Here is a 113,843-nt window from a genome sequence, read left to right as displayed (position 1 = left end):
GGAGCAAGCCTTTACCGACCTGCAAAAGCATCGTTATGAAGCGGCGTACCTGACCCTGACCGGCGAGGTCGCCAGCCAGGCGTTGCTGGTGGCCTCTGCCAATGCGCAGATGCAGGCCGTGGACACCTTGCTGGCCAACGACGCCCGGAACCTCGAACTGGTGCGCACCGCCCATGCCAGCGGTACCACCACGCAGATCGATGTTTCGCTGGCCGAAACCCGGCTTGCCCAGGACCGCACGCTGCTGCCACCCCTGGCTCAGCAACGGGATGCGGCACGCCATGCGCTGTCGATCCTGACGGGTAAAGGCCCGGCTGACTGGATTGCGCCGGACTTTCACCTCGACGAATTTGCCTTGCCGTCGAACGTGCCGGTCGCCCTGCCCTCGGAAATGGCCCACGACCGTCCGGACGTGCGCCAGGCCGAGGCCGAGCTGCACATCGCCAGCGCCGCCGTCGGCGTGGCGACCGCCAATCTCTATCCACGGGTGACCTTGTCCGCCTCCCTGGCCCAGGCCGCATCAGGCAATGGCGGCGCGGCCCTCTGGGGCTTCGCGGCGGGCATCGCCGGGCCGATCTTCAACGGCGGAACCCTCAAGGCCGAACGCCAGGCCGCCGTGGAGGGTTACAACGCGACGCTCGCCGGCTACCAGCAGACCGTCATCAGCTCGTTCGGCCAGGTCGCGGACACGCTGCAAGCGATCAACCATGACGCCCAGGAATTTCGCGCCCAGGAGGATGCACTGCAAGCCGCCGACACCAGCTTGCGCCTGAACCGGCAAGCCTACGCCCAGGGGGAGAACAGCATCCTCCAGGTGCTCGAAGCCGAGCGAGCCTACCAACAGGCGCTGCTGGGCCAGATCCGGGTCAAGACCGCGCAATACCTCGACACCGTGCAGCTGTTTGTCGCCCTCGGCGGCAACTCTGTCGGCGTGTTCGAGCAACGGGTTGCCAGTGCCCAGGCGCCACAACGTTCGTATCAGTAGAGGCTGCGGCCTCGGTAATTGGAGAAAGACATGTCCTACGAAGCCTTCCACGATGAACTACGCGATACCCGGTTTGCCCTCAATCACGGTTCGGGGCAGCTGCCCGCCGTGGGTTTCGGCACCCTGTTCAAGGACCTCGGCGTAACCACCCAGGCGATCACCCACGCGTTGGAAACCGGCTTCCGCCATTTCGATTGTGCGGAGCGTTATCGCAATGAGGAAAGTGTCGGCGTTGCCCTGCGCGCTTTTATGGACGCCGGCAAAGCACGGCGCGTAGACCTGTTCATCACCACCAAGCTGTGGAACACCAACCACCGGCCCGAGCGGGTGTTGCCGGCCTTTGAAGCCAGTTGCCGACGGCTGCAGGTGGACTACATCGATTGCTACCTGATCCACACGCCCTTCGCTTTTCAAGCCGGGGATGACCAGGACCCCAGGGATGCCTTTGGCCATGTCCTCTACGATTCCGGCGTGACCCTGATCGACACCTGGCGGGCCCTTGAGCAACTGGTGGATGAAGGTCGCTGCCGGTCCATCGGCCTGTCGGACATCACCCTGGAGGCGCTGAAAGAGATCGTCGCCGTGGCGCGGATCAAGCCCGCGGTGGTGCAAGTCGAATCCCACCCTTACCTGCCGGAATGGGAGTTGCTGGAATTCTGCAAAGAGCACGGGATCATCCTCCTGGCCTTCGCGCCGCTGGGCCACGGCATGGAACCGAACGTGCTGGAAGACGAGGTGATCCAGGGCATCGCCCGGCACTTGCAAAGAACCCCGGCGCAAGTGGCACTGGCCTGGGCGGTACAGCGCGGCGCCGCGTTCTTGACCACCTCGGCGACCCTGGGCCATATCCAGGAAAACTTCGATATCACCACCCTGCCCCACCGGGCCATGCTGGAAATTCGCCAGGAGATCACAACGCGGATACGCTTCAACTCGGTAGTGGAAACCGGCGTACCGGGATTCATCCCGCGCAAGAAATGACAGGCCTCGAAGGGACGGCCCTGTGCCGTCCTTTTTTTTGATCAACCCAAGAGGCGACCACGATGGATGTTTTCCAGGGCATGCGGTTTTTCATGGCGGTCGCCCAGAGCGGCAGCTTTACCGCAGCGGCACATTTGCTGGACACCACCACGACCAACGTTTCCAAGGCGGTCACGAGTCTGGAGGCCCGGTTGCAGACCCGCCTGATCAACCGCACGACCCGGCGCCTGGCCTTGACCGAGGCCGGCACACGTTACTTGCAGCGCTGCGAGAAGATCCTGGATGAACTGCGAGAAGCGGAAGAGGAAGCAGGCACCGCACAGGTCACCCCCGTGGGCCGCCTGAAGATTCATGCAATGTCGGCCATCGGCAACCACTACGTGATCGACGCCATTGCCAGTTACCGCGAGACACACCCCTCGGTCCTGTTCGATCTGGTTTTGACCAATCGGCTGCCCGATCTGCTGGAGGAAGGTTACGACATGTCGATCGTATTGGCGCGCGACCTGCCCGACTCAGGTTTTGTCGCCCAGCGGCTGGGCATCACCTACAGCATTCTCTGCGCCTCGCCAACTTATCTGAAGCAACGCGGAGTACCCGACACGCCGGGTTCGCTGGGTTCACATGATTGCCTGAGACTCGTCAACACGGTCATGCCAGTGGAGCACTGGGTGTTCGAAGGCCCCGCAGGCGTGGAGACCGTCAACACGCCGGTGTCGCCGTTTCACGTCAACACCGCCGATGCCATGACCGTCGCCATCACCCAGGGCATGGGGATCGGCATCCAGCCGATTGCGTCCGCCGTGGCCGGCCTCAAGGCCGGCACCCTGGTGCGGGTGCTGCCGCAGTACCATTTTGAAGAGTTGAACCTGTTTGCCATCTACCCTTCACGAAAATTCGTCGATGCAAAAATAAAAACCTGGGTGGAGTTTCTCAAGGACTACCTGCCCGGGTTGCTGGCTACCGATGACAAAATTGCACGCTCGTCAAAATACGCCGAAAGAGCCTGAGTGCTCCCGCGCCGAACGGATGGAGTGTCGACCCTCCACCGTCATCACGGTACTCAACCGTTCGAGCACCCAGTGCCCATGACCTGATACTGCATGACATGGCGCTGGCCTTGGGAATCTTCGTAGGTCATCTGCGCCGAAACCGGACCACACTCTGGCGCGACATCGGTCACTGAAATGACCTTCTTGATGTCCAGCTTCGAACCGTAGGTGTAGGTCTCGATCGGTGGCTTGTTGGCCGAGATTTTGGCATGGCTTTCTTCGGCAAAGGCCTGGATGCCAATGCAACTGAGCGCAAGGAAAATTGCGATTCTTTTCATGGGGTTCACCGTCTCGTTCAGGGGGCTGATGTGTACCGCTGGAACCCGTGGCCCGGGTTCATTTGGTAGAGACGATGCTAGGGGTTTGCCCCGCTGCCAAACAGCGCCCTGACGGATAAACACTGTTAACAGAATGCGCAGGAATGCAGGGATCGGAAATTGAAGGAGAGGATCAAAACGCAACCGTCGGCTGTGTCGGCAGCAGACGGTTGCGGTGTGTTCACGGATGCCTCAGCGAGGCTCAGTAGACGGGTGTTGCCGCCAGCGCATCACGCCCCTCTTGTGCCGAACGCTCCTGCTGCGGCAGGCGATCCAGCGCAGGCGTCCAGGCCGGCACGGCGGGCATCTCCTTGCGCAAGCTGTGGATCAGCGTATAGGACATCACCAACAGCAACATGGCGATCGGCAAACCGGCGGCGATACTCGCCATCTGAATGGCCTTGAGTCCCCCGGCCAGCAACAGCCCTGCGGCAATGGCACCTTCGAGAATGCACCAGAGCAGCCTGATCCAGTTCGGCGGATTGGTGCTGCCCAACGCACACAGGGTGCACAGGACCTGGGTGCCGGCATCCGCGGTGGTGACAAAGTGCACACCCAGCAACACGCAGACCAGGATCGACAGCGCGGCGCCAATGGCCTTGCCATCGAGCGACTGCAGCAAGGTGAACATGGCCGCCGTGGTTTCTTTCTTGGTGGCGAGCAACACGGTGCCGCCTTCGAACTTCGGCTGCTCCTGGGTCACCACCTGGCTGGCGACGGATGCCTGGTAGGCCTGCCTGTCCTGCTGCTCGTTTTTCAGCGCCGCGCCACCGAACACCGACATCCACAGGATGGTCACCATGGTCGGCACCACCAGCGCCCCGATCACCAGTTCACGGATGGTCCGGCCTTTGGAAATACGCGCGATGAACAGACCGACAAATGGACCCCAGGTCATCCACCATGGCCAGTAGAACGCCGTCCACCAGTTTTGCCATTCGCTGTCTTTTTGCGTGTCCATCCAGAAACTCAGGCCAACGATGTTTTGCACATAGTCGCCGGTGGATTCAAACATCAAGTTGAGAATGTAACGGGTCGGACCGATCGCCAATACAGCCAGCATCAAGATAAAGGACAGGTACATATTGAGCGTGGAGATTCGCTTCATACCTTTGGACAGTCCGGCCAACAGTGAAATGCAGGCAACGATACTGACAAACAGAATGATCGATAACTGCAACCCGACACTCACCGGAATACCGAAGACCTGATGCAATCCGGTATTGATCTGCACCACACCGAGGCCAAGCGACTGGGAAACACCAAAGGCGGTGATGACCACCCCCATGATATCGACCACATGGCCGATCCAGCCGTAGATACGATCGCCAATCAGCGGGTAAAGCAGCGACCGCAGGGCCAGCGGCAAACCTTTACGGTAGGCGAAATACGCCAGGCTCAGGCCGATCATGGAGAAGATCGCCCACGGGTGCAGGCCCCAGTGGAACAGTGTGATGCGCATCGCCAGGGTGGCGGACTCGTCCGTCAAGCCCTTGGAGAACGGGTTGTCGGCGTAGTGCAGCATGGGTTCGGCGACGGACCAGAAAATCAGTCCGATGCCCATTCCCGCGCTGAACAGCATGGCAATCCATGAAGCGAAAATGAACTCGGGAACATCCTGTTCGGTGCCAAGTTTCAAGTTACCGAAACGGCTGATCGATATATACAGCAGTACGCCCAACACACCACTGATCAGGGCGATGTAATACCATTTGAAGTTGTGCAGGATAAACACCGAAGCCATTTCAAACGCCTTGGCTGCCTGTTCATCTTTAAATGCACAGAACACGACAAACAGGATCACCGCTAATATCGAAGCAACAGTCACATTCGGATTAAGGCCTTTCAACAGGCCGGATTGAGCACGCATTGTTTTCCCCTTTTGTTTTTGTATAAGGGTTTGGATATGTTCCGCAGTACGCTTATCGCCGGGTATCGACTGACACCAGGACGGTTTCATCTGCAGCTGGATTCCGGTCTATTGCGCCTTTGGCAGCATCGCCAAGATGGTTGAAAGTTGACCAGCCTTCAAACCATTTTTCGTCACCGACTCATGAGAAAAACGCATCAATACGGCGCACTCCAGCGCCTGTCTACAGGGTGCTTTCGCAGGCCCCTTGTTCGCTCAAGCGCGTAACTTGCGCCTGCCCTACCAACAGGGCCAGCAACGCTGCGCTGCCCGCCAGGAAGAAATAAAAACTCGAGGTGCCGAAGCCCTCCATCAGCGCTCCGGCAATGAGTGGCCCGATACAGGCGCCGACCCCAAAGGTGATCAACAGCATGCCCGAGAGCGAAACACGCAATGACGGCTCCATGTTGTCATTGGCCAGCGCCACGCCCAGCGGGTACAGGCAGAACTGCAGAAAACCGATGCCCGCACCGAACCACAGCAAGGTCAGGAACGAAGGCGTTTGGGTGAACCCCAGCGGCAGGCTGATGAGTACCAGCAATACCGCCACCGCGCGGATCAGGCTCGCACGGGGTAGCCGGTCCGACAGCCAGCCCAACGGTAACTGGGCCAATAGCCCGGCACCGATTGTCAGTGCCAGGAGCTGGCCGATCTGCGCGGTGCCCAATCCCTGCTTGCTCGCATAGATCGACGCCAGGCCGTAGAAGCTGCCGTTGAGCATGCCGGACACCAGGATCGTCCCCAATGCCTGCGGAATGCGCCGCAGGAACAAGCGCAGGTCGATCGAGGTCGCGGGCACCGCCATGGGGTGCGCGCTGCGGGTCAGCGCCACCGGCACCGAACACAGGGCGAACACCATGGCCACCGCCAGCAGTGCACGGATGCCCAGCCCCTCGTCGAGACTCAAGGCCAATTGGCCGAGCATCATGCCGACGTAGCTGGCGACCATGTACAGCGCCAGGACACCGCCGCGCTGCTCGGTTCGGGCCTGGTCATTGAGCCAGCTTTCCAGCACCATCAATTGGCACATCATGGCCAGCCCCACCAGCGCCCGCAGTATCAGCCAGAAAGCCAGGGACGTGCTGAACTCATGAGCCAGGACCGCCGCCGCAATCGTTGCGGCGCAGGCCGCGTAGGTGCGAATGTGACCGACCTGCGCGATCAGGCTGCGCCCCACCCAGCCACCCAGCACCATCCCCAGGGCATTGGCGGCCATCAACGCGCCACCCGCCGTTTCGCTCGCGCCCAAGGCATTGAGGCGCAGCGCCAGGTAGGTCATCAGCAAGGTCGATCCCAATTGCATCAACAAGCTGGCCAGGTAGAGGGCGCCGAAGGTTCTTGTCAGTGTTATCACCGTGCCGACTCCCTGAATAATGATGGTTCAAGCCAAACCGTGCAGTTGCTTCCAGTTGCCCGGGTGAACCACATACCCGAACAACGCGTGCCCGCCATAAACCAGTTCCGTGCCTTCGGGAATCCACAGCAACTGGCCGGGTGTGACGGCAAACAACTCGTCGCCGACCTGCAACTCGAAGCACCCTTCGATGACGAAAATCACCTCGTCATACAGCACCGTCCAAGCCACTTGCGCACCTTCCCAGCGGGCAAAACCGACACCGATGTTCGGCGAGACTTCGTTGCTGAGGGCGCGCGCCACATAGGCAGCGCCTGGCGGGCCACCGCGAAAGGTAAAATCCAGGTCCTGATGGTCGATGCGCAGCACTTGGCGCTTGCCTTTATCCGTGAGGCTCATAGCTCGCTCCGGCTGTTCCAGGCCGCCAGGCGAATGCGCGAGCGAACACCCAGGCCGAGAAAGGGTTCCGGCGGGTTGAGCGACGGCATGCCGGTCACCGCGCGGATGTCGTTGAGCTGCACCGATTCGGCACCCACCGCGAGATCGGCGAGCATCGTCCCGGAGATGGTGCCCCAGGCCGCACCGACGCCGTTGTCGCACGCCGACGCGTAGACACCGTTTTCCAGTTCGCCAAAGAAGTTGGTGAAGTTACGCGAGATGGCGTAGACGCCGCCCCAGGTATGGCTGAACGGCACCTCGGCCAGCTGCGGGAAACGCGCCAGGAAGGCCTTGCGATGGGAATCCTGTACTTTCGAACGCATGGCATCGCTGGTGCTGCGACCGTATTTGGGCACGTGCTTGTAGGTGTTGCGGATAATCAGGCGGCGGTCCTGGGTCATGCGCACCGTGGTGCCGGCGTGATCCGCCGGGGTCAGTCCCCAGTCCAACTGGCCGCCATAGGTCGCCAGCTCCGCATCGGTCAGGGGGCGGGTCCAGCTGGCAAAGGTCATGACCGGCAACAGGCGATTGCGCAGGTAGCCGAACTCCTGGGTGAAGATGCTCGTGCCCAGCAGCAGCTGCGGGGTACGGATCTGCCCGGCGGTGCCGTGTAAGATCCAGCCGCCACGGCCGTCGCGCTCCAGGCGCTGGATCGGTGATTCTTCCAGCAGCTCGACGTTGGCCGGCAAGGTCCGGGCCAGGCCCGTGACCAGCGCCGCCGGTTGCATCAGGTAGCAGCCGGGGGTGTAGATGGCGCCGCGATAATGGCCGGTACCCAACACCTTGGCCAGCTCGGCGCTATCGGCCCGGCGGAACGGTTCGCCGAGATCGCTCATCAGGCGTTCGAAATGATCCAGGTAAGCCAGGCCACGTTCGCCGACGGCGCCTTGATATTTGCCGGCATGGGACCACTGGCAATCGATCCCACGGGTTTCGACCAGGCCCTGCAGCTGCGCAATCGCGGCGCGGTTGAGCGACAGCAAGCGCTGCTTGTGCGCAGGGTCCGGATGCTCCAGCGCGAACTTGTGCGGCAGGTCAATCACAAACCCCGAATTGCGCCCCGAGGCACCATGGGCGACCCGTTGCGCATCCACCAACAGGATACGGGCTTGCGGATGATGTTCAGCCAGGCGACGGGCCGCGGCCAGGCCGGCAAAACCCGCGCCGATCACGGCGTAGTCGGCGCGCTGTTCGCCGGACAGGCGCTTGCACGCCGGTTGTTCGGGCAACGCTGCATACCAGCCGCAACTCGCATCGTCGTAAGGCAGGTTGATCGTGTTTTTCATGTGTCTGGCCTCAGGCAACTGCCTGCTGAGAGTGCTGACAGGACTGCAGCAATGCGCTGCGTTGCGTTTGCGCTTGGCGACCGAGCAGTACAAAGCCATTAAGCTGGCCCCGGGCATCATAGAAACCGGCACTCAAGCCATCCTCGGTCGGCGTGCAACGCCATTCGCCTTCGCAGGCGATGGCCGGCGCCAACAGACACAGCGGCGCGGCCGGGGTTTTTACCGTGACGGGCATCAACGGGTAGTCGACGGCGGTCGGTTGGCCGAGCAGGGTTTTGCTCAGGGCCTGGATGCCCTGGTTGATCGGCGCCAGATAAGGCAGCAGTTGCCCGCCAATCTCGATGCAGTCGCCCAAGGCGTAGATGCCCGGCACAGAGGTTTGCAACTGGGCGTTGACTTGAATGCCTCGCCCAACCGCCACGCCAGCGCTCTCGGCCAGGCTCAGGTCGGGGCGCAGGCCCACCGCGGACAACACCAGATCAGCCTCCAGAGTGTGGCCATCGGCGAGCGTCAGGCGATAGCCCTGCCCGCTGGAGTCGATGGCTTGCAGCGTGTTCTGCAGATGCCACGTCACCCCCAGTTCCCCCAGCGCATGCTGCAGCACCTGCCCGGCTTCGGCGGGCAACAGGCGCTCCATCGGCCAGCGGCCCAGGCCGATGACATCGACGCTAAACCCGTTGTGCGCCAGATCGTTGGCAAACTCGCAACCGATCAGACCGTCGCCGAGAATGGCGACGCGCCGCACGCCGCCCAGGCGTTCACGGAAGCCCTGATAGTCCTGCAGGTTGTTGACGCTGATCAGCGCCGACGTATCGCCCTGGATCGGCAAGCGAATCGGTTGCGCACCGCTGGCGAGGACCAACTGGCCGTACTCCATGTCACCGAAGCTGGTACTCAAGCGACGCGCTGAACTGTCGATGCCCAGCACCTTGCAGTGCGGATAAACCCGCAGGTTCAGACGCTGCTCGATGGCCAGCGGCGTTTCGCCGGACAAGGCCTCGGCGCTTTTGCCCTGGGACAGCCCGATCGAAAGCGCGGGCTTGGAGTACAGGTGACCGGACTCCTGGGTCAGCACGCGGATCTCGACCTTGTGGTCGGCCTTGCGCAACGCCTGGGCCAGGCCGTAACCGGCATAACCGCTGCCGATGATGACGATCGGCTGGCGTGGCGACGGCGCGGCGACAGGCAGCGGTGGCGCGCTGACCGGCACGCTGGCGACCGTGGCCGCCTGGGTGTACTCACTGATATCGAGCATCTCGAAATCAGCCTTGCCCACGTGGCATTCGGGGCACATCCAGTCTTCGGGGACATCTTCCCAGCGGGTGCCGGCGACGATGCCGTCCTGTGGCCATCCCAGTGCCTCGTCGTAAATCAGGCCACACACGATGCAAAGCCAAGTCTTGAACATGGTATTCACTCCCCGGCGACCCGGATCGCCACGTTTTTGGTGCGCACGTAGCTGTACAAGGCTTCCTGGCCCTTTTCCCGGCCAAAGCCCGACAGGCCGACGCCGCCAAAGGGTGTTTCAATGCCACCGGCATACCATTCGTTGACGAACACCTGGCCGGATTTCAGGCGGCGCGTGCAGCGCATGGCGCGGCTGATGTCCTGGGTGAACACCCCCGCCACCAGGCCGAACTCGGTGCCGTTGGCGATGGCAATCGCCTCTTCTTCGGTGTCGAACGGCATGATCGCCAGTACCGGCCCGAACACTTCTTCCTGGGCAATGCACATCTGCGCGGTGACGTCCTTGAACACCGTCGGGCGCATGAAATGCCCGGCCCGGTCAGCGAATGCTTCACCCCCGGTGACCGCCACCGCGCCGTCTTCCACTGCGCGGCGGCACAAGGCTTCGATGCCCGCCAGTTGCCCGGTGCTGACCACTGGTGTGAGGTCTGCGTTGTCCTGGCCCAGGCCGACGCTGAGCCCCTCGGCCATGGCCACGACGGCCTCGACCACCTCGTCATAGATCTCGCGCTGCACCAGCAGCCGCGACATCGCCGAACAGACCTGGCCGGCATTGAAGAAAATGCCCGACTGGACACTGGCCAGCAGTTGTTCACGGTCCACATCGGCGAAAGCGATCGCCGCGGACTTGCCCCCCAGTTCCATCACGCTGGGAATCGCATGTTGCGCGGCATCGCGCAAAATCGACTGGCCCGTCGGCACGGAACCGGTGAACACGATCTGGTCGACAGCGCGATGGCTGACCAGGTACGCGCCGACTTCGCGGCCGCGGCCGCAAATCAGGTTGATCGCGCCGTCGGGCAAGCCGGCCTTGGCAATGGCGCGGATCAGCACGCACATGCCCAGCGGTGAAAGCTCGGGGGACTTGATGACCACCGCATTGCCAGCCGCCAGGGCCGGGGCCAGGGAACGGGCGCAGATCGACACCGGGAAATTCCACGGGACGATCTGTGCCGACACGCCCATCGGGTCGTACAGGGTAAAGTCCATGTAGCCGTTGCCCAACGGGATCGAGGTGCCTTCGATCTTGTCGGCCATGCCGGCGTAATACTCGAAGTAGCGCGCCGCCTCGATGAACTCATCGCGGGCATCGCTCAGGCGCTTGCCGTTTTCCTGGCACAGCACCCAGGCACCCTCGTCGGCCACAGCGCGAATTTCCTCGGCAATGCGCAGCAGCCAGGTGACGCGCTGCGCCGGACGCACACGGGTCAATTCACCGCTGTCGGCACAGCGGCGGGCAGCCAGCAACGCGCGCTCGGCATCGTCGACGGTGGCCTGGGCGATGGTTGCGAGCGGCTCAGCCGTGCCGGGGTTGTTCACCGTCAGGCGCTGGGCGCTGTCGCACCATTGCCCGTCGATGTAATTGAGCCAGTGGGAGGCTATCGGATACATGGGACAACCTCCTCAGGCAGACGGCGTGGTGGCGAGCAGTTGACGTGCGGCCCACTGGTGGAAGAAGTGCGTCGGGATGTCCATTTCCGGAGAGAACGCGCCGCCCTTGTAGCCTGGGGAATGCCGGCCTTTCTGCATGCCTTCGACCGAACTGATGTCTTCGGCGAACACCACTTTCCAGGACTCCAGGATCGCTTCGCGGCAAGCGCTGAATTCCTCACTGGTGGCTGCGTCATCGCCCACATAGAACAGGCGCAGGTGTTCAATCGTGCGTCCCGGCGAGACCGGCTCCAGCTGCATGGCGAAGGCATGGTCAGCCTGGATGCCGAGCAGGACGTTCGGGAAGAACGCGACATACTCGGCGTTGCGCAGGCGATCCAGCGGCCAGGCGGGGAATTTCGGCAAATGCGTCCCGGCGACGTCCGACAGGTTGTAGGCGTAGCTGCCCTGGCCGGCGAAGTGCTGGTCGAAAATGATGTTGTAGTGGTCTTCCAGGCGCGAGTACGAGTTCAGGCTCGGGTGCACCCACGGCAGGTGGTAGGCCTCGCAGTAATTCTCGACCGCCAGTTTCCAGTTGCAGTTGATGTCCAGCGTGGTGGCGTCATGACCCGGACGACGGCGCAGCAAACTCATGCCGTCCTTGCCCAGGAACTGCGTCCAGCGTGTGGTCAGAGGGGCCAGCATGTCTTCGAGCGATTGCGCGTCGCCGGACAGGTTGATGAACACCATGTCCATCCAGATGGCGCTGCGGATGGCCTTCAAACCGTGTTTTTCACAGGCGAAGCGTTCGTCCTTGTGCTGGTCGATACCGCCGACATGGGGCGTGCCACGCAGCCCGCCGTTGAGGTCGTAGGTCCAGGAATGGTAAGGGCAGCGAATGACGCCCTGCACCTCACCGGCCTCCTCCACCAGCTTCATGCCGCGGTGACTGCAAACGTTATGGAACACCTGCACCAGGCCTTCACGGTTGCGCATCAGCAGCAAAGGCAGCCCCATGAAATCGACGGGCTTGACCGAACCGGCCTTGCCCAGGTCACTGGCGAAACCTACACATGCCCAGGTTTTACCCAGGACCTGATCGCGCTCAAGTTCGAAGTAGCGTTGTTCGGTGTAGAACTCGTTGCTCAGGCCGGTCGCTTCATGAATCGGATTAAGGACGGTTTCAAGTTGATGCACAGGAATTTGCTGGATGCTGCTCATTATTGTTTTCCCCTGCTGGGCACGGTGTTGAAGGGTCGGCAAGCTCATCGGCCAAGGTCCGCTGGCAGCAAGTTTGGGAAAACAGGGGGGGTGTCGACAAACGATATTTCCGGCTCGACTCATGACTTTTTGTCATAAATAAAGGCAGGCGTATTTTTTAGTAGAACGCTTGTCGTGCGCACTTCAGCGCAGGCAACGGGGCCGCTCGGCATTAAAAATACCGAGGGTTCGAGATATATGACGCAAGAGTGTTTAAGTTCGTGGTGGTGACAGCCATGACAACGGGGTTACTTGTTGTCCTCGGGCGGTGGAAGTTGATTCATCAGCCAACTGCGAAAGCGTTTTACACTTTGCCGCATACCGCCACGCGCTAAGGGTTCGAGCAAACAAAACTGCGCTTCTGTGCGTAACACGGTGTCGAGCGGTCGCACCAAGGCACCGGTCTGCAGGTAATCATCGACCAGGTTGGACCAGGCCAGCGCAATACCCTGTCCGCCGATAGCGGACTGGATCAACATCGAATAGCTGTTGATATTGATCCGGCGCTTGGGCTCGACGTTTTTCAGGCCCAGGCTGCGGAACCATTCAGGCCAGCCGATCCAGTCACGCTGCGGGTCGTCGAGGAACAGCCAGGTGCAGGCAGCCAGGTCCTCTGGCTTGTTCAAGGCCGGGTGCTTGGCCAGGTAAGCGGGGCTGCAGACCGGGAACACTTCTTCGGAAAACAGCGGCGTGACCTGCATGTCCCTGGGCGGTGTGCGGCAGTAATACAGGGCCAGGTCACAGTCCAGGCGCGAGAAATCCTTGACCTGGTCATGGGCGATGATCCGCAGATCGATCTCTTCGTTCTCCCGTTGAAACTCACTCACTTTAGGCAACAGCCACAGTGAAGCCATCGCGGTACTGGTGGCAACCGTCACTTGCTCGGCACCCTGCCAATGACGAATTTCACCGGTGGCCTGGGCAATATGCAGCAACGAGGCACGGACCGTTTCATAGTACTGGCTGGCTGCGGGGCTCAGGTGAATCGTGCGGGTGGTGCGTTCGAACAGGACCTTGCCCAGATAATCTTCAAGCAGGCGAACTTGTCGACTGATTGCCCCTTGGGTGACATTCAATTCTTGCGCGGCCAGGGTAAAACTCAAATGGCGCGCTGCCGCTTCAAACGCGACCAGGCTGTTGAGTGGCGGTAAAGGGTGGATTTTCATACGAGGCAGGTCACGTCGTTATTCTGGTTTTATCGCGGGAGTTTAGCCCCTGGCACAGGTGGTGGACAGCGGCATTGACGGGCCCTGGCAGACGATAGGAAAACCTGTAGGAGCCCGGCTTGCCGGCGAAGGCGTCCTGGCAGCCGATGATTGTCTTTCAGGTGTACATATCCATTCCTGCGGTAACGGCCACCAATGGTTTCGCCCTTACGGCGAGTCACTTGGAAAAGCCCCAAGTAACCAAGGGCTCTTGCCCCTGGCGTTCGGTGCCTCGCTAAGGCTCGGCATACCCTCGCTCCGGTCCTGCTCCGTGGGTCGCCGCGATGGGCCATCCTTGGCCCAGCGCGGCTAAACCGGCATCCCTGCCGGTTTACCCACTGCGCAGAACCTCCACTCGGCCTCTCGAGGGGGCAAGAAAATCAAAAGCCAGATCAAGATCAAACGCAAAAGCGAGGCGGCCTTAAAGCCGACCTGGTTACAAGCTTGTCCCCGCCCCCCCCTGTGGGAGCCAGCCTGCTGGCAATGGTCGTCAACGATAACGCGCCCTGTCTGAATGATCGCGTTGTCTGGACGTCCATTGCCAGCAGGCTGGCTCCCACAGGGGATCAGGTACACCCGTAAGAGTCAGGTCGGCTATAAGGCCGCCTCGCTTTTGTTTTTGATCTGGGTGCCCCGTTAACCACGCTGGCCGAACGCAGGCATTGCGCAGTGGGGAAACCGGCAGGACGCCGGTTAAGCCGCGCTGGGCCAGGGATGGCCCATCGCGGCGACCCACGGAGCAATGCCGGAGTGAGGGCATGCCGAGCCTAGGCGAGGCACCGAGTGGTGGGGCAAAGCCTTTTGCTTCCTTTTTGGCGTTTGAAAAAGGGAGTCGCCGTAAGGGCGAAACCATAAGTGGCCGTTACCGCAGCAATGGATATGTACTCAGACAACAATCCCCCAAAGGCTACGACACGGTATGGACCAACGTTGGGAGAGGCCCAGATGGAGGTCGTCACAGGTTGACGGACAGGCTCAGGGCGTGAGGCGGCAAGAAGATCAAACCTCAGTTCGCCGACACCACTTTAAGCCCAATGACCCCCGCCAGAATCACCCCGATGCAAACCAGGCGCAGAGGTGCCGTGGAGTCCCCCAGCAGCGCCATGCCGACAATCGCAGTGCCCGCCGCGCCGATGCCGGTCCATACCGCATAAGCCGTGCCCACCGGCAAGGTGCGCAGCGAAAGTGAAAGCAGGAAAACGCTCGACAACCCGGTGACGACCGTCAAGACACCGGGAACCCATCGTGTGAAACCTTCGGAGCCCTTCATGTAGAAGGCGAAGGCGATTTCCAGAATGCCGGCGATACCCAATAGTGCCCAGGCCATGTGTCACAACTCCTTCAGAGGGTCTCGCCGGACCTCGAAGCCAGGCGAGAGAGGCTGTCGATCAGGCTTTTTGAGCCGCCGCCGGTGTCGAGCGGAATGCCACGCCGAGCCGGTTGAATGCGTTCATCAAGGCGATGGCGTAAGTGAGATCCGCCAGTTCCTTTTCGTTGAAGATGGCGGTCGCGGCCTGATAAATGGCATCAGGAACAGCGGTTTCGGCGACCCGCGTGACGCTTTCGGCCCAGGCCAGCGCCACGCGTTCACGCTGGGTGAAGAGATTCCCGGCGTCGTGCCACACCGGCACCAGCACCAGCTTGTCTGCCGCGACACCCAGGTTGAGTAAATCGCGCGAATGCATGTCGATGCAAAACGCGCAGCCATTGATTTGCGACACCCGCAGGTAGACCAGGTCGATGAGTTCGGTGGGCAGATCGCTCTTTTGCAGATAGCCGTAGACGTTGCCGAAGGCCTTGTAACCTTCAGGGGAAGCACTGGCGTAGTTGATTCGCGAAGTCATGATGGATCCTTGAGTTGGCTGTGTGAAGGACTGCATCCTGGGACTGTTTGGTCTATGGTTGAAGATCCATGTTTCGGCTTCTGTACTGGGCCATGTTTGCTTAGGCGCGGCACCTTCATGGCCTGGTCCTCAAGATGATTCATGGATCTTGGAAGCAGGTCATGATGGCTTGTAGGATCATTGTTCATGCCGGCAACCCAGGTGTTTGCCCCAGAGTGCGTCCATGACCAGCCCCATCAACAACCTGTCACCCCTCGATCCCGCCTCGAAGGAGCCGATCTACCGGCAAATCTACTGGCGGTTTCGCGCGGCGATCAGCGACGGCGTACTCGCGCCCGGCGCGCGCATTCCCGCGGCCCGGGCGCTGGCAAAAGAGCTGGGGCTGGCCCGGGGCACCATCGATACCGCGTATTCGTTGCTGGCGGCCGAAGGTTATATCCAGTCCCGTGGTCAGGCCGGCACGGTGGTGGCGGCAGGGCTCACGCTCAGAACAGACTCGCGCCGTGACGAACACGCCTTCAACCCGCTCGCCGGCACCTCGGTCCGGCACAAGGCGCCAGTGCTGCCCTTTCAAATGGCCTTGCCGGCACTGGATGTGTTTCCACGCAAGATCTGGGCGCAGATCGGCGCTCGCTGCGTGCGCGCCACCGGAGTCGCGGACATGGCCAATCCATCGGCGTACGGATTGGAATCCTTGCGCAGTGCGATCGCCAGCTACTTGCAAATGGCGCGCGGCATCGATTGCCAACCTTCCCAGGTGTTCGTCACCTCGGGTTACCGCAACACCCTGACGCTGATCGTCCACGCCTTGCTGAAACCAGGCGACCGTGTGCTCGTCGAAAACCCCGGTTACCCCCCTACCCGCCAATTGCTCGAGTATCTGCAGATCGCGGTGCAACCCGTTGCGGTGGACCAGGACGGCATGCAGGTCGAGCAAGGTGTGAGCGCTTCACTTGACGCCCGCGCGGCGGTGGTCACGCCGGCCCATCAAAGCCCCTTGTGCATGTCGCTGTCATTGCCGCGCCGCCTGCAACTGCTGGAGTGGGCACGTCGGGAGCGATCCTGGATCATCGAGGACGACTATGACGGCGAGTACCGTTACGTCAGTCGTCCGCTACCCGCGCTCAAGAGCCTGGATCGCGACGGACGCGTGTTGTACGCCGGCACCTTCAGCAAAGTACTGTTTCCCGGCATCCGCCTGGCTTATCTGGTGGTGCCGCCAGCGCAGGTCGAACGCTTCGAACACGTCAGCCAGACCTTCCTCGGCGGTTGCCCGGAGCTCACCCAGGCCATCGTCACCACCTTTGTCACCGAGGGCCATTTCGCCCGGCATATCCAGCGCATGCGCAAACTCTACGGCGAACGCCGGGAGGCGGCGGTCAGAGGACTGACGAATGCCTTGGGCGATCAAATTCACATCGACGCCCAACCGGGCGGCATGCACCTGATTCTGCGCTTGTCCCGGCCTCAATCCGACCGTGCACTGGTTGAGCGCCTGCTGCATGCAGGCATTTACGCCGAAGCCTTGAGCGAGTGTTGCATCGGCCCTCAAACCCATTGCGGCTTGCTGCTCGGCTTCGCCAACATCGCCTCGAAAGCCAGTGCCGAACAGCTTGGACAACACATCCTGGCGCTGCTCTGAATCCAGATTCATGGCCCACACACGCAAGCCATTCTTGGCTCTTTGTCGCGGGGCCAAGCGACTCCATCATGCAGACCTGGTCTTCAACGAACATCAAAGGGTCCCATGAAAATACTGCGCGTGATCTGCAGCCCGCGAGGGACAGCCTCCGAGAGTTATCGGCTCTCGCAAACCCTCATCAACCATTTGATCGATAGCCATCAAGGCTGCGATTTCATCATCACCGAGCGCGGGGTCACAGGGCTTGCGCATGTCGATGCCGACTATGCCGAGGCCGTGAGCAAACGCCGCGATCCATCCAATGCTCACGCCGCCAAAGGCGCCCTGTTGCAGTCCGAACAATTGATCCGCGAGCTGGAAAGCGCCGACTGCCTGGTGATCGCCACCCCCATGCATAACCTGATGGTGCCTTCGGCGCTGAAGGCCTGGCTCGACCATGTGATCCAGGCCGACCGAACCTTTCGTATCACTCCCGAAGGCAAGGTCGGCACCTTGCGCGACCGGCCAGTGTTCATCGCCATCGCCTCAGGCAGCACCTTCACCGGCGCCAACGCCCGGCAACCGGACTTTCTGCGGCCGTGGCTGAAGGCCGTACTGGCGAGTATCGGCTTGCTCGACGTGAAGTTTTTCTCAGTAGAAGGCACCGGGCAAGAACCCCATGCGTTGAGCGCTACCCGAGAAAAAACCGCGAAGGAAAGCGCGCTGTATTTTTCCAGCCGTGCGCCAATGCCCGCCTGAATCACACCCAGGAAAGCACCATGACGATCGCTTCTCCCCTGCGCAGCATTGCCGTGTTCTGCGGCTCCAACTACGGCCTCAACCCCGACTATGTCGAAGGCGCCCAGGCCCTCGGCCGGGAAATCGCCCGGCGCGGCTTGCGCCTGGTGTATGGCGGCACCGACAAGGGCTTGATGGGAGTGATGGCCGATACCGTACTCGCCGAGGGCGGCGAGGTGGTTGGCATCATCACCCGCCTGTTGTTCGATCTCGGGCATCTGCATCAAGGCCTGACCCGGCATGAAGTGACGCAGGACATGCGCAGCCGCAAGACGCGAATGAGCGAATACGCCGATGCCTTCATTGCACTGCCCGGCGGTCTGGGGACTTTTGAGGAGTTGTTTGAAGTGGCGACGCTGACGCAACTGGGCGAACACCACAAAGGCGTCGCCTGCCTGAACATCGGCGGCTTTTTCAATCCGCTGCGCAGTCTTCTCGACCACGCCGTGGCTGAAGCCTTCATGAAGACCGAGCACAGCGAGATGCTGTTGATCGATACTGATCCGGTAGCACTGATTGATGCGCTTGAGCAGTGGCAGGCGCCGACCGTGACGAAGTGGATCGGACCTGCCCCGTTACCCGTTACAGCGCAGTGACAGGAACGCTTTCAGGTCCTGGCGATGTTGCTCCCGAAAATCTGTCGCCAGGACCTTTTTACTTCAGCGCTCGCGCATCACCGAGTCAGTGTGCGCCAGCCATCGTCCATTGCGGCGCGATGGTCGTGTTGTGGCGCTTGGCTCGCTCAGTCAATACCAGCATCGTCAGGAAGCCGAGCACGATCAGAACCGGGTACGCCATCAACAGTTCGGAAAGGGAGTATTTCCAGGCCAAAGGACGGCCGACGCCGAGCATGGCGGCATACATCCACGATACCGCCGACAGCGAACCACAAAACAGGGCCAGCATGCGTGCGCTGAATCCGAGCTCAAGCAAGGAGCCTGCCTTTTGCAGGGCCGGCAATACCAGTCGGTGCAGCAGGATGCCGTTATAGGTCAGCAGCACGACAATGATCACCTTGGCGTGAAGCTTCGGATTCATGAAGTACTCCGTGCCTTTGCCGAGGTAGTCGATGCCGATGATGGCGGCGCCCGTCACCCATAGACCGATCAATGCCATCACGACAGATTTCTGCAGACTTTCCATGTGGGCATTGTCATGTTCAGTCAGCACTTTGCGTTTCAGCATATCCCTGACCATTGCAATATCACTGGTCAGCACTAGACCAATCGCCACGCAACAGGCGAGCAAATGAACGTACACAACGCCCAGCCGCAATAACTCCATGAATTCTTTATGTTCGATCAGGCTCATAATTGTGTTTATCGCCACGGGTATCTCTCCACCTTGTTAGATAGTTCAGATCGGCCAATCAGCAGAATGTTTTTCTGCACGACCTTGCTCATACAAGAAAACTGACCAATAGGTTTATTATCGAAATCCTATTTAGCCAGTTAGGGAATTGATGACAGCTTAGTGACTACCTCTCAATTTTCGGGTAAAAAAATCCCCATCTGCATTCACTGCATTTGAGGTTCTATTTCCACTTCTTGTTTTCGATTGCGAGTGCAGGCCATGGATGACGTGCTGAAGAATCTGAGGCCCGCAGGCCGTAAATGTTCATTTTTTAACCACTGCACCGACAAGCGGTAGCGCCCTCGGGGACCCTCGGCACGGGTAATCAGCCAGCAACTAGCGCGTAGAGGCCCGTTCCAACTGAGCTGGTTGATTTACATGAACATCGACGTAGACAATTGGATCCACTAGTTGCCATGTGAGCAATAGACCAGATCGATAGCAGGCTCTCATTTATTTCCTGCTCGATTGAACAGTCAGACTATTCAGTGGATCCGATTATTGATTACTGAATATTTTGCAAGTCCTGGCGACATTGCCAAAAACTGTCGCCAAGACTGTTTGTTATTTCAACTCAAACCAACTTCAGCGTGACGTTTATGTTGTTGCGGGTGGCCTTGGAGTACGGGCAATACTTGTGGCCGGTGTCGACCAGTTTCTGTGCAGTTTCGCGATCCAGGCCCGGCAGGCTCACATTCAGCCGCGCCTGCAGCAGGTAGCCGCCTTCATTGGTACCCAGGTCCACCTCGGTGTCGACGGCCACATCCTTGGGCAGTGCAACCTTGAGTTCCTTGGCAGCCACGCCCATCGCGCCGATGAAACAGGCAGACCAACCGGCGGCGAACAACTGCTCGGGATTGGTACCACCGCCACCTGCGCCCGGAGACGACAGCTTGATATCCAGGATGCCGTCGGAGCTGCGCGAAGCGCCGTCCCGCCCGCCGGTGGTATGGGTTTTTGCGGTGTACAGGACTTTGTCGAGCTGGTTCATGATGATCTCCTGATTGAATTGAGGTTCAGTGCAATGTCAGGTGAATCAGAAAAACGGCCTTCAGGCTTGATGCCAGGCATTCAATGATAGACGGCGCTGCCCAACCGGGTGCCCGATCCGACAAAGGCCATCCTGCATTGCGCAAACTGGCTTGCCAGCGAAGACTGCCTCATATCCAACCCATCTATCGGGCTGTACTCGATCTACTGTGGGAGCTGGCTTGCCAGCGATGACGGCCTGACAGCCGACCTATTGCTTGTTGACAGAGTACATATCCATTTCTGCGGTAGCGGCCACCTATGGTTTCGCTCTTATGTATGGACTCGCCCCCACTGGCCACCTGTTTTTCAAACACTGCTACCCGGTTGCATCTATGTATAAGGCCTGTTCGAGGAAGCCCTGTCTGCGGCTTCTGGCCGACATTGGTTGAGCTCGCGGTATGCCGATTACATGCAGGCCTCGAAGGCCGGTAAGAGCGCAGGCATCGATCCGCGACGGTCTGACCTGGGGTCAATGTTTTCTAGCAGGGGCTGAAGCGCCGTGGCGCCCCGGTGGCAGAACGCTTATGTTCAGTGACTTGGCGCAGCTGGCCGGCCATGGGCCGGTTGGCTGCGGTAAGTCTGCTCATTTTGTAGCAGCACCCAAACGATTCGCAGGTTGCGGTTCGCCAAGCGTATCGCCGCTTCCTTGCGCCCCAGCCGGGCCTGCCACCGTTGCAAGCGACGATCGTCGGGCAGCTCCGAATCCGCGCGCAAATGCCTCAATACCGCGTGAGCGCCTTGAACCATCAGGCTGCGCACATAGCTGTCGCCGCGTTTGCTTATCCGGCCCAGGCGAATTTTCTGCCCACTGCTTTTCTGCTCAGGCACCATGCCGAAGTAGGCGGCGAACTGGCGTGCATTGGCGAAGCGCTCAGGGTCGGTCTGCTTGGCCAAAAGCGCAGTGGCGATGATCGGGCCGATCCCGCGCACGGTCATCAGCCGTCGGGCCGTTTTGTCCTCGTTCGCGGCCTTCTCCAGGCGACCGGTCAGGACGTTGACCCGTTCGCCCAGTTGGCGCCACTCACCCAGCAGCTCGTCGATCAGTTCACGCAACATCTCCGGCAACGGTTGAGTGGCATCTTCCAGCACCCGAGGCAGGGTCTGGTTGATCGCCGCATCACCCTGTGCCAGGACAACGCCATGCTCCATCAGCAAACCGCGCATCTGGTTACTCATGGCTGTGCGCCGACGGACATAACCCTGGCGGGCCCGGTGCAAGGCCTGCATGGCCAGTGCGGTGGCGCTTTTGATGGGGACCGCGGCAATTTTGCTGTCGCGCCCGGCACGCAATATGGCCAGTGCATCATTTCGATCATTTTTGGCGCCGCTGCGGTGCTGGGCCACAAGCTGTGCCGGAAGAATCCGCGCCAGATTGCCCTGAGCCTGTAGTTGGCGCGCCCATGCTTGAGCGCCTGGACCTGTTTCCACGAGCACTACTATCCTTGGCGGCAGTTGGCGCAGAAAGGCATGAAAGGCTTCACGCGACTTGATGCGTTCTTCGTAAAGCACTTGGCCAAGAGCGTCTTCGCCTGCCACCTGAAAGACCTGCTTGGCCAAATCGACCGCCACTGTCGTGCAGGCCGACAGATCGCTGGAAGACAAAGACTGTTTAACCGTCGTATGCTTTTTCATGGATTCGCCCTCGCTGTCGGTGGCTTCTTAGACTGCCCCCGTGGCGCATTGACGCCTCGGCGCGGGCGAGTCCATCCAATTACAGCGAGTCACTTGGAAAAGCCCCAAGTAACCAAGGGCTCTTGCCCCTGGCGTTCGGTGCCTCGCTAATGCTCGGCATTCCCTCGCTCCGGTCCTGCTCCGTGGGTCGCCGCGCTGGGCCATCCATGGCCCAGCGCGGCTAAACCGGCGTCCATGCCGGTTTACCCACTGCGCAGAACCTCCACTCGGCCTCTCGATGTGGCAAGAAAATCAAAAGCCAGATCAAGATCAAACGCGCAAGCGAGGCGGCCTGACAGCCGACCTGATTGCAGGTCTGTCCGCGTTCCCCCTGTAGGAGCCAGGCTTGCCGGCGAAGAACGATAACGCGGTACAACAGATACACCGCGGCGTCTGGTTCGCCGGCAAGCCTGGCTCCTACAGGGGATCAGGTACACCCGTAAAAGTCAGGTCGGCTGTCAGGCCGCCTCGCTTTGGTTTTTGATCTGGGGTGCCCCGTTAACCACGATGGCCGAACGCAGGCATTGCGCAGTGGGGAAACCGGCAGGACGCCGGTTTAGCCGCGCTGGGCCATGGATGGCCCATCGCGGCGACCCACGGAGCAATGCCGGAGTGAGGGCATGCCGAGCCTAAGCGAGGCACCGAGTGGTGGGGCAAAGCCTTTTGGTTCCTTTTTGGCGTTTGAAAAAGGGACTCGCCGTAAGGGCGAAACCATTAGTGGCCGTTACCGCAGGAACGGATATGTACCCGCAAAATATCCAGTTCGTACGTTCTGATCGCCTACCCCTGTTACTTACGCGCCAACTTGTACTTCACACAATCGTCATAAAAAGTCTGCCGAACCGCCGCCGGCTTGAGCCGTGTCGGGCTGTCGTAAGTTTGTTCGGTAATGCCCATCGCCATCATCCGCATCCACGGCTTGGCAAACTTGTACGCCTGGATTTTTTGTCGCGCCGCATACAGCGAAACCCCAGACAACTTGAGTTCCTGGGCTCTTGCCGCCGTGCCCGCGCCCCAACTGCACATATAAGTATCACCGGGCTTCAGTTCCCTGGCCTGGGCAGAAACTGTAAGACCCGCGACGCTGAAAAAGGTCAGCACGACCCAGACATTGCGCATTTGCATTCCACCTAACCGCCTGAAAATAAAGCGATTCTGGCGCCAGTCGGGAAATCTGGGGGCCAGCATAATGCCTTCTATGCAATACATTGATTTGCATCAGTAAACGAAAGCCGTTTTCTTGCGACATTTCAAAACTTTGCTATAGCTAAGCTCTCACCGCCAACTTATGAGGCAACGGAATGTCAGTCGCAAAAAAAATGAGTGTGGGGCAGCTGACGATGTTGACTGCGGTCAACATGTTGGGCTCAGGCATTGTGCTACTACCATCGAAACTAGCGGAAGTTGGGGGAATTTCGATTCTTTCCTGGCTGATCACAGCCACCGGTTCCCTCGCATTGGCCTATGCCTTTGCGCGATGCGGGATGCTCAGCCGCAAGACCGGCGGCATGGGGGGATATGCGGAGTACACCTTCGGCAAGGCCGGTAACTACATCACCAACTACACCTACGGCCTCTCGCTACTGATTGCCAACGTGGCCATCAGTATCACCGCGGTCGGCTATATCCAGGAACTGTTCCACATTGAACTGAACTCACTGCAAGTGGGCCTGGCGACCATTGCGCTGTTGTGGATCACCACGTTCGCCAACTTTGGCGGTGCGCGGATTACCGGTCGCATTGGCGCCGTCACCGTGTGGGGCGTGATCGCACCCGTGGTGCTGGTGTCCACCGTTGGCTGGTTCTGGTTCGACAGCAGCGTGTATGCCGCCGGCTGGAACCCGCACAACATGGCCTGGTACGACGCCGCGGGGGCCTCGGTGGCGATCACCTTGTGGGCCTTCCTGGGCCTTGAGTCAGCGTGCGCCAACACCGATGCGGTGGAAAACCCCGAGAAGAACGTACCGATTGCGGTACTCGGCGGCACCCTCGGTGCGGCGGTGATCTACATCGTGTCCACCAACGTGATCGCCGGCATCGTCGACAACCCGGAACTGGCCGCCTCTACCGCACCGTTCGGCCTGGTGTTCGCCAAGATGTTCACCCCGCTGGTGGGCGACATTGTGATGGCGGCGATGGTACTGGCCTGCATCGGCTCGCTGCTGGGTTGGCAGTTCACCATCGCCCAGGTCTACAAGAGCTCGGCGGACACCGGTTACTTCCTGTCGATCTTCGCCAAGGCCAACAAGGCCGGGACGCCAATCGTCGGCATGCTGGTGCTGCTGGCCGCGCAGACGGCCTTGGGCTTCCTCACCATCAGCCCGGACCTGAGCAAGCAGTTCGACACCCTGGTCAACCTCGCGGTGGTCACCAACCTGGTGCCATACATCCTCTCCATGGCCGCGCTGATGACCATGCAGAAAGTGTCCAACGTACCGCCAGGCAAGGCGCTGGCCACCAACATCATTGCCTGGGTGGCGGCGGCCTACAGCTACCTGGCGCTCTACAGTTCCGGCGAACAGGCGCTGATGCTCGGCGGCGTGGCGACCATCTTCGGCTACACGCTGTTCGGCTTCGTCAACAACCGCCTGATCCGCCTCGAAGCACTCAACAACAGCGTGCCGACACAGACCGTCAGCGCGCAGCACATCACGGGCCAACCGGTGCCGGTGAACAGCTTGAACAAAGCCACTCTGGAGATTAACGCATGACGGAATATAGACACTCACTCGGGATGCTCGCGCTGGTTGTCAGCAGCCCGGCGGACAAGCGTACGGTGTTTGGTCGCGCCCTGACCCAATTGGTCAGTGACGTAGAGGGACGTGGCGTCAGCGTGCTGGCCTCGGAAAACCTCAGCGATGCCGCGTCGATCCTGCGTTCGGACCCGGCCGTTCAATGCGTGCTGATCAGCTGGGAAATGGACACCAGCGAAGGTCACGAAGACTGCATCAAGTTGCTGGTCAAGCTGCGCGAACGCAACACGCGGGTGCCGGTGTTCCTGATCAGCGACCGGACCACCGCGTCGAGCATTCCATTACTGGTCATGCAACACGCCGATGACTTCATCTGGCTCCCGGAAGACACCAGCCGCTTCCTCAGCGGACGTATCCTGGCGGCCATCGAACGCTATCGCCAGGCCGCCCTGCCCCCGATGTTCGGGGCGCTGGTGAAGTTTGCCAGGTCGTATGAGTATTCCTGGCACACCCCCGGTCATGCCGGTGGCACGGCGTTTCTGAAAAGCACCGCGGGCCGGGCGTTCTACGAGTTCTTCGGGGAAAACCTGCTGCGTTCCGACCTGTCGATCTCGGTCGGCGAACTGGGCTCGCTGCTCGATCACAGCGGCCCCATCGGCCAGGGCGAGCGCTACGCGGCCAAGGTGTTCGGTGCCCACCGCACGTATTACGTGACCAACGGTTCGTCGATGTCCAACCGCGTGATCCTCATGGCCAGCGTCACGCGTAACCAGATCGCCCTGTGCGACCGCAATTGCCACAAGTCCGCCGAGCATGCGATGACCCTGTCGGGGGCGCTGCCGACCTACCTGGTACCGACGCGCAACCGCTACGGCATCATCGGCCCGATCCTCCCGCAGACCCTGAGCGCCGAAGGCGTGAAAGCGGCCATCGCCAACAACCCGATGGTCAAGGACGGCATCGACCCGACGCCGGTCCACGCGATCATCACCAACTCCACCTACGACGGCCTGACCTACAACGTCACCCGCGTCGAAGAACTGCTGGGCCAGAGTGTCGACCGCCTGCATTTCGACGAAGCCTGGTACGGTTATGCGCGCTTCAACCCGCTGTACCGCGACCGCCACGCGATGCACGGCAGCCCGGACGACCACGATGCGTCGAAGCCGACCGTGTTCGCCACCCAGTCGACCCACAAGTTGCTGGCGGCCCTGTCCCAGGCCTCGATGATTCACGTGCGCAACGGCCGCAACCCGATCGAACATGCACGCTTCAACGAGTCGTACATGATGCACGCCTCGACCTCGCCCAACTACGCGATCATGGCCTCCTGCGACGTCAGCTCGGCGATGATGGAGGCGCCCAGCGGGCAGATCCTCACCAGCGAATCCATCGAAGAAGCGGTGTCGTTCCGCCAGGTCATCTCGCGCATGCACCACGAGATGCTGAGCAACGATGACTGGTTCTTCACCTGCTGGCAGCCGCCGACCGTGCAAGTGGGCAATGCCACGGTGCCGTTCCACGAAGTCGATCCGCTGCTGCTCAAGACCGAGCCCAAATGCTGGGTCCTGCACCCCAACGAGGTGTGGCACGGTTTTGGCGACATCGAGGAAGGCTACTGCATGCTGGACCCGATCAAGGTCTCGGTGCTCAGCCCCGGCATGGGCGACGACGGCAACCTGCTCCCCACGGGCATCCCGGCCTGTGTGCTGACGGCGTACCTCGGACGCCAAGGCATCGTCGTGGAAAAAACCACCGACTTCACCATCCTGTTCCTGTTCTCCATCGGCATCACCAAGGGCAAATGGGGCACGCTGGTCAACGCGCTGCTGGACTTCAAGCGCGACTATGACGACAACGTCGAGCTGGAGCTGTGCCTGCCCGACCTGCTGGCCGGCAACCAGACCCGTTACGCCGGCATGGGCCTGAAAGACCTGGCGGACGAAATCTTCGCCGCCATGAAGCAGCACAAGACCACCTCGGCCATGGCCCAGGCGTTCGGCACGCTGCCGCAAGCGGTCTTCAGCCCGGTGGAGGCCTACGAGAAACTGGTGCGCAACGACATCGAACTGGTCACCCTGGAACAAGCCGCCGGGCGCATTGCCGCCACCGGCATCGTGCCGTATCCGCCGGGCATTCCCCTGCTGATGCCGGGCGAGAACGCCGGGGCTGCCGACGGTCCGCTGCTGGCCTATCTCAAGGCACTGGAAGCCTTCGACAGATCCTTCCCGGGTTTCACCCATGACACCCACGGGATCGAAGTCGAGGCTGGGGTTTATCGGATGCTGGTACTCAAGTAACAGGTCCACGCAATACCCCTGTAGGAGCGAGCCTGCTCGCGAAAAACGTCCAGACAACGCGGGCATCCAGACAGCCCGCGTCATCGTTGACGTCCATCGCGAGCAGGCTCGCTCCTACAGGGATCGATCACGTTCAATCCATTACCTATGGGCAAATTCAATCACAGCGCTCTATGATTGAACCCCATGACCACCTCCGCTCCGATCCGCCAACCCTGCCCGCCCGGCGCCTGCGACTGCGGGCGTGACCCGCTGCTGGAAACGCCCGGTGCGGACCTGCGCATCCTGTTCCTGACCCGCGCGGAAGAAAAGCGCCTGGTCGAACGCCTGGAAAACCTGCAAAGCCTGCAGGACCTCGAGCACCTGCAACGGCGGATGTTCGAGCAGTTGGGCATTCGCGTGGACATCGCCCCCGGTTTCAATGAAGTGCGCACCATGCGCGGTATCGGCATTCAAATCGGCGAATTGCCTGGACTGTGCCGCAAGACCCGGGCAGCGATCCCGGCGGCGATTCGCCGGGCCATGGAGAGGCGTCCACAAATCGCCTATGAGCTGCTCAACGCCAACGACCTGTTGCGCGACGCCTGATCCACCCCGCCGCTGTTTCGCCGCTGAAACAGGCGCCCCACCCCCCCTGTAAAAGAGGATCGGCGGTCGTACGTGAAGTGCGCGGCGCTGCTATGCCTTCTGCAGGGAGCAGTCGTTTCAGGCCAGACAGGATGACGCTGGCAAGGCAAACGTGACCGAGGTCCCGGCGCCAACCCGGTGCGCGAAGACAGACAGGTGCCGATCCCTGGAAGGAGGTGGCAGATGTTGTTCATCGTCAGCTGGAAAATCAGTTCGGCCAATCGCAACAGCGCGATCGAACGCTTTCTCAAGACCGGTGGCGCACCACCGGAAGGCGTCAAGATGCTCGGACGCTGGCACGCCGTCGGTGGCGCGGCCGGTTTTGGCGTGGCCGAGGCCAATGATCCGGTACCGATCCAGAAGTGGGTACTGCAATGGAGCGACCTGATGACCATGGAGGTCCAGGCGGCACTGACTGACGAACAGATAGCGCCGCTGCTGGCAGCCGCTGTTGGCAAGTAATGGCATCGAGGCGGCGAGAGATGCTCGCCGCCTCGGTTCGAGGAGATATGGCAACCTGTTCAACCGCAAGTATGACTTGCGTGGCAGCAACACCCGTCCATGGCGCCGGCGCGTTCGCTGACACTGGGCCTGAACTATCGGTTTTAACTAGCTAATTACTGGATATTTCACGAGACCTACCTACGCTCTTTCGCGAAGGGAGACAAATTTTATGGCAGTCAGGAGACTGCCCCGAGGAAATTCACGCTGGGGGCCAGCGATGGCCACCGGTGTTTGTAATGGGCTGGCATAAAGGTAACCCGATGCAGATGAAAAATTGCACCCTACCCGCCGTCTCACTGCTCGCCCTGTGCTGCCAGCAGGTACACGCCGGCGGCATCATGCTTTACGAAGTCGGCACCGATAACGTCGGCCTGGCCAACGCCGGTGCCGCCGCCCGGGCCCAGGGCCCCTCCACCATCGCCAGCAACCCGGCGGGCATGAGCTACCTGCCGGGCACGCAAATCACCGCCGGCTTGCAGGTGCTTTACGGCGATATCACATTCGATCGCGACGATGGCACCAACGTGTCGGGCAGCGGCAGCGGCAACGCTCTTGAGCCCATGCCCGGCGCCAGTTTTTTCGTCAGCCATGAACTCGACGACCACTGGAGCGTCGGCTTCGGTCAGTACGGCGATTTCGGGCTGGCGGTCAATTACGACAACGACTGGTCGGGGCGCTACTTTGCGCAGAATTCCAGCCTGCTAGGTCTGTCGATGGTCCCCAGCGTGGCCTACCGCTTCAACGAGCAGTGGTCGGTGGGCGTCGGTGTCAAGGCCATGTACGGCATGCTGCAGGCCCAGACCGCCATCGACCGCTCGCCGTTCGGCTTCACCGACCGCGGCGACGGCCAGTTCAAATACAAGGACAAGGATTGGGGATTCGGCGCCAACGTCGGAGTGATCTACGCCCCGCAACCCGGGACCCGCCTGGGCCTGACATACACCAGCAAGGTCGACCTGGAGTTCGAGGACGGCCTGGACGTCAAGGGTAACGGACCGTTGTTGCAACGCCTCGACGGCACCACCACCAAGCTCGACATCACCGTGCCGCAAACCATTACCCTGAGCCTGTTCCAACAACTGGACCGGCAATGGGCCCTGCTGGCCTCGGTCAACTGGCAGGACTGGTCGGAATTCGGCGATATCGGCATACAGGTCGACACCTCGGCAAACGATGCTCGCTCAACGAACATCGACGCCGGCTTCAAGGACACGTGGCACCTGTCACTCGGCGCGCAATACCAGGCCACCGAGCAACTGCTGTGGAACGTCGGCATGGCGTACGACAGCAGTGCCGTGTCCGATGGCAAGCGCTCGGTGATCGTGCCCATGGCCGAATCCTGGCGCATTGCGACGGGCGCCACCTATGCTCTGAACAAGGACACCGACGTCAACCTCAGCTGGGCGATGATCTGGATGGGCGACATGCCGGTAGACCAGAGCAAGGACCTGTCGGGCAATCGAATTTCCGGTCAGTTCGACAGCGCCTGGATTCAAACGGTGACGGGAAACATGACTTGGCGTTTCTGATTCTCTGCCAATGAAAAAACGACTTTATCCAAGGAGCACACAGCACTATGAACCTGACCCGTAGATTACTCGTCGGCACTGCCCTAGCCGGGCTCCTGCTCGGTGGTTGTACATCGAAAGTCACCGAGAAGGAGCAGTATTCGGGCTACCTGTCCAACTACAACAACCTGCAGGAAGTCGAAACGCCCAGCGGTGGCACGGCGATGCGTTGGGTGAGCCCGTCGTGGAACCCGAATGCCTATGACACCGTGGCCTTTACCCGTCTGGAAATGTACCCGGCGCCCAAGCCTGATGAGCGGGTCAACAAGCAGACACTCAGCGACATCCAGAACTACATGACCAACAAGGCCAAGGCCACGCTCGGCCAGAAATATCGCGTGGTCTCCAGCCCGAGCGCAGCGCCGGCCGGTTCGAAAGTCCTGGTCATGCGTGCCGCCATCACTGGCGTGAGTGCCTCCAACGAAGGCATGAAATGGTATGAAGTGGTACCCATCGCTGCCGTCGTCGGGGCCACGCAGGCAGCCACCGGGCACAGGGATCAGGATACTGAACTGTTTATCGAAGCCGAGTTCATTGACGCGAAAAGCAACCAGACCGTGGCCAAGGTTGTACGCAAGGTATTTGGCAAGCAGCTGTCAAACGAAAGCCAGAAAGTCACCGCGCAGGACTTCAAGGCGGCGATCGACAAGCTGGGTACTGACTTCCAGGCGTTCCTCAAATAAAACGATGGCTGGCGCTTCTGTAGGAGCCAGGCTTGCCGGCGAACCAGACGCCGCGGTGTAACAGGTACACCGCGTTATCGTTCTTCGCGGGCAAGCCTCGCTCCTACGGGCGAACCAGACATCGCGGTGTATCTGTTACACCGCGTTCTTCATCAGGCCTTTTTCATCCCCACCCGCCGCTGCATCTCCGCCGTAATCGTCTGCCGGGTTTTCTTCATGTCCGCCCAAGGTCCGTGGCCCACTTCCACCAGGCGTTCGTGAACAGTGTGGATGTTCCACTGGTTGCCGCCCTTGAGCTCGGCAATCTCCTCACGGTAGATCGGCACCGACACCGGCAGACCTTCCCGGGTACGCACGGCGTAGGCGCAGATGGTGGTCGCGCCCAAGCCGTTGCGCAGGTAATCGATGAAGATCCGCCCCACCCGGTTCTTCGGCCCCGACACCGCGGAAAAGCGCTCCGGCAGCATCTTGGCCATGTGGCTGACAATGGCGTGGCTGAAATCCTTGACCTCATCCCATCCCAACTTGCGGGTCAGTGGCACCACCAGGTGAATGCCCTTGCCGCCGCTGGTCTTGAGGAACGCCTTGAGCCCCAGCTCATCGAGCACGGTCAGGGTCAATTGGGTGGCCTCGACCATGCGTTTCCACGGCAGCGCCGGGTCCGGGTCGAGGTCGAGGACGAAGCGGTCGGGTTTGTCGAGGTTGTCCGAGGTGGCGTTCCAGGTGTGTAGCTCGACAGTGCTCATCTGCACCGCACCGATCAAGGCTTCGGCATTGTTGATGAGCATCATCGGCTGGCCCGTGAGTTGCTGGTCGAGGGTGGTGATGCCAGGGATCGCCAGGCGCTCGGCGTTTTTCTGGAAAAACAGTTCGCCAGCGATGCCATCCGGCGCACGCACCAGCGCCACGGGCCGGTCCTTGAGTTGCGGCAAAATCCACTCGGCGACGCTGGCGTAGTACTGCGCCAGTTGCACTTTGGTGGTGCCACTGCTGGCGTCGATCACCCGGTCCGGGTGGGTGATGCGTACCTTGCCCTGATCCAGGCCGATTTGCGAAGGCGCAGGTTCGGCTTTCTTCTTCGCGGCGGCAGGTTTGGCCGCGGCGGTTTTTTTCGCGGAGGCAGTTTTCACGGCAGTCGTACGCTCCTCGGTAATGTCTTTGGCAGGCTTGTCGTCACGCAGGCCATGGAACACCGCATGGCGCACCGAACCGTCCTTGGTCATTTCGGCAAAGGCCACTTCCGCCAGCAAGCGCGGTCTTAGCCAGTGCACAGCCTTGAACTCGGCACCGCTGGGCGGGCTGGCCACCGCGGGTTTCTTCGTCTGCAGGGGCTTGAGTTGTTGATGAATGCTGTTGAGGGTCGCCTCGGTAAACCCGGTGCCGACCTTGCCCGCGTAGCGCAACTCACCGCTGTCGCGGTCATGCAGCCCCAGGAGCAACGCACCGAAGGCATTGCGTGAACCTTTGGGGTCGGTGAAGCCGACAATGACGAATTCCTGTCGATGCTTGCACTTGAGTTTGACCCAGTCACCGCTACGCCGGGAGACATAGGGCGAACCCAGGCGTTTGCCGATCAGGCCTTCCATCTGCATTTGGCAGGCGCTGTTGAGCAAGGCCTCCGGGTCTTCGCCAAAGGAGTCAGAGAAGCGCAGCAGCGGGTCTTTGCCGGTTTTTAGCACCGTCGAGAGCGCAGCCCGGCGTTCCTCGACGGGCACCTCACGCAGGTCCACGCCATTGAGATAGGGCAAATCGAACAGGTAGTAGAGAATATTGCCGCTGCGGCCGGCCTCGAAGGCGTTTTGCAAGGCCTGGAAGTCCGGGACGCCCTGTTCGTCGGCCACCACCATCTCACCGTCCAACCAGGCCGATTCCAGGCCCAGGCCCGCCAGCGCCTTGGCCTGGCCAGGCAACTTGTGGGTCCAGTCGTGGCCGTTGCGGGTGAAGAGTTTGACCTCATCGTGGTCGATGCGCGCCATGATCCGGTAGCCGTCGAACTTGACCTCATAGCTCCACTGCCCGCCCGGGGCCTTTTCCACCAGCGTTGCCAGTTCCGGTTTGATCTGGCCTGGCAGTTCGGCCTTGCGCGCGCCGGTGAGAGGCGCGGACTGTTCTTTGCGTGGCTCTTTACTGGTTGGGGCCGCGGGCTGCTTGATGGCCTTGGCCTTGGCGTTGGCGGCCTTGGGGGCCTTGGCGACGATAGTCCGTTCGCTGAGCACGCTGTCGGGCTCGGCGGCAACCACGTCGTAATCACTTTCCGGCCGGGCGGCACCGTCCTGGTGCTTGATCAGGAACCATTGCTCCTGCTTGCCCGGCATGTGCGTGCGCACCAGGTTCCACAGGCCCCCGAGCTTCTCGCCTTGCAGTTCGAACTTGAGCCGGCCCTTGGCATAGGCCTTGGCCGGATCCTCCTGGGGAATCCACACGCCACGGTCCCAGACGATGACATCGCCGGCACCGTAGTGACCTTCAGGGATGTTGCCTTCAAAGGTGGCGTAATCGAGCGGGTGATCCTCGACATGCACCGCCAAGCGCTTGACCTTGGGGTCCAGCGACGGTCCCTTGGGTACCGCCCAACTCTTGAGCGCGCCGTCGAGCTCCAGGCGGAAGTCGTAATGCAGGCGCGAGGCATCGTGCTTCTGGATGCAGAACTGCAGGGCATGGTCCTTGGCTTTTTTTCTGCCCGTGGGCTTGATGGCGACTGGCTCCGACGTCGCCGAAAAGTCGCGCATGCGGTTGTAGTCATCGAGGTTCTTGTTCATGGCTCACCTGCGAGGTGCTGCAGGGCGCTGGATCAGCACTTCCCTCTCTCAGCAGAGCGAGCCATGGCGCGGAAAATTCCATCGCCGTCGAAACTGCCCGGACGGACGGCCCCGTGCCGCAGCTGTCGGCGGGCGCTCAAGCGCCTACAATCGGTGGGTGCCGCCTCATCTCCGGAGAGCAATCATGCGCACGGTCCACGTCCTCCAGACCCCACCGGCGTCGGTCAATGTCGTTGGCGAAACGATTACTGTCCTGGCCGGCGGCGATCTGGAAAAACCCTTTGAAATGCACATCCAGGAAGGCGTGCAAGGCGGCGGCCCGCCCCCGCACTTTCACCCGTGGGACGAAGCGTTCTACGTGGTGGATGGCCAGGTCGAAGTGACCGTCGAAGGCACCTGCAGCACCGTCTCGGCCGGAGGCTATGTGCATATTCCCGCCGGGGCGATTCATGCCTACAAGAACGTCAGCCCCACTGCCAGGATGATCGGCGTGGTGTCCGATCCGCGGGGCGGGCAATTTTTTACGGCGATGGATCAGTTCAAGGTACCCGAGGATCTGCCGCGGATATTCGAGGTGGCCGAGCGTTTTGGCGTGACGTTCCTGGTGCCCGAACCACCGGTTTCCTGATCGCCCGCGTCAAGGTGTGCCTTTGGCCTGCTGTTCCAGATGTACCTGCAAATCCGGTTCGATTTGCAGCGCCGCCGCCAGTTCATCCAGATAACTGCGCTCGGCATCCTGTTGATCATCCACCAGCATCACACTGGCCAGGTACATCTCGGCGGCGATGCCAGGGTCGGTTGCCGACTGGGCCACCTCGGCAGGGTCAAGCGGCTTGGCGGCTTCCTCATCCAGCCACTGCTGCAACTGCGGATCATCGGTGTGCCGGGCAATTTCGGCATTGATCATCCGCGTCTCGGCGTCGTCGAACCGGCCGTCGGCCTTGGCCGCCGCGATCATCGCCCGCAGGATCGCATGGCTGTGTTCCTCGACTTCCGGGCCCGCCAGCATGTCCACCGTGCGCATCGCCTGCTGCGGCGCCTGTTGCTGTTGCGTGGCCTGGCTGCGTTGCCAGGACTGATAGGCCTGAAAGGCCATCATTCCCAACGAAGCCAGCGCTGCATAATTGGTACCACCACCGGAACGCGATTGCGTTGCGCCGCCCATCGGCGAACCTCCGCCCAGCAAACCACCGAGCAAGCCGCCGAGGCCGCCCATACCGCCTGCGCCGGCACTGCTGGCGCCGCCACCGCCCAACAGGCCGCCAAGCAATCCGCCCAGGTCACCCAGGCCACCTTGAGCCGACGCCCCACCGCCGCGCTGTTGCGCCATCGAGCCCTGGCCGGCCCGCAGTAATTGTTCGAGCAGATCGCTGGTGTTCATGACGACGTCCTCATCGATGGGAGTGATCCAGTCAGACAACGATAGTCCTCGCGTGTAAATGTGCTACCACCGTCCGGCTGACGCCCTGCCGATTTATCCAGAGTATTTTTTGCCGACGCAGCTAAGATTCATAGGGGGTGAACCTTATTCCCGGATACCCGGTCGATACCTGCAACCCCACCCCGGTTTGCCGCCGCCCGCCCGATCAGGGCGATACTGGCTTGCTTCACTTTCTGGAGAGCGCCCCCGTGATATCGACCCTACACATCGCCAGGCTCAAAGCCTGGGGTGCCCATGGTTTTACCGCCACCGGCGTGGTCACCGCCTTCCTCGCGACCCTTGCCCTGCTCGATAACCAGCCGACCAATTGCCTGCTGTGGCTGGGCGTAGCCCTGATCGTCGATGGCCTGGACGGCGCGCTGGCGCGCAAGGTCAACGTGCAGTCGGTCCTGCCGAGTTTCGACGGCTCGATTCTCGACCTGGTGATCGACTACCTGACCTATGTGTTCATCCCGGCACTCTTCATCTATCGCTACGTCCCGTTGCCGGACTACACGCTCCTGCTGACCGTGTCGCTGATCCTGGTGTCGTCGCTGTTCTGCTTCTGCAACGTCAACATGAAAAGCAAGGACAATTACTTCCAGGGCTTCCCCGCCGCCTGGAACGTGGTTGCCCTGTGCCTGTACATCATCGCGCCGTCACCCTGGATCACCTTCCTCACCGTGATCGGCCTGGCCCTGTTGACCCTCACACGGATGAAATTTTTGCATCCGTTCCGCGTGCGCCGCTTCATGCCGATCAACATTGCCGTGACGGCGATCTGGCTGCTGTGCAGCCTGTCGCTGGTGATCAACCACCCGGTGATCAATCCGATGGTCATGGGGCTTTGGCTGCTGATGTCGGCGTACTTCCTGGGGATCTGCTTCTGGCGCACGGCGCTGGAGTGGTTCGACGGATCGCGGCTCAAGTAGCGCCATGCCTGTCCATATCGTGCGCCTGGGCACCCCGCGAAAACCCGACGAAGGCCTGCGCCTGGGCACAGTACGCCGTCCACCCCGTGGCGTACCGAAGGCCGAGTTTGCCAGCCGGGATTTCTATGACGTGTGGCAGCCGCTGCTTTCGCCCAGCCCGGAGCTGGTACAGCAGGCCCAGGCCGCTGAAGACGACAAGGCCTGGAATGCGTTCAGGCGCAAGTTCAAGGCCGAAATGAACCACCCTGCCCCTAGTCAGATGCTCGATCTGCTCGCCGCCCTTTCGCATCACACCTCACTGGCGGTGGGCTGTTATTGCGAGGACGAAGCGCATTGTCATCGCTCGGTGTTGCGCGAGTTGCTGGAGGCGCGGGGGGCGGAGGTTGTGTAGGAGCCAGCGGTGCGGCGATCCGACTTGCCGGCGAAGGCGTCCTGACAGCCGACTTATATTTCTTGCCGGAGTACATATCCATTCCTGCGGTAACGGCCACCAATGGTTTCGCCCTTACGGCGAGTCACTTGGAAAAGCCCCAAGTAACCAAGGGCTCTTGCCCCTGGCGTTCGGTGCCTCGCTAAGGCTCGGCACCGAGTGGTGGGGCAAGAGCGCTTTGGTTACTTTCGCGCTTTTCGAAAGTGACTCGCCGTAAGGGCGAAACCATAAGACGCCGTTACCGCAGCAACGGATATGCACTCAGACAACAATCCCCCACAGGCGTTGACGCACAGCCCCAGGCCGTGAGGAGGCAAGCAGTTCAAGAGGTCTGCTCACTTGATTCCCTACACCCCCTCCCAGCATGGTCAATACTCAAGGATTGAAGCCAAGCCAAACAACCGCTACCCCTCGGGAGGTTTGTCATGTCTGGTCAATCTCGCTTCATGCTGGTGACTTCGCCGCTGATGGAACACAGCCCTGCTTTCGACCGGGCGGCCGCGCTGGCCAAGGCGGAGGGCGCGGCGTTGCATATCGTGGCCTTCGACTACCTGGAAGGCCTGGCCACAGCTGGCATGGTCAATGAAAAGGCGCTGGAACAGATGCGCCTGGGTTACGTCGATCGCCACCGTCAGTGGCTGGAAGACCAGGCCCGGCCCCTGCGCAAAATCGGCGTAACCGTCACAACGGAAGTGGCATGGGTGCAAAACCCGCTGGAGGAAATCCTGATTCACCTCAAGGAACAGCCGATGGATGTGCTGATCAAGGCGCTGGAACACCAGTCGTTGCTGTCGCGGCTGATCTTCACCCCGCTGGACGTGCATCTGCTGCGTGAGTGTCCGGTACCGTTACACTTCGTCAGCCACGCGGTCAACGCGCTGCCACGCAAAGTGGTCGCCGCCGTCGACCCTTTCCATCGTGATGATCACTACAAGAGTTTCAACGACCGCATCCTGCACGAGGCCACGAAGCTGGCGACTGCCTGCAATGCCGAACTCGATGTGGTCTACGCCTACGACCTTTCGTCCATCAGTTCGGACGAGTTCGGCTTTGACAACGGCTCGGCGTTTTTTTCCTCGAGCCGCAACAAGACGCTGTATGACGCACAGCTCGAAGCCTTCAACGAACTGGCCGAACGCAATGGCATCGCCGAAGCGCAACGGCACATGATCATGGGCAACCCGGCCAAGGTCCTGACCCGCTATGCCGATGCCTTTGACGTCGACGTGATCGTCATGGGCCGTCTCGGCCATCGTGGCATGGGGCGCTTGATCGGTAGCACGGTGGAGCACCTGTTGTACAAGATGCCGTGCAGCGTGTGGGTGGTGTACACCGAGCGGCTGGATGAATAGCCGCTCGATGCACGGGTTTTCAACGCCTGGTGATCACCACTTCCAGGTACTCACTGGGCACCACCATCGACTTTTCCCCCGCCCGGTTCAGGCGGTTGAGCAGTTCGGTCAGGTCGTCTTCCAGGGCCTTGGCGCCGTCGGGGGGCAGCGCCGCGAAGGCCTTGTGGATCGGGCCGTACCAGCTGCGGAAGGTGTCGATGAAATGCTCGGCCGAGCGATAGCGGAAGTTGAAGGTCCGGCGAGTCACCTGCACCAGGAAATCGCGCTCGTCGAAGTGCTTGTGCAACCAGGCTTCGGTGCCCCACTGCGACGGCGGTTGCGCGCCGGGCGGTGGCGGCATGTGCCGGCCCAGGGTCTTGAACATCTGGCCGACGAATCCTTCCGGGGTCCAGTTGGCCATGCCGATCCGGCCACCGGGGCGACACACTCGCGCCAGCTCCGCGGCGGCCTTGGCCTGGTCGGGTGCAAACATCACACCGAAGGTTGAAAGCACCGCGTCGAAACTGGCATCGGCGAAAGGCAGCGCTTCGGCGTCCGCCACCTGGAAGGTCACGTTCAGGCGTTCCGCACGGGCGCGGTCTTCGCCACGTTCGAGCAATGCGGCCACGTAGTCGGTGGACACCACCCTGCAACCGCGACGCGCGGCGGCCAAGGTGGCGTTACCGTTGCCGGCGGCAACGTCCAGCACCTGTTCATCGCACAACAGGTCGCAGGCCTCGGCCAATTGCTCGCCGACGATCTGCAAGGTGGTGCCGATCACGGCGTAGTCGCCACTGGCCCACGCGGCCATTTGACGGGTTTTCAGGGCAGTAAGATCAATGGGTGTACTCATGAAGACAATCTCTGGTTTGGAACAGCATCGGGCACAGGCTCACTCAGCCGTGGTGGGATCGATGATGTTCATGACCTGGGAAATCCGATTGGCCGGGAAACCGCCCTGCCGGGCATGCTCCCTGATGAGCTCCTCGTTTGGCGCGATGTACACGCAATACAGTTTGTCGCCGGTGACATAACTCTGCAGCCATTGCACCTCTGGCAACTCGCGCAACACCCTGCAGGACTTTTGCGAGACGGCTTTCAAATCCCTTTCTGACAGTGCTCCGGCGCCTGGAATCTCGCGTTCAATGACGAACTTGGGCATGGCAACCTCACTTTATTCTTATTGATGACAGGACCCGGTGGCCCTGTGTGCAAACTATCTCTCTGACGCCGGTCGGCGTCCTGCCCGATCGTCGGCCAACATTGCCCGATCGTCCGGAGAATGCACCTTGGGCCGCAGCGCGTTCACAATCAGTAACCCCCGCACGGGAAAACGCCCATGGACGCCCTGTCACAGACCCTGCGCGTCGTCCGCCTGGTCGGCGCGATTTTCATCAACGCCAGGTTCACCGCGCCCTGGTGCTATCAGTCGCCGAGCGCCGACACCGCGGCGCCGTTCCTGGAACCCGGCGCCGAACGCGTGGTGATCTTTCACTTGATCACCGAAGGCGAGTGCTATGTAGAGCTGGGGGATGATCCGCCGCTGCTGCTCAACCCTGGCGACGTGGTGATTTTCCCCCAGGGCCACGCCCATCGCATGAGCTCCCAGCCGGGATTGACACCCGCCAGCGGTGCGCGACTCGACGAAGTATTGGCACGGCGTCCGCGGCAGTTGAGCTACGGCGGTGGCGGCGCGGTGACGCGCCTGGTGTGCGGCTACCTGGCCTGCGACACGCGCCTGGCCGGCATGTTGCTGGCCGGACTGCCGCCCGTGGTCCGGGTCAACGTGCGCGGCTCCAACGCCGGCATCTGGCTGGAGTCTTCGGTGCGTTATGCCTTGGCCGAAGCGCGATCGCCAAGGCCTGGGGGCGAAGGCGTACTGGCGAAACTGGCCGAGGTGCTGTTCATCGAAGTGCTGCGCCTGTACATGCACGAACACGGCAAGGGCCGCACCGGTTGGCTGGCCGGCGTGAGCGACCGCATCGTCGGTGCCGCCCTCAACGCCTTGCACAAGAAACCCTGCCACGCCTGGACCCTGGATGAACTGGCGCGCACTGCCGGTACCTCGAGATCGGTCCTGGCGGAACGCTTTGCGCAACTGGTGGGGGTGACGCCGATGCAATACCTGACGCAATGGCGCATGTTGCTGGCGGCCAATCTGTTACGCAGCAGTAACAGTTCGTTGATGCGCATCGCCGAAGAGGTGGGTTACCAGACCGACACGGCGTTCAGCCGGGCCTTTCGCCGTGAGTATGGAGCGCCGCCAGCGGCATGGCGGCGCAGTCAGGGTAATCGATCAATGGCTCACAACCCCGGGCCTGCGAGCCATTGATCCTCAGGTTCAGGCCGCTGGCGCCTGGGCCTTCGCCTCTTCCAACAACTGCTGGATCATCTTTTCCTGTTCGTCGTAACGACCTTCGCCAAAGTGGGTGTAACGCACCTGCCCCTTGGCATCGATCAGGTAGTGGGCGGGCCAGTACTGGTTGTCGAAGTTGCGCCAGATCGCATAGTTGTTGTCGATCGCTACCGGGTAGGTGATGCCGTATTCCTGCACCTTGTCCCGGACGTTGTCGATGATGCGTTCGAACCCGTACTCAGGGGTGTGCACGCCGATCACCACCAGGCCATCCTTCTCGTACTTCTTCGCCCAATCCTTGACGTACGGCAGGGTGTGCTTGCAGTTGATGCAGTCGAAGGTCCAGAAGTCCACCAGCACCACTTTGCCTTTGAGCGATTCGTTGGTCAGCGCTGGCGAGTTGATCCACTCCACCGCACCGGTCAGCGAAGGCATAGCGCCCTGGGCGTTGTCCATGGGATCGGCCTTGACCTTGCTGACGAAGTAATCGACAACTTTCGGCACGGTTTCCAGCACGCCTTTCTCGACGCTGCCGACCCCTTGCGACGAGGTATTGGCCAGCAGCACATCGTCTGCTCCCGTGGCAATCACCGCCGCACCGGCCAACACCGCCACACCGGCACCACGACGCAACCAGCCAGTGACCGGGATCGACGGTTTCAAGCGATTGACCAGGCCACGACCGGCGAAGACCAAGGTACCCAGGGACAATGCGCTACCCAGGCCGTAGGCCACCAGCAACAGACTGGTGCCGGCGTTCGCGCCCTGCAGCATGGCGCCGGTGAGAATCACCCCGAGGATCGGCCCGGCGCAGGGTGCCCAGAGCAGGCCGGTAGCGACACCGATCAGGATCGAACTCAGCGGGCCGGACAATGTGCGGCTGTTGGGGTCGATGCGATTGCCCAGCGCCACGAACGGACGTGCCAGCCAGTCTCCGACCCGCGCGGAAATCAGCGACAGGGCGAACAGCATCATCACGACCAGTGCCACATGGCGCCCGGTGTTGCTGGCTTCGATCACCCATTCACTGCTGACCACGGCCAGGCTGGAGATCAGGGCAAACGTCAGGGCCATGCCGCCGAGGGTCAGCATGATCGAGGAACGCGTACGGTCGGCACCGGCGAACAGGAAAGGTACGACCGGCAGGATGCACGGGCTGAGGACGGTCAATATGCCGCCCAGGAAAGCGATGAGTAACATGGGGATCACCTTGAAATAGAGGGTGGCAACTCACCTCCGTCCCCTGTGGGAGCGACGGTGTATTTGGGCTTCAGGCCGTCTGGCTATCGAGCAGCTTGCCCTGAGGCGTGCGGCTGGAACCGTTTTCTGCCACCACTTGCCCCTGCGGCGTGCGGTTGTAGCCGTCCTCGGCGAGGAAGGCATCACCGCCCTTCCCGTCAACCGGCGTCAGCTGAAAGCAGGTGCTGCTGCCACAAGCGTTCTGTTCTACAGCGGCGTTGGCATGGGCCGCGGCACCGGCAACGGAGAAAGCAATGGCGGTCAAGAAGCGGGTGACGTTGTTCATGATGTTGCTCCTGGCTAAATTGGAATGCGCTAAGGGTGATGACTGGACTCAGTTGTCCGAACTGCAGTTGTCGGCCAATTTGCGGTAGTCCAGGACCTGGGTCTTGCTCTGGGAGTCCAGGTAGGTCAACTGGGCATTCACCACGCCGCAGGAAGGCGAGGCATCCTGTTTCAGCGACAGCACTTTCTTGATGTCCAGGTGCGTGCCGTAGCTGTAGCTCATCGGGGTAACATCAGCTTCAGCGCGGGCCGACAAGGTGCAGATGTTCAGGGCGGCAAACAGGCAAGCGGCGTAGATGGCTTTGGTGTTCATGGCGGTTTCCTCAAGGTTCATCGTTTGTTGGCAGAGGCGTCTGGGTTTGCCTCGATGGAACCTATTAGAAGCCTGCGAGGTATCCCGTATGTGTCGGGAACCGGCGCGGGTAAATCGGCAAGTATCTGGGCCGGGTCGGGATACACAGGGATACAAAACCCGGCAAAATGACTGTTTTTGCGTCGGTGTGTATCCGCCGTCAGGCCAGATACACTGCAATACAAAGGGCGGCGGGCGAGCGGGCCAAGGCTCGATAGACTGTGCGACATCCCCCACTGACAGAGGCAAGTCCCCATGGAGCACGTCGATCACATTCTCATCGTTGACGATGACCGCGAGATACGCGAGCTGGTGGGCAACTACCTGAAGAAAAACGGCCTGCGCACCACGGTCGTGGCCGATGGCCGGCAGATGCGCAGCTTCCTCGAATCCACGCCGGTGGACCTGATCGTGCTGGACATCATGATGCCGGGCGACGACGGCCTGATGCTCTGCCGCGAACTGCGCGCCGGCAAGCACAAGGCCACCCCGGTGTTGATGCTCACCGCGCGCAACGACGAAACCGACCGCATCATCGGCCTGGAAATGGGCGCCGACGACTACCTGGTCAAGCCCTTCGCCGCCCGTGAACTGCTGGCACGGATCAACGCCGTACTGCGCCGCACGCGCATGCTGCCACCGAACCTGGTGGTGACCGAATCCAGCCGCTTGCTGGCCTTTGGTCGTTGGCGCCTGGACACCTCCGCCCGGCACCTGCTCGATGGCGACGGCACCATGGTCGCCCTCAGCGGCGCCGAGTACCGGTTGCTGCGGGTGTTCCTCGATCATCCGCAGCGGGTGCTCAACCGCGACCAATTGCTCAACCTGACCCAGGGCCGCGACGCCGACCTGTTCGATCGCTCCATCGACCTGTTGGTCAGCCGCCTGCGCCAGCGCCTGCTGGACGACGCCCGCGAGCCGGCCTACATCAAGACCGTGCGCAGCGAGGGCTACGTGTTTTCCCTGCCGGTGGAAATCGTCGGTGCGCCAGCATGAACCTGTCACTGCGCTGGCCCCGCACCCTGGCGTCAAGACTGTCGCTGATATTCCTGGTCGGCCTGATCCTCGCCCAGGCGCTGTCCTTCGGTGCGCAGTACTACGAGCGCTATGAAAGCTCGAAAAACACCATGCTCGGCAACCTGGAAACCGACGTCTCGACCTCCATCGCCATCCTCGACCGCCTGCCGGCGCAAGAGCGTGCGAGCTGGCTGCAACAACTGGATCGACGCAATTACCGCTATCTGCTCAACGAAGGTTCACCCGGCACCGCCATGGACACGGACATGCCCGAGGCACCGATTGCCATGACCTCGATCAAGAACTCCATCGGCAAGGACTACCCGATGACCTTCAGCGATATTCCAGGGCCCGCGAAACATTTCCAGGTGCACCTCAAACTGTCGGATGGCAGCCCGTTGACCATCGACGTGCGGCCTTCGATGGTACCGCTGTCGCCCTGGCTGCCCATCGTCCTGCTCGGGCAATTGGCGCTGATGATTGCCTGCACCTGGCTGGCCGTGCGGATCGCCATCCGCCCTCTCACCCGCCTCGCCGAAGCCGTGGACACCCTCGACCCCAACACCCACCCGGTGCTGCTGGACGAAAAAGGCCCGACCGAAGTGGCCCACGCCGCCAAGGCCTTCAATGCCATGCAGGCACGCATCGCCGCCTACCTCAAGGAACGCATGCAACTGCTGGCGGCGATCTCCCACGACCTGCAAACGCCGATCACCCGGATGAAACTGCGCGCCGAATTCATGGACGACTCGGTGGAGAAAGACAAACTGTGGAACGACCTGGGCGAGATGGAACACCTGGTGCGCGAAGGCGTGGCGTATGCCCGCAGCGTCCACGGCGCAACCGAAGAAAGTCGGCGCACTGACCTGGACTCGTTCCTCGACAGCCTGGTGTTCGATTACCAGGACATGGGCAAGCAAGTGCAGCTGAGCGGCAAAAGCGCCACCGTTATCGACACCCGCCCCCACGCCCTGCGGCGAGTGCTGGTGAACCTGACGGACAACGCGCTCAAATTCGCCGGCGCTGCGGAACTGCTGGTGGAAAAGAAAACCGACGGCAGCGTGTCGGTCAAGGTCATGGACCGCGGCCCGGGGATTGCCGAAGCGGAACTGGCCCAGGTCATGCAACCGTTCTACCGCGTGGAAAACTCGCGTAACCGCAGCACCGGCGGCACCGGCTTGGGCCTGGCCATCGCGCAACAGCTGGCGCTGGCGATCGGGGGATCGTTGACGTTGAGCAATCGCGAGGGTGGTGGCTTGTGTGCCGAGCTCAAGTTGCGCGGTAAATGACGGTCGCTGCACCACCCGGCCACTGCCTACCATTGGTCGCTACTGTCATATCTGACAGTAGCTGACGCCCACAGGTTGCTGTGCAATCGCTCTCCGCCAAGGATTCGGAGAAACTGCCATGGACCTGCCCCAATCGATTACCCGACTGTGTGCGCGGCTGGCTCCCGGTGGCTGGCATTCGTTGCTGTTGTCCCATGGCCTGGACATCCTGGCGGTACCACTCGACGCCGAGCTGATCAAGCCGCTCACCATCGACCGCAGCCTGCGTGGTTTCGAGGACTTCGCCAGCGCCGGCATCCGCGCCATCGAAGCCGCACAACCGGCGCGCAGCCTGCTCTATCACGCGCTGGCCTCACCCGGGGTGACCCACGACGACGCCGGCCAGCCTTTGCAATTGTTCCCCACGCCCGGCGAAATTGAAGCCGTCCTGGATTATGTCTATGGCGTCAGCCCGCCCACGCTTGAAAGCCTGCAACAACAGGCCCAGGGTCGCCCCCTGGCAGTGGCGGTGTTTGCCAGCCAATACCGCAACGCCGCCGATACCGTGCACGGCCAACACGCCGACCTGTGTTTCTCGCGCACCGGTATCGCCCGGGTGGGCACCGCGCCTTGCCAATACGACGCGCAACTACGCAGCTTCCTGCCGTTCGTAGAACACGACCCCTACGGCATCCGGATAATGCCCGTGCGGTACAGCGCCTACATCGCCATGCAACACAAAGGCGATGCCGCACGCTTTGGACCGATGGACTTCCAGGCTGGGGATGCCGATCTGGACTTCTGGGTGCCGTTGCACAAGCTGTTCAACGGAAGGCAATGCATGGCCGGGATGGATCTGACGCTGGACCTTGAAAACCATCAGATCAACGAGAAGCTGCGACACATTCATCTGCGCCATAGCGCAACCGGCTGGCAGGAGCCGCAGATCAGCCAGCCGCCTTTTGTCATCCGCGATGGCCTGGCCCATTGGGCAACCCTGGACGACCTCGGCCCTGGCCTGCTGCTACCGCAGGTCAAAGCGAAGCTGGTGGAAGAAGCTGCTTATCAGGGCCAGCGTCTGGCCTTCCTGATGCCGGCCAACACTGGTGGCATGGTGCATGGCCGCCACACGCTGGATGCGGAAGGTCGGTTCGAGGATCTCAATGACCTGGAGGGAGTGGCGGAACGGGTCAAGCAAGGTGGCTACCGCGCCCTGCACTATCACGACGGTACCGCCGACGGCTGGGTCCGGGCCCATTGCCAGCCCCTGGACAATCTCCTGCCATCGGTGGCGGCGTATTCGGTGATTGGCGCCCCGGACTTCTTTGCCCTGTGCATCCAGCGTCAGTTGATACGCTGGGCACGTGAGGAACCCGCCCTGCCCAACCCGAACATCTGGCATGCGCGGCTGGAGGCGTTGTCGAATGTACGCTACTGCGCCAACCTGAACCTGCAGGATCAACCCTTTTCGGCTGAAGATCGCGGGGTAACTGCCATCGTGGCGTTGCCGTACGACACTCAATCCACATCGTTGCCGGCTAAAAGCGTCGCCCCCATTGCCCGCCCCTCCCCGCTGCCGGACGCCGCGGCGGGGATCTTCGGTCCCGGCTGGGAAGTCGGCTGGGTGCGGCAGCGCGGTGAGGACGGGAGCTGGTTGAACATGCTCTCGGGTTACCAGATGGCCAGCCCCTTTACCGAGGACGTACGCATTTGTGCGGCCCTGGGTTCCTACTGGCCCGGCGTGGCGCCGGACTCCGCCCGCACCTTCGAACCGCGATCGAGCCTGCACAGCATCATCCCGCTGACCGATGCGGAAATCGGCCAGGGCGACGCCCCTGCCTGGGACCATCAGCAAGGGCCGCAGTTGGTAGAGCATGATGGGCGGATGCTGGTGCGTTACCACGCCTACGAATACAGCGACTACACCCAGGTGGCCCTCGATGGGCGTTTCTCCCTGCATTTGACCGGCCGCGTCACACCACAGGAGTACCAGGAACGCGTGCTCTCGATGCACCGCGTGTACAACGTTCTCGGGGCCGGCAGTGACCATGGCCAGCGCAACACCTGGCCATTGCTGGCTTTCCGGCGGGTGCAACGACCGGATCCGGAACTCGACACGGCCCAGCAGGAAGCGGGTCTGATTCTCGATGGCTGGGTCCATCGCTACCAGGTATATAAACGCGGTGCCAGCTGGACCCCGGACAGTGATTTCAAGCTGCGCTACGTGGCCATCGAACGCCAGGTCAGCCTGCTGGTCGGTGCCGGGGCGATCCTGATCAAGGAAGAATCGGCAGCTTGGCAGGTCGCACTTGAAGCCCTTTGATGCCGTGGTGATCGGCGGCGGTCCGGCAGGTTGCGCGGCAGCGATCAGCTGTGCACAACGCGGCTTGCGGGTGGCGCTGCTCGAGCGCGAAAGGTTTCCACGGTTTCGTCCTGGGGAAAGCCTGCACCCGGGCATCGAACCCTTGCTGCAGCAACTCGGGGTCCCGACCTTTTCTGCTCAAGGCGTGGTGCGCTTTTCCGGACACTGGGTACAGTGGAACGGTCCGCTTCGCTTCAACGACTTTGGCGGTGACAGTGGCGGCACCTGGCAGGGTTTTCACGTCGCCAGAGCAACGCTTGACACGGCGTTGCTACAGCGGGCTGCGACGCTTGGGGTCAGTGTATTGCAACCATGCCAGGCCCGGCGCCTGCTCACCCATGACCGGCGGGTGATAGGCGTGGAAACCGACAAGGGCCCTCTGTTGAGTACCTACCTGATCGATGCCAGCGGTGCCGCGGGCTGGCTGAGTCGCCAACACCGCCTGAGCGTTCGGCGCTGTTCACCGCTGCTGGTAGCCCGGTACGGTTATCTGCAAGGCTGTCTCGAACCTTATGAATATGCCCCGCACCTGTTGGCCGACCCCGACGGCTGGACATGGGTGGCAAACGTCCAGGATCAATTGCTGCACTGGACGCGCCTGTGTTTTGCCGAGGGCAAGTCTACTCCCCATGCCGTGCCCGAAGCGTTGCGCGGCTTACCCTCATCAGGTCCGGTTCTGGGTGCCGATGTCACTTGGCGCGTGAGCACGGCGCCGGCCGGTGCGGGTTACTTCATGGTGGGCGATGCGGCCAGTCTGCTCGACCCTGCGGCTTCCCATGGGGTACTCAAGGCCTTGATGAGCGGCATGCAAGCGGCACAAGCGCTGTTCGACAGCCTTGAGCAGCCCACTATCCAGTATTCGGCGCAGGGGCAATACAGCCAATGGGTCAGCGATTGGTTTGCCCGTGATCTGGCGCAGATGCGCCACTTTTATGCGACTCATCCGTGCCCGCCGGATTGGCTGGCGTCCTGGGGTTGAACGCTCAATGCACCCGATCGGCGATCCCGACTACCGCCTCGGCATGCAACTGCCGCAACAATCCCAGACCGTTGCGCACAAAAGACTCGGTGTCGGCCGCGCCCGCTTCCTGCGCCAGGCCTTGCAGTTGCCCAAGTCCATCGAGTTTCGGGAACTGGTCAATTCTCTGCAACAACCGCCACGCCAACGGGCTCAGTTCGGAAAACTTCACGCTGAAATCCAGGTCCCGACGCACCAACAACAATGTCGGCTGATTCGGCGGTGTATCAGGCTGATAGTGCGGCCCGACCAATTGCACCGGCCAGGCATACGCCAAGGGCCAGGCCAATGGCGAAACCCGCAACGGACGATCGAGCAACAAATCAGCATCGCCGAGGGGCAACGGCTCGTCTTCGGATTGTTGCAGGGCCATTTCCGCCCATTCGTAGTGCGCCAGCTCGATCATGAACGCCGGCCACTTGCCTGCGGCCAGCGCCGGGGGTTCAGAGGCCAGAAAATCAACGAACTCCTCAGCGATTTCGCCGAATTTCGGCGTGTGCGCGCGGTAGTCACGCAGGAAGATGCGCACCAGTTTGCGCCATTGCTCATCGCCGAGAATCTTCACCAATACCGGAAAGGTGCCGCTGATCAAAGAAGACAGGTTGGCGAACATCAGGTCGCGATAAACCTGTGCCCGCGCCGGGTCCATTTCCGGCGGCGGCGCGTAGCGCTCCGGATCACGCAAGTAAAGACCCATGCTGTTTTGCTGTTCGTGCAGCGAGCGCTTAGCCACGGTTCACCTCCTCGGTTTGCAACCGGCGAATGGTCTGCAACTCGGCGACCAGCTCGGAAAACACCGGAAAGTTGAAATCACGCTCGAGCAAGGTCGGTTGCGCGCCGAATCGGGCATAGGCCTGGGCCAGCAACGACCACACCGCCGGCTTGACCGAAGCGCCGTGAGTGTCGATTTTCAAGGTGTCGGACTCATCGAAGTGTCCGGCAATGTGCATGGCCACCACACGGTTCGCATCGATTCCGTCCAGGAAAGCATGCGGGTCAAAACCGTGGTTGATCGAGTTGACGAACACATTGTTGACGTCCAGCAACAGGTCGCAATCGGCTTCGCGCAGCACGGCGTTGGTGAACGTTACTTCGTCCATGTCCTGCTGCGGTGCCGCGTAGTAGGAGACGTTTTCCACCGCCAGGCGGCGGCCGAGAATGTCCTGGGCCTGACGGATGCGCGCGGCGACGTGATGCACCGCTTCTTCGGTAAAGGGCAGCGGCAACAGGTCATACAGGTGACCGTCATCGCTGCAATAGCTCAGGTGCTCGCTGTACAGCGGCACGTTGTGGTGGTCGAGGAAAACCCGCACCTCTTGCAGGAATTCGACATCCAGCGGCGACGGTCCCCCCAGGGACAGGGACAAGCCGTGACAGGACAACGGATGGCGCTCGGCCAGGGTTCGCAGCGCTGCGCCATGGGCACCGCCGATGCCGATCCAGTTCTCCGGCGCGACTTCGAGAAAATCGAAATGGCCTGCCGGCGCGGCCAGCAGGTCCTTGATTAAACCGCGACGCAGGCCGAGCCCGGCGCTGGCCTTGGCTGAAGTGACTTGGGTTTGCATGATGTCGATTCCAAGGGTTGTCAGAACGTCATCACAGTTAATCGAAGGGATGTATCGGGCCTGTGTGGCGTGCCGACGGAAAACAGCAGGGCTTGTATCGGCAGCGGGTCTGTACACATTCTGGTACAAACCCGCCTCCGGGCATTACGCCAGGTCGTACTTCTCGCGAACCAGATGACCGATGCCCATGCGATCGAGCACGTCCATCGGGCACAGGAAGGTCACGCGCACAGTGCCTGGCAGGCGACTGATGTCGATGGAACCGGTGATGGTGGCGCGATTGAGCACTTCGTCATACGGCAGGCCGGTGACATTGGCGGCGCGCTGCAGGCCGTTTTCCACCGCCAGGTTGAGGTTTTCGCCGCTGCCGATGAAGGTGATCGGGCCGCTCTGTTCAACCTCGTGCTGGCCCCAACGCTCGCCCAGTGCGCGGACGCTGGCCCGCTGTTGGGCATTCATGGGCCGCGCCATCGGCGGCAGGTCGTCGAGGTTCTGCAGGAGGATCGGCCCTTCCAGCGTCAGGTTTTTCACCACCTCCACCACCACTACGGTTTCCCCGGAGCAATCGGTGGCATGCCCGGCAATTTCGCCGTTGCCCTGCTGGGCGTGCATGTCGCCCATGTACACACCCGCGCCGGGCACTTTCACCGGGCAGATCAGCACACAGCCTTCGCGGACCGAGTTGGTGTCCATGTGGCCGTCGGTTTTGGCCGCGTGCAGTTCTTCGCGGGTCATGCCGAAACGGTGCGGGGCATTGATCAGGTATTGGCCGAAATCAGCGCAGTTGTGCGAGTCGGGCAAGTCGCGCGAAGGCAGGGTGCCGATGTTGCCGAGGAACGGTCGCATGTGCGCGGCGACGCCGGGGATATCGGCGCGGGCCAGGGACAGGATCGAATGTTGCGCGGCGAATTCCGGCAGCGCCGACATCTCGGACGCTTTGCCGGCCAGTCGGTTGGCGATGTCCTGGTTGACCGTCAGGCTGACCTGGTTCTGCGCGTCGAACACGATCACATAACCATGGCTGAAGCGGAACGCGCTGACTTCGGCGCCACAGTGGTTGCAGCGAATCGCGTCCTCGCCAATGCCTTCGACATGGCTGGCCGGGTGCTCGGTGCCGCACTTGGCGCAGAACTTGGAGACGAACGGATCGCCGTTGTAGCGCCCCTCGACGAAGCTCATAACCCCGGACGAAGTGGCCAGCGACGTGACACGCATGCTTTTGATCTTGATCGCCACCGCATCGCCGATTTGTGCCCCGGCAATGGCCACCGGTTGCGTCACTTCATGGCCGCCCTCGAAAGCGGGCGTGATCATCGGCCCCCAGCAACCTGGCGGCGTCCCGGTGATCAGAGTGCCGCCGTCGGCCAGCGGGCCGAGCATTGGCAGGCTCGGGCCGATGATGCCGTTGGTGTAGCGATCGACCCGCAGGCGATCGACCGGCGTGGCGTTGAGATTGGATTCAGGCATTGTGATCCCCTCGGAGACAGGAGCAAACGGCCGCCTGCTCAGGCGACCTGGGAAAGGGTCTTGGTCGCCACGGTTCAATGGCGCCAAAACGGCCTGATCAGTTCAGCGCAAGTTTGTGTCTGGGCTGTGTTCGTGAGGGGCCTTGAATTGAGGGGGACTGTATCGAGAGGCTGTCTCGATACATTGGGATACATGCACATGCGCTGCCGAACACTGACCCCCTGTAGGAGCGAGCCTGCTCGCGATGGCGTCGTGTCAGGCAACCTCCCATCGAATGATAAAACGCCATCGCGAGCAGGCTCGCTCCTACAGGGGGTCAGTGTCCGGTCTGGGGGATTTTCGTCGCTCCAGGCCACTGCGTACGGCTTGCGAACTAGACTTAATGCACACAGGACCTGCTCGATCTCCTGTTCATTCCCACGACCACCGCCCGGGCGTACAACGCTTCCGGACTGTGATCCTGCAAAAGGAGCACACGTGATGGACGAGGCCAAACTCAATGATTTCATGGGCAAACTGGTAGGTGACATGGGTGGCGCAGCAATGCTCGCCAACGTCATCCTCGGGGAAGAGCTGGGCTTGTACCGGGCCATGGCCGACAGCCAGCCGATCAAGCCCGAAGCCCTCGCCGAGAAGACCGGCTGCAACCCGCGCCTGGTGCGCGAATGGCTCAGCGCCCACGCCGCTTCCGGCTATATGGAACACAGCGACGGTCAATTCCGCCTGCCCGAAGAACAGGCCCTGGCACTGGCCGTCGAAGACTCGCCGGTCTATATCGCCGGCGGCATCGGCGTGGTCGCATCGTTCTTCCATGACAAGGACAAACTGGTCAAGGCCATGCGTGGCGACGGCGGCCTGGCCTGGGGCGATCACCATCCGTGCATGTTCAGCGGCACCGAACGCTTCTTCCGGCCTGGCTACAAGGCGCACCTGATCGCCGAATGGTTGCCGGCCCTGGACGGCGTGGTGGCCAAACTGGAAGAAGGCGCCAAAGTCGCCGACATCGGCTGCGGTCATGGCGCGTCGACGGTGATCATGGCCCAGGCGTACCCGAACTCGCGGTTCGTCGGTTTCGACTACCACGCGCCGTCCGTCACCGTCGCCACCCAGCGCGCCGAGGAAGGTGGCGTGTCCGGCCGCGCTCGGTTCTTCCAGGGTACGGCCAAGAGTTATCCCGGCGACGACTATGACCTGGTCTGCTACTTCGACTGCCTGCACGACATGGGCGACCCGGTGGGCGCGGCCAAGCACGCCTACGATTCGTTGAAACCGGACGGCACGGTATTGCTGGTGGAGCCGTTCGCCAACGATTCGCTGGACGACAACATCACCCCGGTCGGCCGGCTGTTCTACGCCGCCTCGACCTTCATCTGCACGCCCAACTCGCTGTCCCAGGAAGTCGGCCTCGGGCTCGGCGCCCAGGCGGGCGAGGCGCGGTTGCGCAAGGTGTTCAGCGAGGCCGGGTTCTCGAGTTTCCGCCGGGCCACGGAGACGCCGTTCAACCTGATCCTTGAAGCGCGTAAATGAACACCGCGCAAATACTGTAGGAGCACGGCTTGCCGGCGATGGCGCCCTCAAGATCGCTATCGCCGGCAAGCCGTGCTCCTACAAGGGATACATTGCGATCGTAGCCAATGATCGGCAAATGCTAATCTGCTGGCACTCAACCTTGGAGTGCAAAGCGTGCTCGACTCCCTCGTTCATGAACAACTCGATCGCCTCCAGCAGTTCATGGCCGACGAGCCCTTCGCCGTCCTCACTGGCGCCGGTATCAGTACCCCGTCGGGCATTCCGGACTATCGCGACAATCAGGGCGTGCGCCGAGGCCGTCAGCCCATGATGTATCAGGAATTTCTCTCGGCACCCGAATCCCGGCGGCGCTACTGGGCGCGGGCGATGCTCGGCTGGGCGCGAGTGCGCCAGGCGCAACCGAACGTGGCCCACGACACCCTGGCCCGCTTGCAAAGCAATCGACAAATCAGCGGACTCATTACCCAGAACGTCGATACCTTGCACGACCAGGCCGGCAGCCATGACGTGATCGAACTGCATGGCAGCCTGCACCGGGTGTTGTGCCTGGACTGCGGAAAACGCAGCGAGCGCGATTCGATCCAGCATCTGATGGAAGTACAAAACCCCTATCTGGCTGGCGTGGACGCGGTGCAGGCACCGGATGGCGATACGCTGCTGGATCCTGCCTTCGAAGCAAGCTTCCAGGTCCCGCATTGCCCCCACTGCTCTGGCGCGCGGCTGAAGCCGGATGTGGTGTTTTTTGGCGAGAACGTCGCCCAGGAGACGGCCGCCAAAGCGATGACTGCGGTGGAAAAGGCGGCAGGGTTACTGGTGGTGGGCTCGTCGCTGATGGCGTACTCCGCGTTTCGCCTGTGCCGCGCGGTGGTGGATCAGGGCAAGCCATTGCTGGCGATCAACCTGGGCAAGACCCGGGCGGATGACATGCTGGATTTGAAGATCGAGGGGTCGTGCGAGCAGTTGCTGCCGTTGCTGGCACAGCGCCTGGCTCGCTGACCGATCAGGCTAGACCGCAAAATCCTGCGCCTTGAGCACATCAAACAGCGCCTGCGCCGCCGCCGACAGCTCCCCTCCCGGCAAAGTCAGCACCCCGATGGCCCGCTCCACCACTGGGTCGTGCAAGGTGATGCAATGCGCCCCCAGTTCACGCATCTGCCCCGCGCACAGGGCCGGCACCGCGCTCACGCCCAACCCGCTGGCGACCATCCGCCCGACCGTCGCCAGTTGATGGCTTTCAAACTCCACCGGCAGCTTCATGCCCCGGGCCTGCAAATGCTCTTCAAGCATCACCCGCAATGTCGACGGACGCTGCAAGGTGATGAACGGCTCCTTGAGCAACGTCCGCCAGTCGATTTCATCGAGCTCGACCAGCGGTGAATCCTGGGGCACCACCGCCACGAAGCGATCCATGTACAACGGCGTGAATTGCAGCGACGAACTCATGGTCGGCTCGAATGCCACGCCCAGTTCCACCTGGCGATCACGGACCATTTCCAGCACCTGCTCGTTGATCACGTCGTTGACCGTGACGTTGACTTTCGGATAGCGCTCGCGGAATGTCTTGAGGATCGGCGGCAGCAGGTTGCCGGCAAACGACGGCATGGCCGCCAGGGTCACGCGACCGCGCTGCAGGGTGAAGCGCTGACGCATCTCGTCCTCGGCGTTGTCCCAATCGGCGATCAGGCGGCGCGCCAGCGGCACCAGGGATTCGCCTTCGGCGGTCAGCGCCACGTTGCGCGTGTTGCGGGTGAACAAACGCCCGCCCAGGCCCTCTTCCAACGCCTTGATGGTCAGGCTCAGGGCCGATTGCGACAGGTGCAGGCGCTCGCAGGCCACGGCGAAACTCAGGCTCTGGGCCACGGCCAGGAAGGCGCGGATCTGCTTGACTGTCATGGTGGTTGTCTCCAAAGCATTACATTGTTGAGTTTTATCTATCAATCAACATTAAAAATCAACTTAACAAATGAATCCTGTAGCGCGACACTCAATCCCATTCGGCTAGCCAGCCGCCCACAAAGAATAAAAGAGGTGCATATGGCAGGTTTCGACAAGCGCGTGAGTTCCTACGAGGAAGCCCTGGCCGGTCTTGAAGACGGCATGACCGTGATCGCCGGCGGCTTCGGCCTGTGCGGGATTCCGGAGAACCTGATCAACGAGATCAAGCGCAAAGGCACACGCGACCTCACCGTCGTTTCCAACAACTGCGGCGTCGACGGTTTCGGCCTCGGCGTGCTGCTGACCGACCGCCAGATCAGCAAAGTGGTGGCTTCCTACGTCGGCGAAAACAAGCTGTTTGAAGAGCAACTGCTCAAAGGCGAAATCGAAGTCATCCTGACCCCGCAAGGCACCCTCGCTGAAAAAATGCGCGCAGGCGGCGCCGGCATCCCGGCCTTCTTCACCGCCACCGGCGTCGGCACCCCGGTTGCCGACGGCAAGGAAGTGCGCGAATTCCATGGCCGCAAGTACCTGATGGAAGAATCCATCACCGGTGACTTCGCCATCGTCAAAGGCTGGAAAGCCGACCATTTCGGTAACGTGATCTATCGCCACACCGCCCAGAACTTCAACCCGCTGGCCGCCACCGCCGGCAAGATCACCGTGGTCGAAGTCGAAGAAATCGTCGAACCCGGCGAGCTGGACCCGGCGCAGATCCACACCCCTGGCATCTACGTCGACCGGATCATCTGCGGCACGTTCGAGAAGCGCATCGAACAGCGCACCGTACGCAAGTGATCCCCTGCCCCCGGACCGAATGAAGGAATAACAACAATGGCACTTTCCCGCGAACAAATGGCTCAACGCGTCGCCCGCGAAATGCAGGACGGCTTCTACGTGAACCTGGGCATCGGCATTCCGACCCTGGTCGCCAACTACATCCCCGAAGGCATGGAAGTCATGCTGCAATCGGAAAACGGCCTGCTGGGCATGGGTCCGTTCCCGACTGAAGACACCATCGATGCCGACATGATCAACGCCGGCAAGCAAACCGTGACCGCGCGCATCGGCGCGTCGATCTTTTCCTCGGCCGAGTCCTTCGCGATGATCCGCGGTGGCCACGTCGACCTGACCGTGCTGGGCGCCTTCGAAGTCGACGTGCAAGGCAACATCGCCTCGTGGATGATCCCGGGCAAACTGGTCAAGGGCATGGGCGGAGCGATGGACCTGGTGGCCGGCGCAGACAACATCATCGTCATCATGACCCACGCGTCCAAGGATGGTGAGTCCAAGCTGCTGTCCCAATGCAGCCTGCCGCTGACCGGCGCCGGCTGCATCAAGCGCGTGCTGACGGACCTGGCCTACCTGGAAATCGACAACGGCGCGTTCATTCTCAAAGAACGTGCACCGGGCGTCAGCGTCGAAGAAATCGTTGCCAAGACTGCCGGTAAACTGATCGTGCCGGACCACGTACCGGAAATGCAGTTCGGTGACCTGTGAGGAATCAGTCCATGCAAGAAGTCGTCATTGTTGCCGCCACGCGCACCGCGATTGGCAGCTTCCAGGGTTCCCTGGCCAGCGTATCCGCCGTTGACTTGGGCGCTGCGGTGATCCGTCAGCTGCTGGCGCAAACCGGCCTGGACCCTGCGCAAGTCGATGAAGTGATCATGGGCCAGGTACTGACCGCCGGCGCCGGGCAAAACCCTGCGCGCCAGGCAGCCATCAAGGCCGGCCTGCCCTTCGCCGTGCCGGCCATGACCCTGAACAAGGTCTGCGGTTCGGGCCTCAAGGCCCTGCACCTGGGCGCCCAGGCGATCCGTTGCGGCGACGCCGAGGTGATCATCGCCGGTGGCCAGGAAAACATGAGCCTGGCCAACTACGTCATGCCTGGTGCCCGCACCGGCCTGCGCATGGGCAACGCGCCAATCGTCGACACCATGATCAGCGATGGCCTGTGGGATGCGTTCAACGATTACCACATGGGTATCACCGCCGAGAACCTGGCCGAGAAATACAGCCTCAGCCGCGAGCAGCAGGACGCGTTCGCCGCCGCCTCGCAACAGAAAGCCGTGGCCGCCATCGAAGCCGGGCGCTTCGTTGACGAAATCACACCGATCCTGATCCCCCAGCGCAAGGGCGATCCACTGTCCTTCGCCACCGACGAGCAGCCACGGGCCGGCACTACCGCCGAATCCCTGGGCAAGCTCAAGCCGGCCTTCAAGAAGGACGGTTCGGTGACCGCCGGCAACGCTTCGTCGCTCAACGACGGCGCCGCCGCCGTGATCCTGATGAGCGCCGAAAAAGCCAAGGCCCTGGGCCTGCCGGTGCTGGCGAAAATCGCTGCCTACGCCAACGCGGGCGTCGATCCGGCAATCATGGGCATCGGCCCGGTGTCGGCCACTCGCCGTTGCCTGGACAAGGCCCGTTGGTCCATCGACCAGCTTGAGCTGATTGAAGCCAACGAAGCCTTCGCCGCGCAATCCCTGGCCGTGGCCAAGGACCTGGAATGGGACTTGAACAAGGTCAACGTCAACGGCGGCGCCATCGCCCTCGGCCACCCGATCGGTGCCTCAGGTTGCCGCGTACTGGTGACCCTGCTGCATGAAATGATCAAGCGTGACGCCAAAAAAGGCCTTGCCACCCTGTGCATCGGTGGTGGTCAGGGCGTGGCCTTGGCGCTCGAACGGGCTTAAAGCGTTCAACAGACTGCGCGGGGACCCACGAAGAGCCGCGCAGCCTGGAAAAACACCCGGTGTAACTTCGGTTACACCGGGTTTTCTCGTTTCCGTGTAGGAGCGAGCCTGCTCGCGATGGACGTCAACGATGACGCGCGCCGTCTGAATGATCGCGTTGGCTGGACGTTCATCGCGAGCAGGCTCGCTCCTACACAGTGCCGCGTCAGGCGAACTTCACCAGATTCAATGCTGGCAGCGGTCCGCCCGGAAACTGCACCAGCCGCGCACCGACGCTCAACGCCCCAAGATCGATCCCGAAGAACCCCAGCCGTTCGATCAACACCGCCACTTGCGCCCTCGCCTCGGCATCGTCGCCCGAGAAAAACAGCACCCTCCGCCCACCTTCCGCAGTCGGGTCGCTTTCCAGCAAGTGCGCCTGAAGGTGATTGAACGCCTTGACCACCCGCGCACCCGGCACCCATTCGGTAAACACCTCACTGGACATGCGTCCGTGCAGGTCCACTGCCTTGAACGCCGGCGCTTCGATCGAGTTGTTGGCATCGATCACGATCCGCCCGGCAAAATCCGGCAGGCCGGCCAGTGCCGTCGGCAACTTCGACCAGTTCACCGCCACCAGCACGATGGGCTGCGCCGCCGCTTCTTCGCGGGTACCGGCGCGGGCGGTTGGCCCGAGCTCTGCCACCAACGCGGCCAGGCTTCCGGGGCCGCGACTGTTGGCGATGACCACTTCAATGCCTTGACGCGACAGTGCCCGGGCAAAGGCTGCACCGATGGCGCCGGCGCCGATGATTCCAATTGTGCTCATGAGACGTTCCTCGCAATGAGTTGATCAGGCGGTGAAACCACCGTCGGCGATGATGTCGGCAGCGGTAACGAACGCCGCCTCTGGGCTGGAAAGGAAGGCCACGACACTGGCAATGTCCTCGGGCTTTCCATAACGGCCAATGGCGATGCCGGGGCCGACGATTTCGCTGACCGGACCGCCATCGGGGTTCATGTCGGTGTCGGTCGGGCCTGGGTGTACGGTGTTGACCGTGATGCCCCTGGGTCCGAGATCGCGGGCCAGGCTGCGGTTGAACCCGGCGATGGCACCTTTGGTCAGGGTGTAGAGCGATGCGGTCGGGAACGCGGCGTAATGGGTCATCGACGAGCCGATATGGATGATCCGCCCGCCTGCTTTCATGGTGCGCGCCGCCTCCTGGGTGGCGACAAACACGCCGGTGACATTGACCGCGATCATGCGTTGGTAGTCGTCGAAACTGATGTCCTCGATCGGTCCCCCAAGGGCGATACCGGCGTTGTTGACCAGTATGTCGAGGCTGCCGAACGCCTCGACGGTACGCGTCACCGCGCCCCGCACCGCCTGCGGATCACCGGCATCGGCTGCGATCGCCAGGGCACGGCCGCCAGCGCCTTCGATGGCCTGCACCACCTCAAACGCTTTGGCCGGCGATGCGCTGAAGGTGAGTACTACGTTGGCGCCATCGGCTGCCAGACGCTTGGCGATCGCCGCACCGATGGAACGGGAGCCGCCGGTGACCAGCGCGGTTTTTCCTTCAAGTGGAAGTCGGGTTGTCATTGCTGTTTCACTCCGGGGGGTTGGGAATGGAGTGAATACTGCGCTTGCCATTAGGGCGTGATTAGCCGGTAATGCCTTGAATGATTTTCAAGCATTGCTATCAGGTGTTGCTTTATGGAAACCCTCGCCAATCTCGAATCCTTTGTGCGCAGTGCCGAAACCGGAAGCTTCTCGGCAGCCGCCCGCTTGCTCGCGCTCACCCCCGCCGCCGTGAGCCGCAACGTGGCCATACTGGAGCGCAACATCGGCGTTCGCCTGTTCCAGCGCTCGACCCGCAAACTGTCCCTGACCGAAGCCGGGGAACGGTTCCTGGCCAGCATCGGCGGCAACCTGGAGGCGCTGCAAGCGGCGATCAACGCGGTCACTACCGATCGGGGCGAGCCGGCAGGCGTGCTCAAGGTCAGCCTGGCGCCGACGTTCGGCATCGGCCATATCCTGCCACTGCTGCCGGCGTTTCTGGCGCGCTACCCGCTGATACGCCCGGAATGGCATTTCGAAAACCGTGCCGTGGACTTGATCGCCGAAGGTTACGACGCCGCCATCGGCGGTGGCTTCGAGTTGACTCCGGGCGTCGTCTCCCGAACCCTGGCACCCGCCCCCGTGGTGGCCGTCGCCTCACCGGCGTATCTGGCGCAACGCAGCCTGCCCGCCACCCCGGCGGACCTGGCCCGGCACACCGGGATCGTGATGCGCGGCAGCCGCACCGGGCGGATCCGGCAATGGCTCATGCGCGATGGCGCCGGCCATGAAATGCCCGCCAGCCTCAACGAAAGCATCGTACTCAACGACCCCGCCGCCATGCGCGAAGCGGCCATGCTGGGATTGGGCGTGACGCTGCTGGTGCTGTCCGATGTGCAACCGAACATCCAGCGCGGTGAACTGGTGCACTTGTTGCCCGATTGGCAGGGCGATGCCGGGGCGATTTCGCTGTACTACCCGAGCCGCACGCTGATGCCGGCCAAGACCCGGGCGTTCATTGATTTTGTGGTGCAGGCGTTTACCCACTGATGGCCCAGTATTGATACCCTCGGCATTTTGTATACAAACCACGATCAGTTTTAGAGCAAATCACCTCGCAAAATGCTAACGTTGCGGCCACACACAGGTCGGAGAAGTGCGCGTGTTGATGCTCAAACTGCTGGTCATTCCAGGCTTTCTGCTGCTGATCTCCCTGGCTGGTAAACGTTGGGGACCAAGCGTGGCGGGTTGGTTGTCGGGGTTGCCGGTGGTGGTCGGGCCTATTCTGTTGTTCCTCGCCATCGAACAAGGCCAGGCGTTCGCCGCCCAGTCGGCCATGGCAGCGCTGTCGGCGATGTTCGCGATGATTGCCTTCTGCGTGACCTATGCGCAGGTCGCGCAACGGGCAAAATGGCCGCTGGCACTGACAATCTCGCTACTGGTATGGGCTCTGGTTGCCGTGGTCCTGTCGTTGCTCCCGCCGTCGCTGCCGCTCTCGGTGATTGCCGCCGCCACTGCGCTGCTGGCCGCGCCGCACTTGTTCCCGGCAGTGCAGCCGATCGTTTCAGGGCCGGCGCCCAAGTCCGACAAATTGCTGCTGCGAATGGTTGCCGGCGCCTTGCTGACCCTGGCCGTCACCTGGCTCGCCAGCACCGTCGGCGACCGCTGGAGCGGCCTGCTCGCCGTGTTCCCGGTGCTTGGCAGTGTGATGGCGGTGTTCTCCCAGCAAACCCGGGGCCCAGCGTTCACCGCCGCGTTACTGCGGGCGACGGCCACCGGGATGTATTCATTTTCCGCCTTCTGCCTGGTCGTGACGCTGACCTTGCCCAGCATGGGCATGCTGGGTTTCGGTGTTGGCGTCGCAGTCTCGGTGGCCATGCTCGGTGTCACCCGGCGGTTGCTGGCAAAACCCGCTGCTGTGGCAACACGTTCAACAATTTCGAACGAGTAGCGCAACATCCTCGTACGTCAATCGAACAGGTTTGCCCCACCATCAGCCTCAGTTCCAAACCAATCCCGACTGAGGCCTACACCATGAAATTCTTTTTCCATCCTTCGCCGAACCCGATGAAAGTCGCCCTGCTGCTCGAAGAACTGCAAACGCCCTATGAGTTGATCGGCGTCGACACGTTCAAGGGCGAGCAACACCTGCCAGCCTTCCTCGCGATCAACCCGAACGCCAAGGTACCAGCCCTGGTCGATGGCGACGCGACGGTTTTCGACTCCCAGGCCATCCTGCTGCACCTGGCACAAAAGCATCAGCGTTTCCTGCCCGACAGCGCTGCCGGCAACGCCGAACTGCTGTCGTGGCTGATGTTCATCGCCACCGGCCTGTCACCGTTCTCAGGGCAAGCCGTGCATTTCCTGCATCACGCGCCGGAAGACCTGCCCTACGCGAAAAATCGCTATCTCAAGGAAGTCGAACGCCACTATCGCGTGCTCGACCAGCGCCTGGCCGACCATCAATACCTGGCTGGCGACAGCTACAGCATCGCCGACATGGCCCTCTGGGGCTGGGCCAACTACGCACCCTACATCCTCGGCGAAAACGGCTTGGCGGCCTCCCCGAACGTCAAGCGCCTGTTCGATGAAATCAGCGCTCGTCCAGCAGCCCAGCGTGCTCTTGGCCTGAAAGAGAAGCTTGTGCTCAAGGCCGAATTCGACGAAGAAACCCGCCGCAGCCTGTTCCCGCAGAACCAGGCCCAGTAAGCCGTTCCCGACATTCGGAGGTAAGGAACTGGAGGTATGAGCGCGCCCCTCCTGTGGTGACCCGCCGTCACCACAGGGTATCGGCTACTGGTTTTTTGAGATCCCACACGAGGCGACGAAAATCAAAAAATCCAGCATATGTCCTACATGTTTTTCCGGTTGGCCGTCGGACGCCAGGTGATTACGATTTGTCGATGGAGTGAACACCCGTTCTTTGAGGGGATGTACTTCATCCAGACAAAGACGACAACGAGCCATATACCCATTAAACTGCAGGCATCGATCGCGGAGATCACCATGAACGTCCGATTTTCCTCCATAGTTTCAGAATTTGAAACCGCAGAGCAGGCTACCCGCTACGACCGCTGGTTCCGTGCCAAGGTACAGGCATCCCTGGATGATCCGCGCCCAAGCATCCCGCATGATCAAGTGATGGCTGAAATGCGAGCCCTCCTGGAGTCAAAGCGCAACAAGCGCGATGCGGGTTGAGTGGCGTCCCGAGGCACGATCCGATCTGTTGCAAATCCTCAATTACATTGGTGACCGTAATCTCGTAGCGGCTCTGGCGCTCAACCAGGCCATTGAAACGGCTACATCAGCTCTCCCCGAACATCCCTATCTCTATCGATGTGGCCGACTTACCGGTACGCGAGAAATTGTTGTGCATCCCAATTACCTGGTGGTCTATCGGGTGACGGATCAAATCCAGATCCTGAGCGTGTTACATGCCAGGCAGGAATACCCCTGATACCGAAGCTTCAACGACCGTCCGTTAGCCCATGCTGGAACATCTCACAGCCCCCATGGGATGATCGCCCCCCACCGCGCGACCATCCCTGGAGTTTTTCGAATGTCACTGTTGAGTAAAAAAGCCGTTGTCCTGTTGCTGGCAGCGGCTGCCAGCCTGGGGGCTTTGAATGTGCAGGCGGCCAAGGCCCCTGTCAAAGAGACGGTGCAGGGTCAAAAAGTCTCGATGCTCGATGGCAAGTTCACCTTCACCCTGCCCAAGGGTTTCATTGCCAACCCGTTGCCCGCCAGCCCCACCGGCGCAAGCGGCACCATGTACACCAACGAAACCACCAAGACCGTGGTGATCGCCGCGCAAAACAGCCTGCCCGAGGGCGTCAAGGTCAAGGACAACGACGGTGAATTTCTCGACGGCACCGCCGCCGACTTCGACGCGGCGCAACACAAGGCCCTGGCGGACTACAACAAGCTTAGCGAAAAAAGCCTGACCCTGAAGGCGACAGGCCTGGGTGTGCGCCAGGTCGACAGCACCGCCACCCAGGGCGGCGGCATGACCCTCAACACCACGTTGATGGCGGCATCGGGCAACCATATGACCGTGATTCAGGTCATTTCCCGCCCCGGCGACATGGCGGCCCACGAAACCCTGATCAAGCAGATCGTCAGCGGCAAATAAGCTTCAGGGGTTGCGGCGCTGCAGCCAGGCGCTCAAGTCCTGCAGTTCTTCGGCACTGATGCTGTGGCCGACACCCTGGTAGGCGTGGAACTCGGGTTCCAGCGACACGCTTTGCAGCAGGCTGTTGGCCTCGGTGCCATCGCTCAAGGGAAGGCGCTGGTCTGCCGTGCCATGGCCGATGAAAATCGCCAGTGACTGGCGTTTTTCATCCGGCTTGAGCTCGGACCGGAGCACCGGCAGAATCCGCCCGCTCAACGCGGCAATCCCGCCCACCGCCTCGGGATGACGCAGGGCGACTTCGTAGGACATGATCGCGCCCTGGCTGAATCCGACCAGGAATACCTTCTCCGGTTGCGTGTGATATTTCTTCGCCGCCTGTGCGACAAAATCCAGCAACAACTGGCCGCTGGCCTTCAGATCATCGGTCTCGCCGTTGTAGGCACCCTCGCCTTTCTTGCGAAACCACTGGTAACTCCCCTCTTGCATCACCATCGGCGCCCGCACCGACAGGTAGTTGTACTCCCTGGGTAACTCATCCTTGATGCCGAACAGATCCTGCTCGTTACTGCCGTAGCCGTGGAGAAAAATCACCAGCGGCTGCTCGCGGGAGTCGGGGTTGGCCTGCTCCAGGTACTTGAGTGGGAGGTCGGTTTGCAGGGGGGATTGAGCGTGGACAGCGGCGGATGCCAGCAGCGTGAACAGAGCGAGAAACTTCAGCATAAACCTTCCTTCACCGTGCGCAGGGTTCGGGACAGAGCCTAGCACCTTCGTTGGAGCGATTGCGGAATCGGCCTACACCAGACAAGGAAACGTCTGATTTACCCCTGACTGCTTCGTATAGAACTCTGTGCGCGGCACTTTGCCACTCCTGCGTTCCATCGGGAGCAGGGGCAATTTGATCGTCATCAGACAGGGAGTTCAAGCAATGGCAGACGGATATTTCATTCGCAAGGGTGACAAGACCACTTGCGGTGGCCAGGTGCTGGAGACCGATACCCGCATCCTGATGTTTGGCTTCGCCCATGCTCGCGTAGGGGATCCGGTTTCCTGCGGCAAAAACGACGAAACCTACGAAATCCTCGGCGGCATCTCGTTCATGGACAGTCACGGTAAACTGATGGCGGGCTCGCTGGACAGCCGCAGTAGCTGCCCCTGCAAGGCCGGGCTCCTCCCCTCTTTTACCACCGCTACCTATGTGTCCAGACAGGATGCCTCGCCGCCGCCGGCGAGGAGTGCCCCTCCACAGGCGGCCGCGCCGGTCGCGCCGCGACAAGCCAGTTTCACTCCAGCGTGGGCACCTGTTTCAGCAACACCCCCTTTGCCAACCTGGCCGATATAAATCAGCGCATGGCCTTCGTACTGAGGGCAGCGAAGCAGTTTGATGATCTGCTGCACAGCGACCAGAGCGAGCAGATTGAGCGGTCGATTCGGGATATTGCCCTGGGTGGTGGCGTGCGATGAGCCTGTTGCAACGCGTGGGTTCGCGACGTGGTGCGTTGGCACTGGCGGTCGCCGCCCTCCTGACGCTGGCGGCGATTCAAAAACTTTCGGATGAGCCGGAAATCGCTCTCGTGATTGGCGAGCCGTACGAGGCCATGCGCCAGCGCTCCAGCGCAAGAATCGACCCAGTCATACCAGGGCACTCTTGGTTCAATGTTCCCAAGTCTGATGCCCGTCTGCGCTTCGCAGATCCTGAGTTTGGCTTTGTGACCCCGCTGGCCCGTTTCTTCACGGTAGGTTTTGGACGCGATGAACGGATTGACGGTGTCCGCATGTCCCCACAAGTCGAGCCGCTACTACTCGACGACACCCTCAAGGTCGTGCTGGATCTGCAGGAGCAATGGCGCAACGCTGGCTGGGTACCCACCCGGGTCAAGGACTTCCCCTCGTTCGCCGACACCCCGCAATGGCGTGCCCAATTACAAAGTGTAAAAAACGTCGAAAAAGCTTACTGGCGAGCAGGTGACAAGTACCAACTGATGCTGGTGGTTGGCCGCTTCATGGACTACAAACACCCCACAGAAGAACGCTACCTCATCACCTTAGCCATCCATCGATCACGGGGAGTGCAATGAACCTCCCCTCCTCAATCGTTAATCAACTTCCCAACCCGAATCGGCTCGCGCCCGGCCACTTTCGCCTGCCAGGTGCCCGGTTGCGTATAGCGACCACGATCGATCGCAAACAACACGCCACTGGTGCCCGCGCGCACGGTGGTGACCTTGTCGTTCAACGGGTCGACCACTTCAAACAACGCATCGCCCTGCTCCACCCACTCACCGGCATCGCGCAGGAAGCTGACCACGCCGTGATGCGGTGCGAACAGGTATTGGGTGCCTTCGAAGGGCATGCCCTCACAGCACTCGCCCGGTGCCGCCGGCCAGGTGCCCTTGATGAAACCCTGTTCGGCGAGAAAGCCCAGGATCGCCTCGCAATTGGCCTGCGCCTGATCGACCCGGGTGTCGCCCATGCTGCCAAGTTCCAGGGTGGTTGCCAGGTTGGCCGGTGGGATGGCCGCTTCAGGGAAAGCTCTGGCCAGGCGCAACCAGGGTGAAGAGCAAGACTCGTCGAAGGAACTGCCGCCGGAATCTTCGCACAGCAGAGCCACCCCGGCTTTCAGGCGCGCCGCCAGCGATTGCCACTGCGGCCAATGTTGCGGCAAGGCGTAGAGGTGAATCGCCGCGTCGAAGTCGCAATGCAGGTCGAGGGTGATGTCGGCGTCGCAGGCGTGGCGTAGCAACAGGCGGTGCATCGCTTCCAGTTGCGACGCCGGGGCCGGCAGGTCGTCGAGCACCTGGCCCATGGCCTGGCGAATCAAGGCGATGTTGGCCTCGGCATCGCTGCCCAGACGATCACCCACCCGCTGCGCCACCGGTGCGCTCAGTTCGACGAACGAGCGGTTGAAGTTCTTGCCGCTGCCCAGTTCGAAGCGGCCCATGTGGCTGCCTTGCAGGTGCTGGTCGAGACCGATGGGGTTGGCCACCGGCACCAGTTCGATCAGGCCTTGCAGTTGTCCCTGGCTTTCCAGTTCGGCCAGGCGCTGCTTGAGCTCCCAGGCCGTGCGCATGCCTGGCAGTTCATCGGCGTGCAGGCTGGCCTGGATATAGACCTTGCGCGGCCCTGCGCCATAACGGAATACGCTGAGGGTGCGCTCTGTACCCAGGTGGCTCCAGGGCAGTGGATGGTCGATGCGTTGCATGGCAGAACTCCGATTCGCCCACGGTTGGGAAATGTATTGGGCAGGATAAAACATGAGCATAAAAAAATGGCAGCCGCGTCAACGGCTGCCATTTTTTGAACCGCTCGCTTACTCGCCGTAAACGTCAAACTTGAAGTACTTGTCCTGCACTTGCTTGTACTTGCCGTTGGCGCGGATCTCGGTAATGGCCTTGTTGAACTGCTCGGCGAGGGCGGTATCGCCCTTGCGCACGGCAATCCCGGCGCCACCGCCGAAGTATTTCGGATCGTTGTACTCGGGCCCGACGAAAGCGAAACCTTTACCGGCGTCGGTCTTCAGGAAACCGTCGTCCAGGTTGACCGAGTCGGCCAGCAGCGCGTCAACGCGGCCGGAGACCATGTCCAGGTTGGCTTCCTGTTGCGAGCCATAACGCACCAGCTCGATGCCCGCAGGCACCAGCACTTCCGTGGCGAAGCGGTCGTGGGTACTGGCGCGCAGCACACCGACTTTCTTGCCTTTGAGCTCGGTCAGCGGGTCCTTGATGGCGGTACCTTCCTTCATCACGAAACGTGCCGGGGTGTGGTAGTACTTGATGGTGAAATCGACGTTTTTCTTGCGATCGTCGGTGATGGTCATGGACGACAGGATGGCGTCGATTTTCTTGACCTTCAGTGCCGGAATCAGGCCGTCGAACTCTTGCTCGACCCAGGTGCACTTGACCTTCATCTGCTCGCACAGGGCGTCGCCGATGTCCACGTCGAAACCGGTGAGTTTGCCGTCAGGGGTCTTCATCGAGAACGGCGGGTAACCGGCTTCGATGCCGATGCGGATGGGCTTGGTATCCGCGGCCACGGCGGTCAGGGACAACATCGACAGTGCCAGGGCACCGAACATCACTAGCTTGTTCATTTATAACTCCTGTGTGCGGAGACTTTTATTGGCAGCTTTCGGTCGATAGCTTGTGGCTGGGGACCGAAGTGGCCGGCAGTCTAGAGCGGCTTTCACAGGGCAAATTATTTCAATGCGACAAATATTTATGGATAATGGTCATCACACTCTTTGCTTGTAGGAGCCAGGCTTGCCGGCGAACCGGGCGCCGCGGTCTGTCTGTTGCACCGCGTTATCGTTCTTCGCGGGCAAGCCTCGCTCCTACAGAAAAACACGATCACCCGACATCAGGTCAGCCGCCCCTATATCGAGGACCGAGCGCAGCTCCGCAGGGAACCTCAGCACGCACAACCGATAGCAGCACCCGTTGCACTCAACTCAAACCCTTCATCCAGCCATCCGTTCACCCCGCCAATCATTTCCTTGACCGGATACCCCAGCGCCGCCAGCTTCACCGCCGCCTTGTTCGCGCCGTTGCAGTGGGGGCCGGCGCAATAGACCACGAACAGGCTGGTTTTCGGGTAGGCGCGCAAGCCATCGGCGTTGAGCAGTCGCCCGGGGATGTTGATCGCGCCGGGTACATGCCCCCGGTCGAACGCCAACGGCCCCCGCACATCCACCAGGACAAAATCGACTTCGCCGGCCTGTTGGCTGGCGTAGACGTCGGAACAGTCGGTTTCGAATGTCAGGCGGTTGCTGAAATGCATCAAGGCAATGGCTGAAGGGGCGGCGGGAATGTCGCGCACTAGGCTGGTCATGGGCAGGGCTCCTGGATATGAGTGGGTGTGAACAGACTTTATCTGGCCGCCCACAGCGGCTAAAGTGGCGCACAAGACACTCACCGGGAACTTTCCGCCAAATGCATTCCTCTCCAGGACTGGTCGCAATCCTGGCCTACGACGGCCTGTGTACCTTCGAATTCGGCATCGCCGTGGAGATCTTTGGCCTGGCGCGGCCAGAGTTCGATTTCCCTTGGTATAGCCATCAGATTGCGGCCGTCGATCAAGGCCCGATGCGCGCCATGGGCGGCATCCGGGTACTGGCCGATGGCGGCCTGGAATTGCTGCAGCAGGCCCGGACCGTGATCATTCCCGGCTGGCGCGATCGTCAGGCAGACGTGCCCGAGGCATTGCTGACGGCCCTGCGCCAGGCCCATGCGCGGGGCGCGCGGTTGCTGTCGATCTGCTCGGGGGTGTTCGTGCTGGCCGCCACCGGTTTGCTCGACAGTCGCGGCGCCACCACTCACTGGCGCTACACCGCGGAACTGGCCGAACGCTTCCCGAACATCCTGGTGGACCCGGACGTGCTCTACGTCGATTCGGGGCAATTGATCACCTCTGCCGGCAGCGCCGCCGGCATCGACGCCTGCCTGCATCTGGTGGCGCGGGACTTCGGTACCCAGGTCGCCAACTCGGTGGCGCGGCGCCTGGTGATGTCACCGCAACGCACCGGGGGCCAGGCGCAGTTCATTCCGACGCCGGTCAGTCCTACGCCGCGCAGCGATCTTTCACGCGTGATGCAGTGGGCACGGGAGCGTTTGCACCAACCGCTGGAGGTTCGCGACCTGGCCAGCGAAGCCGCCATGAGCGAACGCACCTTCCTGCGCCGTTTCACCGAAGCCAGCGGCCAGTCGCCCAAGACCTGGTTGCAACATGAGCGGCTGGGCCGTGCCCGGGAATTGCTGGAAAGCACCGACCAGCACACAGAGCAGATCGCCCAGCACTGTGGTTATCGTTCGGTGGAAAGCTTTCGCGTGGCGTTTCGCAACGTGGTCGGCGTGCCGCCGTCGGTGTACCGCGAACGGTTTGGCCGAACCGACCAGCGCATGTCCTGAGGCATGCTTCAGGGCTTGCGCAACAGATAGGTGTCCATGATCCAGCCATTGGCCTGCCGGGCCGCCTTGCGCACCTGCTCGATCTGCTGCGCCACCTCCCCGAGCTTGCCGCTGATGAGGATTTCATCCGGCGTCCCGAGGTAGGCGCCCCAGTAAATCTCTGTCTGCTGATCCGCCACATGCTGGTAGGCATCCTGGGCGTCGAGCATCACCACCAGACTGTCGGCATCGCTCACCTGCCCTGCCGCCAAGCGCCGGCCGGTGGTAATTTCAACCGGGCGGCCAATTTGATTGAGCGTCACCTTGTGCGCCGCGGCCAGCGCCTGGACGCTGGTGATGCCGGGGATCACCTCGAACTCGAAGGCACAGGTGCCTGAAACCAGGATCGCCTGCAGGATTCGAATAGTGCTGTCGTACAACGCCGGGTCGCCCCACACCAGAAAACCGCCGCACTGGTCATCGGCCAGTTCCTCATTGATCAGCCGCTCGAAGGTTTGCTGTTTGGCCAGGTTCAACGCATCGACGCTGGTTTTGTAGTCGATGTCGCCACGTTCGCGCTCCGGGCTTGGAGCCTCGACAAAGCGGTAATGCGGATCGGTGATATGACGCTCGCAGAGCTCGCGGCGCAGGTCGATCAGCGAGTCCTTGCTCTGGCCCTTGTCCATGATGAAAAAAACATCGACCCGGTTCAGCGCCTTCACGGCCTGCAGGGTGATGTGGTCGGGGTTGCCGGCGCCGATGCCGATGACCAGGAGTTTTTTCATCTGGGCATTCCCTCGTTATCGTTGCACGACAGCCGCAACCGCCAGCAACCATGGAACTGCAGGTCTAGCGTTGACAGCGGCTCGACATCGATCAGGTTGAAGGCCGAACCCTGCAGCACGTGCATCAACGCGGCACGCATGACGAATGGGTGGGTCACGGCAAGTACATGGCCGGGCAGCGCCTCCAGGGTTTTCATCCAGGCGGCGACGCGCTCGCCGACTTGCGCCACCGACTCACCACCGTGGGGTGCCGAGCGCGGATCGGCAAGCCAGGCCTGAAGTGATTCACCGTGGCTTTTTTGCAGGTCGTTGATTCGCACGCCGCGCCAATCACCGAAGTCGCAATCGCGCAGGGCCTCGACGATTTCCACGGGCTTGCCGAACAGTTCGGCGGTCTGTCGTGTGCGTAACTCCGGAGCGCACAACAGGCGCGATGTTTCCTTGAGTCGAGCGCCTCGCGAGCCCCGCGCCGATTGCCAATCCATCTCCAGGGGTTCGTCCACGGGGAAGCGCGCCAGCTTCTGTGCCAGGGTTCGAGCGTGGCAGATCAAAGTCAAACGGGTCGCCTGCACGAAAAAAATCACTCTGTGGAATAGAAAGGAAAATCGGCGCCTAGCCGTCAGTCATTGCCCAATTGTGCCGTAAGAAAGATCGTCAGGGGGCCTCATTTCAACGATTCGGACGCTCGTTAATGGCGAAGCCCTACACGGCCCATCAACCTCCCCTTCGTCTGCTGCTGACAGTCATTTCCCGTCCGTTCAACCGAGAAAAAGCCCCCGTGAAAATTAACTAGACATGTAGTGCGCCATCTACGAATACTGTTTTCAACGGATTAACGAACACCTCATCCAGCAGGAGCCGGGATGCCCTCATGCGAAGGCCGGTCACCGAGCCCTTTGATACAGGAGTGCACCCATGCTGGTCTTGCGCACCGTGCAACCAACCGACCTGCCGCAGTTGCAGCGACTGGCCCGCGAAAGCCTGGTGGGCGTCACGTCCTTGCCCGATGACAGCGCACGCTTGCGCGACAGGATTCTCGACTCTTGCTCGTCGCTGCAACAAAACGTCGAGAGTCCCGGCCCGCAGAATTACTTTTTCGTCCTCGAAGACCAGACGAACCGGCGCCTGGCAGGTTGCTCGGAAATCGTCGCCACGACCGGCTCCAGCGAACCCTTCTACAGCCTGCGCAACCGCCCTTTCACCAGTGCCTCGCGCGAGCTGAACATCAAGCACGGCGTACCTGCCCTGTCGCTGTGCCAGGACCTCAACGGCCACACCTTGCTGCGCGGCTTCCATATCGATACGGCGCTGGTGCGTACGCCGCACTCCGAATTGTTGTCGCGGGCGCGCCTGTTGTTCATTGCCGCGCATGCACAACGCTTTGCCGATGCAGTGATCAGCGAAATCGTCGGTTTCAGCAGCGATGACGGCCACTCCCCCTTCTGGGATGCCGTGGGCAAGCATTTTTTCGACCTGCCCTACGTCGAGGCCGAGCGTCTTTGCGGCCTGCAAAACCGGTCGTTTCTCGCCCACCTGATGCCGCAATACCCGATCTACGTGCCGATGCTGCCCCAGGCCGCGCAAGACTGCATCGGGCGCATCCACCCCGATGGCCAGGAAGCCTTCGATATCCTTGCCCGCGAAGGGTTCGAAACCAACACTTATGTCGACCTGTTCGATGGTGGCCCGACGCTGTATGCACGCACGGTCGACATTCGCTCGATCGCGCAAAGCCAGACCGCACAGGTCAATTCCGGCGAATCCATCGACGCCCGTGGCCGCTATCTGCTCAGCAACGATTCGCTCGAGGACTATCGCGCCATCGTCGCCGATCTTGACTACCGCACAGGGCAACCCGTGTCGCTGGACGCCGGGATCTGCCAAGCCCTGCAGGTGACTGAAGGCAGCACGATCCGGCTGATCGCCCTGTGAGCATTAAACGCCACGAGCCCCATCGACAACGCCCGAACGGGCATGCAGAAGGCAGCGCAACATGATTGTCCGCCCGGTCCAGGTGACCGACCTGCCCACCTTGCTCGCACTGGGCCGCCTGGCGGGCCGCGGCTTGACGACCCTGCCGGTCAACGAAGAGCGCCTGTGCCATCGCGTGCGCTGGGCCCAAAGGACCTTCGCCGAACAGGTCGAACGCGCCGACGCCGACTACCTGTTTGTGCTCGAAGACGACGACCGGCAAGTGGTCGGCGTCAGCGCCATGACCGGGGCGGTTGGCCTGCGCGAGCCCTGGTACAACTATCGTGTCGGGCTGACCGTCAATTCTTCACCCGACCTGGGTATTTCACGACATATCCCGACCTTGTTCCTCAACAATGAGATGACCGGTCAATCGGAACTCTGTTCGTTGTTCCTGCGCCCCGATCAACGCTGGGGCAGTAACGGCCGGCTGCTGTCGCTGGGACGCCTGTTGCTGGTGGCGGAGTTCCCGCACCTGTTCGGCGAGAAACTGATTGCCGAGCTGCGCGGCAGTGCCGACGAAAAAGGTTGTTCACCCTTCTGGGACAGTGTGGGCCGTCATTTTTTCAAGATGGAATTCAGTCACGCCGATCACTTGTCGGGGCTGGGCAACAAATCGTTCATCGCCGAGCTGATGCCACGTCAACCGCTCTACACCTGCCTGCTCACCGAACGGGCCCAGGCGGTAATCGGCAAGCCGCATGTCAATTCGGAGCCGGCCCTGAAGATCCTCACTGCCGAGGGATTCTCCCACAAAGGCTACATCGACATTTTCGATGCGGGCCCGGTGATCGAAGCCCCGGTTCCAGGCATTCGAACCGTGCGCGACAGTCAGCACCTGCAATTGGCCATCGGCACCCCGGACGACCAGGCACCGATCTGGCTGATCCATAATCGCCGCCTGGAAAACTGCCGAATCACCGCCGCCCCAGCGCGACTGACGGGGGGCAACAGCCTGCTGGTCGACCGCCTCACCGCCAAGCGCTTGCAACTGCAACCCGGCGATTCGGTGCGCGCGGTGCCGCTGCCCAGCCGCCAGCAGCAGGCCGCGGGTGAGCCCTGGCTCGCCACAAGATTGATGTCCTTGGCCGGAAAACCTGCAAATTCGTCATCATTTCAGACCTGCCCACGTGATAGCCTTCCACATCTTCGGCGTTGACACTTTTGCTCAAGCCTTTCCATTTCCATTGGTGGAACTCATATGTCCAGGCTTTCTCATCAAGATTTGCGCCGCAATTTTCGCCAACTGTTCGCCTCCAACACCTGCTATCACACCGCCTCGGTCTTCGACCCAATGTCGGCGCGCATCGCTGCTGACCTGGGGTTCGAGGTGGGGATCCTCGGTGGATCGGTCGCGTCGTTGCAGGTATTGGGCGCCCCTGACTTTGCCTTGATCACCCTCAGCGAATTCGCCGAACAGGCCACCCGCATCGGCCGCGTCGCCCAATTGCCGGTGATTGCCGACGCCGACCATGGCTACGGCAACGCGCTCAATGTCATGCGCACCATCGTCGAGCTGGAACGTGCCGGCGTGGCGGCCCTGACCATCGAAGACACCCTGCTGCCGGCGCAATTCGGCCGCAAATCCACCGACCTGATCACGGTCGCCGAAGGTGTCGGCAAGATTCGCGCGGCACTGGAAGCCCGGTGCGATTCGCAAATGGCAATCATCGCCCGCACCCATGCAGGCATCCTGCCGGTCCAGGAAATCATCAGCCGCACCAAGCAATACCAGGCCGCGGGCGCGGACGGAATCTGCATGGTGGGGGTAAAGGATTTCGACCACCTGGAACAGATCGCCGAGCACCTGAGCGTGCCGCTGATGCTGGTGACCTACGGTAATCCGTTGTTGCGTGATGACCAACGCCTTGCCGAACTGGGCGTACGCATCGTCATCGACGGCCACGGGGCCTACTTCGCCGCGATCAAGGCGACTTACGACAGCCTGCGCGAACAGCGTCAGATATTTACCCAGGCGGCGGATCTGAACGCTACCGAACTGACGCATACCTACACGCAGCCGGAGGAATACATTCGGTGGGCGGAGGAGTTTATGCACGTTAAAGAGTAATGACTTCTGCTCTGGCTTTTGCTTTTGCTTTTGCTTTTGCTTTTGCTTTTGCTTTTGCTTTTGCTTTTGATCCACCCGCCCCTTCGGGAGGCTGAGTGGAGGTGTTCATCCGGGGAGTGGCGCGCAGCGCCGTTCGACGCAGTCGAACACGCTGCATGTAGGTGCAGCGAAGCCAACCGGAGGGCAGTGTCCCCGGATGGATACCGGAGCGAAGGAATCCCGAGCCTTAGCGAGGGGCCGGACGCTGGGGCAAGACTTTTTGGTTCCTTTTGTGGCGTTTGACAAAAGGGACTCGCCGTAAGGGCGAAACCATAAGTGGCCGTTACCGCAGCAACGGATATGTACTCGGACAACAAAGACAGGTCGGCTGTCAGGCCGCCATCGCTGGCAAGCCAGCTCCCACAGGGGTTCAGCGGTGAGGTTCAGACAGAGTCAAGCAGCTCGCGCTGAGGCCTGTCATTGCTGCAACAGATAACCCGATTACGCCCCGAGGTCTTGGCCTCATACAACGCCTGGTCAGCATCGTTGAGCCACAAGGTCGCATCGGCGTGGCGTGCGTTAAAGGCCGCAAGACCAATGCTCAAGCTGACTTTCAGGGCCGGAGTTTGCTCGTACCCCAGGGTCGCGAAACGGTCACGCAAGGCGTCCATGGCCACGGCCGCGCTGCTCAACGGCAGGTCGGGAAGGATCACGCAGAACTCGTCGCCGCCATAACGCCCGGCCACGTCGGTGGCCCGCAGGTTCTGCCTGAGCATCTTGCTCAATTGGCGCAGCACGATGTCACCGGCAACGTGGCCGTAGGTGTCATTGATGCTCTTGAAGTGGTCGATGTCGATCAGGGCGATGGCCCCGCCCTGATGCTGGCGTTGGCAGCGCTGGAACTCGATCTCCAGCTGATCCTTCCAGGCGCCGTGATTGAGCAGGCCGGTCAGGCTGTCGGTGCGGCTCAGGGCCAGCAGCTCACGCTTTTGCCGGCCGAGGGTATAGGCCTGGCGATAGCAGATCCAGCCCAGTGCCATGGGATAAAAACACATCAGGGGCAAGCAGGCGTACAGCTGCAGCTGGCTGGTTTCAGGGATGAAGGCCGGGGTGAAGATCAGCCAGCCGACGCACACCCCGAGAATCTGCGCCGCACTGCCCACCAGCAGAAAACGCAAACCGCCGATGGCTACGTTGTTCATCGCCATCATGGAAATAGTCGTTGCACTGGGCAGCGGATTGAACTGCATCGCGGCGACCCAGAAGCCGCCCATGAACGCGTCGACCAACAGGTTGCGGTGTTCGGCGTGATAGGGCGTCTTGCCCCGACGCGCCCATTGATAGGCCAGGTGCGGCCAGAGCAAGCCGTTGAACAGCATCAGGCTCCAGACCCACATCGCCGGGTCCAGTGGGTACATCGCCACACTCACGCAGATCAAACCCAGCACCAGGCCGAGGATTCGCGACGTGTAGAGCCTCCTGGCCAGTGAAAGTCCTTTTCCTCCCATCTTTCCCATAGGGACCTCTGCACCACAGAACGAACCTGTTCACACCGGGAATGCAGGTGTGCCCGAAGTCTATCAGGGCAACGGCAAATAGCCATCACCGGCCGGCGGGACGAGCTCCCGTCGCCAGCAAATCGATGTACCCGCAGAAACGGCTATACATGAAGGTAGGGATTGCTGCACAACGTTGAAAAGGAGGCCCATGCAGACCTTTCAAGTGCTGATCATCGGCAGCGGTTTTGGCGGCCAGTGCGCGGCGGTCAATTTGCTCAAGGCCGGCATCGACGATTTTCGCCTGCTGGAACGCCGGGATTTCTTCGGCGGCACCTGGTGCCAGAACACTTACCCGGGCGCCGCGGTCGACGTGCCCTCGCCGCTCTATTCGCTGTCGTTCGCCCCCTACCGCTGGACGCAGATGTTCGCCGAACAGGCTGAACTGCACCGCTACACCCGTTACGTGGTGGAGCACTTCGGCTTGCGAAGCAAGGTGGAACTGCAGGCCAATGTCGAGCGTGTCGAATGGGACGAAGAACATACACTCTGGGCGGTACACACCGCCAAGGGCGTGTTTCATGCCCAGTTCCTGATCAATGCCACCGGCCCCCTGAGCCAACCGGTGGTCCCACACTTCGAAGGTCAGGAACGCTTTGGCGGCAAAGCCTTTCATACCAACAATTGGGATCATTCCTACGATTACCGGCAAAAGCGTGTGGCCATCATCGGCAGCGGCGCCAGTGCGGCCCAAGTGATTCCGGCGATCGCCCCGGATGTCGAGCACCTGCATGTATTCCAGCGCACGCCGCATTGGGTGCTGCCACGGGCTGACCGCACCTTCGGCCGTTTCCAGCGCTGGTTGCTCGGGCTCAAGCCGGCCTACAAGCTGCTGCGCTGGCTGATCTACTGGCAGTTTGAAACCCGGGTGATTGCCTTCAAATATTCAAGGCCGGCAGTGCGCATGGTCCAGCTGCAAGCCCTGCGTTTGCTCAAGCGCCAGGTGCCGGATGCCGAGTTGCGGCGCAAATTGACCCCCGACTACACGCTCGGCTGCAAGCGGGTGATCCTGTCGAGCACCCTTTACCCTGCGCTGTGCCGCGCCAACGTGACATTGCACAGCCGCGAACAGGGCATCAAAGCCATCGATGAAACCGGTATCCTCATGCAGGACGGCCAACACATCGACCTGGACCTGATCATCTGGTCCACCGGTTACGACGCCACCGACGGGGTGATTTCCTACCCTGTTACGGGAAAAAACGGCACCCGCCTCAAGGACGTCTGGGCGCAATACCCGCGCGCCTACCTCGGCACCAGCCTGCCGGCCTTCCCCAACCTGTTTATCGTCACCGGGCCGAACACCGGGATCGGCCATACATCGGCACTGTTCATCATCGAATCGCAGATGAACTACATCCTCGATTGCATTCGCACGATAAAAGCACGCGGTTTGCGCAGCATCGAAGTACGCCCCGAGGCAGAACGTACCTACACTGAAATGATCCATAGAGAAATGGAACGCACGGTGTGGAAGTCAGGAGGCTGCCACAGTTGGTATCAAAGCAAGAGCGGTCATGTGGTTGCCATGTTTCCCGGGTTCAGTTTCAGCTTTCACCGCTTGACCCGAACCCTGAAACCGGCGGATCACATCGTGTCCTGATCAGATAGAAGGAAGACGCTGATGCTTTTACTGGTTGTCGCTATCGCGGTGTTCGCCGCCTGGAGCTGGTTGAGCTACCCGGCCATCGGGTACTGGCTGTATGACTTGAGCGTGGCCGTCGAGGCCAAGTTGTACAAACTGCACAAGATCGTCGTGCCCATCGCCGAAATGACTGTCTCGACCTGGCAAGGCGGACCGTATGAGGCGTCCAGCAATGTGTTGATGCTGCACGGCTTCAGTGCCGACAAGAACCTGTGGCTGCGTTTTGCCCGGCACTTTGTCGGCAACTACCGGGTGATCATCCCCGACATCGCCGGGCATGGTGAAACCGGCTTCAAGGCGGGTGGCGGCTATGACATTCCCTTGCAAGCCAAGCGCATGATCCAGTTGCTCGATGTCTGCGGGGTCGACAAGGTCCATGTCATCGGCAACTCGATGGGCGGCTACATCGCGGCCTGGCTGGCGGCCCATTATCCGGAGCGCATCGCCTCGCTCGCCCTGTTCGACCCTGCCGGGGTCACTGCGCCAGAACCCAGTGACCTGGAGCGGCATCTGGCCAAGGGCCACAACCCGTTCCTGATCCACTCGCGGGAAGAATTCAAGTATTTCTATGGCATGACCATGGCCGAACCACCGTGGGTGCCGCGCGTGGTGCTGGATGCCGTCGCCCATCGCTATCAACAGTCGCGCGACGAACTGGAGGAAATCTTCCGCGAATTTCGCGCCAGCCCGCCAATGGAACCCCGGCTGCCGGCAATCAAGGCCCCGGCGCTGTTGCTATGGGGGCGCAAGGACCGCTTGATCGATGTCAGCAGCGTGGCCATCTGGAGCAAGGGCCTGGCGGATCTGCGGGTGGAAATATGGGAAGGCATCGGGCACATGCCGATGGTCGAAGCACCTGCAGGTTCGGCGCGCCTGTATCGGGAGTTTTTGGCATCGCTGCGCTCGGAAAGCCCCCAGGATCAACGTCTGCACTGAGCTGGCAGTCCTTTGCAGAATGAAGTCCGTCAGAAACTTCGTTTGCCGGCGTCGATGAAGGCTGCGATCTTTTCGCCATCCTTCACGTCAACGCGCCAGGAAATTTGTTCATGAGCCATCCGAGCTTCGTCAGCCCCGACCTGATCCGCCAACGCTTCTCCAAGGCGATGTCCGACATGTACCGCGAAGAAGTGCCGCTGTACGGCGCGCTGATGGAACTGGTGGAACAGACCAACCGCCACGTGCTGGACCACGACCCGCAAGTGGCCCAACGCTTGAACAGCACCGGGGAAATCGAGCGCCTCGACCTTGAGCGCCATGGTGCAATCCGGGTCGGCACCGCCGCTGAACTGGCCACCCTCGCCCGCCTGTTCGCGGTGATGGGCATGCAGCCGGTGGGTTATTACGACCTGACCCCGGCCGGGGTGCCGGTGCATTCGACCGCGTTCCGTGCGGTGCATGAAGCGGCGCTGCAAGTCAGCCCGTTTCGTGTGTTCACCTCGTTGCTGCGCCTGGAACTGATTGAAGACCTGGAGTTGCGGGCGTTTGCCCAGTCGGTGCTGGACCAGCGTTCGATCTTCACCCCCGTTGCGCTCACGCTGATCGATCGTGCCGAATCCCAAGGCGGCCTCAGCGAAAAAGAGGCCGAAGAGTTCGTCGAGCAGGCCCTGGAAACCTTCCGCTGGCACCACAGTGCCACGGTGACCGCCGAGCAATATCAGAAACTCAGCGCCCAGCATCGACTGATTGCCGACGTGGTGGCGTTCAAGGGCCCGCACATCAATCACCTGACGCCGCGCACCCTCGACATCGACATCGTGCAGGCGCAAATGCCGGCGCACGGCATCACCCCCAAGGCGGTGATCGAAGGTCCGCCCCGCCGTCAGTGCCCTATCCTGCTGCGCCAGACCAGTTTCAAGGCGCTTGACGAGCCGGTCGCGTTCAGCGATCAATCCGACACCCGCGGCAGCCACAGCGCCCGCTTCGGTGAAATCGAACAACGCGGCGCCGCACTGACGCCCAAAGGCCGGGCGCTGTACGACCGCTTGCTCAATGCTGCGCGGGACGAACTCAAGGATTTCCCCAACGAAGCCAACGCTGACCGCTACAACGCCTTGATGGCGCAACACTTCAGCGAATTCCCTGACACCCATGAGGGCATGCGCCAACAGGAACTGGCGTTCTTTCGCTATTTTGTGACGGAAAAAGGCCTGGCGGCGGCTGAACTGAAAACCTTGGCGCTCGAAGACCTGGTCAGCGGCGGGTATCTGCAAGTTGAACCACTGGTGTACGAGGATTTCCTGCCGGTCAGCGCCGCGGGGATCTTTCAGTCAAACCTGGGGGATGACGCGCAAACCCACTATGGCGTGCACTCTAACCAACAGGCGTTCGAATCAGCCCTGGGGCGTTCAACGATCGATGAACTGCAGTTGTATGCACAAACTCAACAGCGCTCGATCGAGCAGTGTCTAGCCGCCCTGGGTAACTAACCCCTCCCCTGTAGGAGCCAGGCTTGCCGGCGAATTAGACGCTGCGGTGTTTCTGTAATACCGCGTCATCGTTCTTCGCCGGCAAGCCTGGCTCCTACAAAAATCCGGTGTTCATTTCAGTTTTGACAGCAGGGCTTCAGCCGTCGCCTGTGAAGACGCCGGATTCTGCCCCGTCAGCAACAACCCATCGGTCAACACATAGCTCGCCCAATCCGGCCCCTTCGAAAAAATCCCGCCCTTGGCCTGGAGTTCGTCCTCCACCAAAAATGGCACGACCTTGGTCAGTTGTACCGCTTCTTCTTCACTGTTGGTGAACCCCGTCACCCGCTTGCCCTTGACCAGTGGCTGGCCGTCGGCGCCCTTGGCATGGCGCAGTACACCGGGCGCATGGCAGACGGCGGCGACCGGTTTGCCGGCGTTGTAGAACGCTTCGATGAGCGCGATCGAGTCACGGTCTTCGGCCAGGTCCCAGAGTGGCCCATGGCCGCCTGGATAGAAGATTGCGTCGTAGTCCAAGGCTTTCACCGTGCCCAGCACGACGGTCGAGGCCAATGCGGACTGAGCCGCGGGGTCCTTGCGAAAGCGTTCGGTGGCCTCGGTTTGCGCATCCGGCTCGTCGCTTTTGGGGTCCAACGGGGGCTGGCCGCCCTTGGGCGAGGCCAGGGTCAGTTGCGCACCTGCGTCCTTGAAGGCGTAATAGGGTGCCGCGAATTCTTCCAGCCAGAAGCCGGTTTTCTTGCCGGTGTCACCCAATTGATCGTGGGACGTTAGAACCATCAGGATTTTCATGTCGTCATCACTCCATCTCGGGACGGCGGGCGAAACACATAACAGTCAGTTACAAGTTCAAACCCGGGGTTAGTGCAGAGCAGACAACGACTGCGCCCTTCGTATTGAAAGTGCAGTCGTACTTGGAAAAAGTGTTCGCCCAGTGCTATGGCCTCGGCATTCCATGCACTGGTAAAGAACCCTGGCACTGGGCGAACGGGGTGTATTTTAATAGATGTTTATGGATATGTCCGCGAATTAAACATGAAATTTGCCGATACATATCCTATAAGATGTCAATTCAAATACAATTGAAACCAACAACTTAAACCCACTAGTTCGGCCAAAACTGATTATTCCTATACAAAATTTGTACAGGAATAATCAATGAATAAATCACTCAACTTCCGGATGCGGTGGTTACCTGCAATACGTCGGTGTATATCACGTTAACGCTTTGTCCGACTTTCAGGTCCTTCAACTTGGCTTGAACTTCCGGTTTTTCGACAGTGATGGTTTTGGTCTGCCCCGCCGGGTTTTTAAAGGACACCTGGTTTTTCTTCAGGTCGATGTCGGTGATTTGCAGCTGGACTTCGACCTGACGATAAGCTTCGCCGCCAGGGACGCTGCCGGGTGCGTTGCGAGCTTCGCCGGCACGCTCCAAGCTGCCGGGCAGCCCCTTGTCGACATCGGTGTCGAGGTAGGCGGCGACGGAGCGGGTGACCTTGATGTCGACCTGGTCTCCGGCTTTCAGCTGGCCGAGGTTTTTCGCCTTATCGGTCAGTTGCACATGCACCTGACGACCTTCCGGCCCTTCAAGCACCACTTGATGCTTGGCGGCATCGACCGAAACGACTTTGGTGCTGACTTCATCAGCCTCCACGACGGCAGACAACGGGATATCCGCGGCAACGGCGCTGAGGCTGGCAGCAGACAACAAGGTGGCAAGGGTGACAGCTTTGGTCAGTGCGTGAAGTTTCATAGGCAGAACATTCCCTGTGGTCAATGACGACAAACAGCGCCGAAACAAGCTCCAACGCCGTGTGTGGGAATGAGCATAGACGCTGATCAGGGAGTGTTCGCGGTTTCTTGTGCGGTCGATTCGCCGCTGGGCGGAGCTGCGACTCAATAACCGGTCATTTCCAGATACCCCTGCCCGCCGTGGCTTCCGCTCAAGCGCACCGGCCCCTCCCAATAGGGAATGCGCAAATCCATCCAGGCTTGGGGATTCAGCGCACTGATGACGATATCGAGTCGTTTGCCGGGAATCTTGATCGACCAGCGCACCGGCATCGAACGCCCGGCCACCTTGGCGGTGTCCTGAGGGGTGAGGTGGATGTCGGCGGCGCTGAGCATTTGCGTCTGACCCAGGGCGTCGATCCAGGTGCCGGTCAGGTAAGGATCGCCGTTTTTTTGCCGCATGCGATAGAGCATCACCTGCTCGCCGCTGTCCAGGTGCAGGGAAAACCAGTCCCAACCGCTTTGATTGGCGGTCAGGGGCTGGCTGCTCCATTCTCGGTCGAGCCACGCGGGGCCACTGACCTGAAACGCCTTGCCGTCGATCGAAAGCAGGCCACTGGCCTGGAAAAACGGCTGGCTGTAGTAATACGACGCCTGGCCCTGTTCGGATTTCTGACTGAAACCCTTGTCCCCTTGCAGCACCAGCGGTCGATTCGAAGTCAGCCGCAGTTCATAGCTGAAGGCCTTGTCCCGGGCGCGCAGTTGCATTTCGGCCAGAGGGTCGGCACCCGCTACCTGACTACTCAAGCGCCAGTCGTCGATCCACGCCTCGAATGGCGCAAGGCGCACGCCGGCCTGTCCCACGCCGCCTCGGGCATAACGCTCGGCGGCGTGATGCACCGAGGCCGAGGTCACCGCCGCGTGGCCCAGCCATATCGTCTGGTTGGCCCAGCCAGATGCCTCGGGCGTGGCTTTCAAGGCACTGCGAAACAGCGTCCACTGCGCGCCGAACTCGCGGCCCTGCGCATCCTTGAGGTTGGCGGTGATGTACCACCATTCGATGCGAAAGCCCTCATGCGGGCCGTGATCGGCCGGAAAGCTGAACTCGCGCCCTGGCACCACCGGGATAAAAGCGGACGCCTGATTGCCGAGGCCGGCGAAGCCCTTTTCTTCAGGCGCCGGCTGACCGCAACCGGCGAGCAACGCTACGACCAACCATACCCCGAACTCAATCCTCATGGGCAAAGGTCCTCAGCAGGTCCGCCGGTTGCGTGCGATACAGCGAATACAGCGGCCACGCCGACGCCAGCAACGTCGCCAACAACGCCAGCCCCATCAACTGCAGCAATTGCAGGGGAAACACCCGCAGCGGCAGACGCCAGCCAAAAGCCTGGACGTTGATCACGGTGTCCAGGCACCAGGCCAACGCAATGCCCAGCGGCAACGCCAACACCAGCGTCAGCACCGCCAACAGCCAGGTTTGCCCAAGGTTGAGCAGCATCAGTTGCCGACGCGTCACCCCCAGCGCCCACAGCGGCGCCAGTTGGCCCAGACGACTCTGGCTTTGCGTCAGCAGGCTGATGAACAACGCCACGCCCGCCACGCAAAGGGTCAGGCTATTGAGCGCAGCAGTGGCGGCGAAGGTGCGCTCGAACACTTGCGTCGACCAACCCTTGAGCCGGGCCTGATCGACGATGCGACTGTCCTCCAGCGCAAAATGCGCTTGCAGCGCGGTTACGAACGGCGTGATCAATGCTGGTTCGATGCGCAGGTTGAAGCGGTTCGGCGTCAGTTGTGGCCAGCCGCGCAGCAAGTGATTGACGTTGACCAGCAGGTGGCCCTTGGGATTGCCGTAGTCGGCATAGATCCCGACGATACGTGGCGACCAGGGACCGTTGGGCGTGGCAATCGTCAAGTGATCGCCCAGCTTGACCTTCAAGCGTCGCGCCAGTTGCTCGCTGAGCATCATGGTGTCGTCCGCCGCCAGGCTGTCCCAGGGCTTGTCGCAGAGGGCCTCCAGCAACGGCCAGTGCTGACGATAGGTCGGGTGATCGATCACCCCAAACACATCCGCCGGCCAACCCTGCAATTGAATCGAGACCTGCCAGTTGGGCAACACCGCCGTGAGCTGCGGTTGTTGCTCGAGCCAATCGTAAAGCTGCCGAGCCTGGGCCGGGTTTTGTGGGTTGAGGTAGAGCTCGGCGGTCAGCCGTTGTTCCAGCCAGTTGCTGAAGGTCTGGCGAAAACCGGCGGTCATGCTGCCGGCTCCGATGTTGGCCGCCAGGGCCAGCAACAACGCCATCAGCGCCAGGCTCAAGGCCGGCAGTTGCTGGCGGCAATCGGCGACAAACCACTGGCCGAGCACCGAAGCAGTGCGCCTCGTCAGCCCATTGAGCACGCCATTGAGTACCACCGGCAGCGCCAACGCGGCGCCCAGCAACAGCGCGGCCATCAACACAAATCCGCTGGCCAGGCTGTCACCGCGCAGCAACGCCAGCAACGCAATGCCCAACGCAATCGCCGCCACCCAACCCTGGCGGCGCAGCCAGCGCGCATGGGCCTGGTGCCAGGCCTGCGGATCGGCCAGGGCCAGCAGCGGCAAACGCGCGGCCCGCCACAAGCTGTTGGCACCCGCGAGCGCGGCGCCGAGCAGGCTCAGGCCGACGCCGCTGAGCCACCACAGCGGGCTCAGGCTCAGCTGCCCCGCCACTTCGGCACCGTACAACCCGCGCAGGCTGGCGGCGACATCCGGCAGCAACACGCTGGCCAGCAGGTAACCGCTGATAACGCCGGCCACGCCGCCGATCAAGGCCAGGGCGCCCAGTTCGACGGCCAGTGAGACGATCAGCATCCGCGCGCTGACCCCGCAGGCGCGCAGGGTCCGCAGCAGACCACGCCGCTGTTCCAGCGCCAGGCCTATCGCGGCATGCACGATAAACAGGCCGACCACGAACGACAGGAACCCCAGGGCGTCCAGGTTCAGGTGAAAGCTTTCGGTGAGGCGCGCCAGATTGTTTTCTTCGCCGCTGCTCTTGAACTGAAGTTGGCCCTTGAACGAATCGGGCAGTGTCGCGGTGAAATTCCCGGGCAGCAGCAGACGCGATAACTGCTCGGGCAACCCGAGAATCTGCTGGGCAAAACCGATGTCCATCAGCAACACACCCGGCGCCATGTCCACCTGGGCGTGCAGGGGTGGCAAGGCCTGACCGTTCAAGGCCTGTGGCCGATCGCCCTGGGCCAATCCCAGGGCCTGCAGCGTCTGCGGCGCAATCCAGGTGCTGCCCGGCGGGGTGAAGAACTCGACAACCTGCTCGATGGCCAACGCCCGCCCCGCCACCTCGGACCCGGCCGGCAGGGACACGGGTTCGATGCCCATCAGTTGCAGGCGCTGATCCTCATGGCCCTTGAGCGTCAGCCGCCCCTGCAACACCGGCGACACCGGCCAACCGGCGCGGCGCAGGTCGACAAACAACTGCTGGGAGAACGTCCCGCCGCCGGGCGCACTCAGGCTGGCCTGGGGTTCGCCGCCGATCAACTGGCTGGCCTTGGCATAGCTGTCCCGCGCCTGGCTGTTCAGGGCTTGCACGCCGGTGAGCAGGCTGGTGGCCAGCCACAGCCCGGTCAACACGCTAAAGAATTGCACCGGGTGCTGTCGCCAATGACTGAGCAGCGCGCGCAGGGTCTGGCGAAAAATGCGCATCTCAGCCTTTGCCCACGGCCGCCAGTCGACCGCCGTGCAACACCACCTTTTCCGCCATTCGCGCCGCAACGCTGGGGCTGTGAGTGACCATCAGCAGGGTCGTCGGACTGTCGTCGAGCAGCTCGAGCAGCAACTTCAGCACCTCGGCGCTGGTGGCTTCATCGAGGCTGCCGGTGGGCTCGTCGGCCAACAGCAACTTCGGTTGCGACGCCAGTGCGCGGCCCAATGCGACCCGTTGTTGCTGGCCGCCGGAGAGCTGTTCGGGATAGCGCCGCAGCAAATCGCCCAAGCCCAGGCGCTGCACCAGATGCGCCTGCCAACGCGGATCATGGCGCCCGGCCAGGCGCGCCTGAAACGCCAGGTTGTCCTCCACCCGCAAGCTGCCGATCAGGTTGAACTGCTGGAACACCAGGCCGATCTCGGTGCGTCGCCAACTCGCCAGTTGCCCTTCGTTCATCTGCTCCAGGCGCTGCTGCCCGCTGCGGATGCTGCCGCGATCGACCTTGTCCAGCCCGGCGATCAGGTGCAGCAAGGTGCTCTTGCCGCTGCCCGACTCGCCCATCAGCGCCAGGCTGCTGCCCGGCTTGAGGCTCAGGTCGACACCTTGCAGCACCGGCAATGGGCCTTGCGGGGTGGCGTAGCTTTTGAAGACACCCTGGACTTCCAGCATGGGAGGACCCGTTCGATGAGCCTGGGCTCAAGGATAGCGGTCTGCAATGGTTTTGGTGCAGCAGGTATTCCGCGGTGGCTGGTTCACCTGTAGGAGCGAGGCTTGCCCGCGAAGAACGATAACGCGGTGCAACAGATACACCGCGGTGCCTGGTTCGCCTGTAGGAGCGAGGCTTGCCCGCGAAGAACGATGACGCGGTGCAACAGATACACCGCGGCGTCTGGTTCGCCTGTAGGAGCGAGGCTTGCCCGCGAAGAACGATGACGCGGTGCAACAGATACACCGCGGCGTCTGGTTCGCCTGTAGGAGCGAGGCTTGCCCGCGAAGAACGATGACGCGGTGCAACAGATACACCGCGGCGTCTGGTTCGCCTGTAGGAGCGAGGCTTGCCCGCGAAGAACGATGACGCGGTGCAACAGATACACCGCGGCGTCTGGTTCGCCTGTAGGAGCGAGGCTTGCCCGCGAAGAACGATGACGCGGTGCAACAGATACACCGCGGCGTCTGGTTCGCCTGTAGGAGCGAGGCTTGCCCGCGAAGAACGATGACGCGGTGCAACAGATACACCGCGGCGTCTGGTTCGCCGGCAAGCCTGGCTCCTACAAGCGAAGAACGATGACGCGGTGCAGCAGATACACCGCGGTGCCTGGTTCGCCTGTAGGAGCGAGGCTTGCCCGCGAAGAACGATAACGCGGTGCAACAGATACACCGCGGCGTCTGGTTCGCCGGCAAGCCTGGCTCCTACAAGCGAAGAACGATGACGCGGTGCAGCAGATACACCGCAGCGCCTGGTTCGCCGGCAAGCCTGGCTCCTACAAGCGAAGAACGATGACGCGGTGCAACAGATACACCGCGGCGCCTGGTTCGCCGGCAAGCCTGCCTCCTACAAAGCTAAGAACGATGACGCGGTGCAACAAATGCCATCGCGTCGATCACCGCTTCACCGCCACCCAGGTAAAACACATCGGCAACTGCGCCTCCTGCCCCTGGTAGCGGTCATAGAGCTCCTCGCGGTTGGAATGCGGGTACTCCCTGAAATGGCTGATCTGCAGCCCCGCATCGATGGCGCCGCTGAAGATCGCCCCCAGGGTATGGACAAACCAGTAGGACGGGGCGGCCGGTTGCTCGACCTTGCCTTCATAGACGATCGGCTGGTTCTGCACAAAAGGATCACGGCGAAAGTACGAGCTGGCCAGGCTGTAGGGATCGGCGGCCTCGGGGTCGAACATTTCCAGGAACGGGTGGGTTTCGTAGATCACCAGCGCGCCACCGGGCTTGAGGGTTAGCGCCGCATGGCGAAAGAACGCGCCGATGTCCGGCATCCAGTTCAACACGCCGATGGTCACCAGGGCCATGTCGAAGCGTCCCTGCAGTGTCGGTGGCAGGTGGTGAATGTCGGCCTCGATGAACTCAGGCCCGTGGGATGAGCGAGACGCCAGCTCCCGCGCCTGCTCAAGAAACGCCGCAGACTGATCGACCCCCACGACATGGCGGGCCCCCAGGGCGAACAGCGACAGGCTTTCGCGGCCGTTGTTGCAGCCCAGTTGCACCACGTCCTTGCCGTCGATGCCGACCTGCTCCAGGACCCCGGTCAGGGTTTCATCCAGGCAGGAAAAATCCGCGTGTTCCACGGCTCGCCAGAGCGCCTGCCATTCAGAGCTGTCCTTGTGGTGACGGGCGGAATCATTCCAGGCATCGCGGTTGCTGGCGATGGCCTGCTGTTTTGTCGGCATTTCCATTGCACGCTCCAGAATCGGGTATGGGTTTGACCGGCCCGAGTCTAGTCCATGGCTGGAAACCGACCCATCGGAGCATTGTTGCGATTGTGTAATCCGCGCCCCGCCGACGCTCGCCCGCGGGAACGCTATAGTTAATCACCTTGGGGAAATGCGCGAAAACCGATGCCGCAGGTGCTGCCATGAATACAACCGTACCCACGCTATTGCTTGCCCTGTGCCTGGCTGCCAGCTGCGCACAGGCGGACGACAGTGCGATGCAAACCGAAGAATCAAGCAGTGAATTCAACTACTACGGCGCGGACCAGCCCTTTGCCCATCCGGTTCCGCCGACCCTGAGCACGGTGCCACCGGGAGCGTACATCCCGACATCGCCCCAGACTTTCACTCCGGTTTCGAGCCAGCACGTGTTTTCCGATTCCCGATTGCCAACGGTGGCCGATACCACCGTTCGCGTGTTCATTCGCACCTACGACGCCGAACACGGCGTCTACGTGAACCAGGAGGTCCTCGATCCGACGTGCATGCTCGCTTGCCTCAGCGGTCAGAACCCGGCCTTGTAACAAGGCCGTGCCTGCCCTGCTGCGCCTTTACCACTGGCGCTTGTCCGGGCGCGCCAGGCCGAGTTTCTCGATCCGGTAACGCAGCATGTCGCGGCTCAGGCCCAACAGCCGTGCGGACTTGGTGACGTTCCAGTCGGTCTTGTCGAGCATCTTGCGCACCATGTCGCGCTCCACTTCCGGCAGGTTCATCGACTCGTTGCCGTTATAGGACGCACGGGGTTCCATCGGCGGCAGCTCGTGGGTAAACATCGCCGGCTCGTCCACCAGGCTCAGGCAGACGTTCAACTGGTGGGCGGCAATGGTGTCGTTTTGTGCCAGCAACACCGTCTGTTCAAGCATGTTGCGCAGTTCGCGCACGTTGCCCGGCCAAGTGTAGTTGAGCAGCATCTCTTCGGCCTGTTCGCTGAAACGCAGGTGCGGCTTGCCGTAGCGTTTGCCATGGGTTGCCAGGAAGTGCCGGGCCAGCAGCAGGATATCCTCGCCCCGGGCATACAGGCGCGGCACCTTGATCGAGATGATGCGCAGGCGGAAGAACAGGTCGCGGCGGAACTTGCCCTGCTGGACCATTTGCTCAAGGTTGCAATTAGTGGCGCTGATCACCCGCAGGTCGACCTTGCGCTCCTTCACCGAACCGACCCGGCGGATAGTCCGGTCCTCCAGCAGCTTCAGCAATTTGGCCTGCAGTATCAGGTCCATTTCGCCGATTTCATCGAGAAACAGCGTGCCGCCATCGGCCGCTTCCACCAGCCCCAGGCGACGGTCCTTGGCATCGGTGAAGGCGCCCTTCTCGTGCCCGAACAGCTCCGACTCCACCAGGTTGGAAGGAATCGAGGCGCAGTTGAACTCGATGAACGGTCCCTTGCTGCGCGGCCCGTCGAAATGCAGCGCCCGGGCCACCAGTTCCTTGCCGGTGCCGGTCTCGCCTTCCACCAGCACCGGCGGCAGGTCGGTATTGGCCATGCGCCGCTCAGCGTCGAGCAACTGCGCGATGGTGCCCTTGAGGTAGACCATCGGCGCCGATTCGCCGATCAAGGCCTGCACCCCGGACTTCTGCGCTTCACGCTCCTGATAGAACGACAGCGTGCGCTCCATCCGGTCGGTGGCCAGGGCCTTGTCCAGCAGCAGCTTGAGCTCCGGCAAGGCCACAGGTTTGGTCACGTAGTGGAACGCCCCCTCTTTCATCGCCACCACGGCGTCTTCGACATTGCCGTAGCCGGTCATCATGATCACTTTCAGATCCGGCGCGCTGATGCGCAGCTTCTGGATCAGGTCGTGGCCACTCATGCCCGGCAACGAATTGTCGGTCAGCACCACATCCGGAACGAAGGTGCTCAACTGCGACAGTGCGTCTTCGGCCGAGTGGCAGACGGTCACTTCGAAGTTCTTGCGTTCCAGGTAGGTCTGGATATTCTCGGCGAGCAGCTCATCATCCTCGACCAGCAGTATGCTGTGCTCCATATTCCCCTCCCGTTGCCACTTTGAAATTGAGACACACGCAGGTTCCTTCCTGTTCTTGGCTGGTCAGTTCGACCGAGCCTTCGAAGCGCTCCATTATTCTTTTGACCAGGGCCAGGCCCACGCCCAACCCCCCCTGTTTGGTGGTGAAGAACGGCTTGAAGACCATTTGCTGTTGCTGCTGGGTCATGCCCTTGCCAGTGTCGTTGAGGATCATGCGCACCTGGCCGGCTACCGGTGTTTCAATATCGATACTCAGTACGCCGCCCTTGGGCATGGCCTCCAGGGCATTGGCGAACAGACTATTGAGAATCTGCGTGAGCAACACCTGTTGGCTGACGACCGGTGCAACCTTGCTGGGGGTGAAGCGCACCTCGACGTTCGAACGCTGGATCTGCGGGGCAAAGGCGCCCAGGGTGTCGTCGATGGCGAGCACCAGGTCGACGGTTTCAAAGTCGTCGTTGACCGGGCGCAAGGACACCAGCAACTCACGGACCCAGCGCGACATGCGATCGACCTGGCTGATGATGTCGCCGATGTTCTTCTGCGCGGTCTGGTTGGCGATTTCCTGGGCCAGTTCGGCGCTGGAACGAATGTTCGCCAGCGGATTGCGCAGGCTGTGGGCGACCGCCGAGGACATTTCCCCCAGGGCGACGAAGGTTTCGTTGGCCACCAGTTGTTTCTGCTGGCTTTGCAACAACAGGGCCGCCCGGCGCACGATCCAGAACAATCCCAGGTAGATGACCGCACCGCCGAGCAGGGTGGTCAACCAGATCGCCCTGAACCCGCGCTGGATACGCTCTACCAGGTCCGTCGGCTCCTTGTAGATCTCGACCATGGCCACCACTTTGCTTTTGTCGGCGTTGAACATTGGAATGTAGTTCTCGACGAACAGGTATTGCGGTTCATGCAGCAGCCGTTGCTCGGGACGCTCCTCATCGATCTCGTGGTAGCTGGTGGACACCGCTTCCTTCATTTCGAAGGACTCGTCGAGTTCCTCGTCATTGTCGATGCGCACACCGATCAGCTCGGGGTTGGTCGACCAGACCACAGTGCGGTCCAGGGCGTACACCGTGGCCAGCAGGATGTCCGGCAGGTGTTCGACATGATCGAGAAACTCGATACGGGACGTGGCACGGGCGCCCGGGTCGACGTCGGGATAGGCCCCGTCGGCGCGTGGGTCAAGCATTTCGCCCATGGTCCGGTTCGGCGAAATCGCGGCGTGGCGGATTTCGGCCGCGCCAATGGCTTGCACGAATTGCGCGGTCAGCATGGAGTCGCGCTCAATGCTCTCCTCGACCACGAAACGCGTGGAAATGTAGCCCAGCCCCAATGCCACCCCGGCAATGATGAAAAAGCTCGCCAGGGAAAACCAGCGCACCAGGTTGAACGGCGGCCGCCAATCCTTGCCCTCTGCTGCCGGCGTATCCAGCGCAGGTACTTTGGGAGATTCCAGTCTCTGCATGGGAGGTCCTGATTGCTTGAAACAAGCCTTTCTCAGCCGCATTCCCGATCAGTGTAGGTGGCATTGACCGTCGCGGGCTGCCCGATAAAACTATTTTGCCACTATTGCACCTGCGCCTTGTCCGGTGCCGCGATCGCGTGGCCGTGTTGCGGTTCTTCAGCGCCGACGGCCAGGGGTGCGGGCAGCGGCTGCTGGCGGTCGGTTTCTGCCTGCAGGAACTCGATGATCGACTGCGCCGAGCGCTCGTCCAGGCGCAGGTTGGGCATCGGGATCTTGTCGAAGCGTTCGTACAACGCGACGGCGATCGGGTCTTTCTCGGCCAGCATGCGGTCGGGTTCGCGGATCCAGCGGTTCAGCCAGGCCGGATCGCGCTGGCGGGTCACGCCGACCAGGTCCGGACCGATGCTGCGCATGCCGATGCCCTGCCCGTCCATCGGACCAAGGCTGTGGCACGACGCGCAACGGGTGCGGAACAATTCTTCGCCGTTGCTCGGCGGGCGGATTTCCGGGGCATCGGCGTAGCTCTCGCCGATGCTTGGTTGTTTCCAGTTATGCAAGGTATTGGCCAGTTGATCGGCCAGGATCCAGGGGTTCTCGAAAGGTGAGGCTTTCATCCAGCGACCGGTTTGCTGGTTGCCGACGATCAGGCTCAGGTTGTGATCCTTGCTGCGGCCGTTGTCGACGCCTTCGATGAACAGACCGAGTTTTTGTCGCAACTCGGTGACGTCGGCGAACTCCCCGGTGAGGAACTGCCAGCCTGGCCCGACCTGAAAACGTTGCGCGTAGGCCTTGAGCACTTCGGGGGTATCGCTCAAGGGGTCGATGCTGATGGAGTAGAAGAAGATGTCCTTGCCGACCCGGTCGCCGAGCAGCTTCTGCACCTGGCGCAGGCGCGCGGTTTCCAGCGGGCAGGAGTCGCTGCACGAGGTGAAGATGAAGTTGATCACCACCACCTTGCCCTTGATCAGGTCATCGAAAAAATGCACCTGCCGACCGTCCTGGTCGGTCAGCAGGGTGTTGGGGAAATAGTCGCCACCCCAGGGCGTGGCGGCTTCGTCCGTGGCTGTCGGTGCTGGAGTCGAGGGTGCCGGATTGGCCACCAGCAGCTGGCTGGCCAGCAAACCAGTGACCAATATCAGCACCAGGTGCATGCCCAGGGCTTGCGCACGTGCGGTAGGCAACTTCATGTCGACACCCTCGCGGTTCATTGTTTGACCGTCACTTTCGGACCGAAGCCGTCGCCAGTACGGAAGGTTGGCAACGCGGCGGAGTTCACGTAGCGCACGCCATCCCAGCTTGGCAACGGGGTCGGCATCAACTGGAATTGCCCGGGCTTCTCGATGTCCCAACGCAGCAGCATGGAGTTGTCCTCGTGCTGGGTGTTGTGACAGTGCTCCATGTAGGTCCCGGCGAATTCACGGAAGTTGATCGCCATCTCGACGCTGTCCAGGCCGTCCTTTTCCGAGCCGATGCGGTACACGTCCTTGCGAGCCCATTTTTCCCATTCCGGTGGGGCCTTGCCGCCGCGACTGAGGATGATCCCCTCCTCGAAGTGCACGTGAACCGGGTGGCTCCAGCCCGTACCGCCGGCCTTGATGTTCCACACTTCCAGGGTGCCGTAGCCCGCGCCCCCGGCATCGGTCGGCCCGCTGGCCAACTGGGTCGAGGAGTTCAGGCGCCGAGGGTCCATGTGGAAACCGAAGCCGCCATCGGTCTTGACGGTCCAGGGTGCTTCATCGGTGCCATCGGAGCGGCCGAAGGTGAAGGTGCGATGGCGGGCCTTGGCCAGCAGCGCCTTGTCGGCCGCGTTGTCGCGATGGATTTTCAGCGGGATCATCACCAGGCCTTCAGCCTTGCCCGGCTTGGCCGGCTCGTAGGCGGCAGGGTCCATGGCCAGGTCCTGACCGGTGTAGGGTTTGACGTTGAGTTGCAACACCTTGCCCACTGCCGGGTCACCCTTGTCCCACATCGGTCCTTTGCTGGTTTGCTTGATCACTGCCTTGTAATTTTCCGAAAGCGCGTCCGCCAGCGACACCGGCTCCTTCGGCCCCTTGCCATCGTCATGCACCAGCAGGTTGACGAAGAACAGTTTGTCCCCGGGCTTGATGCCGTTTTTCGCGAAGTTGACGATGATGTCGAAACGCTCGGCAATGCCCTGGGTCGGCAGGATTGCGTTGTGGTTCTGTTTATCGCCGTCGGCGTCGAGGTCCATGGTGCCGTCGAACGGCACGCTGTGTTCCATGATGTTGCCGTCGTTGGCAATCATGTGGAAAGGCACGCGGGCATAGGACACACCCGAGCCCTTGGGCCCCTGGAACTCGCCACTGGTGCCCTTGATTTCACGCACCAGCGCCAGTTTGAAGTAGCGCGAAACCGAGCCGTTGAGCATCCGGAAGCGATAGCTGCGGGCGCGCACATCCAGGGTCGGTTTCCACTGCCAGTTGACCAGCACCTGGTCACCGAGGAAGCCGTCGGTGTTGAAGGGGTTGAACCACAGCTGGCCATTGCCGTCCCAGGCCTTGTCGGCGAACACCAGGTTGACGTCATAGTCGCGGTTGCCCCATGGCAAGGCGCTGCCGCTGGGGAAACGCAGGTTGACGCCGTCGTTCACCGACTCGTTGCCACGGTCCAGGGCGCTGTAGTAGTTCATCATCGCCGCGTTGCCCTTGTAGACATTCTGCGCGGTGAAATCCAGCATGTGGTCGTGGAACCAGTGGGTGCTCATGGTTTCGCGCCAGTCGCCGCGGATCTTGATCGTGCCGTTCTCGCAGGTCTTGCGACCCGGGCTCATGTCATTGGTCCACAGGGTTTCGCCCGGCGAGCAAGGGAACGCCGCGCGCGGATCATGGGCGTCGGTATTGATGCTGTCGTAGCCGGCCAGCTGGATCGGCCAGCGATAGTCGTAGTACTGCCCGGGGAAGAAAAACGCGTTGGCATAACCGTCGCTTTCCGCGGGCGCGTGGCCGTTGTGTTCGTGGGTACTGATGGTGTGCAGGCCAAAGCCCATGTTGGCCGACGGATCGATCGGCAAGCCGTTGTAGTGGCGCATCAGCAGCGGTTGGCCGTAGCGCACCATCAACAGTTTGGGCGGCAGCGTGCCGTCGAACGTCCAGACCGAGTTGTGGTTCTGTACCGGCATCGCCGGGTGAAAGCGCGGGTCGACGCCCTTGGCCGTACCGTCCGTGGCCGGTACACCGGCAACGTTGTGATACAGGCCACCGGGGCCGAACTCGCCCAAGGCATAGCCGTGCATCTGCCGGGCGTCACGCAAGCCACCGTTGATCCGCGCCCCGGTCTGCACGGTTTTGTAGGCGTTTTGCGGATAGAACTCGTTCCAGCGCTGATGGGACCAGCCCTTTCCTGGCGGACGGCCTTCGGCCGACGAGCCGATATGACGGTTGAGAAAGTACTCGATCTGCGCCTGCCACGGGTTGCGATCCACTTCGTTGGCGTACTGGCTGGGGAACGGGGTCAGCCCCGGTTGGCGCAGGAAGGTATCGAGCGCAGGTCCCGGTGGTGCGCTGCGGGCCGCACTGTTGGGGTCTTGTGCCGGTAACGGGCCAATGGCCGCCGCGGGAAACGGCAAGGGTGCCGCCGGGGTGGTCGGGTCGAGCTTTTCCGGGCCGAACTCTTCGAACAGCAGCAATTGCTGGGTGAACGGCTGGGCGCCAAACAACGGGCTCGGCTTGCCATTGGTGGGGTAGTTGAAACTGGTTTGCGCGGCAGGCGGCAGGACGTTTTCCAACCGTTCGGTATCGCGTGAACCCTTGACCCCGTCGGGCAAGTCGAAGGAGTCCTCGTTGGCCTCGGGCATGGTCAGGATGGCGTTCAGTGCCCCCACCCGGTCTTCAGGCTCATCGTAATAGGCAGAAGGATCAGTCGGTTCCGGCTGTCGCTCATCGTCTATGGGGCTGGCGCGCAAGGTCCCTGTGCTGAGTGAAATCGTCAAGGCGACGCTCAATGGCGTCAACAGACCAAACCATTTGAAGGGATACCGCGCTTTTGTGTCCATCACCAGCCGCCTCGATTATGTGAAGGGGGTGATGGGGGATTTGCAAGGACTCGGCCAAATTTGTAACTGCTTTATACAAAGGTATTAACACCCAGCAAAACAATGGCTTATCAGCATCAATGTGCCATGACCCGGGAATGGCGACTGGGGAATGGCACCCGCTAGCGGGGAAAGTTTACACCCATTTTCAGGGAACTCGCCTGAATGTCAGGCTGACGCGGGTGCCCTCGCCCTCCCGGCTTTCCAGGGCCACCGCCCCGCCAAAGCGTTCCATGATGCGCTTGACCAGCACCAGGCCGACACCGAGCCCGCCCTGCTTGGTGGTGAAAAACGGCCGGAATGCCATGAGTCGCTGTTCCTCGTTCATGCCTTTGCCGGTATCGCTGACCACCACGCGAACACGCTGGGTATCGATGGGCGTCATCGTCATGGCCAAGGTACCGCCTTCGTCCATGGCCTCCAGCGCATTGGCCAGCAAACTGTTGAGGATCTGCGTCAGCTGCACCTGCTGGCTCAACACCATCGGCGTGCCTATGGGTTCGAACAGCACATTGACCCGGCCCTTGACGATCTGCTGCTCGAAAGCCATGAGGCTGTCGTGCAGCGCCGCCACCAGGTTTACCGGCTCGCCGTCGTCATTGAGCGGGCGCAAGGATTGCAGAAGCTCGCGCACCCACTTCGACATGCGATCGACCTGGCCGATGATGTCGTTGATGTTCTTGTGCGCCGGGCCACTGTCGAACTCCAGTGCCAGTTCGGCGCTTGAGCGAATGGTGGCCAGAGGGTTGCGCAGGCTGTGGGCAACGGCCGACGACATCTCGCCCAGGGCCACGAAGGTTTCGTTGGTGATCAGTTGCTTCTGTTGCGCCGCCAGCAGGATCGCCGCCCGCCGCACGATCCAGTACAGCCCCAGGTAAATCAGCCCGCCGCCCAGGGCCGTGGCCAACCATATCAGCACCAGGCCACGTTCCATCCGGCTGATCAGGTCCTTGGGTTCCTTGTAGATCTCGACCATCGCCGTGACGTTCTTGCCTTCGGCATCGAACAGCGGAATGTAGTTTTCGATGAAAATGTATTCCGGCGGCGTGACGAATTTCTGTTCCATGCGCGCCTTGTCGACATCGTGATAACTGGCCGACACGGGCCTCTTCGAGGCGAAGGCCTGGTCCAGGTCTTCGTCGGCGTGAATCGTGGTCCCCATCAGGGCCGGGTTGGTCGACCAGATGATCATGCGGTCGGGGGCATAGATGTTGGCCAGGATCACATCCGGCAAGTGTTCGATATGGTCGAGGAATTCACCCCGGGCGTTGGCGCGGGCCAGTGGGTCGACGTCGGGAAAGTCCAGGTCCTTGCGCGGGTCGAGCAACTCGCCCATGGTCCGCACATTGGGAATCGATACGTGGCGCACTTCGGCCGAGGCGATCGCCTGGATGAATTGCGACGTCAACAGGGCATCGCGTTCCACGCTTTCGGTAATCACGAACTTGGTCGACACCGAGCCCAACGCCACCGCCACGGTGCCGATCACCGCCATGCTGATGAGCGAAAACCAGCGCAGCAGATTGAACGGCTGTTTGCGCGAGCTCAAGCGAATTTCGCCCTGGTCGGACGCCAGTGTCTTTGCAAGCGTGGTCATGGATAGTGTTCCCGCGAAACCCCTATAGGTTTATAGCGCACTGCCAGCGGTTTGCCCGACCTTGGGGGCATTCCTTCCCCACACCTCCATCACCCCCTCTGCCCCCCATCTACCCCCAATGCTGGGGAAAGACGCCCGCACCGTGATTTCCCACTCGACCTTCGAGCGTGCGGCAAACGCCCGTGTACCGGGGCCGGCACCGACATTTCCGGCAGTTGGCATGGGAGTTGCCGAAGACCTCTCAACTGACCCATATCCCAAGGGGCAGGTACTCTGATAGAGGGAATACTCATGCACCCTTTACTGTCCAAAACCACGATCGCCCTGATCGTGAGTGCTCTGGCTCAAGGCGCCGCCCAAGCTGCGCTGTTTGCTGTAGATCCCGGCCCCTACCTGCCGGCCACGGGTGGCTTCGCTTCCTGGTATCAGGACAGCCATGGTCGAACCCTCGACCTGTGCTTGTCAAAAGCTGTCAGTTCCAGGGTTGCCGGCGCACCTGGCGCACCCGCCTACATGTGCGTTTTGAATCCGGCTCCCGGGGTATTCGACGACACGCAGCCGATCCTTTTTCCGACCAATTTCCCCGATGAAACGTTCTGGTTCACCGGCGACGGCTCAATCGTCGACGCGGCACGGGGCATCGACCTGACCTATGTCAGCGCTGTCGAAGCCGCCTTCGCCGCGGAAGATGTGCACGACGGCGACCAGGTCAGTTTTGGCCGTATCCGTATTCGGGTCGACGTGCCCACCGCCGGCGTCTACACCATCACCCACCCCTACGGCGTCGATATATTCGACGTTCCCGCCGGTGGGCGCCGCGCGATCAACATGACCCGGGACATCGGCATCGGCTCGCCGAAAACCTATGACGGCGCCCTCAAGAGTGACATCGGTCCCTTCCTGCGCAGTGTCAACGGCCCCTACACCGAGACCAACCCGGCCACAGGTCAAGCCGAGCAATTCGTCGGCGATCCGAACCTGTCGGAAGCCTTCACCGGCAGCCCGTTCAACACCAACTACATCCGCATCGAAGGACCTAACGGGTTGGACTTGCGGACGACGGTGATGGCCATTTCCGGCAAGTTGTCGACGGTGGTCCGACCCACCCCGATCATTGCCGAACGCAGCACTTACTCGCGCAAGGCCGGCGAAAGCGCCCCGGTCGCCCAGCAGGACGTGTTCGTGATGGCCCCGCCACCTCCGGCCACCGTGACACTGGACAGCAACAACCCGGTGCTGAACCTGACTGAGGCCAACACCACCGGCCACTGGTATGCCCAATCCGCCACCAACCCGACGTTGCCGATCAACTTGCAGGTGACTGCCGACAACCACCTGGCCATCCCCACCAGCACGCCGACCACCGTGCCTACGAAACTGACCGACCTGGTGGTGATTTCCCGTGCCGAATACCGCATCAACGGGGGCCTGCTCACCGTCGTGGCCTCGTCCAGCGATGAAACCTCCCCCCCCGTACTCACCGTCACATCCGGCACCGGTGCCACCATCGGCGATCTGCTCGGTGATGGTGCGGAAAAAATCCTGTCGACCGGCATCACGCCGATTCCACCGGCCAAGGTCACCGTGACGTCATCCAATGGCGGCACTGACACCGAAGAAGTGGTCATCGTGCAATGAACGCTCTCATGCCCAGATCCGCATCAGGAGGCATCATGAACAAGTGGCCACGCTTCGCGCTCAACGCGCTCGGGCTGACTCTCTCGCTGTCCGGCAGTGCGTTCGCGCAACTCGCTGCCGTCGACCCCGGCCCCTACACCTTTGCCACGGGGAAATTCCCCATGTGGTATCAAGACAACAATCTGCTGAAGCTGGAACTGTGCCAGTCACGGGCGACCAGTACGCGGGCACCGGGTGCGCCTGGCGCGCCCGCCTACATGTGCATCCTGAATCCGGAACCCGGGGTTTACGACGACACCCAGCCGATGGTGTTCCCGGATAACTGGCCACCGGAAGCGTTCTGGTTCCTTGCCGAGACCAGCATCAACGATGTCGGCGGCTATGGCGTGGATGCCTACGTGGCCGGGATCGAAGCGGCATTCGCGGCGGAAAATCCTGTCGACGGCGATCAGGCAAGCTTCGCGCGGATTCGCCTGCGGGTGAACGTGCCTGTCGCCGGGACCTACATCATCACCCACCCGTACGGCACGGAAACGGTCAACGTCACCACGCCGGGCCGTCGGGCGATCAACATCACCCGCGACATCGGCATCGGCGCACCGGGCAACTTCTCGGGCGCTCTCAACGGTCAGGTTGGGCCCTTCCTGCAAAGTGTCAACGGTCCCTACCCCGAAATGAACCCGGACACCGGGACCATCGATAAATTCGTCGGCGACCCGAACCTTTCCGAAGCCGTCACCGGCAGCCCGTTCAACACCAATTTCCTGCGCGTCCAGGGTCCGCCCGGGACCATCGAGACCAATCTGTTTACCGTTTCCGGCAAGATACTCGACAGCCGTGCGCCAACCCCCGTGGAAATCGGCCGCGCCACGTACCGCCGTACTTCTTCGGGTCCAGGCACCAGCAGCACTCGAGTAGAAGTCTTTGGCAAATCGGTCAACGGTTCGAACGTGTGCTTCCGCGAAACCGTGGCACTGGTTCCCGGATCGCCCCCGACGCCTTGCCTGGTCGACATGCTCGGCGACAACAGCGGCCAGTTCTTCGCCAGCCGCCTGACGGGAGCGACCGTTCCTCCGGTGGTGGTGGTCACCGCGACCGATCCGACTGACACAAAAAAACCAACGGCCGTGTCGAGCAAAGTCACCGACGTGGTGAAAGTCCAGACCGCTCGCTACAGCTGGAGCAACCACAGCCTGCTGATCGAAGCCACCTCGTCTGACGAAGTGGTGGTACCGGACATGGTCGCCCAGGGCTACGGACGGTTGACCAAGTCCGGCACCCTGCAGCGCCTGACCGTCGCTGACCTGGCCCAGCCACCGGCAACCGTCACGATCAAATCGGCCTCGGGCGGTAGCGATACCGAGCCAGTCGTGGTCGTCGGCACAGCGCCAGACACCGGCGAGAACAAGGCGCCGATTGCCGTCGCCGACAGCGGCAGCACCAGCTTCGGTATCCCGATCACCCTCAACGTGCTGACCAACGACAGCGACCCGGACGGCAACACACCGCTGAGCATCACCGAGCTGACCCAACCGGCCACCGGCCAGGGCACCGTGACGTTGAGCGGAACCACGGCCGTCGTCTATACGCCGCCAGCCGTGGTCACCGTTCCGCTGACCACGACCTTCACCTACAAGGCGCAAGACATCAAAGGCCTGGCCTCGACCGCTGCGGCGACCGTGACCATCACCGTGGCGCCCAACCAGCCTCCGGTGGCCGTCGCCGACGGTATCGCGACCCTGGGTGTGTCGATACCGATCAACGTGCTGGCCAACGACACCGATCCGGAAGGCAACGTACCGCTGGCGATCAACAGCTTCAGCCAACCACCGACCGGTCGCGGCACCGTCACCAGTAACGGCACGGTCCTGACCTACAACCCACCGGCCACCGTCACCTCGGCCTTCACCACGACCTTCAACTACTTCGCCCGGGACGCTTTCGGTGCCGTGTCGACGTCGCCAGCCACGGTCACGGTGCAAGTCTCGCCACGGCCTGCTGCGGAAACCTTCGCGGTGACAGCGGCCACGGTGACAGCCCGTTCCAACAACCGCTTCAACTGGGACTTCACAGGGACTTCATCGGTGACCACCGGCAACACCATCACTGTCCAGGTGACCACGCCAACCGGGCTGGTGACGCTGGGTAGCACCACGGTGCCGTTGACCGGACGCTGGAGGCTGACAGTGAGCAACAGCACAACGGTGATTCCGTCGGCGAACCCGACAGCCACCATCACCTCGTCCCAAGGCACCGTGCGCACGGTGCAGGTCATCGCGAACTGAGCCTTTGCCCCATCGGCCGGGCTGGCTGATGGGGCAACCCTCTCACCAAAGGACAACGCCATGAAAACGTCGACCGCCGCCCTGCTCTGCCTGCTCCTGCTTTGCAGCAGCGCGGTCCTGCGCGCCGACGACTTGATGGAAAACGACGACCTGGCGCCCGGCGCCGATCTCGGCGAGCTGCCACCCCCGGTGGGCCAGCAAGCCCTGATCGACCAGAACGGCCAGGCCAACGTCGCGCTGTTGCAACAGAACGGCCAGTCGCTGCTCGGCCAGATCGTGCAGTCGGGCAGCAATCAGGAAGCATACATCCTGCAACAAGGCAGCGACCTGATGGCCTTGATCAACCAGCAAGGTTCCGGCAACGCCGCGTCCATCACCCAAACCGGCAGCCACAACCGCGCGCAGATATCCCAGAACGGCAACAACAACGACGCCAGCATTGTCCAGGCCGGCACGGGGCAGCAAAGCGCTGTGACCCAAGCAGGAAATGGAATGAGCGTATCGGTCACTCAATATCGCTAAAGCACTGCACCACTTGGAGGTTTCATCATGTTTAAACTGACGCCCCTCACCGCCGCCATCCTGGTCATAGTCAGTGCTCAAGCATTGGCCGAGGACAGCGTGTCGACCCAAAACCAGTTCGGTGACACCAACATCGCCGATGTGAAACAGACGGCGGCCCCCCTGAGCACCGCCACCCAGAACCAGTCCGGTACGGGCAACGATGCGGCCGCCGTACAAGACAACGTCACCAGTACCATCGAGCAGAACCAGTCTGGCAACTACAACGCCGGCTACGCCGAGCAACTGTTCGAAAGCAACAGCACCATCATCCAGAACCAGAGCGGCGACAACAACGTCAGCCATGCCAGCCAGTCGATCGGGGTCGGCGGCGGCGAGGTCCTGCAACAACAGGAAGGCAACGGCAACTTCTCGTTCATCTACCAGGACAGCCAGGAAAACACCTCCGGCAAAACCTACCAGTACGGCGACAGCAACGAAGCCAATATCGAACAGATCCAGGTGGGCACGGCCAACAACGCGGTGATCATCCAGTACGGCACCGCCAACTACGCCACCGCCGAACAGATCAACCACATGAACGGCCAGATCGACATCAACCAGTCCGGCGGCACCAACTATGCCTACGGTGACCAGCGCTACGGCGATGGCGGCAACCTGACCATCAACCAGTACGGCGACGGCAACGGCAGCGAAGTCTGGCAGGACACCCAGGTCGCCAGCAAAACCACCATCGACCAGAACGGCCAGACCAACGAAACCATCGTCGACCAGAGCTACGGCGACCACAACGTTGCCCAGGTGTTTCAGGTCGGCGACCTCAACGCCATCTATGCCGACCAGTTCGAGTCCATGGGCTCGACCGTGACGCTCAATCAACAGGGCATCGGCAACATCCACTTCACCTACCAGACCGGCACCGACCATGTGCTCAACGCCACGTCCTCGGGTAACGACAACAAGGTCTACGCCAGCAACTGGAAAGGCCCGGCAACACAAATGGGCGGCCAGTTCGGCAGCAACCAGCGCGCCACCGTCAACCAGAACGGCGACGGCAACGTCGCCAACTTCACCCAGAAAGACACCGGCCACATCATGACCACCAACCAGACCGGCTACGGCAACAAAACCACGGTCAGCCAGAGCGAATCCTACAACGAGCTGTACTTCGACCAGAACGGCACCGACAACATCCTGATCGCCGACCAGCGCGGCACCAACAACCTGGCCCAGGGCAGCAGCACCGGCACCAACAACACCACCGACTTCAACCAGGAAGGCAGCGGCAACCAGGCGTTCACCACGCAGCTGTATGGCGAAGACAACATGATCACCATCAAGCAGGCCGACACCATGAACGTCGCCTATGTGACCCAGGGGGGGACTGGCAACATTGCCAGCGTCGACCAGAGTGGCATGACCCAGATGGCGAACGTGCAGCAGTTTGGTACGGCTAACAGTGCGACTGTGATGCAGAAGTAAGCGTAGGGCGTGAAAAAACCGCGGCTCTTGAGGAGAGGGTCGCGGTTTTTTTTGTGGCTACAGACAGGCGTTCGCACCTTCTTTTTTTGGACGACACAATCTTGTAGGAGCCAGGCTTGCCGGCGATGGCGGCCTCAAAGCCGACCACGCTCCTGCAGGTATACCCGGTTCAAACCGTAGGAGCCAGGCTTGCCGGCGAAGGCGTCCTTATAGCCGACCCATCTCTCACGGCTGTACTCGATCAACTGTAGGAGCTGGCCTGCCGGCGATGGCGGCCTGACAGCCGACCTATTATTTGTTAACTGAGTACATATCCATTCCTGCGGTCACGGCGTCTGGCGGTTTCGCTCTTACAGCGAGTCACTTGGAAGAGCCCCAAGTAACCAAGGGCTCTTGCCCCTGACGTTCGGTGCCTCGCTAAGGCTCGGCATACCCTCGCTCCGGTCCTGCTCCGTGGGCCCGCCGCGATGGGCCATCCATGGCCCAGCGCGGCTAAACCGGCATCCATGCCGGTTTACCCACTGCGCAGAACCTCCACTCGGCCTCCCGATGGGGCAAGAAAATCAAAAGCCAGATCAAGATCAACAGCAAAAGCGAGGCGGCCTGACAGCCGACCTGATCGGGAGCCGTACGCATTCCCTTGTAGGAGCCAGGCTTGCCGGCGAACCAGGCGCTGCGGTGTCTCTGTTGCACCACGTTATCGTTCTTCGCCGGCAAGCCTGGCTCCTACGGGGGATCGGGTGCACCCGCAAAGTCAGGTCGGCTTTAAGGCCGCCTCGCTTTGGCTTTTGATCTGGGTGCCCCGTTAACCACGATGGCCGAACGCAGGCATTGCGCAGTGGGGAAACCGGCAGGACGCCGGTTTAGCCGCGCTGGGCCAAGGATGGCCCATCGCGGCGACCCACGGAGCAATGCCGGAGAGAGGGCATGCCGAGCCTAGGCGAGGCACCGAGTGGTGGGGCAAAGCCTTTTGGTTCCTTTTTGGCGTTTGAAAAAGGGACTCGCCGTAAGGGCGAAACCATAAGCCGCCGTTACCGCAGCAATGGATATGTACTCAGACGACAATCTCCCACAGGCGTTGACGTTGACGAACAGGCTCAGGGCGTGAGGCGGCCTGCCGGCCGGCCTGATCGGAAGCCGTAAACATTTCCCCTTATAGAAGTCAGCGGTGCGGCGAACCGACTTGCAGGCGAAGGCGTCCAGTGGCGGGGTTATCCCTGCGGATCGAGATTATCCAACGCGCGATTTACCGCCAGGTCGGCGAGCATGATCACCTGCTGGATGCCCAGCAACATGCTGCGTTGGGGGCCTTCCACGAACGTTGCGAAATCGGTGGCCATGATGCTGGCGGACGCCAGGGATTCGCAGGCGTGGGCCAGCAGGTCTTCGGTGCTGATGTCTGGGGCGATGAGGAACATTGAGCTGGGGTTGTGGGGGGTGGAAGATTTCAGGATGGCGGGTTTTAGATGAAGGCTGGAAGCAGGATTATCGGAATTTGATTCCGGGGGATTGGGGCTGGGCTTGGGCATGGACAATCTCCTTTGATAGATGGACCACCATGACCTATCGCTAAACAAGTAAGGGTGGCAGCTGTACGCAGGTTAGCGATCCGGGGCAAAGGAAACCCAGGTAGACACGAAGGTCTCCCACGCACAGCCGCCATGACACAAAACTGCAGACAACGAAGGCTGCACTAAGTCTGGTCTGGGGCGTTGTAGCGCCTTTGCATGGTGCGGATCGCTAAACCCGGTCGCCGAATTGGCAGCGACACGGAAACGATAATGACCAGGGACAAGGCGCACAAGCCGGCGGATTCTGGCGTAGTTGTAGGCAACGGCGCAAGGCGATGTAGCCTCGGATTGTTCCTACAGATGTTGCCTGGATCATGCACAGCCGTGAGAGATTGGGTGGCTGACCGGGCGTTCGCTTTGTAGGAGCTAGGCTTGCCGGCGAACCAGGCGCTGCGGTGTATTTGTTGTACCGCGTTATCGTTCTTCGCCGGCAAGCCTGGCTCCTACAGGGAGATCGGGTGCACCCGCAAAATCAGGTCGGCTTTAAGGCCGCCTCGCTTTTGCGTTTGATCTTGATCTGGCTTTTGATGTTCTTGCCCATCGAGAGGCCGAGTGGAGGTTCTGCGCAGTGGGTAAACCGGCATGGATGCCGGTTTAGCCGCGCTGGGCCAAGGATGGCCCATCGCGGCGGGCCCACGGAGCAGGACCGGAGCGAGGGCATGCCGAGCATTAGCGAGGCACCGAACGCCAGGGGCAAGAGCCCTTGGTTACTTGGGGCTTTTCCAAGTGACTCGCTGTAAGAGCGAAACCATAGGTGGCCGTTACCGCAGGAATGGATATGTACACAGTCAACAAAACATAGGCCGGCTGTAAGGACGCCATCGCTGGCAAGCCAGCTCCTACAGTTTGGATCGGGTACATCTGCAGGGGCCAGGTCGGCTAACAGGCCGCCTTCGCCGGCAAGCCTGGCTCCTACAGTCTGGATCGGCTCACTCATCCGCGCCCTCACCCTCCGGCACCACCCGGTTCTGCGTCAGGTACCGATCCAGCGTCTCATTCTGCGCAGGCTGGGAATTATCCCCCGCCACCTGCCACAAATGCCGCTCGATGCCCTGCGCCAGCATGTGCCCCACCGCCGCTTCGATCGCCGACAACACACACAACTGCGCCGGTTCGTTGGTGGTGTAGCCCACCTCGGCTTCGAGCAGCTTCTTGAACTCGATGAACTTGAACACCCCGGCACTGCGGGCCACGGAGTAGATGGTCTTGCTGGTCATGACGTTGGACAACACCTGCCCGCTGCGCACGTCCACCGCCCGCAGGTTCACCGTGACCTGGTCGACGCGGTACTCCCGGGCAATGTCTATACCGAGGTAGCGCGCGCCTTCGCCGCCGCTGCGCACGTTGGTGTCGTAGGCGATGATCCCGCCTTCGAGCATCATGTTCGCCGCTTGCAGCGGTGGCAGCTCGGCCTGGATGTTCACCGGGGTGTTTGGTTTCTTCTGCGAGGCGCGGATGATCTTGCGCTCGGTCAACAGGTTCTGCAGCCCTTCACGTTCCAGCACCACGAACCAGCCGCTGGCCTGCAAGGCGTCCATCAGCATGCTCGCCGCGCCCTGGGTGACGCTGGTGGAAAACGAGCTGGCCGGGGTCGGCTTGTATTGCCCGGTCTGGTCGCGGAAGCCGTAGACCACCGCCATCAACCGGCCCTTGGGTCGTGGCATGTTGATCAAGTCGTAGTAAGTCGAGGCCCTTGGGGTCAGGGTCGGGGTTTTGGAGTCCTGCTCTGCCGGCATCGGCTCGCGCAGACTGCACCCTTGTAATGCCGCCAACATCAGCCCTAGCGCAATTATTTTTTTCATGTCCTTAACTCCCCATTGTCCCGATTCCCCTCAAGGGGCCAGGCCATTCACCTGGATTTCCGAAACTTCACCCGTGGCCCGGTCGGTCACGTTGATTGTCAGCGCACCGGAGTCGTCGACCACGTCGACGATGAAAGCGTCCGTGGACAGGCTCCCCGTGTTGCCGGTGGAGATGTTGTCCAGCAGTTGCCCCAGCAAGCGCGATTGCAACTGGGCGCTGAAGCGCTCCAGGGCCGAGGTCCCGGCCGCCGAGGTGCGATCCTTCAAGTCGGGATCGTCGTAGTCGTTCTGCGCCTGGGCGTTGTTGAGCAGCCAGGTGCCGTTCAACGGGTTACCGCCAAACGAAGGGTTGATGGGCGTGTAGACCAGTTCCGTGCCCTGGACCAGGGCGCAAACCCCCAGGCCGAGCATGCATCCACCGGCGCGCTGCAAAAACGTTTTCGCTTTCATAGTTCGTCCCTCTCAAGGTCCGTGGTGTCCTGTAGCAAGGCTTCCAGCTTGCGCTGGACAATCTGTCCGCGTACCCAGTCGGCGGCGGCATAGGCCTCGTCCTTGAGCTCCACGGTGTTTGGCGGCAGGAAGCGCCGGTAAACCAGGCGTTGTTGAAATTCCACGGTCACCAGGCTGCCCCAGCGAGCCGAAGGTCGTTCGCGTACCACCAGGTTGAAATCCATCGGGCTGGTGGCGCGCAGGCGTTCACTGAACGAGTAGTAAAATTCGTGGCCAATGTGCGAGATCGTGTCGTCGATGATGAAGCCGAGCATTTCGTCCTCTTCACCGGCCCAGCTCACTGCGCTGCTCAACAGCAGGACCAACACCAGGCAAAAGCGCTTCATGGCTGCAATGCCTCCGGCGCTGTGGACTGGCCTTTGGCCGGGCCCGAGGTGCCATCGAGGAAGGCTTTCTCGGCCACGAACTGCCAGTCCTTGTAGCTGGCCATGCCGTTGAAGTCCGACCACTGGCTGGGGAAGTCCGCCTGTTTGAGCGGCAGCTCCGTGGCCGAGCTGCTGATGCCGGTGATGCGTCCGTCGAAGCCGCGCATCAGGAACCATTCACCGCCGCCAATCGGGTCCGGGTACAGCTGGCGGATATGATGCTTGGCATTGGGAAAGCGCTCGTCCTGCAACAGGTCGGCAAGTTCCTTGGGGTACTGGGCCAGGCCTGGCGAACTGCGGTAATAGCTGCGCAGTGCCTGGGCGTACTGGGTGCCGACCCACAGCAATTGGCGTTCGCGGTCGCGGCGCGAGGCGGTGGACCACAACTCGCCGGCACTGGCCAGGCCCATGCCCATCACCATGATCAGGAACAGCACACCCAGGTAGGTGAAGCCGTCCTGTGCCCCAGGCTTACCACTCGGAATACAGGCTGCCATCACGCGCCCTCCCTGTGGCACCACTCTTGATATCGGCGACACCGCCGGCCACGCCGTCAGGCGGTGCGACCATGACCCAGGCGTCCTTGCGTTCGGCAATCGGGTCCATCGGCGGATTGCGCAGGTAGCGCTGTTCAACCAGCTGCTCGATGGAGTCGGGATAGCGCCCGGTGTCACCGTAGTAGTGGTCCAGTGCTTCGCGCATCGCCGACAGGCTCTGGCGCAGGGTGGTCTCCTTGGAGGCCTCCAGGCTGTTGAAATAGCGGGGCAAGGAGATCGTCATCAGGGTGGCGATGATTGCCATGACCACCATCAGTTCCAATAGGGTAAAACCCTTTTCCCGACGCATATGTTCACCACTCCCGGTAGGCGATGCCGTTGAGACCCTTGCCCCGGGCCTTGGAGTAGACGTCAAAGACGTCCTGGCCTTCGCGCGGGTTTTGAGCCGTACTGTCGTAGGAGCGCAGGCCCCAGCCACCTTCGTCGTCGCGCTTGACCGGCGCCAGCGGGTCATGGGGTACGCGGCGCAGGAAATAGAACTTGGCACCCTTGGCGCTGCGCACATCACGCACCCCTTCCACCAGCACCTGCAGGTTCGGCGGGTAGCCGCTGCTGTTGAGCGACTTCTCGATGTAACCGGCGTCGAAAGCGCGCTTGTAGGCGTCGATGGCATCGCGGATCTGGTACAGCGAGGTCCGCAGTTCCTGCTCTTTGCCCCGGCGCACCACGGTCTCGGTCAGCGGTGCGGCCATGCCGGCCAGCAGGCCGATCAGGGACAGCGTCACCACGACTTCGATCAAGGTAAAACCGCGTTGCGAGGCGTTCATGATCAAGGCTTCCCGACGGTGACGGTGGTAGCGATCGGTGCGTTCATGCCCCGCACTTTCACCTCTTCGACTTCGACCTTCGAGCGGTCCGGCGCCTGGATGTGCATGCTGGTTTCGGTGCCGGTAGGGAATTCCATGTCCGACGGGCTCTGGTACGGCAGGTTGCGCACGATCCGCGGCGTGATCGACAACACCAGCTCGGATTTGCTCACGTCGTCCTTGTTGCTGCCGAACAGGCGGCCGAGGCCGGGAATATCGCCAAGACCGGGAATCTTGTTGCCGGTGCTGCCATGGTCGTTGCGCATCAGGCCGGCGAGGATCTGTGTTTCGCCGTCATGCAGGCGCAGGGTGGTCTGCGCGTTGCGCGTATCGACCTGGACCGGAATCGTGCCCTGGCGGGTCGGTTCCAGTGGCGTGGCATTACTCACTTCCAGGGCCACCTTGATCGCCACTTCGTTGTTCAGGTGCACGGTGGGCTGCACTTCCAGTTTCAGACCGACGTCCAGGTAAGTCACGCTTTCGGTGATCACCGGTCCCTGGGTCGAGGGCACCGACGTGGCGCTGATGATCGGCACGCGCTGGCCGATGTGGATACGTGCCTGTTCGCGGTTGCTGACGCGGATCACCGGGCTGGCCAGGGTATTGATGTCCTTGTCCGCCGCGTTGATCTTGGCCTGTGGCGAGGGCTGGATAGTGATCCGGCTCGAGTTGATGCCCTTGAGCTGGTCGAGAACGCTGACCGCGCTACCGTCGCTGTTGATCACGCCGAAGGTGTTCGGCCATTGCAGGCCCAGGTCGAGGATCCGCTGGGTGGCGACTTCCATCACTTCCACTTCCAGCACCACTTCGGGGTTGGACTGATCCTGCGACTGCAGGAGTTTTTCCGCCATGCGCACGGCGTCGCCGGTGTCGCGCATGGTCAGGGTGTTGAGGCGTTCGTCGACGAACACGTCGCGGGTCTTGAGCATGGTCTTGACCATGTTCAACGCGGTGTTGGCATCGATGCTGGTCAGGTAGAAGGTGCGCATCACCAGTTCCTGGTAATCCTTGAGCTTCTGCGGCGAGTCCGGGTAGATCAGCAAGGTGTTTTCGTTCACCACTTTCTGGTGCAGCTGGTTCTGTTGCAGCAGCAGTTCCACCGCGTCTTCAATGCGCACGTCGCGCACGAAGATGGTGGCTTTCATGTCCGGGCGCAGGTCCTTGTCGAAGATGAAGTTCAGGCCGGCGACCTGGGACAGCACTTCGAAGATGGTCTTGAGGTTGGCGTCGCGAAATTCCAGGGTCACCGGCTTGTCCAGCTTGGTGCGCAGTTGCGGATAGGCCACCACGTTGCGGCTCTGCACCAGGCGGATATTCCCTTGCAGTTCCAGGGCGCCTTCGTTGGTCGGGTCCAGTTCGAGAATCTGCCTGACTTGACGCTCGGCGCCGTAGATATCGCCGCGGCGCAGGTCGCCACGGGCCAGTTCGAGTTTTTCATCGAGGCTGCGCATGTGTTCGAGCTGGCGCAGGGCGTCCTGGGCGCGGCGGTTGTTCGGTTCGATGGTCAACACCCGGCCGTACCCCATGCGGGCGGACGCGAAATCACGCTGGGTGCGATCCATGTCGGCCTGGGTCAGCAGCGCCGTGATCGCGCGGGCACGGGTGCTGTTGAGGGCAATGTGCAGTTCGGTGTCGCGAGGGTTTTCCCGCAGGCCCTCCTCGATCCGGGCCAGGCCGGCTTCGTACTGGCCCTGCTCGATCAGCTCAGAGGCTTCTTCCTTGGCAACCTGTGCCGAGCTGCAGGCAGCCAGCCCTGCGCAGATACACAGGCTCATCAGCAAACGGGATTTGTTCATTGCGCGCTCCCCACAGACAAGGTCTGGGACAAATGCAGAGGCAAATAGACCAGGCTCAGTTCCAGATCGGAAATGCCCTCGATCTTCCATGTTTCGTCAATCACATCCCCTTTACGCACGACGTAGATCTTTTCGCCGTTTTGCAAAAACACTTGCAGGTCGGTGCGGTCATGCATCCGGCCGATGAACTGGAACGGCATGGGCGGTGCAGTGGGGACCTGCACCACCGGTGCAACATTGATCGGTTGTTCGGTGACGGTGGCCAGGGTCGGTGCGGCCTTCCAGCTGCGCGCGGCGAACAGGTCGCCCGCCGGGCTCAGGTCCTTGATCGCCACAGGCGCGGCGGCTTGCGCGGCTGGCGAAGCACCACGGCTCTTGCCTTTGCCCGGCGTGGCCACGGCGGCCACTGCCACATCGCTGTCGTCGCCCTGCTTGAAGTAGTCGGGCAACCAGGTCAGCGCCGCGGCCACGCCGAGGAACGCCACCCAACCCACTGCACGTTTGCTGTTCATCATGACCTCGACAGGTAAAGGGTCATGCGGATCCGTCCGTTAAGGTCGGTGTCGGCGATCTTCTTGCGTTGCAACTCCAGGTCTTCCACCACCACCGCTGGCAACTGGCCGAGCAAGGCGTGCATGAAGCGCCGCAGTTGCGGGTAGCTGCCGCGCACCGGCAACAGGATCTGATAGCGCGCCAGGTGGGTCTTGGGATCGATGCCCAGCGAATACTCGCCCCGGGACAGGGTGATGCGTTCCTGGGCGGCCAGCGCGTAGATCTTGTCGATGGCGACGGTGGCCTGGGGCTGGGTCGGCAGCTTGCTGCGGAAGTCATCGAGCTGGCGTTGCGGCACGACAGGCGCTGCGATCGTGCCCTCCTCGACCTTGGCCAGGTATTCACGGGCTTCGTGGGTCTGCTGGCTCAGGTGCTGCAGCGCCTGCCAGTCCGGCAACAGGCCGAACAGGCCGTAGGCCAGCGCCAGCACCAACATTGCCAGCCCCGCCAGGCCGGGCACGCCCAGGCCTTGCAGGTATTCGTGGACGATCAATCTAGGGATTTGCATCGCCAATCTCCCAGGTAGCCGACAAGTTGAATTGCACCGGGTGTTCCGGCACGTTGGCGACGATTTCGTGGCTGAGCAACGACACGTCGGAGAGCTCGTCGCTGGCTTCGAGGCGGCGGTGGAAGTCGAGCATGGCGTCCAGGTCGCGCGCCTCGGCGCTGATCCGCACCTGGCCCTTGCGGGCATCCGGGGTCAGGGTCAGCAAGGCGATGTTGTCCCGGGGCATGGCTTCCAGGGTGGCGAACAGGCGTTCCCAGGGCCGGCGCAGCTGCTGCGATACCTTGCGCATTTCGGCCAGGTTCTGCGCCTGCTCGCGGGTTTCGGCCGGGCTCAGGCTGACTTTGCCGCCGGTGTCGCCGGTGAGTACGCGTTGGGTGGTTTGCAGATGACCTTGCTGTTGTTCGGCCTCCCCGCTCACGTGTTGTTGAATGACGATGCAGGTCAGCGCCAGCACCACGCCACCGGCCAGCAGGCTCCAGCCCAGGGGGCTTGAGCGGCGACGCGGCTGAAAGTCGAGCATCAGGGGGCGCATGTCAGGCCACCGTCCGGGACATGACGTACAGGCTGTCGCGTACGCTGGTCCGGCCTTCTTCGAGGGTGCGCAGCTGTACGCCTGGCACTTCAGGGTGCGAGTCGATGCGCGCTGGCGCATGCAGGTAGACGTTCAGCGGCCGTTCACTGGTGGATGCCTGCAACTGGCATTCGCGACCGACCAGCGCGCTCAGTGCGGCGTCGCTGTCGCTGCTGCCCACCGAGCGCACCGCCGTCCAGCGACCTTCGCGGGCCAGCAGCATCACGCTGCGCACCGGTTCTGCAACCACGAACAGGAAGTCGCCGGCGTCGAAGCTTTTGTCGAAGTGATTGAACGCCGCCATCAGGTACGGTTGCACCGAACGCAGGCACAGACCACGACCACTGACCAGGGCACGCAGGCGTTCGAGCAGATCTTGCGGCAGCGCGCTGGCGATCCGGTCGTAACCGGCGGGCTCGGCCGACAGCACCAGGCTCCAGGGTTGGTTCGCCGCCCCGTAGAGGTCTTCGAAGCACAGTTGGGCAAACCCGCGCAGTTCATCAGGACTGCTGATCTGCTCGCTCCAGGGCACCAGGCAAAACCGGCTGAAGTGGCCGGAGACCACCACGGTCAATTCGGCACCGGCGCGGGCATGTTCGCCCAGCAGGCGGTCGAGGGTCTCCAGGGCGACCGTCCAGGCCATGAAACCTTCATCGATGAAGCCGACGCTGCCCAGCCACAGGGTGTCGCCACCCTGACGCTGACCGAGGCCGACACCACTGGCGCCGAGCACGGCGACATAACGCTCACGAGATAAAAGTGACACGATTGATCTCCTCGAGAGTGGTCCGGCCTTGTTGCACCAGTTCAAGCGCCGATTCGCGCAGCAGGCGCAAACCACGTTTGCAGGCGTGGGCCTTGATTTTCGAAATGGGTTGGCGTTCGACGATCATTTGCCGCAGCTCGTCGTCCAGGTGCAGCAGCTCGGCAATCGCGCTACGTCCGCGGTAGCCGGTGCCACGGCAATGACCGCAGCCCTTGCCATGGACGAAGTGGTAATGCGCCACCTGTTGAGGATCGAGCCCCGAGGTTTCCAGCTCTTCTTCGCTCGGGGTATAGGCGCTGCTGCAACTGGCGCAGACCAGGCGGATCAGGCGCTGGGCCAGCACCGCATTGAGCGCGGACACCAGGCTGTAGGGGTCGATTTCCATCTGGGTGAAACGGCCGATCACGTCGAACACGTTGTTGGCGTGGATGGTGGTGAACACCAGGTGCCCGGTGAGTGCCGATTGCACGGCAATCTGGGCAGTGTCAGGGTCGCGGATCTCACCGACCATGATCTTGTCCGGGTCGTGGCGCAGGATCGAGCGCAGGCCGCGGGCGAAGGTCAGGCCTTTCTTTTCGTTGACCGGGATCTGCAGCACGCCGGGCAGCTGGTACTCCACCGGGTCTTCGATGGTGATGATCTTGTCCACGCCGTGGTTGATCTCGGTGATCATCGCGTACAGCGTGGTGGTCTTGCCGCTACCGGTGGGGCCGGTGACCAGCACCATGCCGTAGGGTTCGGCAGCCAGGCGGCGCAGCTGGCGCAGGGTTTCCTCTTCAAAGCCCAGGGCCTGCAACTGCACGCCGCAGACCTTGTCGGCCAGGTCCTGTTTGTCGAGCACCCGCAGCACCGCGTCCTCGCCGAAAATGCTCGGCATGATCGACACCCGGAAGTCGATCTGCCGGCCGCTGATGCCGATCTTGAAGCGACCGTCCTGGGGTACGCGCTTTTCGCCGATGTCCAGTTCGGCCATGACCTTGACCCGGGAAATCACCTGCTCGGCGAACTCGCTGCCCTGGATCTTGCTGATGTTGTTGAGCACGCCATCGATGCGGTACTTGATCACCAGGCCACTGCCGGTGGTGCCCAGGTGGATATCGCTGGCGTGCATTTTCAGCGCGTCGTAGAGGGTCGAGTTGACCAGCTTGACCACCACGCTCGAGTCTTCGCTGATGCTGGTCAGGGACAGGCTTTGCAGGGTGTCGATCTCGGTGTTGCCGTCGGCCTGGGCGTTGAGCGATTCCACCGCGTGGAAGCTCTCTTCGTGGCGCGCCAGGTAGGCTTTCAGGTCGTCGGCATGCACCAGGTACAGCGGCGCGCCGTGCAGGCAGTCGTCGATCCAGGCCAGGCGGGCGCTGTCGAAGGGGTCGGCAAACACGCCGATGACCGCGTCGTCGTGACGCAGCAGGATGAATTCGCGCTTGAGGCATTGGGCCAGGGTGACCCGGTCGAACACCGGGGTGGCTTGAAACAGGCTGTCGGTGTCGAGCACCGGGTAGTGCAGGGTTGCGCCCAGGCACTGGATGAACGGCATGGGGGCCAGGTCGCACAGCACCCCGAGGGCTTCGAGCATGCGCTCGCCGGAACTGCCGGCCCGGGAACGGGCCTGGGCCAATTGCTCACTGGAAAACCGGGTCGGTACACAATCCAGCGGTGGCACATCGACGACAAGGGTAAGACGATCCATGGCTTGCTCTCCAACACCCGGGGCTTAGAGCCCTGTCGGCGCGGCGAGCAATTGCGGCGGATGCCGGAACCTCTTGTCGCGCCATTACTCCCCGGTGAGCAATTGTTCGTCGTCTGGCGCTGTGGAGGCCGAGTTACTTCGTCGGCGATCTGCAAGCACCCAACTACCGTCGTACAACTGCAGCGGGAAACTTTCGGTCCTGCTCTGGCGTCGTTCGACAAAGCCTTCGCTACTGCTCACACCCGCTTTGGGTTCGCGCTGGCGCCCCAGAAGGTCAAGTACTGCACGCGCCAGTTCCGCCAACGGAAAGGGTTTGAACAGGATGTGGCTGACTCCCATTTGCCGGGCCCTTTCGCAAACCTCTGCGGTGGGGTGCCCCGTGATCAGCACAAAATGACACTTCCTGTTCTGGCGGATGGCATCGAGCACCTCAAAGCCTTCCATATCGGGCAAGCGGTAATCGAACACCATCACATCGGGTGCGAAATCGCCTGCTTCAGCGATTCCTTGCGCACCGTCGTGAGCAATCCGGACTTCCAGCGCTTGCGCCTGCAGGTAACCCTGGAGGTTTTCAGCAAGCAGCTGTTCGTCATCAACAACCAGTACTTTGTTTAACAAGGTGGACTCCTTGAAACCGCAGGTCCGGGTTCCGAACCTGGCGGAGTGCGCGCCTTGATAGGTCTAACGCACACTTCATGCCAGGCTGAGTGCCGGTAATTTTATGTATTCATGTCCTTGAATTTAAAAGCAATGCCTTTGCGTCCACATGCCCCACCCCCCAAAAGCGGGGGAAAGCGAACGGATGCGCATCGACGCTTTCCCCCACAGTTGGGGAAAGCTCACTCGTCGTCAATCCGTTCGATCCGATTGCTTGCGCGCAGCTGCGCCAAGGCCTGCAGACGAGCCTGGAGCTGTTTCTGTCGGGCAAGGTAAGCCCGAACCATGTCAAGTCCCTGCTCTTGTGTGACATCGGCAGCCTCCAATCGGTTCTGCAGCTCAATCAAATGCCAGCCTACCGCCGTGCGCACCGGCTCGCTGACTGCACCCGGTGCCAGGGCAAAGGCCGCGGCTTCGAACTCGGGCATCATGCGCCCCCGGGTAAAGTACCCCAGATCGCCGCCTGCGCTGGCCGAAGCGTCTTCGGAACCGCTGCGGGCGACGCTGGCGAAATCGGCACCTTCACGAATCGTGGTGCGCA

107 protein-coding genes and 2 pseudogenes (2 of these 109 running past the window's edge) are annotated in these 113,843 nt (G+C 61.6%); 47 read left to right on the top strand and 62 right to left on the bottom strand.

What is annotated here, in order from left to right; translation table 11 throughout:
• The 3 genes from OH720_RS12280 to OH720_RS12270 all read left to right on the top strand — a co-directional run.
• A protein-coding gene (locus OH720_RS12280; RefSeq protein WP_272605821.1) for an efflux transporter outer membrane subunit crosses the window boundary here: on the top strand, positions 1 to 985 show its 3' portion. Its footprint begins 476 nt before the window's first position; only the last 985 of its 1,461 coding nucleotides appear in the window; its start codon lies off the left edge, out of view; its stop codon occupies positions 983 to 985.
• A 30-nt stretch (positions 986 to 1,015) separates the two neighbouring features.
• Entirely contained in the window at positions 1,016 to 1,966 is a 951-nt protein-coding gene (locus OH720_RS12275) for an aldo/keto reductase (protein ID WP_272605820.1), read from the top strand.
• Between the two features lie 62 nt (positions 1,967 to 2,028).
• Positions 2,029 to 2,976, top strand: coding sequence for a LysR family transcriptional regulator (locus OH720_RS12270; RefSeq protein WP_272605819.1), 948 nt, complete (start codon positions 2,029 to 2,031; stop codon positions 2,974 to 2,976).
• A 53-nt stretch (positions 2,977 to 3,029) separates the two neighbouring features.
• Here OH720_RS12270 and OH720_RS12265 read toward each other — a convergent pair whose 3' ends face one another.
• The 12 genes and pseudogenes from OH720_RS12265 to OH720_RS12210 form a co-directional block, all read right to left on the bottom strand.
• Positions 3,030 to 3,296 carry a DUF2790 domain-containing protein gene (locus OH720_RS12265; protein ID WP_272605818.1) on the bottom strand — a complete coding sequence of 89 codons (267 nt, stop codon included), beginning with the start codon at positions 3,294 to 3,296 and terminating at the stop codon, positions 3,030 to 3,032.
• 241 nt (positions 3,297 to 3,537) lie between these two features.
• On the bottom strand, positions 3,538 to 5,205 hold the full coding sequence (locus tag OH720_RS12260; protein WP_272605817.1) for a BCCT family transporter: 1,668 nt from the start codon (positions 5,203 to 5,205) through the stop codon (positions 3,538 to 3,540).
• Positions 5,206 to 5,428: 223 nt separating this feature from the next.
• Entirely contained in the window at positions 5,429 to 6,598 is a 1,170-nt protein-coding gene (locus tag OH720_RS12255; protein WP_272605816.1) for an MFS transporter, read from the bottom strand.
• Between the two features lie 27 nt (positions 6,599 to 6,625).
• Entirely contained in the window at positions 6,626 to 6,997 is a 372-nt protein-coding gene (locus OH720_RS12250; protein WP_272605815.1) for an ethanolamine utilization protein EutQ, read from the bottom strand.
• Complete coding sequence (locus tag OH720_RS12245) at positions 6,994 to 8,322, bottom strand: NAD(P)/FAD-dependent oxidoreductase (RefSeq protein WP_180204192.1); 1,329 nt, start codon at positions 8,320 to 8,322, stop codon at positions 6,994 to 6,996. Before OH720_RS12245 ends, OH720_RS12250 begins: the two co-directional genes overlap by 4 nt.
• A gap of 10 nt (positions 8,323 to 8,332) precedes the next feature.
• Entirely contained in the window at positions 8,333 to 9,577 is a 1,245-nt protein-coding gene (locus OH720_RS12240) for an FAD-dependent oxidoreductase (RefSeq protein WP_272606439.1), read from the bottom strand.
• Positions 9,566 to 9,730: pseudogene (locus OH720_RS12235) on the bottom strand (rubredoxin); the annotation flags it as partial. The pseudogene OH720_RS12235 and the gene OH720_RS12240, both read right to left, overlap by 12 nt.
• A gap of 5 nt (positions 9,731 to 9,735) precedes the next feature.
• Positions 9,736 to 11,181, bottom strand: a complete 1,446-nt coding sequence (locus OH720_RS12230; protein WP_272605814.1) for an aldehyde dehydrogenase family protein — start codon at positions 11,179 to 11,181, stop codon at positions 9,736 to 9,738.
• A gap of 12 nt (positions 11,182 to 11,193) precedes the next feature.
• Positions 11,194 to 12,381 carry an aromatic ring-hydroxylating oxygenase subunit alpha gene (locus tag OH720_RS12225; protein WP_272605813.1) on the bottom strand — a complete coding sequence of 396 codons (1,188 nt, stop codon included), beginning with the start codon at positions 12,379 to 12,381 and terminating at the stop codon, positions 11,194 to 11,196.
• 287 nt (positions 12,382 to 12,668) lie between these two features.
• On the bottom strand, positions 12,669 to 13,586 hold the full coding sequence (locus tag OH720_RS12220) for a LysR substrate-binding domain-containing protein (protein WP_272605812.1): 918 nt from the start codon (positions 13,584 to 13,586) through the stop codon (positions 12,669 to 12,671).
• 1,045 nt (positions 13,587 to 14,631) lie between these two features.
• Complete coding sequence (locus tag OH720_RS12215; RefSeq protein WP_272605811.1) at positions 14,632 to 14,952, bottom strand: DMT family transporter; 321 nt, start codon at positions 14,950 to 14,952, stop codon at positions 14,632 to 14,634.
• 61 nt (positions 14,953 to 15,013) lie between these two features.
• Complete coding sequence (locus OH720_RS12210) at positions 15,014 to 15,469, bottom strand: carboxymuconolactone decarboxylase family protein (RefSeq protein ID WP_272605810.1); 456 nt, start codon at positions 15,467 to 15,469, stop codon at positions 15,014 to 15,016.
• A 223-nt stretch (positions 15,470 to 15,692) separates the two neighbouring features.
• On the opposite strand from OH720_RS12210, the gene pdxR reads away from it, so the two are divergent.
• The 3 genes from pdxR (at position 15,693) to OH720_RS12195 (ending at position 18,484) form a co-directional block, all read left to right on the top strand.
• A complete protein-coding gene (gene pdxR, locus OH720_RS12205) occupies positions 15,693 to 17,111 on the top strand; it encodes a MocR-like pyridoxine biosynthesis transcription factor PdxR (protein WP_272605809.1) in 1,419 nt (472 codons plus the stop codon).
• Positions 17,112 to 17,216: 105 nt separating this feature from the next.
• Positions 17,217 to 17,849 (top strand): FMN-dependent NADH-azoreductase, encoded by a 633-nt coding sequence (locus OH720_RS12200; protein WP_272605808.1) that lies wholly within the window; start codon positions 17,217 to 17,219, stop codon positions 17,847 to 17,849.
• 20 nt (positions 17,850 to 17,869) lie between these two features.
• Positions 17,870 to 18,484: a TIGR00730 family Rossman fold protein gene (locus tag OH720_RS12195; protein WP_272605807.1), complete on the top strand. Its 615-nt coding sequence runs from the start codon at positions 17,870 to 17,872 to the stop codon at positions 18,482 to 18,484.
• An 85-nt stretch (positions 18,485 to 18,569) separates the two neighbouring features.
• Here the strand turns inward: OH720_RS12195 and OH720_RS12190 are convergent, their stop codons facing one another.
• The 4 genes from OH720_RS12190 to OH720_RS12175 form a co-directional block, all read right to left on the bottom strand.
• On the bottom strand, positions 18,570 to 19,217 hold the full coding sequence (locus OH720_RS12190; protein ID WP_272605806.1) for a hypothetical protein: 648 nt from the start codon (positions 19,215 to 19,217) through the stop codon (positions 18,570 to 18,572).
• 598 nt (positions 19,218 to 19,815) lie between these two features.
• Positions 19,816 to 20,232 (bottom strand): organic hydroperoxide resistance protein, encoded by a 417-nt coding sequence (locus OH720_RS12185; RefSeq protein WP_008064280.1) that lies wholly within the window; start codon positions 20,230 to 20,232, stop codon positions 19,816 to 19,818.
• 569 nt (positions 20,233 to 20,801) lie between these two features.
• Positions 20,802 to 21,860 (bottom strand): IS110 family transposase, encoded by a 1,059-nt coding sequence (locus OH720_RS12180; RefSeq protein WP_272606438.1) that lies wholly within the window; start codon positions 21,858 to 21,860, stop codon positions 20,802 to 20,804.
• Positions 21,861 to 22,733: 873 nt separating this feature from the next.
• Complete coding sequence (locus tag OH720_RS12175) at positions 22,734 to 23,063, bottom strand: hypothetical protein (RefSeq protein WP_272606437.1); 330 nt, start codon at positions 23,061 to 23,063, stop codon at positions 22,734 to 22,736.
• 182 nt (positions 23,064 to 23,245) lie between these two features.
• On the opposite strand from OH720_RS12175, the gene potE reads away from it, so the two are divergent.
• From potE to OH720_RS12145, 6 genes are all read left to right on the top strand, one after another.
• Positions 23,246 to 24,655, top strand: a complete 1,410-nt coding sequence (gene potE, locus OH720_RS12170) for a putrescine-ornithine antiporter (RefSeq protein ID WP_008066776.1) — start codon at positions 23,246 to 23,248, stop codon at positions 24,653 to 24,655.
• Positions 24,652 to 26,937 (top strand): Orn/Lys/Arg decarboxylase N-terminal domain-containing protein, encoded by a 2,286-nt coding sequence (locus OH720_RS12165; RefSeq protein WP_272605805.1) that lies wholly within the window; start codon positions 24,652 to 24,654, stop codon positions 26,935 to 26,937. The genes potE and OH720_RS12165 overlap by 4 nt, the downstream gene beginning before the upstream one ends.
• A gap of 186 nt (positions 26,938 to 27,123) precedes the next feature.
• Entirely contained in the window at positions 27,124 to 27,525 is a 402-nt protein-coding gene (locus OH720_RS12160; RefSeq protein WP_272605804.1) for a hypothetical protein, read from the top strand.
• A 222-nt stretch (positions 27,526 to 27,747) separates the two neighbouring features.
• Positions 27,748 to 28,026 (top strand): DUF3303 domain-containing protein, encoded by a 279-nt coding sequence (locus OH720_RS12155; protein WP_272605803.1) that lies wholly within the window; start codon positions 27,748 to 27,750, stop codon positions 28,024 to 28,026.
• Positions 28,027 to 28,328: 302 nt separating this feature from the next.
• The gene (locus tag OH720_RS12150; protein WP_272606436.1) at positions 28,329 to 29,597 is read left to right on the top strand and encodes an OmpP1/FadL family transporter; all 1,269 of its coding nucleotides are present in this window, start codon (positions 28,329 to 28,331) and stop codon (positions 29,595 to 29,597) included.
• 47 nt (positions 29,598 to 29,644) lie between these two features.
• The gene (locus tag OH720_RS12145; protein WP_272605802.1) at positions 29,645 to 30,319 is read left to right on the top strand and encodes a DUF3313 domain-containing protein; all 675 of its coding nucleotides are present in this window, start codon (positions 29,645 to 29,647) and stop codon (positions 30,317 to 30,319) included.
• A 152-nt stretch (positions 30,320 to 30,471) separates the two neighbouring features.
• On the opposite strand, the gene ligD is transcribed toward OH720_RS12145, so the two are convergent.
• Entirely contained in the window at positions 30,472 to 33,078 is a 2,607-nt protein-coding gene (gene ligD / locus OH720_RS12140; protein ID WP_272605801.1) for a DNA ligase D, read from the bottom strand.
• 184 nt (positions 33,079 to 33,262) lie between these two features.
• Between ligD and OH720_RS12135 the strand changes: the two genes are divergently transcribed.
• Complete coding sequence (locus OH720_RS12135) at positions 33,263 to 33,706, top strand: cupin domain-containing protein (protein ID WP_272605800.1); 444 nt, start codon at positions 33,263 to 33,265, stop codon at positions 33,704 to 33,706.
• Positions 33,707 to 33,715: 9 nt separating this feature from the next.
• Here the strand turns inward: OH720_RS12135 and OH720_RS12130 are convergent, their stop codons facing one another.
• Positions 33,716 to 34,459 (bottom strand): tellurite resistance TerB family protein, encoded by a 744-nt coding sequence (locus tag OH720_RS12130; RefSeq protein WP_272605799.1) that lies wholly within the window; start codon positions 34,457 to 34,459, stop codon positions 33,716 to 33,718.
• Positions 34,460 to 34,707: 248 nt separating this feature from the next.
• Here OH720_RS12130 and pcsA point away from each other — a divergent pair, with 248 nt between their 5' ends.
• The 3 genes from pcsA to OH720_RS12115 all read left to right on the top strand — a co-directional run bounded on the left by pcsA (position 34,708) and on the right by OH720_RS12115 (position 37,212).
• Entirely contained in the window at positions 34,708 to 35,430 is a 723-nt protein-coding gene (pcsA, locus tag OH720_RS12125; protein WP_272605798.1) for a phosphatidylcholine synthase, read from the top strand.
• 4 nt (positions 35,431 to 35,434) lie between these two features.
• Positions 35,435 to 35,821, top strand: coding sequence for a DUF488 domain-containing protein (locus tag OH720_RS12120; RefSeq protein WP_272605797.1), 387 nt, complete (start codon positions 35,435 to 35,437; stop codon positions 35,819 to 35,821).
• Between the two features lie 464 nt (positions 35,822 to 36,285).
• Entirely contained in the window at positions 36,286 to 37,212 is a 927-nt protein-coding gene (locus tag OH720_RS12115; RefSeq protein ID WP_272605796.1) for a universal stress protein, read from the top strand.
• A gap of 19 nt (positions 37,213 to 37,231) precedes the next feature.
• Here OH720_RS12115 and OH720_RS12110 read toward each other — a convergent pair whose 3' ends face one another.
• Complete coding sequence (locus tag OH720_RS12110) at positions 37,232 to 38,044, bottom strand: class I SAM-dependent methyltransferase (RefSeq protein WP_272605795.1); 813 nt, start codon at positions 38,042 to 38,044, stop codon at positions 37,232 to 37,234.
• A 39-nt stretch (positions 38,045 to 38,083) separates the two neighbouring features.
• Positions 38,084 to 38,353 (bottom strand): DUF4242 domain-containing protein, encoded by a 270-nt coding sequence (locus OH720_RS12105; protein WP_008063076.1) that lies wholly within the window; start codon positions 38,351 to 38,353, stop codon positions 38,084 to 38,086.
• Positions 38,354 to 38,530: 177 nt separating this feature from the next.
• Here OH720_RS12105 and OH720_RS12100 point away from each other — a divergent pair, with 177 nt between their 5' ends.
• Positions 38,531 to 39,523 carry an AraC family transcriptional regulator gene (locus tag OH720_RS12100; protein WP_272605794.1) on the top strand — a complete coding sequence of 331 codons (993 nt, stop codon included), beginning with the start codon at positions 38,531 to 38,533 and terminating at the stop codon, positions 39,521 to 39,523.
• A gap of 9 nt (positions 39,524 to 39,532) precedes the next feature.
• Here OH720_RS12100 and OH720_RS12095 read toward each other — a convergent pair whose 3' ends face one another.
• The 3 genes from OH720_RS12095 to OH720_RS12085 form a co-directional block, all read right to left on the bottom strand.
• The gene (locus tag OH720_RS12095) at positions 39,533 to 40,747 is read right to left on the bottom strand and encodes a cytochrome c biogenesis protein DipZ (RefSeq protein ID WP_272605793.1); all 1,215 of its coding nucleotides are present in this window, start codon (positions 40,745 to 40,747) and stop codon (positions 39,533 to 39,535) included.
• Positions 40,748 to 40,817: 70 nt separating this feature from the next.
• Positions 40,818 to 41,072: a hypothetical protein gene (locus OH720_RS12090; RefSeq protein WP_272605792.1), complete on the bottom strand. Its 255-nt coding sequence runs from the start codon at positions 41,070 to 41,072 to the stop codon at positions 40,818 to 40,820.
• Positions 41,073 to 41,120: 48 nt separating this feature from the next.
• On the bottom strand, positions 41,121 to 41,384 hold the full coding sequence (locus OH720_RS12085; protein ID WP_272605791.1) for a DUF2790 domain-containing protein: 264 nt from the start codon (positions 41,382 to 41,384) through the stop codon (positions 41,121 to 41,123).
• 294 nt (positions 41,385 to 41,678) lie between these two features.
• On the opposite strand from OH720_RS12085, the gene OH720_RS12080 reads away from it, so the two are divergent.
• The 4 genes from OH720_RS12080 to OH720_RS12065 all read left to right on the top strand — a co-directional run bounded on the left by OH720_RS12080 (position 41,679) and on the right by OH720_RS12065 (position 47,049).
• Positions 41,679 to 42,419 (top strand): response regulator, encoded by a 741-nt coding sequence (locus OH720_RS12080; RefSeq protein ID WP_008063067.1) that lies wholly within the window; start codon positions 41,679 to 41,681, stop codon positions 42,417 to 42,419.
• Positions 42,416 to 43,729 (top strand): ATP-binding protein, encoded by a 1,314-nt coding sequence (locus tag OH720_RS12075; protein WP_272605790.1) that lies wholly within the window; start codon positions 42,416 to 42,418, stop codon positions 43,727 to 43,729. Before OH720_RS12080 ends, OH720_RS12075 begins: the two co-directional genes overlap by 4 nt.
• A 118-nt stretch (positions 43,730 to 43,847) precedes the next feature.
• Positions 43,848 to 46,031, top strand: coding sequence for a hypothetical protein (locus OH720_RS12070; RefSeq protein ID WP_272605789.1), 2,184 nt, complete (start codon positions 43,848 to 43,850; stop codon positions 46,029 to 46,031).
• Positions 46,018 to 47,049 (top strand): NAD(P)/FAD-dependent oxidoreductase, encoded by a 1,032-nt coding sequence (locus OH720_RS12065; protein WP_272605788.1) that lies wholly within the window; start codon positions 46,018 to 46,020, stop codon positions 47,047 to 47,049. The genes OH720_RS12070 and OH720_RS12065 overlap by 14 nt, the downstream gene beginning before the upstream one ends.
• A gap of 4 nt (positions 47,050 to 47,053) precedes the next feature.
• Here OH720_RS12065 and OH720_RS12060 read toward each other — a convergent pair whose 3' ends face one another.
• The 3 genes from OH720_RS12060 to OH720_RS12050 all read right to left on the bottom strand — a co-directional run bounded on the left by OH720_RS12060 (position 47,054) and on the right by OH720_RS12050 (position 50,120).
• Positions 47,054 to 47,821, bottom strand: a complete 768-nt coding sequence (locus OH720_RS12060) for an HvfC family RiPP maturation protein (RefSeq protein ID WP_272605787.1) — start codon at positions 47,819 to 47,821, stop codon at positions 47,054 to 47,056.
• Entirely contained in the window at positions 47,814 to 48,653 is an 840-nt protein-coding gene (locus OH720_RS12055) for an HvfB family MNIO-type RiPP peptide maturase (protein ID WP_272605786.1), read from the bottom strand. The genes OH720_RS12060 and OH720_RS12055 overlap by 8 nt, the downstream gene beginning before the upstream one ends.
• Before the next feature lie 144 nt (positions 48,654 to 48,797).
• Positions 48,798 to 50,120: an acetamidase/formamidase family protein gene (locus OH720_RS12050; protein ID WP_272605785.1), complete on the bottom strand. Its 1,323-nt coding sequence runs from the start codon at positions 50,118 to 50,120 to the stop codon at positions 48,798 to 48,800.
• 480 nt (positions 50,121 to 50,600) lie between these two features.
• Between OH720_RS12050 and OH720_RS12045 the strand changes: the two genes are divergently transcribed.
• Positions 50,601 to 51,647, top strand: coding sequence for a class I SAM-dependent methyltransferase (locus OH720_RS12045; protein ID WP_272605784.1), 1,047 nt, complete (start codon positions 50,601 to 50,603; stop codon positions 51,645 to 51,647).
• Positions 51,648 to 51,803: 156 nt separating this feature from the next.
• Positions 51,804 to 52,646 carry an NAD-dependent protein deacetylase gene (locus OH720_RS12040; RefSeq protein WP_272605783.1) on the top strand — a complete coding sequence of 281 codons (843 nt, stop codon included), beginning with the start codon at positions 51,804 to 51,806 and terminating at the stop codon, positions 52,644 to 52,646.
• Between the two features lie 9 nt (positions 52,647 to 52,655).
• On the opposite strand, the gene OH720_RS12035 is transcribed toward OH720_RS12040, so the two are convergent.
• Positions 52,656 to 53,543 (bottom strand): LysR family transcriptional regulator, encoded by an 888-nt coding sequence (locus OH720_RS12035; RefSeq protein ID WP_272605782.1) that lies wholly within the window; start codon positions 53,541 to 53,543, stop codon positions 52,656 to 52,658.
• Between the two features lie 141 nt (positions 53,544 to 53,684).
• On the opposite strand from OH720_RS12035, the gene OH720_RS12030 reads away from it, so the two are divergent.
• From OH720_RS12030 to OH720_RS12020, 3 genes are read left to right on the top strand one after another with little or no spacing between them, the layout of a single operon-like run.
• Complete coding sequence (locus OH720_RS12030; RefSeq protein ID WP_008063052.1) at positions 53,685 to 54,383, top strand: CoA transferase subunit A; 699 nt, start codon at positions 53,685 to 53,687, stop codon at positions 54,381 to 54,383.
• A 36-nt stretch (positions 54,384 to 54,419) separates the two neighbouring features.
• The gene (locus OH720_RS12025; protein WP_008063050.1) at positions 54,420 to 55,085 is read left to right on the top strand and encodes a CoA transferase subunit B; all 666 of its coding nucleotides are present in this window, start codon (positions 54,420 to 54,422) and stop codon (positions 55,083 to 55,085) included.
• Positions 55,086 to 55,096: 11 nt separating this feature from the next.
• Positions 55,097 to 56,278, top strand: coding sequence for an acetyl-CoA C-acetyltransferase (locus OH720_RS12020; RefSeq protein WP_272605781.1), 1,182 nt, complete (start codon positions 55,097 to 55,099; stop codon positions 56,276 to 56,278).
• Positions 56,279 to 56,483: 205 nt separating this feature from the next.
• Here OH720_RS12020 and OH720_RS12015 read toward each other — a convergent pair whose 3' ends face one another.
• Positions 56,484 to 57,086, bottom strand: coding sequence for an NADPH-dependent F420 reductase (locus tag OH720_RS12015; RefSeq protein ID WP_272605780.1), 603 nt, complete (start codon positions 57,084 to 57,086; stop codon positions 56,484 to 56,486).
• Positions 57,087 to 57,110: 24 nt separating this feature from the next.
• Positions 57,111 to 57,860 (bottom strand): 3-oxoacyl-ACP reductase family protein, encoded by a 750-nt coding sequence (locus OH720_RS12010; RefSeq protein WP_272605779.1) that lies wholly within the window; start codon positions 57,858 to 57,860, stop codon positions 57,111 to 57,113.
• A 114-nt stretch (positions 57,861 to 57,974) separates the two neighbouring features.
• On the opposite strand from OH720_RS12010, the gene OH720_RS12005 reads away from it, so the two are divergent.
• The 6 genes from OH720_RS12005 (at position 57,975) to OH720_RS11980 (ending at position 61,950) form a co-directional block, all read left to right on the top strand.
• The gene (locus OH720_RS12005) at positions 57,975 to 58,868 is read left to right on the top strand and encodes a LysR family transcriptional regulator (RefSeq protein WP_272605778.1); all 894 of its coding nucleotides are present in this window, start codon (positions 57,975 to 57,977) and stop codon (positions 58,866 to 58,868) included.
• A 112-nt stretch (positions 58,869 to 58,980) separates the two neighbouring features.
• Positions 58,981 to 59,769, top strand: coding sequence for a hypothetical protein (locus OH720_RS12000; protein WP_272605777.1), 789 nt, complete (start codon positions 58,981 to 58,983; stop codon positions 59,767 to 59,769).
• Positions 59,770 to 59,852: 83 nt separating this feature from the next.
• Complete coding sequence (locus OH720_RS11995) at positions 59,853 to 60,527, top strand: glutathione S-transferase family protein (RefSeq protein ID WP_272605776.1); 675 nt, start codon at positions 59,853 to 59,855, stop codon at positions 60,525 to 60,527.
• 297 nt (positions 60,528 to 60,824) lie between these two features.
• Positions 60,825 to 61,016, top strand: coding sequence for a type II toxin-antitoxin system RelB family antitoxin (gene relB / locus OH720_RS11990; RefSeq protein WP_272606435.1), 192 nt, complete (start codon positions 60,825 to 60,827; stop codon positions 61,014 to 61,016).
• Positions 61,006 to 61,275, top strand: a complete 270-nt coding sequence (locus OH720_RS11985) for a type II toxin-antitoxin system RelE/ParE family toxin (RefSeq protein ID WP_272605775.1) — start codon at positions 61,006 to 61,008, stop codon at positions 61,273 to 61,275. The genes relB and OH720_RS11985 overlap by 11 nt, the downstream gene beginning before the upstream one ends.
• 102 nt (positions 61,276 to 61,377) lie before the next feature.
• Positions 61,378 to 61,950: a hypothetical protein gene (locus OH720_RS11980; protein ID WP_272605774.1), complete on the top strand. Its 573-nt coding sequence runs from the start codon at positions 61,378 to 61,380 to the stop codon at positions 61,948 to 61,950.
• Positions 61,951 to 61,953: 3 nt separating this feature from the next.
• Here the strand turns inward: OH720_RS11980 and OH720_RS11975 are convergent, their stop codons facing one another.
• Entirely contained in the window at positions 61,954 to 62,670 is a 717-nt protein-coding gene (locus OH720_RS11975) for an alpha/beta hydrolase (protein WP_008062553.1), read from the bottom strand.
• 205 nt (positions 62,671 to 62,875) lie between these two features.
• On the opposite strand from OH720_RS11975, the pseudogene OH720_RS31855 reads away from it, so the two are divergent.
• From OH720_RS31855 to OH720_RS11965, 3 genes and pseudogenes are all read left to right on the top strand, one after another.
• Positions 62,876 to 63,004: pseudogene (locus OH720_RS31855) on the top strand (PAAR domain-containing protein); the annotation flags it as partial.
• A gap of 92 nt (positions 63,005 to 63,096) precedes the next feature.
• Positions 63,097 to 63,411: a DUF2515 family protein gene (locus OH720_RS31850; RefSeq protein ID WP_442967312.1), complete on the top strand. Its 315-nt coding sequence runs from the start codon at positions 63,097 to 63,099 to the stop codon at positions 63,409 to 63,411.
• Positions 63,408 to 64,025, top strand: a complete 618-nt coding sequence (locus OH720_RS11965; protein WP_272605773.1) for a hypothetical protein — start codon at positions 63,408 to 63,410, stop codon at positions 64,023 to 64,025. Before OH720_RS31850 ends, OH720_RS11965 begins: the two co-directional genes overlap by 4 nt.
• Before the next feature lie 11 nt (positions 64,026 to 64,036).
• Here the strand turns inward: OH720_RS11965 and OH720_RS11960 are convergent, their stop codons facing one another.
• From OH720_RS11960 to OH720_RS11950, 3 genes are all read right to left on the bottom strand, one after another.
• On the bottom strand, positions 64,037 to 65,149 hold the full coding sequence (locus OH720_RS11960) for a succinylglutamate desuccinylase/aspartoacylase family protein (RefSeq protein ID WP_008062559.1): 1,113 nt from the start codon (positions 65,147 to 65,149) through the stop codon (positions 64,037 to 64,039).
• 108 nt (positions 65,150 to 65,257) lie between these two features.
• A complete protein-coding gene (locus OH720_RS11955; protein ID WP_008062560.1) occupies positions 65,258 to 66,037 on the bottom strand; it encodes an ABC transporter substrate-binding protein in 780 nt (259 codons plus the stop codon).
• A 317-nt stretch (positions 66,038 to 66,354) separates the two neighbouring features.
• On the bottom strand, positions 66,355 to 66,774 hold the full coding sequence (locus tag OH720_RS11950) for a rhodanese-like domain-containing protein (protein WP_272605772.1): 420 nt from the start codon (positions 66,772 to 66,774) through the stop codon (positions 66,355 to 66,357).
• A 101-nt stretch (positions 66,775 to 66,875) separates the two neighbouring features.
• Here OH720_RS11950 and ftrA point away from each other — a divergent pair, with 101 nt between their 5' ends.
• Positions 66,876 to 67,850, top strand: coding sequence for a transcriptional regulator FtrA (gene ftrA, locus OH720_RS11945; RefSeq protein ID WP_272605771.1), 975 nt, complete (start codon positions 66,876 to 66,878; stop codon positions 67,848 to 67,850).
• 8 nt (positions 67,851 to 67,858) lie between these two features.
• On the opposite strand, the gene cobF is transcribed toward ftrA, so the two are convergent.
• Together cobF and OH720_RS11935 are read right to left on the bottom strand one after the other, a co-directional pair.
• Complete coding sequence (gene cobF / locus OH720_RS11940) at positions 67,859 to 68,614, bottom strand: precorrin-6A synthase (deacetylating) (RefSeq protein WP_272605770.1); 756 nt, start codon at positions 68,612 to 68,614, stop codon at positions 67,859 to 67,861.
• Positions 68,611 to 69,186 (bottom strand): histidine phosphatase family protein, encoded by a 576-nt coding sequence (locus OH720_RS11935; RefSeq protein WP_272605769.1) that lies wholly within the window; start codon positions 69,184 to 69,186, stop codon positions 68,611 to 68,613. The genes cobF and OH720_RS11935 overlap by 4 nt, the downstream gene beginning before the upstream one ends.
• Positions 69,187 to 69,529: 343 nt before the next feature.
• On the opposite strand from OH720_RS11935, the gene OH720_RS11930 reads away from it, so the two are divergent.
• From OH720_RS11930 to OH720_RS11920, 3 genes are all read left to right on the top strand, one after another.
• Entirely contained in the window at positions 69,530 to 70,546 is a 1,017-nt protein-coding gene (locus tag OH720_RS11930) for an arginine N-succinyltransferase (protein ID WP_272605768.1), read from the top strand.
• Between the two features lie 61 nt (positions 70,547 to 70,607).
• Positions 70,608 to 71,744, top strand: a complete 1,137-nt coding sequence (gene astA / locus OH720_RS11925; protein ID WP_272605767.1) for an arginine N-succinyltransferase — start codon at positions 70,608 to 70,610, stop codon at positions 71,742 to 71,744.
• Positions 71,745 to 71,786: 42 nt separating this feature from the next.
• Positions 71,787 to 72,656, top strand: coding sequence for an isocitrate lyase/PEP mutase family protein (locus OH720_RS11920; RefSeq protein WP_008062568.1), 870 nt, complete (start codon positions 71,787 to 71,789; stop codon positions 72,654 to 72,656).
• A 422-nt stretch (positions 72,657 to 73,078) separates the two neighbouring features.
• On the opposite strand, the gene OH720_RS11915 is transcribed toward OH720_RS11920, so the two are convergent.
• Positions 73,079 to 74,152, bottom strand: coding sequence for a diguanylate cyclase (locus OH720_RS11915; RefSeq protein ID WP_272605766.1), 1,074 nt, complete (start codon positions 74,150 to 74,152; stop codon positions 73,079 to 73,081).
• A gap of 190 nt (positions 74,153 to 74,342) precedes the next feature.
• On the opposite strand from OH720_RS11915, the gene OH720_RS11910 reads away from it, so the two are divergent.
• From OH720_RS11910 to hglS, 3 genes are all read left to right on the top strand, one after another.
• Entirely contained in the window at positions 74,343 to 75,794 is a 1,452-nt protein-coding gene (locus tag OH720_RS11910) for a flavin-containing monooxygenase (protein WP_272605765.1), read from the top strand.
• Positions 75,795 to 75,815: 21 nt separating this feature from the next.
• Positions 75,816 to 76,772 carry an alpha/beta fold hydrolase gene (locus tag OH720_RS11905; RefSeq protein WP_272605764.1) on the top strand — a complete coding sequence of 319 codons (957 nt, stop codon included), beginning with the start codon at positions 75,816 to 75,818 and terminating at the stop codon, positions 76,770 to 76,772.
• A 110-nt stretch (positions 76,773 to 76,882) separates the two neighbouring features.
• Complete coding sequence (gene hglS, locus OH720_RS11900; protein ID WP_272605763.1) at positions 76,883 to 78,262, top strand: 2-oxoadipate dioxygenase/decarboxylase HglS; 1,380 nt, start codon at positions 76,883 to 76,885, stop codon at positions 78,260 to 78,262.
• 111 nt (positions 78,263 to 78,373) lie between these two features.
• Here the strand turns inward: hglS and OH720_RS11895 are convergent, their stop codons facing one another.
• From OH720_RS11895 to OH720_RS11870, 6 genes are all read right to left on the bottom strand, one after another.
• A complete protein-coding gene (locus OH720_RS11895) occupies positions 78,374 to 79,051 on the bottom strand; it encodes a type 1 glutamine amidotransferase domain-containing protein (protein ID WP_272605762.1) in 678 nt (225 codons plus the stop codon).
• A 379-nt stretch (positions 79,052 to 79,430) separates the two neighbouring features.
• A complete protein-coding gene (locus OH720_RS11890) occupies positions 79,431 to 80,012 on the bottom strand; it encodes a hypothetical protein (RefSeq protein ID WP_272605761.1) in 582 nt (193 codons plus the stop codon).
• A 143-nt stretch (positions 80,013 to 80,155) separates the two neighbouring features.
• Positions 80,156 to 81,229, bottom strand: a complete 1,074-nt coding sequence (locus tag OH720_RS11885; RefSeq protein ID WP_272605760.1) for a lipocalin-like domain-containing protein — start codon at positions 81,227 to 81,229, stop codon at positions 80,156 to 80,158.
• Positions 81,219 to 83,690, bottom strand: a complete 2,472-nt coding sequence (locus OH720_RS11880; RefSeq protein ID WP_272605759.1) for an ABC transporter permease — start codon at positions 83,688 to 83,690, stop codon at positions 81,219 to 81,221. Before OH720_RS11880 ends, OH720_RS11885 begins: the two co-directional genes overlap by 11 nt.
• Before the next feature lies 1 nt (position 83,691).
• Positions 83,692 to 84,360 carry an ABC transporter ATP-binding protein gene (locus OH720_RS11875; RefSeq protein WP_272605758.1) on the bottom strand — a complete coding sequence of 223 codons (669 nt, stop codon included), beginning with the start codon at positions 84,358 to 84,360 and terminating at the stop codon, positions 83,692 to 83,694.
• Positions 84,361 to 85,292: 932 nt separating this feature from the next.
• On the bottom strand, positions 85,293 to 86,099 hold the full coding sequence (locus OH720_RS11870) for a class I SAM-dependent methyltransferase (RefSeq protein ID WP_272605757.1): 807 nt from the start codon (positions 86,097 to 86,099) through the stop codon (positions 85,293 to 85,295).
• Between the two features lie 179 nt (positions 86,100 to 86,278).
• Here OH720_RS11870 and OH720_RS11865 point away from each other — a divergent pair, with 179 nt between their 5' ends.
• Complete coding sequence (locus OH720_RS11865) at positions 86,279 to 86,659, top strand: hypothetical protein (RefSeq protein ID WP_272605756.1); 381 nt, start codon at positions 86,279 to 86,281, stop codon at positions 86,657 to 86,659.
• A gap of 27 nt (positions 86,660 to 86,686) precedes the next feature.
• On the opposite strand, the gene OH720_RS11860 is transcribed toward OH720_RS11865, so the two are convergent.
• From OH720_RS11860 to OH720_RS11840, 5 genes are all read right to left on the bottom strand, one after another.
• Entirely contained in the window at positions 86,687 to 88,117 is a 1,431-nt protein-coding gene (locus tag OH720_RS11860; protein WP_008054578.1) for a sigma-54-dependent transcriptional regulator, read from the bottom strand.
• Entirely contained in the window at positions 88,086 to 89,579 is a 1,494-nt protein-coding gene (locus OH720_RS11855) for a sensor histidine kinase (protein ID WP_272605755.1), read from the bottom strand. The genes OH720_RS11860 and OH720_RS11855 overlap by 32 nt, the downstream gene beginning before the upstream one ends.
• Before the next feature lie 101 nt (positions 89,580 to 89,680).
• Entirely contained in the window at positions 89,681 to 90,766 is a 1,086-nt protein-coding gene (locus OH720_RS11850; RefSeq protein WP_272605754.1) for an SCO family protein, read from the bottom strand.
• A 17-nt stretch (positions 90,767 to 90,783) separates the two neighbouring features.
• Positions 90,784 to 93,591 (bottom strand): multicopper oxidase domain-containing protein, encoded by a 2,808-nt coding sequence (locus tag OH720_RS11845; RefSeq protein WP_272605753.1) that lies wholly within the window; start codon positions 93,589 to 93,591, stop codon positions 90,784 to 90,786.
• Positions 93,592 to 93,778: 187 nt separating this feature from the next.
• Positions 93,779 to 95,227, bottom strand: a complete 1,449-nt coding sequence (locus OH720_RS11840; RefSeq protein ID WP_272605752.1) for a sensor histidine kinase — start codon at positions 95,225 to 95,227, stop codon at positions 93,779 to 93,781.
• A gap of 291 nt (positions 95,228 to 95,518) precedes the next feature.
• On the opposite strand from OH720_RS11840, the gene OH720_RS11835 reads away from it, so the two are divergent.
• Genes OH720_RS11835 through OH720_RS11820 form a run of 4 tightly spaced genes read left to right on the top strand, consistent with a single transcriptional unit; the run spans position 95,519 to position 101,154 of the window.
• Positions 95,519 to 96,865: a hypothetical protein gene (locus tag OH720_RS11835; RefSeq protein WP_272605751.1), complete on the top strand. Its 1,347-nt coding sequence runs from the start codon at positions 95,519 to 95,521 to the stop codon at positions 96,863 to 96,865.
• Positions 96,866 to 96,900: 35 nt separating this feature from the next.
• Positions 96,901 to 99,150: an Ig-like domain-containing protein gene (locus OH720_RS11830; RefSeq protein WP_272605750.1), complete on the top strand. Its 2,250-nt coding sequence runs from the start codon at positions 96,901 to 96,903 to the stop codon at positions 99,148 to 99,150.
• Between the two features lie 60 nt (positions 99,151 to 99,210).
• Positions 99,211 to 99,672 carry a curlin gene (locus tag OH720_RS11825; RefSeq protein ID WP_272605749.1) on the top strand — a complete coding sequence of 154 codons (462 nt, stop codon included), beginning with the start codon at positions 99,211 to 99,213 and terminating at the stop codon, positions 99,670 to 99,672.
• A 27-nt stretch (positions 99,673 to 99,699) separates the two neighbouring features.
• Complete coding sequence (locus tag OH720_RS11820) at positions 99,700 to 101,154, top strand: curlin (RefSeq protein ID WP_272605748.1); 1,455 nt, start codon at positions 99,700 to 99,702, stop codon at positions 101,152 to 101,154.
• Between the two features lie 1,211 nt (positions 101,155 to 102,365).
• Here OH720_RS11820 and OH720_RS11815 read toward each other — a convergent pair.
• The 15 genes from OH720_RS11815 to OH720_RS11745 form a co-directional block, all read right to left on the bottom strand.
• Positions 102,366 to 102,683 carry a DUF6124 family protein gene (locus OH720_RS11815; RefSeq protein ID WP_272605747.1) on the bottom strand — a complete coding sequence of 106 codons (318 nt, stop codon included), beginning with the start codon at positions 102,681 to 102,683 and terminating at the stop codon, positions 102,366 to 102,368.
• A 971-nt stretch (positions 102,684 to 103,654) separates the two neighbouring features.
• On the bottom strand, positions 103,655 to 104,527 hold the full coding sequence (locus OH720_RS11810) for a CsgG/HfaB family protein (protein ID WP_008054594.1): 873 nt from the start codon (positions 104,525 to 104,527) through the stop codon (positions 103,655 to 103,657).
• Positions 104,528 to 104,557: 30 nt separating this feature from the next.
• Positions 104,558 to 104,977, bottom strand: coding sequence for a curli assembly protein CsgF (locus tag OH720_RS11805; RefSeq protein WP_272605746.1), 420 nt, complete (start codon positions 104,975 to 104,977; stop codon positions 104,558 to 104,560).
• Positions 104,974 to 105,363 (bottom strand): curli production assembly/transport protein CsgE, encoded by a 390-nt coding sequence (gene csgE / locus OH720_RS11800; RefSeq protein WP_272605745.1) that lies wholly within the window; start codon positions 105,361 to 105,363, stop codon positions 104,974 to 104,976. Before csgE ends, OH720_RS11805 begins: the two co-directional genes overlap by 4 nt.
• A complete protein-coding gene (locus tag OH720_RS11795; protein WP_272605744.1) occupies positions 105,360 to 105,899 on the bottom strand; it encodes a type II secretion system protein in 540 nt (179 codons plus the stop codon). Before OH720_RS11795 ends, csgE begins: the two co-directional genes overlap by 4 nt.
• Positions 105,874 to 106,248, bottom strand: a complete 375-nt coding sequence (locus OH720_RS11790) for a type II secretion system protein (protein ID WP_272605743.1) — start codon at positions 106,246 to 106,248, stop codon at positions 105,874 to 105,876. Before OH720_RS11790 ends, OH720_RS11795 begins: the two co-directional genes overlap by 26 nt.
• Positions 106,249 to 106,252: 4 nt before the next feature.
• On the bottom strand, positions 106,253 to 106,726 hold the full coding sequence (locus tag OH720_RS11785) for a type II secretion system protein (RefSeq protein ID WP_180206143.1): 474 nt from the start codon (positions 106,724 to 106,726) through the stop codon (positions 106,253 to 106,255).
• Between the two features lie 2 nt (positions 106,727 to 106,728).
• A complete protein-coding gene (locus OH720_RS11780) occupies positions 106,729 to 108,561 on the bottom strand; it encodes a secretin N-terminal domain-containing protein (protein ID WP_272605742.1) in 1,833 nt (610 codons plus the stop codon).
• A complete protein-coding gene (locus OH720_RS11775; protein ID WP_272606434.1) occupies positions 108,558 to 109,073 on the bottom strand; it encodes a hypothetical protein in 516 nt (171 codons plus the stop codon). Before OH720_RS11775 ends, OH720_RS11780 begins: the two co-directional genes overlap by 4 nt.
• The gene (locus OH720_RS11770) at positions 109,073 to 109,621 is read right to left on the bottom strand and encodes a GspMb/PilO family protein (protein ID WP_272605741.1); all 549 of its coding nucleotides are present in this window, start codon (positions 109,619 to 109,621) and stop codon (positions 109,073 to 109,075) included. The genes OH720_RS11775 and OH720_RS11770 overlap by 1 nt, the downstream gene beginning before the upstream one ends.
• Positions 109,608 to 110,153 carry a PilN domain-containing protein gene (locus OH720_RS11765; protein ID WP_272605740.1) on the bottom strand — a complete coding sequence of 182 codons (546 nt, stop codon included), beginning with the start codon at positions 110,151 to 110,153 and terminating at the stop codon, positions 109,608 to 109,610. The genes OH720_RS11770 and OH720_RS11765 overlap by 14 nt, the downstream gene beginning before the upstream one ends.
• A 1-nt stretch (position 110,154) precedes the next feature.
• Complete coding sequence (locus tag OH720_RS11760; RefSeq protein ID WP_272605739.1) at positions 110,155 to 110,958, bottom strand: hypothetical protein; 804 nt, start codon at positions 110,956 to 110,958, stop codon at positions 110,155 to 110,157.
• The gene (locus OH720_RS11755) at positions 110,939 to 112,645 is read right to left on the bottom strand and encodes a GspE/PulE family protein (protein WP_272605738.1); all 1,707 of its coding nucleotides are present in this window, start codon (positions 112,643 to 112,645) and stop codon (positions 110,939 to 110,941) included. The genes OH720_RS11760 and OH720_RS11755 overlap by 20 nt, the downstream gene beginning before the upstream one ends.
• An 84-nt stretch (positions 112,646 to 112,729) precedes the next feature.
• The gene (locus OH720_RS11750; RefSeq protein ID WP_272605737.1) at positions 112,730 to 113,263 is read right to left on the bottom strand and encodes a response regulator; all 534 of its coding nucleotides are present in this window, start codon (positions 113,261 to 113,263) and stop codon (positions 112,730 to 112,732) included.
• Between the two features lie 221 nt (positions 113,264 to 113,484).
• Positions 113,485 to 113,843: the final stretch of a peptidylprolyl isomerase gene (locus tag OH720_RS11745; protein WP_272605736.1), read on the bottom strand. 595 nt of this gene lie beyond the right edge of the window; only the last 359 of its 954 coding nucleotides appear in the window; its start codon lies beyond the right edge, outside the window; its stop codon occupies positions 113,485 to 113,487.

It is taken from the genome of Pseudomonas sp. WJP1 (genome assembly GCF_028471945.1).
Lineage (GTDB): Bacteria > Pseudomonadota > Gammaproteobacteria > Pseudomonadales > Pseudomonadaceae > Aquipseudomonas.
Note: the sequence above shows the minus strand (reverse complement) of the source record. Positions and strands in the feature narration are given on the sequence as shown.

Excerpts from the sequence above, each read along its gene's own strand:
- OH720_RS12275 (WP_272605820.1), top strand. The coding sequence starts at position 1,016 with ATGTCCTACGAAGCCTTCCACGATGAACTACGCGATACCCGGTTTGCC.
- OH720_RS12270 (WP_272605819.1), top strand. The coding sequence starts at position 2,029 with ATGGATGTTTTCCAGGGCATGCGGTTTTTCATGGCGGTCGCCCAGAGC.
- OH720_RS12265 (WP_272605818.1), bottom strand. The coding sequence starts at position 3,296 with ATGAAAAGAATCGCAATTTTCCTTGCGCTCAGTTGCATTGGCATCCAG.
- OH720_RS12260 (WP_272605817.1), bottom strand. The coding sequence starts at position 5,205 with ATGCGTGCTCAATCCGGCCTGTTGAAAGGCCTTAATCCGAATGTGACT.
- OH720_RS12250 (WP_272605815.1), bottom strand. The coding sequence starts at position 6,997 with ATGAGCCTCACGGATAAAGGCAAGCGCCAAGTGCTGCGCATCGACCAT.
- OH720_RS12245 (WP_180204192.1), bottom strand. The coding sequence starts at position 8,322 with ATGAAAAACACGATCAACCTGCCTTACGACGATGCGAGTTGCGGCTGG.
- OH720_RS12240 (WP_272606439.1), bottom strand. The coding sequence starts at position 9,577 with ATGCTCGATATCAGTGAGTACACCCAGGCGGCCACGGTCGCCAGCGTG.
- OH720_RS12230 (WP_272605814.1), bottom strand. The coding sequence starts at position 11,181 with ATGTATCCGATAGCCTCCCACTGGCTCAATTACATCGACGGGCAATGG.
- OH720_RS12225 (WP_272605813.1), bottom strand. The coding sequence starts at position 12,381 with ATGAGCAGCATCCAGCAAATTCCTGTGCATCAACTTGAAACCGTCCTT.
- OH720_RS12220 (WP_272605812.1), bottom strand. The coding sequence starts at position 13,586 with ATGAAAATCCACCCTTTACCGCCACTCAACAGCCTGGTCGCGTTTGAA.
- OH720_RS12215 (WP_272605811.1), bottom strand. The coding sequence starts at position 14,952 with ATGGCCTGGGCACTATTGGGTATCGCCGGCATTCTGGAAATCGCCTTC.
- OH720_RS12210 (WP_272605810.1), bottom strand. The coding sequence starts at position 15,469 with ATGACTTCGCGAATCAACTACGCCAGTGCTTCCCCTGAAGGTTACAAG.
- pdxR (WP_272605809.1), top strand. The coding sequence starts at position 15,693 with ATGACCAGCCCCATCAACAACCTGTCACCCCTCGATCCCGCCTCGAAG.
- OH720_RS12200 (WP_272605808.1), top strand. The coding sequence starts at position 17,217 with ATGAAAATACTGCGCGTGATCTGCAGCCCGCGAGGGACAGCCTCCGAG.
- OH720_RS12195 (WP_272605807.1), top strand. The coding sequence starts at position 17,870 with ATGACGATCGCTTCTCCCCTGCGCAGCATTGCCGTGTTCTGCGGCTCC.
- OH720_RS12185 (WP_008064280.1), bottom strand. The coding sequence starts at position 20,232 with ATGAACCAGCTCGACAAAGTCCTGTACACCGCAAAAACCCATACCACC.
- OH720_RS12175 (WP_272606437.1), bottom strand. The coding sequence starts at position 23,063 with ATGCGCAATGTCTGGGTCGTGCTGACCTTTTTCAGCGTCGCGGGTCTT.
- potE (WP_008066776.1), top strand. The coding sequence starts at position 23,246 with ATGTCAGTCGCAAAAAAAATGAGTGTGGGGCAGCTGACGATGTTGACT.
- OH720_RS12165 (WP_272605805.1), top strand. The coding sequence starts at position 24,652 with ATGACGGAATATAGACACTCACTCGGGATGCTCGCGCTGGTTGTCAGC.
- OH720_RS12160 (WP_272605804.1), top strand. The coding sequence starts at position 27,124 with ATGACCACCTCCGCTCCGATCCGCCAACCCTGCCCGCCCGGCGCCTGC.
- OH720_RS12155 (WP_272605803.1), top strand. The coding sequence starts at position 27,748 with ATGTTGTTCATCGTCAGCTGGAAAATCAGTTCGGCCAATCGCAACAGC.
- OH720_RS12150 (WP_272606436.1), top strand. The coding sequence starts at position 28,329 with ATGCAGATGAAAAATTGCACCCTACCCGCCGTCTCACTGCTCGCCCTG.
- OH720_RS12145 (WP_272605802.1), top strand. The coding sequence starts at position 29,645 with ATGAACCTGACCCGTAGATTACTCGTCGGCACTGCCCTAGCCGGGCTC.
- ligD (WP_272605801.1), bottom strand. The coding sequence starts at position 33,078 with ATGAACAAGAACCTCGATGACTACAACCGCATGCGCGACTTTTCGGCG.
- OH720_RS12135 (WP_272605800.1), top strand. The coding sequence starts at position 33,263 with ATGCGCACGGTCCACGTCCTCCAGACCCCACCGGCGTCGGTCAATGTC.
- OH720_RS12130 (WP_272605799.1), bottom strand. The coding sequence starts at position 34,459 with ATGAACACCAGCGATCTGCTCGAACAATTACTGCGGGCCGGCCAGGGC.
- OH720_RS12120 (WP_272605797.1), top strand. The coding sequence starts at position 35,435 with ATGCCTGTCCATATCGTGCGCCTGGGCACCCCGCGAAAACCCGACGAA.
- OH720_RS12115 (WP_272605796.1), top strand. The coding sequence starts at position 36,286 with ATGTCTGGTCAATCTCGCTTCATGCTGGTGACTTCGCCGCTGATGGAA.
- OH720_RS12110 (WP_272605795.1), bottom strand. The coding sequence starts at position 38,044 with ATGAGTACACCCATTGATCTTACTGCCCTGAAAACCCGTCAAATGGCC.
- OH720_RS12105 (WP_008063076.1), bottom strand. The coding sequence starts at position 38,353 with ATGCCCAAGTTCGTCATTGAACGCGAGATTCCAGGCGCCGGAGCACTG.
- OH720_RS12100 (WP_272605794.1), top strand. The coding sequence starts at position 38,531 with ATGGACGCCCTGTCACAGACCCTGCGCGTCGTCCGCCTGGTCGGCGCG.
- OH720_RS12095 (WP_272605793.1), bottom strand. The coding sequence starts at position 40,747 with ATGTTACTCATCGCTTTCCTGGGCGGCATATTGACCGTCCTCAGCCCG.
- OH720_RS12090 (WP_272605792.1), bottom strand. The coding sequence starts at position 41,072 with ATGAACAACGTCACCCGCTTCTTGACCGCCATTGCTTTCTCCGTTGCC.
- OH720_RS12085 (WP_272605791.1), bottom strand. The coding sequence starts at position 41,384 with ATGAACACCAAAGCCATCTACGCCGCTTGCCTGTTTGCCGCCCTGAAC.
- OH720_RS12080 (WP_008063067.1), top strand. The coding sequence starts at position 41,679 with ATGGAGCACGTCGATCACATTCTCATCGTTGACGATGACCGCGAGATA.
- OH720_RS12075 (WP_272605790.1), top strand. The coding sequence starts at position 42,416 with ATGAACCTGTCACTGCGCTGGCCCCGCACCCTGGCGTCAAGACTGTCG.
- OH720_RS12070 (WP_272605789.1), top strand. The coding sequence starts at position 43,848 with ATGGACCTGCCCCAATCGATTACCCGACTGTGTGCGCGGCTGGCTCCC.
- OH720_RS12055 (WP_272605786.1), bottom strand. The coding sequence starts at position 48,653 with ATGCAAACCCAAGTCACTTCAGCCAAGGCCAGCGCCGGGCTCGGCCTG.
- OH720_RS12050 (WP_272605785.1), bottom strand. The coding sequence starts at position 50,120 with ATGCCTGAATCCAATCTCAACGCCACGCCGGTCGATCGCCTGCGGGTC.
- OH720_RS12045 (WP_272605784.1), top strand. The coding sequence starts at position 50,601 with ATGGACGAGGCCAAACTCAATGATTTCATGGGCAAACTGGTAGGTGAC.
- OH720_RS12035 (WP_272605782.1), bottom strand. The coding sequence starts at position 53,543 with ATGACAGTCAAGCAGATCCGCGCCTTCCTGGCCGTGGCCCAGAGCCTG.
- OH720_RS12030 (WP_008063052.1), top strand. The coding sequence starts at position 53,685 with ATGGCAGGTTTCGACAAGCGCGTGAGTTCCTACGAGGAAGCCCTGGCC.
- OH720_RS12025 (WP_008063050.1), top strand. The coding sequence starts at position 54,420 with ATGGCACTTTCCCGCGAACAAATGGCTCAACGCGTCGCCCGCGAAATG.
- OH720_RS12020 (WP_272605781.1), top strand. The coding sequence starts at position 55,097 with ATGCAAGAAGTCGTCATTGTTGCCGCCACGCGCACCGCGATTGGCAGC.
- OH720_RS12015 (WP_272605780.1), bottom strand. The coding sequence starts at position 57,086 with ATGAGCACAATTGGAATCATCGGCGCCGGCGCCATCGGTGCAGCCTTT.
- OH720_RS12010 (WP_272605779.1), bottom strand. The coding sequence starts at position 57,860 with ATGACAACCCGACTTCCACTTGAAGGAAAAACCGCGCTGGTCACCGGC.
- OH720_RS12005 (WP_272605778.1), top strand. The coding sequence starts at position 57,975 with ATGGAAACCCTCGCCAATCTCGAATCCTTTGTGCGCAGTGCCGAAACC.
- OH720_RS11995 (WP_272605776.1), top strand. The coding sequence starts at position 59,853 with ATGAAATTCTTTTTCCATCCTTCGCCGAACCCGATGAAAGTCGCCCTG.
- relB (WP_272606435.1), top strand. The coding sequence starts at position 60,825 with ATGAACGTCCGATTTTCCTCCATAGTTTCAGAATTTGAAACCGCAGAG.
- OH720_RS11985 (WP_272605775.1), top strand. The coding sequence starts at position 61,006 with ATGCGGGTTGAGTGGCGTCCCGAGGCACGATCCGATCTGTTGCAAATC.
- OH720_RS11980 (WP_272605774.1), top strand. The coding sequence starts at position 61,378 with ATGTCACTGTTGAGTAAAAAAGCCGTTGTCCTGTTGCTGGCAGCGGCT.
- OH720_RS11975 (WP_008062553.1), bottom strand. The coding sequence starts at position 62,670 with ATGCTGAAGTTTCTCGCTCTGTTCACGCTGCTGGCATCCGCCGCTGTC.
- OH720_RS11965 (WP_272605773.1), top strand. The coding sequence starts at position 63,408 with ATGAGCCTGTTGCAACGCGTGGGTTCGCGACGTGGTGCGTTGGCACTG.
- OH720_RS11960 (WP_008062559.1), bottom strand. The coding sequence starts at position 65,149 with ATGCAACGCATCGACCATCCACTGCCCTGGAGCCACCTGGGTACAGAG.
- OH720_RS11955 (WP_008062560.1), bottom strand. The coding sequence starts at position 66,037 with ATGAACAAGCTAGTGATGTTCGGTGCCCTGGCACTGTCGATGTTGTCC.
- OH720_RS11950 (WP_272605772.1), bottom strand. The coding sequence starts at position 66,774 with ATGACCAGCCTAGTGCGCGACATTCCCGCCGCCCCTTCAGCCATTGCC.
- ftrA (WP_272605771.1), top strand. The coding sequence starts at position 66,876 with ATGCATTCCTCTCCAGGACTGGTCGCAATCCTGGCCTACGACGGCCTG.
- cobF (WP_272605770.1), bottom strand. The coding sequence starts at position 68,614 with ATGAAAAAACTCCTGGTCATCGGCATCGGCGCCGGCAACCCCGACCAC.
- OH720_RS11930 (WP_272605768.1), top strand. The coding sequence starts at position 69,530 with ATGCTGGTCTTGCGCACCGTGCAACCAACCGACCTGCCGCAGTTGCAG.
- astA (WP_272605767.1), top strand. The coding sequence starts at position 70,608 with ATGATTGTCCGCCCGGTCCAGGTGACCGACCTGCCCACCTTGCTCGCA.
- OH720_RS11920 (WP_008062568.1), top strand. The coding sequence starts at position 71,787 with ATGTCCAGGCTTTCTCATCAAGATTTGCGCCGCAATTTTCGCCAACTG.
- OH720_RS11915 (WP_272605766.1), bottom strand. The coding sequence starts at position 74,152 with ATGGGAAAGATGGGAGGAAAAGGACTTTCACTGGCCAGGAGGCTCTAC.
- OH720_RS11910 (WP_272605765.1), top strand. The coding sequence starts at position 74,343 with ATGCAGACCTTTCAAGTGCTGATCATCGGCAGCGGTTTTGGCGGCCAG.
- OH720_RS11905 (WP_272605764.1), top strand. The coding sequence starts at position 75,816 with ATGCTTTTACTGGTTGTCGCTATCGCGGTGTTCGCCGCCTGGAGCTGG.
- hglS (WP_272605763.1), top strand. The coding sequence starts at position 76,883 with ATGAGCCATCCGAGCTTCGTCAGCCCCGACCTGATCCGCCAACGCTTC.
- OH720_RS11895 (WP_272605762.1), bottom strand. The coding sequence starts at position 79,051 with ATGAAAATCCTGATGGTTCTAACGTCCCACGATCAATTGGGTGACACC.
- OH720_RS11890 (WP_272605761.1), bottom strand. The coding sequence starts at position 80,012 with ATGAAACTTCACGCACTGACCAAAGCTGTCACCCTTGCCACCTTGTTG.
- OH720_RS11885 (WP_272605760.1), bottom strand. The coding sequence starts at position 81,229 with ATGAGGATTGAGTTCGGGGTATGGTTGGTCGTAGCGTTGCTCGCCGGT.
- OH720_RS11880 (WP_272605759.1), bottom strand. The coding sequence starts at position 83,690 with ATGCGCATTTTTCGCCAGACCCTGCGCGCGCTGCTCAGTCATTGGCGA.
- OH720_RS11875 (WP_272605758.1), bottom strand. The coding sequence starts at position 84,360 with ATGCTGGAAGTCCAGGGTGTCTTCAAAAGCTACGCCACCCCGCAAGGC.
- OH720_RS11870 (WP_272605757.1), bottom strand. The coding sequence starts at position 86,099 with ATGGAAATGCCGACAAAACAGCAGGCCATCGCCAGCAACCGCGATGCC.
- OH720_RS11865 (WP_272605756.1), top strand. The coding sequence starts at position 86,279 with ATGAATACAACCGTACCCACGCTATTGCTTGCCCTGTGCCTGGCTGCC.
- OH720_RS11860 (WP_008054578.1), bottom strand. The coding sequence starts at position 88,117 with ATGGAGCACAGCATACTGCTGGTCGAGGATGATGAGCTGCTCGCCGAG.
- OH720_RS11855 (WP_272605755.1), bottom strand. The coding sequence starts at position 89,579 with ATGCAGAGACTGGAATCTCCCAAAGTACCTGCGCTGGATACGCCGGCA.
- OH720_RS11850 (WP_272605754.1), bottom strand. The coding sequence starts at position 90,766 with ATGAAGTTGCCTACCGCACGTGCGCAAGCCCTGGGCATGCACCTGGTG.
- OH720_RS11845 (WP_272605753.1), bottom strand. The coding sequence starts at position 93,591 with ATGGACACAAAAGCGCGGTATCCCTTCAAATGGTTTGGTCTGTTGACG.
- OH720_RS11840 (WP_272605752.1), bottom strand. The coding sequence starts at position 95,227 with ATGACCACGCTTGCAAAGACACTGGCGTCCGACCAGGGCGAAATTCGC.
- OH720_RS11835 (WP_272605751.1), top strand. The coding sequence starts at position 95,519 with ATGCACCCTTTACTGTCCAAAACCACGATCGCCCTGATCGTGAGTGCT.
- OH720_RS11830 (WP_272605750.1), top strand. The coding sequence starts at position 96,901 with ATGAACAAGTGGCCACGCTTCGCGCTCAACGCGCTCGGGCTGACTCTC.
- OH720_RS11825 (WP_272605749.1), top strand. The coding sequence starts at position 99,211 with ATGAAAACGTCGACCGCCGCCCTGCTCTGCCTGCTCCTGCTTTGCAGC.
- OH720_RS11820 (WP_272605748.1), top strand. The coding sequence starts at position 99,700 with ATGTTTAAACTGACGCCCCTCACCGCCGCCATCCTGGTCATAGTCAGT.
- OH720_RS11815 (WP_272605747.1), bottom strand. The coding sequence starts at position 102,683 with ATGCCCAAGCCCAGCCCCAATCCCCCGGAATCAAATTCCGATAATCCT.
- OH720_RS11810 (WP_008054594.1), bottom strand. The coding sequence starts at position 104,527 with ATGAAAAAAATAATTGCGCTAGGGCTGATGTTGGCGGCATTACAAGGG.
- OH720_RS11805 (WP_272605746.1), bottom strand. The coding sequence starts at position 104,977 with ATGAAAGCGAAAACGTTTTTGCAGCGCGCCGGTGGATGCATGCTCGGC.
- csgE (WP_272605745.1), bottom strand. The coding sequence starts at position 105,363 with ATGAAGCGCTTTTGCCTGGTGTTGGTCCTGCTGTTGAGCAGCGCAGTG.
- OH720_RS11795 (WP_272605744.1), bottom strand. The coding sequence starts at position 105,899 with ATGGCAGCCTGTATTCCGAGTGGTAAGCCTGGGGCACAGGACGGCTTC.
- OH720_RS11790 (WP_272605743.1), bottom strand. The coding sequence starts at position 106,248 with ATGCGTCGGGAAAAGGGTTTTACCCTATTGGAACTGATGGTGGTCATG.
- OH720_RS11785 (WP_180206143.1), bottom strand. The coding sequence starts at position 106,726 with ATGAACGCCTCGCAACGCGGTTTTACCTTGATCGAAGTCGTGGTGACG.
- OH720_RS11780 (WP_272605742.1), bottom strand. The coding sequence starts at position 108,561 with ATGAACAAATCCCGTTTGCTGATGAGCCTGTGTATCTGCGCAGGGCTG.
- OH720_RS11775 (WP_272606434.1), bottom strand. The coding sequence starts at position 109,073 with ATGAACAGCAAACGTGCAGTGGGTTGGGTGGCGTTCCTCGGCGTGGCC.
- OH720_RS11770 (WP_272605741.1), bottom strand. The coding sequence starts at position 109,621 with ATGCAAATCCCTAGATTGATCGTCCACGAATACCTGCAAGGCCTGGGC.
- OH720_RS11765 (WP_272605740.1), bottom strand. The coding sequence starts at position 110,153 with ATGCGCCCCCTGATGCTCGACTTTCAGCCGCGTCGCCGCTCAAGCCCC.
- OH720_RS11755 (WP_272605738.1), bottom strand. The coding sequence starts at position 112,645 with ATGGATCGTCTTACCCTTGTCGTCGATGTGCCACCGCTGGATTGTGTA.